The organism is Sinosporangium album (assembly GCF_900100605.1).
GTDB lineage: Bacteria > Actinomycetota > Actinomycetes > Streptosporangiales > Streptosporangiaceae > Sinosporangium > Sinosporangium album.
Genome location: NZ_FNCN01000005.1, coordinates 154171 through 269260 on the forward strand (window position 1 = coordinate 154171; position 115090 = coordinate 269260).

107 protein-coding genes, 1 tRNA gene, 2 pseudogenes and 1 riboswitch (1 of these 111 cut by a window edge) are annotated in these 115090 nt (G+C 69.1%); of the genes and pseudogenes, 73 read left to right on the plus strand and 37 right to left on the minus strand.

Annotated features, from left to right (window positions below; all coding sequences use genetic code 11):
- Window positions 1–70 precede the first annotated feature (70 nt).
- Window positions 71–655, minus strand: coding sequence for an isochorismatase family protein (locus BLQ73_RS07125; protein WP_093169531.1), 585 nt, complete (start codon window positions 653–655; stop codon window positions 71–73).
- Window positions 656–674: 19 nt separating this feature from the next.
- Window positions 675–1958 carry a nicotinate phosphoribosyltransferase gene (locus BLQ73_RS07130; protein WP_093169681.1) on the minus strand — a complete coding sequence of 428 codons (1284 nt, stop codon included), beginning with the start codon at window positions 1956–1958 and terminating at the stop codon, window positions 675–677.
- A gap of 45 nt (window positions 1959–2003) precedes the next feature.
- Between BLQ73_RS07130 and clpS the strand changes: the two genes are divergently transcribed.
- From clpS to BLQ73_RS07155, 5 genes are all read left to right on the plus strand, one after another.
- Window positions 2004–2294, plus strand: coding sequence for an ATP-dependent Clp protease adapter ClpS (gene clpS / locus BLQ73_RS07135; protein ID WP_093169533.1), 291 nt, complete (start codon window positions 2004–2006; stop codon window positions 2292–2294).
- Window positions 2291–2815 carry a DUF2017 domain-containing protein gene (locus BLQ73_RS07140; protein WP_093169534.1) on the plus strand — a complete coding sequence of 175 codons (525 nt, stop codon included), beginning with the start codon at window positions 2291–2293 and terminating at the stop codon, window positions 2813–2815. Before clpS ends, BLQ73_RS07140 begins: the two co-directional genes overlap by 4 nt.
- A gap of 9 nt (window positions 2816–2824) precedes the next feature.
- The gene (locus BLQ73_RS07145) at window positions 2825–3232 is read left to right on the plus strand and encodes a M67 family metallopeptidase (RefSeq protein ID WP_093169536.1); all 408 of its coding nucleotides are present in this window, start codon (window positions 2825–2827) and stop codon (window positions 3230–3232) included.
- Between the two features lie 311 nt (window positions 3233–3543).
- On the plus strand, window positions 3544–3822 hold the full coding sequence (locus BLQ73_RS07150; protein ID WP_093169538.1) for a MoaD/ThiS family protein: 279 nt from the start codon (window positions 3544–3546) through the stop codon (window positions 3820–3822).
- Window positions 3823–3824: 2 nt separating this feature from the next.
- A complete protein-coding gene (locus tag BLQ73_RS07155; protein ID WP_093169540.1) occupies window positions 3825–4772 on the plus strand; it encodes a PLP-dependent cysteine synthase family protein in 948 nt (315 codons plus the stop codon).
- Between the two features lie 99 nt (window positions 4773–4871).
- Here BLQ73_RS07155 and BLQ73_RS07160 read toward each other — a convergent pair whose 3' ends face one another.
- Window positions 4872–6713, minus strand: coding sequence for a DUF3352 domain-containing protein (locus BLQ73_RS07160; RefSeq protein ID WP_093169542.1), 1842 nt, complete (start codon window positions 6711–6713; stop codon window positions 4872–4874).
- Window positions 6714–6816: 103 nt separating this feature from the next.
- On the minus strand, window positions 6817–7152 hold the full coding sequence (locus tag BLQ73_RS07165) for a hypothetical protein (protein WP_093169544.1): 336 nt from the start codon (window positions 7150–7152) through the stop codon (window positions 6817–6819).
- Window positions 7153–7515: 363 nt separating this feature from the next.
- Here BLQ73_RS07165 and murI point away from each other — a divergent pair, with 363 nt between their 5' ends.
- From murI to BLQ73_RS07195, 6 genes are all read left to right on the plus strand, one after another.
- Window positions 7516–8391, plus strand: coding sequence for a glutamate racemase (murI, locus tag BLQ73_RS07170; protein WP_093169546.1), 876 nt, complete (start codon window positions 7516–7518; stop codon window positions 8389–8391).
- Complete coding sequence (locus BLQ73_RS07175) at window positions 8345–9109, plus strand: MBL fold metallo-hydrolase (protein ID WP_093169548.1); 765 nt, start codon at window positions 8345–8347, stop codon at window positions 9107–9109. Before murI ends, BLQ73_RS07175 begins: the two co-directional genes overlap by 47 nt.
- 48 nt (window positions 9110–9157) lie before the next feature.
- Window positions 9158–9874, plus strand: a complete 717-nt coding sequence (gene rph, locus BLQ73_RS07180) for a ribonuclease PH (protein ID WP_093169550.1) — start codon at window positions 9158–9160, stop codon at window positions 9872–9874.
- Window positions 9871–10491 (plus strand): RdgB/HAM1 family non-canonical purine NTP pyrophosphatase, encoded by a 621-nt coding sequence (gene rdgB / locus BLQ73_RS07185; RefSeq protein ID WP_093169552.1) that lies wholly within the window; start codon window positions 9871–9873, stop codon window positions 10489–10491. Before rph ends, rdgB begins: the two co-directional genes overlap by 4 nt.
- A 106-nt stretch (window positions 10492–10597) precedes the next feature.
- A complete protein-coding gene (locus BLQ73_RS07190; protein ID WP_093169554.1) occupies window positions 10598–11383 on the plus strand; it encodes a toxin glutamine deamidase domain-containing protein in 786 nt (261 codons plus the stop codon).
- Window positions 11380–11649, plus strand: a complete 270-nt coding sequence (locus BLQ73_RS07195; RefSeq protein ID WP_093169555.1) for a hypothetical protein — start codon at window positions 11380–11382, stop codon at window positions 11647–11649. Before BLQ73_RS07190 ends, BLQ73_RS07195 begins: the two co-directional genes overlap by 4 nt.
- 76 nt (window positions 11650–11725) lie before the next feature.
- On the opposite strand, the gene BLQ73_RS07200 is transcribed toward BLQ73_RS07195, so the two are convergent.
- The 6 genes from BLQ73_RS07200 to bcp all read right to left on the minus strand — a co-directional run bounded on the left by BLQ73_RS07200 (window position 11726) and on the right by bcp (window position 18126).
- Entirely contained in the window at window positions 11726–14251 is a 2526-nt protein-coding gene (locus BLQ73_RS07200; RefSeq protein ID WP_093169557.1) for an ABC transporter permease, read from the minus strand.
- 1 nt (window position 14252) lies between these two features.
- The gene (locus tag BLQ73_RS07205; RefSeq protein ID WP_176955316.1) at window positions 14253–15005 is read right to left on the minus strand and encodes an ABC transporter ATP-binding protein; all 753 of its coding nucleotides are present in this window, start codon (window positions 15003–15005) and stop codon (window positions 14253–14255) included.
- A 284-nt stretch (window positions 15006–15289) separates the two neighbouring features.
- Window positions 15290–15964 carry a response regulator transcription factor gene (locus BLQ73_RS07210; RefSeq protein ID WP_218125652.1) on the minus strand — a complete coding sequence of 225 codons (675 nt, stop codon included), beginning with the start codon at window positions 15962–15964 and terminating at the stop codon, window positions 15290–15292.
- Window positions 15961–17157 (minus strand): sensor histidine kinase, encoded by a 1197-nt coding sequence (locus BLQ73_RS07215; protein WP_245690859.1) that lies wholly within the window; start codon window positions 17155–17157, stop codon window positions 15961–15963. Before BLQ73_RS07215 ends, BLQ73_RS07210 begins: the two co-directional genes overlap by 4 nt.
- Window positions 17158–17463: 306 nt before the next feature.
- Window positions 17464–17539, minus strand: a tRNA-Leu gene (locus BLQ73_RS07220).
- A 113-nt stretch (window positions 17540–17652) separates the two neighbouring features.
- On the minus strand, window positions 17653–18126 hold the full coding sequence (gene bcp, locus BLQ73_RS07225) for a thioredoxin-dependent thiol peroxidase (RefSeq protein WP_245690860.1): 474 nt from the start codon (window positions 18124–18126) through the stop codon (window positions 17653–17655).
- A gap of 184 nt (window positions 18127–18310) precedes the next feature.
- Here bcp and BLQ73_RS07230 point away from each other — a divergent pair, with 184 nt between their 5' ends.
- Window positions 18311–18649, plus strand: coding sequence for a DUF3618 domain-containing protein (locus BLQ73_RS07230; protein ID WP_093169561.1), 339 nt, complete (start codon window positions 18311–18313; stop codon window positions 18647–18649).
- 249 nt (window positions 18650–18898) lie between these two features.
- The gene (locus tag BLQ73_RS07235) at window positions 18899–19522 is read left to right on the plus strand and encodes a DUF6286 domain-containing protein (RefSeq protein WP_143020163.1); all 624 of its coding nucleotides are present in this window, start codon (window positions 18899–18901) and stop codon (window positions 19520–19522) included.
- Between the two features lie 213 nt (window positions 19523–19735).
- Here BLQ73_RS07235 and BLQ73_RS07240 read toward each other — a convergent pair whose 3' ends face one another.
- On the minus strand, window positions 19736–21424 hold the full coding sequence (locus BLQ73_RS07240) for a hypothetical protein (protein WP_176955317.1): 1689 nt from the start codon (window positions 21422–21424) through the stop codon (window positions 19736–19738).
- Window positions 21425–21546: 122 nt separating this feature from the next.
- Window positions 21547–21644, plus strand: a riboswitch (glycine riboswitch).
- 131 nt (window positions 21645–21775) lie between these two features.
- Between BLQ73_RS07240 and gcvT the strand changes: the two genes are divergently transcribed.
- The 3 genes from gcvT (at window position 21776) to BLQ73_RS07255 (ending at window position 24741) form a co-directional block, all read left to right on the plus strand.
- On the plus strand, window positions 21776–22867 hold the full coding sequence (gene gcvT, locus BLQ73_RS07245; RefSeq protein WP_093169685.1) for a glycine cleavage system aminomethyltransferase GcvT: 1092 nt from the start codon (window positions 21776–21778) through the stop codon (window positions 22865–22867).
- Window positions 22864–23253, plus strand: a complete 390-nt coding sequence (gene gcvH / locus BLQ73_RS07250) for a glycine cleavage system protein GcvH (protein ID WP_093169565.1) — start codon at window positions 22864–22866, stop codon at window positions 23251–23253. Before gcvT ends, gcvH begins: the two co-directional genes overlap by 4 nt.
- Before the next feature lie 111 nt (window positions 23254–23364).
- Window positions 23365–24741 (plus strand): L-serine ammonia-lyase, encoded by a 1377-nt coding sequence (locus tag BLQ73_RS07255; RefSeq protein ID WP_093169568.1) that lies wholly within the window; start codon window positions 23365–23367, stop codon window positions 24739–24741.
- 21 nt (window positions 24742–24762) lie between these two features.
- Here the strand turns inward: BLQ73_RS07255 and BLQ73_RS07260 are convergent, their stop codons facing one another.
- The 3 genes and pseudogenes from BLQ73_RS07260 to BLQ73_RS07270 form a co-directional block, all read right to left on the minus strand.
- Window positions 24763–25464, minus strand: a complete 702-nt coding sequence (locus BLQ73_RS07260) for a gamma-glutamyl-gamma-aminobutyrate hydrolase family protein (RefSeq protein ID WP_093169570.1) — start codon at window positions 25462–25464, stop codon at window positions 24763–24765.
- Window positions 25464–25814, minus strand: coding sequence for an SDR family NAD(P)-dependent oxidoreductase (locus BLQ73_RS07265; RefSeq protein ID WP_093169572.1), 351 nt, complete (start codon window positions 25812–25814; stop codon window positions 25464–25466). Before BLQ73_RS07265 ends, BLQ73_RS07260 begins: the two co-directional genes overlap by 1 nt.
- Window positions 25815–25853: 39 nt before the next feature.
- Window positions 25854–26114, minus strand: a pseudogene (locus BLQ73_RS07270) (aldehyde dehydrogenase family protein); the annotation flags it as partial.
- 525 nt (window positions 26115–26639) lie between these two features.
- Here BLQ73_RS07270 and BLQ73_RS07275 point away from each other — a divergent pair.
- Window positions 26640–27524: a hypothetical protein gene (locus BLQ73_RS07275; protein WP_245690861.1), complete on the plus strand. Its 885-nt coding sequence runs from the start codon at window positions 26640–26642 to the stop codon at window positions 27522–27524.
- A 111-nt stretch (window positions 27525–27635) separates the two neighbouring features.
- Here the strand turns inward: BLQ73_RS07275 and gad are convergent, their stop codons facing one another.
- Window positions 27636–29003, minus strand: coding sequence for a glutamate decarboxylase (gad, locus tag BLQ73_RS07280; protein WP_245690862.1), 1368 nt, complete (start codon window positions 29001–29003; stop codon window positions 27636–27638).
- A gap of 315 nt (window positions 29004–29318) precedes the next feature.
- Here gad and BLQ73_RS07285 point away from each other — a divergent pair, with 315 nt between their 5' ends.
- A complete protein-coding gene (locus tag BLQ73_RS07285) occupies window positions 29319–29789 on the plus strand; it encodes a hemerythrin domain-containing protein (RefSeq protein WP_093169576.1) in 471 nt (156 codons plus the stop codon).
- A gap of 69 nt (window positions 29790–29858) precedes the next feature.
- Window positions 29859–30095: a hypothetical protein gene (locus tag BLQ73_RS07290; protein WP_093169578.1), complete on the plus strand. Its 237-nt coding sequence runs from the start codon at window positions 29859–29861 to the stop codon at window positions 30093–30095.
- A gap of 148 nt (window positions 30096–30243) precedes the next feature.
- Here the strand turns inward: BLQ73_RS07290 and BLQ73_RS07295 are convergent, their stop codons facing one another.
- Window positions 30244–32022, minus strand: coding sequence for an ABC transporter ATP-binding protein (locus tag BLQ73_RS07295; protein ID WP_245690863.1), 1779 nt, complete (start codon window positions 32020–32022; stop codon window positions 30244–30246).
- Window positions 32023–32189: 167 nt separating this feature from the next.
- On the opposite strand from BLQ73_RS07295, the gene hutU reads away from it, so the two are divergent.
- The 17 genes from hutU (at window position 32190) to BLQ73_RS07375 (ending at window position 52575) form a co-directional block, all read left to right on the plus strand.
- Window positions 32190–33845 carry a urocanate hydratase gene (hutU, locus tag BLQ73_RS07300; RefSeq protein ID WP_093169580.1) on the plus strand — a complete coding sequence of 552 codons (1656 nt, stop codon included), beginning with the start codon at window positions 32190–32192 and terminating at the stop codon, window positions 33843–33845.
- Window positions 33846–33886: 41 nt separating this feature from the next.
- Window positions 33887–34747, plus strand: a complete 861-nt coding sequence (locus BLQ73_RS07305) for a MurR/RpiR family transcriptional regulator (protein WP_245690864.1) — start codon at window positions 33887–33889, stop codon at window positions 34745–34747.
- 136 nt (window positions 34748–34883) lie between these two features.
- Window positions 34884–36044 carry an allantoate amidohydrolase gene (locus tag BLQ73_RS07310; RefSeq protein ID WP_245690865.1) on the plus strand — a complete coding sequence of 387 codons (1161 nt, stop codon included), beginning with the start codon at window positions 34884–34886 and terminating at the stop codon, window positions 36042–36044.
- Complete coding sequence (locus BLQ73_RS07315) at window positions 36041–37438, plus strand: formimidoylglutamate deiminase (protein WP_093169687.1); 1398 nt, start codon at window positions 36041–36043, stop codon at window positions 37436–37438. Before BLQ73_RS07310 ends, BLQ73_RS07315 begins: the two co-directional genes overlap by 4 nt.
- Complete coding sequence (hutI, locus tag BLQ73_RS07320; protein ID WP_093169587.1) at window positions 37435–38637, plus strand: imidazolonepropionase; 1203 nt, start codon at window positions 37435–37437, stop codon at window positions 38635–38637. Before BLQ73_RS07315 ends, hutI begins: the two co-directional genes overlap by 4 nt.
- A gap of 187 nt (window positions 38638–38824) precedes the next feature.
- Window positions 38825–39763, plus strand: coding sequence for a sigma-70 family RNA polymerase sigma factor (locus tag BLQ73_RS07325; RefSeq protein WP_093169589.1), 939 nt, complete (start codon window positions 38825–38827; stop codon window positions 39761–39763).
- A 215-nt stretch (window positions 39764–39978) separates the two neighbouring features.
- Complete coding sequence (locus BLQ73_RS07330; protein ID WP_093169591.1) at window positions 39979–41397, plus strand: ammonium transporter; 1419 nt, start codon at window positions 39979–39981, stop codon at window positions 41395–41397.
- Window positions 41394–41732 (plus strand): P-II family nitrogen regulator, encoded by a 339-nt coding sequence (locus tag BLQ73_RS07335; protein WP_093169592.1) that lies wholly within the window; start codon window positions 41394–41396, stop codon window positions 41730–41732. The genes BLQ73_RS07330 and BLQ73_RS07335 overlap by 4 nt, the downstream gene beginning before the upstream one ends.
- Before the next feature lie 60 nt (window positions 41733–41792).
- Window positions 41793–44201: a [protein-PII] uridylyltransferase gene (locus tag BLQ73_RS07340; protein WP_245690866.1), complete on the plus strand. Its 2409-nt coding sequence runs from the start codon at window positions 41793–41795 to the stop codon at window positions 44199–44201.
- Window positions 44202–44416: 215 nt separating this feature from the next.
- A complete protein-coding gene (locus BLQ73_RS07345; protein WP_176955318.1) occupies window positions 44417–47887 on the plus strand; it encodes a sensor histidine kinase in 3471 nt (1156 codons plus the stop codon).
- Window positions 47884–48309 carry a roadblock/LC7 domain-containing protein gene (locus BLQ73_RS07350; RefSeq protein WP_093169594.1) on the plus strand — a complete coding sequence of 142 codons (426 nt, stop codon included), beginning with the start codon at window positions 47884–47886 and terminating at the stop codon, window positions 48307–48309. Before BLQ73_RS07345 ends, BLQ73_RS07350 begins: the two co-directional genes overlap by 4 nt.
- A 21-nt stretch (window positions 48310–48330) precedes the next feature.
- Complete coding sequence (locus BLQ73_RS07355; protein ID WP_093169595.1) at window positions 48331–48693, plus strand: DUF742 domain-containing protein; 363 nt, start codon at window positions 48331–48333, stop codon at window positions 48691–48693.
- 10 nt (window positions 48694–48703) lie between these two features.
- Entirely contained in the window at window positions 48704–49258 is a 555-nt protein-coding gene (locus tag BLQ73_RS07360; protein WP_093169689.1) for a GTP-binding protein, read from the plus strand.
- 209 nt (window positions 49259–49467) lie between these two features.
- Complete coding sequence (locus BLQ73_RS07365; protein WP_093169596.1) at window positions 49468–50298, plus strand: phosphoribosylaminoimidazolesuccinocarboxamide synthase; 831 nt, start codon at window positions 49468–49470, stop codon at window positions 50296–50298.
- A gap of 302 nt (window positions 50299–50600) precedes the next feature.
- A complete protein-coding gene (locus BLQ73_RS07370) occupies window positions 50601–51941 on the plus strand; it encodes an AAA family ATPase (RefSeq protein ID WP_176955319.1) in 1341 nt (446 codons plus the stop codon).
- A complete protein-coding gene (locus tag BLQ73_RS31030; protein WP_143020164.1) occupies window positions 51938–52099 on the plus strand; it encodes an RloB domain-containing protein in 162 nt (53 codons plus the stop codon). Before BLQ73_RS07370 ends, BLQ73_RS31030 begins: the two co-directional genes overlap by 4 nt.
- Entirely contained in the window at window positions 52096–52575 is a 480-nt protein-coding gene (locus tag BLQ73_RS07375) for an RloB family protein (RefSeq protein WP_176955320.1), read from the plus strand. Before BLQ73_RS31030 ends, BLQ73_RS07375 begins: the two co-directional genes overlap by 4 nt.
- Window positions 52576–52802: 227 nt before the next feature.
- Here BLQ73_RS07375 and BLQ73_RS07380 read toward each other — a convergent pair whose 3' ends face one another.
- The 8 genes from BLQ73_RS07380 to BLQ73_RS07420 form a co-directional block, all read right to left on the minus strand.
- Window positions 52803–53978: a methyltransferase domain-containing protein gene (locus BLQ73_RS07380; protein ID WP_218125653.1), complete on the minus strand. Its 1176-nt coding sequence runs from the start codon at window positions 53976–53978 to the stop codon at window positions 52803–52805.
- Window positions 53975–54703: an MvdC/MvdD family ATP grasp protein gene (locus BLQ73_RS07385; RefSeq protein ID WP_218125654.1), complete on the minus strand. Its 729-nt coding sequence runs from the start codon at window positions 54701–54703 to the stop codon at window positions 53975–53977. Before BLQ73_RS07385 ends, BLQ73_RS07380 begins: the two co-directional genes overlap by 4 nt.
- 756 nt (window positions 54704–55459) lie before the next feature.
- Entirely contained in the window at window positions 55460–56809 is a 1350-nt protein-coding gene (locus BLQ73_RS07395; RefSeq protein WP_176955321.1) for a helix-turn-helix domain-containing protein, read from the minus strand.
- 187 nt (window positions 56810–56996) lie between these two features.
- The gene (locus BLQ73_RS07400; protein WP_093169600.1) at window positions 56997–57797 is read right to left on the minus strand and encodes a hypothetical protein; all 801 of its coding nucleotides are present in this window, start codon (window positions 57795–57797) and stop codon (window positions 56997–56999) included.
- 165 nt (window positions 57798–57962) lie between these two features.
- On the minus strand, window positions 57963–58913 hold the full coding sequence (locus BLQ73_RS07405; protein WP_093169601.1) for an ABC transporter substrate-binding protein: 951 nt from the start codon (window positions 58911–58913) through the stop codon (window positions 57963–57965).
- Window positions 58914–59016: 103 nt separating this feature from the next.
- On the minus strand, window positions 59017–60003 hold the full coding sequence (locus BLQ73_RS07410) for an ABC transporter substrate-binding protein (RefSeq protein WP_093169602.1): 987 nt from the start codon (window positions 60001–60003) through the stop codon (window positions 59017–59019).
- Entirely contained in the window at window positions 60000–62009 is a 2010-nt protein-coding gene (locus BLQ73_RS07415) for an ABC transporter permease (RefSeq protein ID WP_093169603.1), read from the minus strand. Before BLQ73_RS07415 ends, BLQ73_RS07410 begins: the two co-directional genes overlap by 4 nt.
- Window positions 62006–63088 (minus strand): quaternary amine ABC transporter ATP-binding protein, encoded by a 1083-nt coding sequence (locus BLQ73_RS07420; RefSeq protein ID WP_093169691.1) that lies wholly within the window; start codon window positions 63086–63088, stop codon window positions 62006–62008. The genes BLQ73_RS07415 and BLQ73_RS07420 overlap by 4 nt, the downstream gene beginning before the upstream one ends.
- A gap of 497 nt (window positions 63089–63585) precedes the next feature.
- On the opposite strand from BLQ73_RS07420, the gene BLQ73_RS07425 reads away from it, so the two are divergent.
- The 4 genes from BLQ73_RS07425 to BLQ73_RS07440 all read left to right on the plus strand — a co-directional run bounded on the left by BLQ73_RS07425 (window position 63586) and on the right by BLQ73_RS07440 (window position 68036).
- Window positions 63586–66546: a sensor histidine kinase gene (locus BLQ73_RS07425; protein WP_093169604.1), complete on the plus strand. Its 2961-nt coding sequence runs from the start codon at window positions 63586–63588 to the stop codon at window positions 66544–66546.
- A 5-nt stretch (window positions 66547–66551) separates the two neighbouring features.
- Window positions 66552–66965, plus strand: a complete 414-nt coding sequence (locus BLQ73_RS07430) for a roadblock/LC7 domain-containing protein (RefSeq protein ID WP_218125662.1) — start codon at window positions 66552–66554, stop codon at window positions 66963–66965.
- A gap of 83 nt (window positions 66966–67048) precedes the next feature.
- A complete protein-coding gene (locus BLQ73_RS07435; protein WP_093169693.1) occupies window positions 67049–67480 on the plus strand; it encodes a DUF742 domain-containing protein in 432 nt (143 codons plus the stop codon).
- 13 nt (window positions 67481–67493) lie between these two features.
- The gene (locus BLQ73_RS07440; RefSeq protein ID WP_093169692.1) at window positions 67494–68036 is read left to right on the plus strand and encodes a GTP-binding protein; all 543 of its coding nucleotides are present in this window, start codon (window positions 67494–67496) and stop codon (window positions 68034–68036) included.
- A gap of 6 nt (window positions 68037–68042) precedes the next feature.
- On the opposite strand, the gene BLQ73_RS07445 is transcribed toward BLQ73_RS07440, so the two are convergent.
- Window positions 68043–68996: an SIS domain-containing protein gene (locus BLQ73_RS07445; protein ID WP_093169606.1), complete on the minus strand. Its 954-nt coding sequence runs from the start codon at window positions 68994–68996 to the stop codon at window positions 68043–68045.
- Window positions 68993–70111 carry a hypothetical protein gene (locus tag BLQ73_RS07450; RefSeq protein ID WP_093169607.1) on the minus strand — a complete coding sequence of 373 codons (1119 nt, stop codon included), beginning with the start codon at window positions 70109–70111 and terminating at the stop codon, window positions 68993–68995. Before BLQ73_RS07450 ends, BLQ73_RS07445 begins: the two co-directional genes overlap by 4 nt.
- A gap of 187 nt (window positions 70112–70298) precedes the next feature.
- On the opposite strand from BLQ73_RS07450, the gene BLQ73_RS07455 reads away from it, so the two are divergent.
- Genes BLQ73_RS07455 through BLQ73_RS07470 form a run of 4 tightly spaced genes read left to right on the plus strand, consistent with a single transcriptional unit; the run spans window position 70299 to window position 74192 of the window.
- Window positions 70299–71417, plus strand: a complete 1119-nt coding sequence (locus BLQ73_RS07455; RefSeq protein ID WP_093169608.1) for a polyamine ABC transporter substrate-binding protein — start codon at window positions 70299–70301, stop codon at window positions 71415–71417.
- Between the two features lie 9 nt (window positions 71418–71426).
- Window positions 71427–72362 (plus strand): ABC transporter permease, encoded by a 936-nt coding sequence (locus tag BLQ73_RS07460; protein ID WP_245690867.1) that lies wholly within the window; start codon window positions 71427–71429, stop codon window positions 72360–72362.
- Window positions 72355–73128, plus strand: a complete 774-nt coding sequence (locus BLQ73_RS07465; protein ID WP_093169609.1) for an ABC transporter permease — start codon at window positions 72355–72357, stop codon at window positions 73126–73128. Before BLQ73_RS07460 ends, BLQ73_RS07465 begins: the two co-directional genes overlap by 8 nt.
- Window positions 73125–74192: an ABC transporter ATP-binding protein gene (locus BLQ73_RS07470; RefSeq protein ID WP_093169610.1), complete on the plus strand. Its 1068-nt coding sequence runs from the start codon at window positions 73125–73127 to the stop codon at window positions 74190–74192. The genes BLQ73_RS07465 and BLQ73_RS07470 overlap by 4 nt, the downstream gene beginning before the upstream one ends.
- Before the next feature lie 54 nt (window positions 74193–74246).
- On the opposite strand, the gene BLQ73_RS07475 is transcribed toward BLQ73_RS07470, so the two are convergent.
- A complete protein-coding gene (locus BLQ73_RS07475; RefSeq protein WP_093169611.1) occupies window positions 74247–74885 on the minus strand; it encodes a TetR/AcrR family transcriptional regulator in 639 nt (212 codons plus the stop codon).
- Between the two features lie 160 nt (window positions 74886–75045).
- On the opposite strand from BLQ73_RS07475, the gene BLQ73_RS07480 reads away from it, so the two are divergent.
- From BLQ73_RS07480 to BLQ73_RS07505, 7 genes and pseudogenes are all read left to right on the plus strand, one after another.
- A complete protein-coding gene (locus tag BLQ73_RS07480) occupies window positions 75046–76335 on the plus strand; it encodes a glycosyltransferase (protein WP_093169612.1) in 1290 nt (429 codons plus the stop codon).
- A gap of 26 nt (window positions 76336–76361) precedes the next feature.
- Window positions 76362–76532 (plus strand): annotated as a pseudogene (locus BLQ73_RS34490) (aldehyde dehydrogenase family protein); the annotation flags it as partial.
- Window positions 76509–76976 carry an aldehyde dehydrogenase family protein gene (locus BLQ73_RS07485; RefSeq protein ID WP_275936268.1) on the plus strand — a complete coding sequence of 156 codons (468 nt, stop codon included), beginning with the start codon at window positions 76509–76511 and terminating at the stop codon, window positions 76974–76976. The pseudogene BLQ73_RS34490 and the gene BLQ73_RS07485, both read left to right, overlap by 24 nt.
- A 311-nt stretch (window positions 76977–77287) precedes the next feature.
- Window positions 77288–80464, plus strand: coding sequence for a sensor histidine kinase (locus BLQ73_RS07490; RefSeq protein ID WP_093169613.1), 3177 nt, complete (start codon window positions 77288–77290; stop codon window positions 80462–80464).
- Window positions 80461–80883: a roadblock/LC7 domain-containing protein gene (locus BLQ73_RS07495; RefSeq protein WP_093169614.1), complete on the plus strand. Its 423-nt coding sequence runs from the start codon at window positions 80461–80463 to the stop codon at window positions 80881–80883. Before BLQ73_RS07490 ends, BLQ73_RS07495 begins: the two co-directional genes overlap by 4 nt.
- A gap of 23 nt (window positions 80884–80906) precedes the next feature.
- On the plus strand, window positions 80907–81362 hold the full coding sequence (locus tag BLQ73_RS07500) for a DUF742 domain-containing protein (protein WP_093169615.1): 456 nt from the start codon (window positions 80907–80909) through the stop codon (window positions 81360–81362).
- Entirely contained in the window at window positions 81343–81939 is a 597-nt protein-coding gene (locus BLQ73_RS07505; RefSeq protein ID WP_245690868.1) for a GTP-binding protein, read from the plus strand. Before BLQ73_RS07500 ends, BLQ73_RS07505 begins: the two co-directional genes overlap by 20 nt.
- Before the next feature lie 25 nt (window positions 81940–81964).
- On the opposite strand, the gene BLQ73_RS07510 is transcribed toward BLQ73_RS07505, so the two are convergent.
- The 5 genes from BLQ73_RS07510 to BLQ73_RS07530 all read right to left on the minus strand — a co-directional run bounded on the left by BLQ73_RS07510 (window position 81965) and on the right by BLQ73_RS07530 (window position 86445).
- Window positions 81965–82969, minus strand: a complete 1005-nt coding sequence (locus BLQ73_RS07510) for a methyltransferase (protein ID WP_093169617.1) — start codon at window positions 82967–82969, stop codon at window positions 81965–81967.
- Entirely contained in the window at window positions 82966–83733 is a 768-nt protein-coding gene (locus BLQ73_RS07515; protein ID WP_093169618.1) for an ABC transporter ATP-binding protein, read from the minus strand. The genes BLQ73_RS07510 and BLQ73_RS07515 overlap by 4 nt, the downstream gene beginning before the upstream one ends.
- 75 nt (window positions 83734–83808) lie before the next feature.
- On the minus strand, window positions 83809–84654 hold the full coding sequence (locus BLQ73_RS07520; RefSeq protein WP_245690869.1) for an ABC transporter permease: 846 nt from the start codon (window positions 84652–84654) through the stop codon (window positions 83809–83811).
- Between the two features lie 5 nt (window positions 84655–84659).
- Window positions 84660–85433: an ABC transporter permease gene (locus BLQ73_RS07525; RefSeq protein ID WP_093169696.1), complete on the minus strand. Its 774-nt coding sequence runs from the start codon at window positions 85431–85433 to the stop codon at window positions 84660–84662.
- 25 nt (window positions 85434–85458) lie between these two features.
- Entirely contained in the window at window positions 85459–86445 is a 987-nt protein-coding gene (locus tag BLQ73_RS07530; RefSeq protein ID WP_245690870.1) for an ABC transporter substrate-binding protein, read from the minus strand.
- A 510-nt stretch (window positions 86446–86955) separates the two neighbouring features.
- Here BLQ73_RS07530 and BLQ73_RS34495 point away from each other — a divergent pair.
- From BLQ73_RS34495 to ffh, 3 genes are all read left to right on the plus strand, one after another.
- On the plus strand, window positions 86956–90270 hold the full coding sequence (locus BLQ73_RS34495) for a sensor histidine kinase (RefSeq protein ID WP_093169619.1): 3315 nt from the start codon (window positions 86956–86958) through the stop codon (window positions 90268–90270).
- Window positions 90271–90339: 69 nt separating this feature from the next.
- Window positions 90340–90744: a DUF742 domain-containing protein gene (locus BLQ73_RS07540; protein WP_093169620.1), complete on the plus strand. Its 405-nt coding sequence runs from the start codon at window positions 90340–90342 to the stop codon at window positions 90742–90744.
- A 326-nt stretch (window positions 90745–91070) separates the two neighbouring features.
- Complete coding sequence (ffh, locus tag BLQ73_RS07545) at window positions 91071–92654, plus strand: signal recognition particle protein (RefSeq protein ID WP_093169621.1); 1584 nt, start codon at window positions 91071–91073, stop codon at window positions 92652–92654.
- 553 nt (window positions 92655–93207) lie between these two features.
- Here the strand turns inward: ffh and BLQ73_RS32140 are convergent.
- Window positions 93208–94368 carry a hypothetical protein gene (locus BLQ73_RS32140; protein WP_093169622.1) on the minus strand — a complete coding sequence of 387 codons (1161 nt, stop codon included), beginning with the start codon at window positions 94366–94368 and terminating at the stop codon, window positions 93208–93210.
- Window positions 94369–95035: 667 nt separating this feature from the next.
- On the opposite strand from BLQ73_RS32140, the gene rpsP reads away from it, so the two are divergent.
- The 9 genes from rpsP to BLQ73_RS07595 all read left to right on the plus strand — a co-directional run bounded on the left by rpsP (window position 95036) and on the right by BLQ73_RS07595 (window position 100677).
- Complete coding sequence (gene rpsP, locus BLQ73_RS07555) at window positions 95036–95503, plus strand: 30S ribosomal protein S16 (protein ID WP_093169623.1); 468 nt, start codon at window positions 95036–95038, stop codon at window positions 95501–95503.
- Between the two features lies 1 nt (window position 95504).
- Window positions 95505–95747 carry an RNA-binding protein gene (locus BLQ73_RS07560; RefSeq protein WP_093169624.1) on the plus strand — a complete coding sequence of 81 codons (243 nt, stop codon included), beginning with the start codon at window positions 95505–95507 and terminating at the stop codon, window positions 95745–95747.
- A gap of 84 nt (window positions 95748–95831) precedes the next feature.
- Window positions 95832–96350 carry a ribosome maturation factor RimM gene (gene rimM / locus BLQ73_RS07565; protein ID WP_093169625.1) on the plus strand — a complete coding sequence of 173 codons (519 nt, stop codon included), beginning with the start codon at window positions 95832–95834 and terminating at the stop codon, window positions 96348–96350.
- A gap of 3 nt (window positions 96351–96353) precedes the next feature.
- Complete coding sequence (gene trmD / locus BLQ73_RS07570; RefSeq protein WP_093169626.1) at window positions 96354–97118, plus strand: tRNA (guanosine(37)-N1)-methyltransferase TrmD; 765 nt, start codon at window positions 96354–96356, stop codon at window positions 97116–97118.
- Between the two features lie 188 nt (window positions 97119–97306).
- The gene (rplS, locus tag BLQ73_RS07575) at window positions 97307–97669 is read left to right on the plus strand and encodes a 50S ribosomal protein L19 (RefSeq protein ID WP_093169627.1); all 363 of its coding nucleotides are present in this window, start codon (window positions 97307–97309) and stop codon (window positions 97667–97669) included.
- 192 nt (window positions 97670–97861) lie between these two features.
- Window positions 97862–98719 carry a signal peptidase I gene (gene lepB, locus BLQ73_RS07580; protein ID WP_093169628.1) on the plus strand — a complete coding sequence of 286 codons (858 nt, stop codon included), beginning with the start codon at window positions 97862–97864 and terminating at the stop codon, window positions 98717–98719.
- A 60-nt stretch (window positions 98720–98779) separates the two neighbouring features.
- A complete protein-coding gene (lepB, locus tag BLQ73_RS07585; RefSeq protein WP_093169698.1) occupies window positions 98780–99457 on the plus strand; it encodes a signal peptidase I in 678 nt (225 codons plus the stop codon).
- A 164-nt stretch (window positions 99458–99621) separates the two neighbouring features.
- Entirely contained in the window at window positions 99622–100314 is a 693-nt protein-coding gene (locus BLQ73_RS07590; RefSeq protein WP_093169629.1) for a ribonuclease HII, read from the plus strand.
- Window positions 100315–100353: 39 nt separating this feature from the next.
- Complete coding sequence (locus BLQ73_RS07595) at window positions 100354–100677, plus strand: DUF2469 domain-containing protein (RefSeq protein WP_093169630.1); 324 nt, start codon at window positions 100354–100356, stop codon at window positions 100675–100677.
- 196 nt (window positions 100678–100873) lie between these two features.
- Here the strand turns inward: BLQ73_RS07595 and BLQ73_RS07600 are convergent, their stop codons facing one another.
- Window positions 100874–101146: a hypothetical protein gene (locus tag BLQ73_RS07600; protein ID WP_093169631.1), complete on the minus strand. Its 273-nt coding sequence runs from the start codon at window positions 101144–101146 to the stop codon at window positions 100874–100876.
- Window positions 101147–101399: 253 nt separating this feature from the next.
- Between BLQ73_RS07600 and BLQ73_RS07605 the strand changes: the two genes are divergently transcribed.
- The 4 genes from BLQ73_RS07605 (at window position 101400) to dprA (ending at window position 105908) form a co-directional block, all read left to right on the plus strand.
- The gene (locus BLQ73_RS07605; protein WP_093169632.1) at window positions 101400–101873 is read left to right on the plus strand and encodes a GNAT family N-acetyltransferase; all 474 of its coding nucleotides are present in this window, start codon (window positions 101400–101402) and stop codon (window positions 101871–101873) included.
- 383 nt (window positions 101874–102256) lie between these two features.
- Entirely contained in the window at window positions 102257–102634 is a 378-nt protein-coding gene (locus tag BLQ73_RS07610; RefSeq protein ID WP_093169633.1) for a YraN family protein, read from the plus strand.
- Complete coding sequence (locus BLQ73_RS07615) at window positions 102635–104170, plus strand: YifB family Mg chelatase-like AAA ATPase (RefSeq protein WP_093169634.1); 1536 nt, start codon at window positions 102635–102637, stop codon at window positions 104168–104170.
- A gap of 283 nt (window positions 104171–104453) precedes the next feature.
- Window positions 104454–105908, plus strand: a complete 1455-nt coding sequence (dprA, locus tag BLQ73_RS07620; RefSeq protein WP_093169635.1) for a DNA-processing protein DprA — start codon at window positions 104454–104456, stop codon at window positions 105906–105908.
- 452 nt (window positions 105909–106360) lie between these two features.
- On the opposite strand, the gene BLQ73_RS07625 is transcribed toward dprA, so the two are convergent.
- Window positions 106361–106966, minus strand: coding sequence for a plasmid pRiA4b ORF-3 family protein (locus tag BLQ73_RS07625; RefSeq protein ID WP_218125655.1), 606 nt, complete (start codon window positions 106964–106966; stop codon window positions 106361–106363).
- 92 nt (window positions 106967–107058) lie between these two features.
- Between BLQ73_RS07625 and BLQ73_RS07630 the strand changes: the two genes are divergently transcribed.
- Window positions 107059–107286, plus strand: a complete 228-nt coding sequence (locus BLQ73_RS07630) for a hypothetical protein (protein WP_143020166.1) — start codon at window positions 107059–107061, stop codon at window positions 107284–107286.
- 343 nt (window positions 107287–107629) lie between these two features.
- Here the strand turns inward: BLQ73_RS07630 and BLQ73_RS07635 are convergent, their stop codons facing one another.
- Window positions 107630–108118, minus strand: coding sequence for a murein hydrolase activator EnvC family protein (locus BLQ73_RS07635; RefSeq protein WP_218125656.1), 489 nt, complete (start codon window positions 108116–108118; stop codon window positions 107630–107632).
- A gap of 1215 nt (window positions 108119–109333) precedes the next feature.
- On the opposite strand from BLQ73_RS07635, the gene rpsB reads away from it, so the two are divergent.
- The 5 genes from rpsB (at window position 109334) to BLQ73_RS07660 (ending at window position 114449) form a co-directional block, all read left to right on the plus strand.
- A complete protein-coding gene (gene rpsB, locus BLQ73_RS07640; protein ID WP_093169638.1) occupies window positions 109334–110296 on the plus strand; it encodes a 30S ribosomal protein S2 in 963 nt (320 codons plus the stop codon).
- Window positions 110297–110444: 148 nt separating this feature from the next.
- Entirely contained in the window at window positions 110445–111278 is an 834-nt protein-coding gene (gene tsf, locus BLQ73_RS07645) for a translation elongation factor Ts (protein ID WP_093169639.1), read from the plus strand.
- An 829-nt stretch (window positions 111279–112107) separates the two neighbouring features.
- A complete protein-coding gene (gene pyrH, locus BLQ73_RS07650; protein WP_093169640.1) occupies window positions 112108–112875 on the plus strand; it encodes a UMP kinase in 768 nt (255 codons plus the stop codon).
- 58 nt (window positions 112876–112933) lie between these two features.
- Window positions 112934–113491, plus strand: a complete 558-nt coding sequence (gene frr, locus BLQ73_RS07655; RefSeq protein WP_093169641.1) for a ribosome recycling factor — start codon at window positions 112934–112936, stop codon at window positions 113489–113491.
- A gap of 97 nt (window positions 113492–113588) precedes the next feature.
- Window positions 113589–114449 (plus strand): phosphatidate cytidylyltransferase, encoded by an 861-nt coding sequence (locus tag BLQ73_RS07660; protein WP_245690871.1) that lies wholly within the window; start codon window positions 113589–113591, stop codon window positions 114447–114449.
- A gap of 108 nt (window positions 114450–114557) precedes the next feature.
- On the opposite strand, the gene BLQ73_RS07665 is transcribed toward BLQ73_RS07660, so the two are convergent.
- Window positions 114558–115090: the end of a suppressor of fused domain protein gene (locus tag BLQ73_RS07665; RefSeq protein WP_093169642.1), read on the minus strand. 655 nt of this gene lie beyond the right edge of the window; 533 of the gene's 1188 nt are visible here — the last part of the coding sequence; its start codon lies beyond the right edge, outside the window; its stop codon occupies window positions 114558–114560.

Here is a 115090-nt window from a genome sequence, read left to right on the forward strand (position 1 = left end):
GATCGTCTGCGTACTCTCCCTAGCCGTAGGGCGCGTGACCCTCGAAGGGAACACCGGTGGCTGCGTGAGGTCAGGCGGGGCGGACGATCGGGGTGCCTGAGAGGGTGACCCCGGCGGCGTCCAGGGAGACCAGGGCGGCGGCGACGGAGGTGGCGGCGACGCCGGCGGTGAGGTCGAGCAGGACGGTGACGGTGAAGCCGTGGCCGGCGGCGTCGAGGGCCGTGGCGCGCACGCAGTGGTCGGTGGCGATGCCGACGACGTCGATGTCGCCGACGCCTCGGGCGCGGAGCCAGTCGACGAGGGTGACGCCGTCGTCGGTGACTCCTTCGAAGCCGCTGTAGGAGGCCGAGTAGGCGCCCTTGTCGAATACCGCCTCGACGGGCCCGGTGTCGAAGGCGGGGTGGAGTTCCGCTCCGGGGGTGCCGGCGACGCAGTGGACGGGCCAGGAGTCCACGTAGTCGGGTTCGTCGGAGAAGTGGCTGCCGGGGTTGATGTGGTGGTCGCGGGTCGCCACGACGTGGTCGTAGCGGGCCCGGCTCAGGTGGCGGGTGACGGCGGCGGCGACGTCGTCGCCGCCGCCGACCGCGAGGCTGCCGCCTTCGCAGAAGTCATTCTGTACGTCCACGACGACCAAGGCTTTTGCCGTACCGTCCATATCTCGACATTAATGGACATTAATCGAAAACGGTGGGTATGGCTGCGTAGCCCCGGCTCAGTTGGTGGGCTTCCTGGGGAAGTTCGGCCATGGAGGCGCGGTGCCGTTCGCGGGCGGCCTGGATGGAGTCGGCGGCGGCGGGTGTGCCGTTCGTCACCAGGGGGTGCAGGAGCGGGCGGCCTTCGGGGGCGGGCCGGTCGGCGGTGATCACGGTCTCCGCGGTGGCGATGCCCTCGGCGTTGAGCTGGCGGTATGCCAGTTTCCGCCCTCCTTTGCTGGGCTTGCCGACCGACCGCTTCGCCACGGGTCTGATCTCGCCGGAGGCGTCCTCCCGGGCCACGAGCTTGTAGACCAGGGCCGCGGTGGGGGCGCCGGAGCCGGTCACCAGGGCCGTGCCCACGCCGTAGCCGTCGACGGGCGCGGCGGCCAGGGCCGCGATCGCGTATTCGTCCAGGTCGCTGGTCACCACGATCCGCGTGTCGAACGCGCCGAGGGAGTCCAGCAGCCCACGCACCTCGTGGGCGACGGCCGCGAGGTCGCCCGAGTCGAGGCGGACCGCGCCGAGCTCGGCGCCGGCAAGCTCGACTCCGACGCGTACGGCGTGAGCCACGTCGTAGGTGTCGACCAGCAGTGTGGTGTCCCGGCCGAGCGCGTCGATCTGGGCCTGGAAGGCGCCGCGCTCGTCGTCGTGGACCAGGGTGAAGGCGTGCGCGCTGGTGCCGCTGGTCGGCACGCCGTAGAGGTGCCCGGCCATCAGATTGGAGGTCGAGGCGAACCCCGCGATGTAGGCGGCGCGCGCGGCGGCCACGGCGGCGATTTCATGGGTGCGCCGTGACCCCATCTCGATGATGGGCCGGTTCCCGGCGGCGTGGACCATGCGGGAGGCCGCCGAGGCGATGGCGCAGTCGTGGTTCAGGATTGACAGAGTCAGGGTCTCCAAAAGGACGGCCTCGGCGAAGGTGCCTTCGATGACCATGATGGGTGACCCCGGGAAGTAGAGGTCGCCTTCCCGGTAGCCATACACGTTTCCGGAGAATCGGTAGTCTGCGAGGAAGGCCAGAGTTGGGGGATCCACCACCCGCGTTGACTTGAGGAACTCCAGTTCCGCGTCTCCGAACCGGAAACCCGTCAAGGCGTCCACCACGCGTTCGGCGCCTGCCACCACGCCGTAGCGGCGGCCCCCCGGCAGGTGGCGTGCGAAGACCTCGAAGACGGCGCGTCGATGGGCCGCTCCGCTGCGCAGAGCGGCCTGAAGCATCGTCAGCTCATAGTGATCAGTGAGCAACGCACTGCTCATGGTCATCATCACGACTCGAAGACTAGACCTGAGGTAAGGCAGGATGGTGATGTGGGTAGCACTGCTCCAGTCGAGGTTGAGCGTCCGAGTACGGATGTCCGGCCCGATTTGCCGTGGCTGACGATCGTGTGGAATGACCCCGTGAACCTGATGTCTTATGTCACATATGTCTTCCAGACGGTGTTCGGCTATCCGCGTGCCAAGGCGGAGAAGCTGATGATGGACGTCCACCACAAGGGGCGTGCCGTGGTGGCCAGCGGCACGCGTGAGGAGATGGAACGCGACGTGCAGATCCTGCACTCGTACGGCCTGTGGGCCACGGTTCAGCGGGATTCGGCATGAGCACGGGTTTCATCACCGGGGTGCGGGGCGGCGTGGTGGCCACGTTCGACGCCGCCGAGGTGTCGATCCTGCGCTCCCTGGTGACCCAGGTGCTGGGGTTGGTGGAGCCCGGGGCGACCGGCGACGACCCCCTGGAGCGCGCTCTTGGCATCGGCTCGGCGGAGGCGCCCTCGGATCCGGTGCTGGCCAGGCTCTTCCCCGCGGCCTACGAGGATCAGGGCGAGGCCGCGGAGTTCCGCAGATACACCGAGGCCACGCTGCGGGACGCCAAGCGCGCGGACGCCCAGACCATGCTGGAGACCGCGCAGCCCGGCCGGCTCGAACTCAGCGACGACCAGGCGCAGGCGTGGCTGCGCTCGCTCAACGACATACGGCTGGCGCTCGGCGTGCGGCTGGAGGTCACCGAGGAGATCCACGAGGAGATCGCCGGCATGTCGCAGGACGATCCTCGTTATCCCGCCTACGTCACCTATGACTGGCTGACGTACCTGCAGGACACCTTGGTGCGAGCCCTTTGGTAGCTTCCAGGCATGCTGCGCATTTCCCAGGAGCTGGTTGACAAGATCGTTGCCCATGCCCGGGCCGACCACCCGGACGAGGCGTGCGGGGTGGTCGCCGGCCCGGTCGGGTCCGACCGGCCGGAGCGTTTCATCCCGATGGTCAACGCCGAGCGTTCCCCGACCTTCTACAGGTTCGACTCGCTGGAGCAGCTGCGCCTCTGGCGGGAGATGGACGACAGGGACGAAGAGCCCGTGATCATCTATCACTCCCACACGTCCACCGAGGCGTATCCCTCGCGCACCGACATCAGCTACGCCTCCGAGCCCAACGCGCATTACGTCCTGGTCTCCACGCGGGATGAGGACAGAGTTGAATTCCGCTCATTCCGCATTCTCGATGGAGTGGTGACCGAGGAAGAGGTCACGGTCGCGGAATAAGCGGGAGCGATGTCGCCTAGGCCCCGGCCGCCTATGGCCCGGGGCCTAGGTCGCTGCCATCGTTTGTATGGCCTTGAGTAAGCTGGTCCCCATGCCGACTGTTGACCCGTGCCCAGCCTCGCGGGTCCCCGCGCCTGTGCAGAGCTATCTGTTCGCACACACTCCGTTGGTCGTCGTCTACGACTGTCCGGGGCGATAGATCCGGTCGCCGCTCTCAATGGGCGGGCTCCCGGAACAGCTCGCCGCCCGGCCGTGTTGAGATGCGTTGGGCGTTCTCACGACGGATTAACGATCAAGGAGATTCAACCGCGATGGCCATCGAGGTTCGCATTCCGACCATTCTTCGCAACTACACCGACGGTGCCAAGGCCGTGAGCGCCGAGGGCGCCACGCTGAGCGAGGTCTTCGGTGACCTCGACGTCCGCCACCCCGGCATCCGGGAGCGCCTCGTCGACGAGGCCGGCCTGCGCCGCTTCGTCAACGTCTACCTCAACGACGAAGACGTGCGCTTCCTCGGCGGGCTCGGCACCCCGGTCTCCGACGGCGACACCGTGACCGTGCTTCCGGCGGTCGCGGGAGGCATGCGCTGACCATGAGATTCGACTCACTGATCGACTCGGTGGGCCGTACGCCCCTGGTCGGATTGCCTCGCCTTTCGCCCTCGGCCGACGTGAGGATCTGGGCCAAGCTGGAGGACCGCAATCCGACCGGGTCGGTGAAGGACCGTCCGGCGCTCTGGATGATCGAGCAGGCGGAGAAGGACGGCCTGCTGACGCCCGGCGCCACGATCCTGGAGCCGACCTCCGGCAACACCGGCATCGCGCTCGCCATGTCGGCGCGCCTCAAGGGCTACAAGCTGATCTGCGTCATGCCGGAGAACACCTCCGAGGAACGCCGCCAACTGCTGCGCATGTGGGGTGCGGAGATCATCTCCTCGCCCGCGGCCGGAGGGTCCAACGAGGCCGTGCGCGTGGCCAAGGGACTCGCCGAGGCCAACCCGTCCTGGGTGATGCTCTACCAGTACGGCAACCCCGCCAATTGGCGGGCGCACTATGACACGACGGGCCCCGAGATCCTTGAGGACCTGCCCACGATTACCCACTTCGTGGCCGGGCTCGGCACCACCGGCACGCTGATGGGCGTCGGGCGCTTCCTGCGCGAGCAGGTGCCCGGCGTGCGCATCGTGGCCGCCGAGCCGCGCTACGGCGAGTTGGTGTACGGCTTGCGCAACGTGGACGAGGGCTTCGTGCCCGAGCTCTACGACCCCGAGGTGCTCACCACCCGCTACTCGGTGACCTCGGCGGACGCGCTGCGCCGTACGCGTGAACTGCTGGCCACCGAGGGGATCTTCGCCGGTATCTCCACGGGCTGCGCCCTGCACGCGGCCCTCGGCATGGCCGACAAGGCGGTGAAGGCCGGTGAGCGCGCCGACATCGCCTTCATCGTGGCCGACGGCGGGTGGAAATACCTGTCGACCGGGGCCTACGAGGGCACCCTGGACGAGGCCGAAGAGCGGCTCGAAGGCCAGCTCTGGGCCTGAGCGCCCGCGCCGCGGCCAAGCCACCGGACGCGACAAGCACGACGTGAAACGCGAGAAGCGGCCGACCCCCGCGCGGGGGTCGGCCGCTTCGCCATGGGGTCAGTTGAACAGCAGGCGCAGGGAGAACGAGGCGTCGTTCCCGGCCTGCTTGCCGCTGAGTCCTACGGCGCGCAGCACCTGGAGGTTGGCGCGCTCGTCGCCGGACATGCCCTCCAGGTAGAACTTCTCGATCTTGTCCAGGTCGACGAAGGCGGCGTAGTTCGCCGCGTCGCCGTCGGCCACGGCGAGCTGGTAGGTCTCGTTCTCGCCGAGGGTGCCGCCGCCCTGGGCGAGCTGCTGGGCGTACTGCTGCGAGGTCGCGACGGCCACGCTGCCGTCGCCGTCGGCCTTGGCGAGCTGCGGCACGGGCTGGCCGCTGCCGGAAAGGGCCCGCTCGATCTTGCCCACCACGTCCTTGACCTTGGCCGGGTCGCCGGTGCCGATGCGCAGACCCGCGGTGAACTGCTGGGTGCTCAGGCCGGTGCCGTCCAGCGAGACGGTGAGGTTGTCGCCGAGCAGGGTGACGAGGTCGCCCGGGATGGCAAGGCCGTATTGCTGCTGGGCGGAGGTGATGAACTGCTGGAGCGCCTGGCCGTCGGAGGCGGAGCCCAGCGACTTGATCACCTGGTCCCACTGCTTTTCGAGGGACTTGCCGGCGCCGCTGATGGAGACGGCCGCGGCGGTCGAGACGGGCAGCTTCCCGAGCGGCACGGGGCTGAGCTCCCCGACGTCGATCCCTTCGGCTCCACGCACGAGGCCGGCGAGCTCCGCGTACTGGCCGTCGAACCGCAGCGCGGCGACGACGCGGGCGTTCTTGAGCTGCTCGGCGTTGAACGCCTGGTCGGCGGCGGTGCCGGCGACGCCGATCAGCTTGCCGGGGGCGAACCAGGCCGAGAGCACACCGGGCTCGCCGAGGGCGGCCAGGTCGCCGGTGAATTCGGCGTTCTCGGCGAGCGTGGGGGCCGCGGCGTGGTGGTTCCCCGCCGCCGGGCTCTCCGTGATGATGATGTAGTCCTCACGGAAGGCGATGCCGTATTCGTCATCGCCCATGAGCTTCTTCACGCCCTCGCGGGCCTGCGCCTCGTCGGTCACCTGGATGGCGAAAGCGAGGTCGGGGCTGGCCTCCCCCCGTGCGCCGGGCAGCAGGGCGACGCCGACCCGGCTGCCGAGCCACGGTTCGATGTCGCGGGCGTAGGTCAGGTCGCTGCCGGCGCCCAGGTCCTTGAGCACGCCGTCGAAGAGGGACTTGCGCAGATCGTCGCCGGCGAAGGCGTCCTTGGTCGCGGAGAACTTCCTGGCGATCTCGAACAGCGCGAGTTTCTGGTTGGCCGCGGGGTCGAGGTCCAGGCGCACATAGGCCATCGCGTTGCCCGGCAGCACCTCGTGCGGCTGCGTGCCGCCGCCGCTGAGCATGGTGAAGGCGAAGAACCCGCCGCCGCCCACCAGGGCGACGACCAGCGCGGCGACCACGGCGATGAGCCAGCCGCCCTTCTTCTTTCGGGGCTCCTCATGGTGCGCGGGAGCCGTACCCAGCATCTCGCCGCCCTGCCAGGTGGAGGCCTGCTGGGTCTGCTGGGGCTGCTGGTAGGGGTACGGCTGGGCCTGGGTCTGCTGGTAGGGGGAGTTCGGCGGCGGGGGCTGGCTGCCGTACGGCTGGCCCGGGGCGGGCTGGGCCCCGTAGTGCCGGCCCTGGGGAGGCTGCGAGCCGTACGGCGCGCCCTGCTGGGGCTGGGTGCCGTACGGCGGGCCTGGGGGATGGGCACCCTGATGTGGATTCTGGTTACCGTGCGGATACGGCTGGGCATATGGGTCCGCTGGCTGCTGCCCTTGAGGCGTGCGATAGCGCGTTGTCTGATCCGGGTCGTGGCCGGAGGGAGTGCCGGGGGGAAAGTTGGCAGACATCTCTACTCACATTGGGAACTATTAACCAGAGCAAAATAGCCCACATTCCATGCGAATCGCTTGCAAATTACTTTCTGTCCGATCAACTTTCTTGATCATGCGCTCAAACTCTTTGGAGCGTTCCACGCCGTGTGCTGAGCATGACCTCCCCTCCGCCGGTCGAGGCCACGGCCTCCCACGGCACATAAGTGCTCCCCGCGTACAGCAGCCGCTGCAGAAGGTGAACGAACCAGCTCATCCGGCCTCCGGGGTCTCGGGCCACCCCCAGCAGAATCGGCGCGCGATTGGCCGAAACGATCAATCCGCGCACCTCGAACTCCTCATGGACGCCGAATCCGGTCCCGCGGCTCTTCACCACCCGCACGTCCACGACCTGTCCAACCCACACACCAGTGGAATCCCACACCGACTGGCCTATGAGATCACCGACTCCCGCCATCCTCGCCTCCCCCGCGAAAACGGTTCTCAGCTTTTCAGTCAGAGGCGTGTTTTCCCTGGTCAGGACGATCTGTGTTTGATCACGCAGTGCATGCGTACGGCAAAGGCCTAGAATGGCGTTCGGTTACCGGTTGCTCCCGACCGGTGGGCACTTGGCACGCACGTGGCACGCACTCCGTACGCCGGAGGCGTATGCGCGACGGACACGAAGAGTGACGACGGAGCGAGCAGCATGGAGCCAGGGATGCGGGTCGGCGGCGGAGGGGGCGCCGGCTCCGGCGACGCTCCCGGCAGGCCCTGCGCGCAGCCGATGTGAGCATTCTTACCGTGAGCAATCGTCCCAGGTCGCTTACCCTTCTTAATCGTGCCGGAAGCGAGCATCGGAATCTTCGACAGCGGAGTTGGCGGACTCACGGTCGCGCGAGCGATCATCGACCAGCTCCCCCATGAGTCCATCCTCTATGTGGCCGACTCGGCGCGGCAGCCGTACGGCCCGAAGCGGATCGCGGAGGTTCGCGCGCACGCGCTGGAGGTGATGGACCACCTTGTGGAGCACGACGTGAAGATGCTGGTGATCGCGTGCAACAGCGCGAGTGCGGCCGTGCTGCGCGACGCGCGGGAGCGCTACGACGTGCCCGTGGTGGAGGTGATCCAGCCCGCCGCCCGCCGTGCCGTCCGCGCGACCCGCAACGGGCGGGTCGGCGTGATCGCGACCAGGGCGACGATCGAGTCGATGGCCTACCACGACGCCTTCGCCGCGGCGCCCGACGTCACGCTGGTGGGCGTGGCCGCACCCCGGCTCGTGGAGTTCGTCGAGCGAGGCGAAACAATGAGTGAGGAACTGATGGAGGTGATCCGCGACTACCTGCGTCCCGTGATCGACGAGGGCTGCGACACGTTGATCCTGGGGTGCACGCACTATCCGCTGCTCACCGGACCCATCTCGTACGTCGTCGGCGACGGGGTGACGCTGGTGTCGAGCGCCGAAGAAACGGCCAAGGACGTATACCGCGTCCTGCACGACAGGGGTCTGGCAAGCGGCGGAGACTCCCCACACCACCGCTTCCGCACCACCGGCGACGCCTCGCTGTTCGCGCGGCTCGGCCGGCGGTTCCTCGGCCCGGAGATCGAGGCGGTCGAGTGTGCCGCCGTGGGGGATGTGTCATTGAACGGGCACCGAGAAGGAGAGCGCGATGAAGTTAACGATCATCGGGTGTTCGGGGAGTTTTCCGGGTCCTGACAGCCCCGCGTCCTGCTATGTGGTGGAGGCCGACGGGTTCCGCCTGCTGCTGGACTTCGGCAACGGCTCGCTCGGAACGCTCCAGCGCTTTTTCGGCCTCTACGATGTCGACGCCATCTGCCTTTCGCACCTGCACGCCGACCACTGCCTGGACATCTGCGCCTACCACGTCGTCCGTACCTATTCGCCGCACGGCCCTTTCGCCCGCATTCCGGTTCACGCCCCCGCCGACGCGCCGCGGCGCCTGGCGGCGGCCTACGGGATGCCGGAGGAACCGGGGCTGGAGACCGCGTTCGATTTCGTGCCCCTCTCTCCGGGTGTCACGCAGATCGGCCCGTTCGAGGTGACCAGCGCGCTGATGAACCACCCCGTGGAGGCGTACGGCTTCCGCGTGTCCGCCGGCGGGCGGAGCCTGGCGTATTCCGGGGACACCGGAGAGACGCCGGAGCTGGTACGGCTCGCGAAGGACGTCGACCTCCTCCTGTGTGAGGCGTCGTTCCTTGATATGCCGGACCTGCCGCCCGACCTTCACCTGAGCGGACGGCAGGCGGCCGAGACCGCGGCCAAGGCGGGCGCGGGCTCGCTCGTGCTGACGCACCTCGTGCCGTGGTTCGATTCCGGACAGATCTACGAAAGCGCGCTGCGCGCCGGATACACCGGGCCGATCGAACTCGCCCGCACCGGCGCCGCCTACGACCTGCGGACCTTCACCGCCTGAGCGGCCCTCGGGCGGCGCATTCTCAGGAAACCCCTTAGGGTGTGCGCTATGGCACGCATCGACGGACGCACTCACGACGGACTCCGCCCCGTCACCATCACCCGCGGCTGGCTCGCCCACGCGGAGGGCTCGGTCCTCGTCGAGTTCGGCGGCACGAAGGTGCTGTGCGCCGCGACGGTCCAGGACAACGTGCCCCGGTGGCGCAAGGGCAGCGGGCTGGGATGGGTCACCGCCGAATACGCCATGTTGCCCCGGGCCACCAACACCCGGGGCGACCGCGAGTCGGTGCGCGGCCGGATCGGCGGCCGCACGCACGAGATCTCCCGGCTGATCGGTCGGTCGCTGCGCGCCTGCGTCGACTTCAAGGCCCTCGGCGAGAATTCGGTCGTCCTCGACTGCGATGTGCTCCAGGCCGACGGCGGCACCCGCACCGCCGCGATCACCGGCGCCTACGTCGCCCTCGCCGACGCGGTGCGCTGGATGCGCTCGCGCAAGATGTGCCCGGGCGACCCGCTGGTCGACTCGGTGGCGGCCGTCTCGGTCGGCATCGTGAACGGCAGCCCGATGCTGGACCTCTGCTACACCGAGGACGTCGCCGCCGACACCGACATGAACGTCGTCATGACCGGCGGCGGCGCCTTCGTCGAGGTGCAGGGCACGGCCGAGGGCACGCCGTTCGACCGGGCGCTGCTGGACAGGCTCCTCGACCTGGCGGGCGGCGGCTGCGCCGAGCTGACCCGCATCCAGAAGGACGCCCTCGCATGACCGGTTCCGGCCTCCGCCTCGTCCTCGCCACCAGGAATCCCGGCAAGCTCCGCGAGCTTCGGCGCATCCTCGCCGAGGTGGGCCTCGACGTCGAACTGCTCAGCCTCGACGAGTTCCCCGCGATCGGCGACATCCCGGAGACCGGGCTCACGTTCGCGGAGAACTCCCTGATCAAGGCGCATGCCGTGGCCACCGCCACCGGCCTGCCCGCCGTGGCCGACGACTCCGGCCTCTGCGTCGACGCCCTCAGCGGCATGCCGGGCGTCTTCTCGGCCCGCTGGTCCGGCGGCCACGGTGACGACAAGGCCAACCTCAACCTGCTGCTCGCCCAGATCGCCGACGTCCCGGACGGCAGGCGGGGCGGCCACTTCGCCTGCGCCGCCGCCCTGGCCCTCCCCTCGGGCACCGAGCATGTCGTCGAGGGCGCCCTGGCGGGGAGCATCATCCGTGAGCCCCGGGGCACGGGCGGCTTCGGCTACGACCCGATCTTCGTCCCGGAGGGCGGTGCCCGCACTCTGGCGGAGATCCCGCCCGCGGAGAAAGACGCCATGAGCCACCGCGGCCGGGCCTTCCGCCCGCTCGCCCTCGTCGTGGCCGACCTGCTCCGCGCCGTCTGACTCAGCCCGCACCGTGGCGGGGGCCGAGAGATCGGTGAGAGTCTCCTTCGGAGGAGCGCCGCTCGCCCTACTATCGGCCATCAGGTGATGGCTCAGGGGGTGTGGTGTGTTCCACGATCGGGAGCGCTTCGCGGGAAAGGTCCACTTTCGCCGTCCCACAGGTTTCTACAACCCCGTGGTCACCTCCGACGGTCGCCGGTGGCGTGATTTCGAGCTGTCGGCCGAGGTCGGCCCGGTGCCTGTGGACAGTGGGCCCGTCGACTGGTTCGACCGGGGCGACCGCCCGCCGCGCCTTCCCGCGTTCCGGCCGTACGGCGTGCCGGGCGGTCTGGCCCGGCCGGATCCGCAGGCCGAGCGCGACCTGGCGAGAGCCGTACCGGTGGACGGGTCGGGCCGGGTGCGGAGGTTTCCCGATCCGCGCGGGATGTGGATCCGGTTGATCAACGCGGAGGGGGCGACGGAAGACCCCTTCCGCGCGACGAACGCGGTCGACTGCGCGCTCGCGGTGGTGTCCACGTGGCACGGCGAGCCCGAGGTGGCGGCGCCGAGGTGGCCGGAGTACGACAGGGTCGGCCGGCCGCTGCTCACCGGCGAGGCCGGGGGAGTGGCGAGGGCGGAGCGCTGGCTGGGGCACCGGTTCGAATACGTGGGCCATGGCCGTACGGCCTATGCGGCGGTCGCGCGGCGCCTGCTGGCGGCCGGGCACGGCGCGGCGGGTCTCCTCGTCACGCGGTGGCCGAGTGGGGGCAGCCACGCGTGGAACGCCGTCAACACGCGCGACGAGGTGGTGTGGATCGACGCCCAGCGGGGGCACATGGCGGTGGAGCCGCCCTACGGGTCGGTCACCGGGGTGTTCTGCGTCGTGGTGAACCGTGAGGGGGAGCGGCGGTGAACCTCGACCAGGCGAGGGCGGTGGCCGAGGAGTACTTCAACGGGGTACGGCCGCCCCACGACCCCCTGGAAGTCAGCATTTACAACTTCAGAGAGGGCTATGTCGTGTGGGCTCGCACGTCCGAGCCGGAGGAGCCCGCCGCCCTGCCCGACACTGCGGGCGGCGGGTGCCTGGTGATCGACAAGGCCACCGGAGAGATCGCGATCCGGCCACTGCTCGACCCGGTCGTCGTCGCCGAGCAGTGGCCGGGGCGGCACCCCCGCTGAGCGGCGCGGGCACGCGTCCGGGTCGACCGGGTCGACCGGGTTGGCCAGGTCGGTCGGGGCGGCCGGGGCGGCCAGGTCAGCCGCTCGCCAGCGAGTTCACGATGGACGCGCGGGCCGCCCTGCGGGCCGGCAGCAGCGAGGCCACCACGCCGGCCAGGCCCGACAGCACGATGAACGCGGCGATGTGGAGTGGCGCGACATCGAACAGCGGGTCCTCCTGCATGGTCTGCACCGCGGCCCAGCCGAACACCAGGCCGAGCGCCACGCCGACCACGGCACCGATCAGCCCGAGGACGAACGCCTCGATCGAGAGCATCCGCCGCAGCTGCGGCTTGGTCAGGCCGAGTGCCCGCAGCAGCGCCGACTCGCGGGTGCGCTCGTGGACCGACAGCGACAGCGTGTTGGCGATGCCGAGCAGGGAGATGAGGACCGCCAGCCCCAGCAGGCCGGTCAGGATCATCAGAAAAGTGTCGATCGATGCTTTGAACTCGCCTCGGATCTCCGTCGTGCTCGTGACCGCTACCCGGGGAAGGTCCGCCGCAGCGGCCTCGACGGACTTCCGCGCGGCCTCCAGAGCCACGCCCTCGGCTGCCTTGACGAAGACGCGGGAGTCCTCGACGGATCCGAAGTAGTCGCGGAAGGACCTGTCGCCGACCACGAGTCCGGAGAACGGCAGCTGCTCCGGGTCGTAGGTGCCGAGCACCGTGAGCGTCACCGTGCCGCGCAGCCGCGTCTTGATCTTCAGGGTGCCGCCGGCCGCGAGCTTCATCTCCTCGGCCGTGTCGAGCGGAACCACCACCTGGCCCGGGCCGGGGTCCTCACCCCAGAGGTCCTTGACGATGGCCTTGATCGGGCCCGTATACGTCATCGCGTACAGGGCGGCGTCGCCGTCGCCGTCGGCGGAGACCGGACGGGGGTAGTCCCGCACCGCCACGACGGCCCCCAGCTCCGGCTTCGTCCGAAGCCTCTCCGCCACCGAGCGCGGGATGGTCGCCTCCGAGCCGCCCCCTGCCGCCAGCATGTAGTCCACCGGGTACTGGCGATCCAGCCGCGCGTCCGTGGACACCTGGGCCGAGGTGCCGACCACGGAGATCAGCGTCATCAGGGTGACGCCGACGGTCAGGGCGATCGTCGTGGTGGCGGCACGTTTCGGGTTGCGCGCCGAGTTGTCCACGGCCAGCCTGCCCGGCACGCCGAACAGGCGCGCGGGAAGCCAGCCCGCCGCGGCGCTGAGCGGTTTCACCAGCACCGGCCCGGAGATCAGCACCGCGAAGAAGACCAGCACGCCTCCTCCGGCCACGGTGAACAGCGCCGCGTGCCCCGACAGCAGGTTGACACCGACGGCCGTCACGGCCGCCCCGGCGGCGGCGAACAGGCCGGTGAAGACCAGCCGGATCACCCCGGTCCGGAACGTGCTCTCCTCCACCTGGCTGCGCAGCGCGGCGATCGGCGCGACCCGGGTGGCGGCGCGGGCGGGCAGCACGGCGGCGAGTACGGTGACCACCACGCCGATGGCCAGGCCCGCGAGGATCGTGCGCGGGGTGAGGGAGACCGTACCGGCGGGCATGGGGGTGCCGAAGGAGTCGATCAGGGTCACCGCGACCGCGCCCAGGCCCTGGCCCACCAGCAGGCCGAGCGCGGAGGACAGCAGGCCGACGGCGAACGACTCCAGTAGGACCGAGCCGAACACCTGCTTCCGGGTCGAGCCGATGCAGCGCAGCAGCGCCATCTCCCGGGTGCGCTGGGCGACCAGGATGTTGAACGTGTTGTAGATGACCAAGGCCGCGACCAGCATCGCCACCGCGCCGAAGAGCAGCAGGCCGAGCGTGATGAATTCGATGTCGGCCCCGTTGCCCTCGGCATTGCGCTCGACGAGCTGCTCTCCGGTGAGGACCTCGGCGCCCTTCCCGAGGGCCGCGGCGACCGACGCGCGCAGCGTCTCGGGGCTCACCCCCTCGGCGGCGCGCACGTTGATCTCGCGGAACTCCTTCGAGCCGGTCATCGCCTGGAAGGTGGCGGCGTCGTAACCGACGGCGCCGTCGTACGCCAACTCTTGGTCGACGCCCAGCTTGAACAGACCCACCAGGGCGAACCGGTGCTTCTGGTCGCGGAGGTCGAGCACCTCGACCGTGTCGCCGACCTTGAAGCCCCGGGTCTTCGCCGTACTCTCGTCGAGCACGGCTTCACCGCGGGCTGCGGGTGCGCGGCCCTGGGCGATCTCCGTGCGGTTGAGATCGCCCTCGATGATGGGGATGCCCCATGTGGTCACGTGGGATCCGACGACCTTGCCGTCCTTGCCGATCAGCGCCGTCCTGGCCCGGTCGAGGCCGACCGCCTCGGCGACGCCGTCGACGGCGCGGACCTTCGCGAGGGTGTCTGCGGGCATCGCGGGCGGACCGTCCCCGGTGCCCTCGCCCGAGGGCAGTACGGCGACGTCCACCTTGTCGGCGGCGGCGGCGAACGACTGGGTGAAGCCCGCTTTGATGGTGTCGGTGAGCACGAACGTGCCCGCGATGAAACCCACGCCGAGCGTGATCGCGAGCGAGGTGAGCATCAGCCGGAGCTTGTGCGCCCGAAGCCCGGCCAGTGTGGTCTTCAGCACCTCAGCTCTCCAGCTTCATCAGCGTCTCGTGGATGATCTGCGGCGTCGGCTGGTGGATGTCGCTGACCAGCAGGCCGTCGCGGAGGAACACCACCCGCTCGGCGTAGGACGCCGCGACCGGGTCGTGCGTCACCATGACGATCGTCTGCTGGAGCTCGCGGACCGAGCTGCGCAGAAATGACAGGACCTCGGCCCCGCTGCGCGAGTCGAGATTGCCGGTCGGCTCGTCCGCGAAGATCACCTGCGGCCTGCTGATGAGCGCCCGCGCGACGGCCACGCGCTGCTGCTGGCCGCCCGACAGTTCCGAGGGCTTGTGGCCGAGCCGGTCCTTCAGGCCCACGGTGGCGACCACCCGGTCGAACAGGGCGGGGTCGGCCAGGCGGGCGGCGATGTCCAGGGGAAGCCGGATGTTCTGCTCGGCGGTCAGTGTCGGAAGCAGGTTGAACGCCTGGAAGATGAACCCGATCCGGTCGCGGCGGAGCATCGTGAGGTCCTTGTCCGACAGCCCGGTGATCTCGACGTCACCGATCTGGACCGACCCGCCGGTCACCGTGTCGAGCCCGGCCAGGCAGTGCATGAGCGTGGACTTGCCCGACCCCGACGGGCCCATGATGGCGGTGAACGCGCCGGTCGCGAACGCGACGTCGACACCCCGCAGGGCGTGTACGGCGGCCTCCCCCTGGCCGTACACCTTGGTGACCCCTCGGGCCACCACAGCCGGCGGGGCCTCGCGGCGGATATCAGTCAGAGTCACGTTCGCTCCTCGGCAGATCACAGCGTCGTACAGACGAATTGCTGGTGTTGAGCTGCGAGCCGCGGTGGATGCACTGGACTCAAGCAGCGAGAACAACGCTATGGCCGGGGAGAAGGTGAATCATGGGGCGAAAGAACGGACTTGGGACTGTGACCTCGGTTAGAGGCACGCGGGGGCGTATGACTGGAGTGACAGTGCCGGATCGGTCTTTCGGCCGACCCGCCCAGGATCCGACCGTCGATCCGACCGTCGATCCGGGCCGTCGATCCGGGCCGTCGATCCACCTATCGGTCCGGCGGACGGTCCGACGGGGTGACGAGCCCGGACTCATAGGCATACACCACCACCTGAGCGCGGTCGCGTAGCGCGAGCTTCGCGAGCACCCGCCCCAAATGAGTCTTGACAGTCCCCTCGGCGAGATCCAGCCGGGTGGCGATCTCCACATTGGACAGCCCGCGGGCCACGAGCAGCAGCACCTCCCGCTCCCGGCCGGTGAGTCGGCTCGACGCCGCCGACACGGTGGGCGGCCCCGAGGGGAGTTGTGCGGCGAACCGGTCGATCAGGCGCCGGGTCGTGCTCGGCGCGACGACCGCGTCGCCGCTGTGCACCGCGCGGATCGCGGTGACCAGGTCGGCGGGCGGCACATCCTTGAGCAGGAACCCCGACGCACCCGCCTTCAACGCCGCGAACGCGTACTCGTCGAGGTCGAATGTCGTCAGGATCAGCACCCGGGGGCCGTCGGGATCGGAGCAGATCGCCCGGGTCGCCTCCACGCCGCCCATCCGGGGCATGCGCACATCCATGAGCACCACGTCGACCGGCGTGACTCTCAGCCGCTCCAACGCCGCGAGGCCGTCGCCGGCCTCCGCGACCACCTCGATGTCCTGCTGCGCGCCCAGCACCATGCGGAAGCCCGCCCGCAGCAGTTCCTGATCGTCGACCAGCATCACCCTGATCACGCCGCTCGCGTCCCGCCCATGTCGGCGACGGGCATCTTCGCGACGACCTCATAGCCCCCGCCATCGCGTGGTCCGGCCGTCACACGCCCGCCGTACATCGCCACTCTCTCCCTCATGCCCACAAGCCCGTGGCCGTCGGCGCCGCGGGGCGCCTGCGCCCCCCGGCCGTCGTCGGTGACCGCGATCAGGATCTCGCGCGGCCCGTAGTCGAGCAGCACCGTGGCCCCGACCCCAGGCCCACCATGCTTGATGGTATTGGTGAGAGCTTCCTGCAAGATCCGGTATATCGCGAGTTGCTCCCCTTCGGGGATGTCCTGGCGTGTCCCTGTGATCCGCAGCTCCACCGGCAGCCCCGACGAGCGCACCTGCGCCACCAGCTCGTCGACCTGGTCCAGCCCCGGCTGCGGCGCGTACTCCTCCGGCCCACCGCCCTCGCGCAACACCCCCACGAGCCGCCGCATCTCCGCCAGCGCCTGCCGTCCCGTCGCCGAGATGGTCTGTACGGCACGGCGCGCCTGATCCGGATCGCGGTCGATCGCATAGCCCGCTCCGTCCGCCTGGACGATGATCACACTGACGTTGTGCGCCACCACGTCGTGCAACTCCCGGGCGATCCGCGCCCGCTCGGCCGAGGCCGCGAGCTTCGACTGCTGGTCGCGTTCCCGCTCGGCCCGTTCGGCCCGCTCCATCAGGCTCTCCAGATAGCGCCGCCGCGTGTTGGCGTAGACGCCGGCCAGCCAGACCGCCGCGATGACCGCCGACGCGCTGAGGACCGTGGACCGGTTCAGCCCGCCCCACCTCAGCAGTGCGAGCACCATGCCGAGCTCCACGACCAACCCGGCCGCCACCGCCCAGCGGATGTTGCACCGCGAGGCCATGCCGTACATGGCGATGAGCACCGACAGGTTGGCGGGGATGGCGCCGACGTCCGCCACCCACTGGACGAAGCACAGGAGCGCGATGATGGCGAAGACCGCCCTCGGGTGGCTGCGCCGCCAGAACAGCGGTACCAGCATCGCCGCCACGAGGGCGAGGTATCCCCACGTCGGCAGAAGCGGCGCGTCCCGGTGCGCCGTGGACGCGGTGGCGTAGATCAGAGCGGTAACCACGTAGAACGCCCCGAGGGGGACCGCCCACACGGCGTCCCACCATCCGCTCGATCGCCCCGACCAGGCGTGGAACCTGTCCAACACACGACCACAATACGAAGCCTGGGATCGGCGGCGGTCCCCCTGAAGGCTGAACTCGGTCTACGACCCAGGTCGCACATTTTCGCCGCTTACACGGCCCTTACGCCCCATCGGGCATTGTTGTCGATAGGAGCCCCTAGGGGGGTCGGTAAAGGGACTGTGATGGCGGATCACAATCACGCGGGTCGCGCGGCTGACAGGCCGCGCGACCCCGCGGATTTTTCAGCCCCTCCCGAGAACGGACCCTGAGCGGGCCCTGCTGAGAGCGGACCCTCACCACTCTGACATCTGCGACATCATCTGCGATCTTGGTGAGGTCGGTGGGATTCGAACCCACACTGTCAGGTTCCTAAGACCTGTGTCTCTGCCGTTGGACTACGACCCCGTGCACGAGGGAGCCCGGTGAGAGGTGGTCGGCCCCGTTCAAGCCCCCGTTGAGCATGGTCATCTTAGGTCGCACTCCGCCCGGGGGCCAAACGGTTTCCTCAGGGAAAGGCGTCAGAGGCCGAGTTTCTTTCTGAGGCCGGCGACGTGGCCTGTGGCTTTGACGTTGTAGAGGGCCTTGTCGATCACTCCGTCGGCGTCGATGACGAAGGTGGAGCGGATGACCCCGACCACGGTTTTGCCGTAGAGGCTCTTCTCCCCGTAGGCGCCGTAGGCCTTGTGGATCTCAAGATCGGGGTCGGACAGCAGGGGGAAGGTCAGGGAATCGCGTTCGACGAACTGGAGGAGCTTGGCGGGGGAGTCCTTGGAGACACCGAAGACGACGTAGCCGGCCTCGGTGAGGTCGCCGAGGTTGTCGCGGAAGTCGCACGCCTGCTTGGTGCATCCGGGGGTCATGGCCGCGGGGTAGAAGTAAAGGATGACCTTCCGGCCGCGGAGCTCCTTCAACGACACCGAGGCGCCGTCCGCCGCGGGCAGCGTGAAATCCGGTGCGTGGTCGCCGGGGGCGAGCCTGGTCTCAGCGGGCACGTTCCATCCTCCTGGGCGATGTCGAACGAGTGACCGATCCCGCGCCGGCCGGTTTGGCATGTCGTGGGCGCGGGAGATGGATTGTCACAGGGTTCAACCTACCGTTATCCGCGCCGGTCGCCGTGCCGTATGACGGGTGAACCTGACAGACTGATCCTTGTCAAGGGGCGATGAGAGGATGGCCATGGCCGAGACCGATCCCGAGGAGCTGGAGCGTCGCATCGAGCGCACGCGCACCGAGCTGGCCCGCACGGTGGACGAGATCGCCGAAAGGGTGCACCCGCGGCGTGTCGCGGAGCGGGGCGTCGCCAAGGCCAAGGCCAACGCCGAGCATTTCGTGTCCACGGCCGCCGATCTGATCGGGCTCGGGGCGCGCGACGCCACGCCGGACAGGCAGGCCGACGACGGCGAGGCGCTCTGGGAGGACGACCGGCCCGCGCTGGCGCCGGCGCTGGTGGCCGTGGGGGCGGTGCTCGTGGTGGGGGCGGTCGTGATGCTGTGGCGCCGCCGTCGCCGCCGCTGATGTTCTGACATGCTCCGAGAGGAAGGTTCGGTTTTCGCCCCGAAAAGTCGGCCCCTCCTCTGACGACCTCAACGACACGGTCTCAGCGGCGCGGCTTCCCCGGACCACGTGGAGGCCGGCGCCATCGCGCCGTCCTATGCGACCTATGCGGCGGCGCCAGTAAATTCTTTTCGCAGTCATCACCCGCTGTTGGGCAAAGACGCGGAGGCGGCGCTCCATCGCGCAGCGTGTCCGTGTACCTCTGTCGGGGTGACCACTGCCCAAGACGTCGCGCGCAGCGAGGGCGTCGCCGCTCCCCGAGGAGACCAGCAGCGCCAGGCGGCCCACCGCAGGGCCCATCGTGTGCTGCGCCCCTGCCGTACGCCGCTGGGGGTGGCCGTGGCGCTGGCCCTTACCGCGGTCTTCTCCCTCACCGCGATCGAGGCCGTCGGGCTGCTCATCGGGAAGCCGCCGGGGCTACTGCCGCTGGAGCGCATCGGGGCGGCACTGTGGGCGACGAGGTGGTCGGACGCGTCCGCGGCGGGCGCGGGAGTGATCGCGGCCCTGGCGGGAACGGTCATGATCATGGCTGCGCTGCTGCCGGGGCGCACCAGGCTGGTGCCCCTGCGAGGCACCGATCCGCACACGGTCACGGGGGTGACGCGGCGCGGGCTGCGCCGCAGCCTGCGCGCGGTCGCGCAGTCCGTGGACGGGGTGGAGCGCGCCCGCGTCCGCCTCGGACACCGGCACATCGAGGTCATGGTGGTCGTCGCCGCGGACTGCGGCGGGCACATGCTGCGCAAGGTCGGCACGGCGGTGGGAGACAGGCTCGCCGGGGTCGGCGCCCTCTCCGGCGGCGAGGTCGTGGTCCGGCTGCGGGGGAAGAGGCGCTGAGGGATGCGAGTTTTCACGGCCAACCGTCTGGGCCTGGCGCTGGTCGGCACCACGCTGCTGGGGGGCGGGGTCTACGCGGTGCTGCGCGGCCGGGGCGTGCTGCCGGGGCACGACCCGCGCGGGCGGGTGCTCAACTCCGCCGTGCCGACCTTTCTGGCCGATCACGTGTGGGCGGCGTGGATCGCGATCGCGCTGGCGGTGCTCGTCGCCCTGCTAGCCCTGAGGTGGCTGCTGCTGGCCCTCGGATGGGGGAGGTACGGCAGGCGGGACGGCACGGGCACGGCGATTGTGTGCGTGGGGCTTAAAGAAGTCGAAGGGCTCCGTGTCGGTGTTCGTATCGTCGATGATGACAAGCTCAGGATCGGGGTGAGCTGCCCGCCGGACGCCGACCTGGGATCCATGGTCGCCAAGCTCGACCGGGACGTCGTCGCGCGGGTGCGCCGCCAGGCTGGCACCGGCGATCTGCCCGCCGTCGTGCGCCTGCACGTGCGTGCCCGATGACCTGCGCCTGCGTCCCTTGGCGCGCGACCTTTCGCCGATCGCGAGCCCCGCGGCCAGGCAGGCGAGAGGGATGCCGACCACGGCGTAGCGGTGGTCGAAGGCCGCCACGAACGGCGGGGCGACGACGAGCGCCAGCGCCGCCGCGTACGGCAGGAGCGTGGCCCCGCCGAGCCGCCGCACCCTGACCAGCACCCCGGTCAGCCCGATGAGCAGCAGGCCGGCGAGCAGCGGCCCGCGCACGAAGACGTGGTCCTGGTAGGTGCGCAGCCATCCGGCGTAGGGCTCGACGACGGCGGGCCGGCCGCTGGCGCCGCGCTGGTATTCGCGCGTCAGCTCCTCGGCCGTGCGCCCCTGGGAGGCGGGGGAGTCGGAGAACGGGCGGGCGGTGTCGGGGAAGACGTAGGACGACTGCGGCCCCGGAGTGGGGTAGACCCTGCGCTCCCAGGTGAAGACGTGCGCCACGTCGGTGAGGCCGGTGGTGAGGAAGTCCAGGGGCTGGGCCATGATGGCCTCGCGCGCGAACTGGCCGGCGAGTTTGTCACGTTCCGTCCAGGTGCCTTTGATCTTGCTCAACGGGGAGTCCGCGTCCCAGATGTAGACCGGCGGCGGCTGCCGCTCGCTCGGGGGCGTGGTGGGGCAGAGCGCCGCCACCGGACCGGTCGGCCGGATCACCCCGCAATCGGCGAACGACATCGTGCGCGCCCACAGGAAGGCGTTGCCCCGGGTGAGGGCGAGTTCGCCGTGCTCGCTCTGGAACCACACCGCGTATCCGCCCACCGCGAGCGCGCTCGCGACGGCGGTGGAGGCCAGGGCCCGCCACCCGAAGCGCGTGATCCCGAGCAGCATGCAGACCAGCACCACGCCGATGAGGGGCAGGCCGATGGTGCGGGTGATCGTGGCCGCTCCGAGCAGCAGCCCGGCGAGCAGGGCCAGGGGCACGGTGGGCCGCTCCCGCCACAGCAGCAGCGTGACGGCGAGAGTGATGAGGAACACGAACAGCAGGTCGGCCATGACCAGATGTTCGAGCTGGACCAGGTAGGCGTCGAGGAGCACCGGCAGCGTGAGGAGGGTGGCCGCCCACCCGGGCAGCCGGGTGCGCCGCCGCAGCACGGCGTAGACGCACACGGCGACGGCGAGCCCGAGCAGGTGCTGCGCGACGGTGACGGCGGTGACGCTGCCGAGCGGTCGAAGGGCCCACAGGAACAGGGCGTAGCCGGAGGGCCTGGACTCCAGCGGCTGGGGGGAGAGCGCGGCCCCGAGGTAGGCGAAGGAGTCGGCCCAGAACCAGATCGCCGGCCGGTAGCCGAGGACGGCGAGCGCCCGCAGCGCCGTGCCGAGCAGAAGAGCGATCAGGAAGACCCAGTGCCGTCGCAGGCCGCCTGCGACACCGGTCACCGACACGCAAAACCTCCCTGCCGGGGTTGCAAGGTCGGCTGCCCATCCTAGGCGTGATTCGCCGTCGGCCGGGGGGATGGGGATTTCGCTCGGGCTACCTGGCCTATTAAGGTGGCCTCAAACACCGATAAGCCCGTGCGGGAGAGTGTCCTGGCAGCCGGCCAGGTCCCCTGAAGGAGCAAGCCCTCCCCGCGAACCTCTCAAGGCAAAGGACCGTACGGGTGAAGGTGGCCTCTGGAAAGCAGGCCCGACGGGTCTCGCCGAAGGTGAAAGTCCAGCAAAAACTGGATGAAACTCTCAGGCACACACGACAGAGGGGGAGGATTCCGACATCTGTCCCTGCCTGAGGTGTTGATCATGTCCAGACCCACGCCGTTGCGTGCCGTCCACGAGAGCCACGGCGCGACGCTGACCGACTTCGCCGGGTGGCTGATGCCCCTGCGCTACGGCAGCGAATCCGTCGAGCACAACGCGGTCCGCACGGCGGCCGGGCTCTTCGACCTGTCCCACATGGGCGAGATCTTCGTGACGGGCCCCGGAGCCGCCGCCGCGCTCGACCACGCCCTCGTCGGCCGGCTGTCGGCCCTCGACCCCGGCCGCGCCAGATACACGATGATCTGCGACGACCGCGGGGGAATCCTCGACGACCTGATCGTCTACCGCCTGGCGGACGAGGAGTTCATGGTCGTGGCCAACGCCTCCAACGCCCCCCTGGTCGCCGACGAGCTGACCGCCAGGGCGCAGGGCTTCGACACCGAGGTCCGCGACCGCTCCGAGGACTACGCGCTCGTCGCGGTGCAGGGACCGCAGGCGGAGACCATTCTCGCCTCGCTGACCGACGCCGACCTGCCGACCCTGAAGTACTACGCCGGCCTGCCCGGCACCGTGGCCGGAATCGAGGCACTCATCGCGCGCACCGGATACACCGGTGAGGATGGCTTCGAGCTGTTCGTCGCCGCGGGCGACGCCGAGCACATCTGGCACACGCTGATGCGCGCCGGCGAGCCGTACGGCTTGCGCCCCGCAGGACTGTCCGCACGCGACACGCTGCGCCTTGAGGCGGGAATGCCGCTCTACGGCAACGAACTGTCGAGGGGGCTCACTCCGTTCGACGCGGGCTTCGGACGTGTGGTGAGGTTTGACAAGCCAGGTGACTTCGTCGGCAGGACCGCCCTTGAACCCCTCAAGGACATCCCGCCCCGCCGCCGCCTGGTCGGACTGATCGCGACCGGCCGCAGAGTGCCCCGGCACGGTTATCCGGTGGTGCTCGCCGCAGGCGGCGACGTCGTCGGCGAGATCACCAGCGGCGCCCCGTCGCAGACCCTCGGCAAACCCATTGCCATGGCTTATGTCGACTCCGGCGCGACCGGCGGGCTCGCGGTGGACATCCGGGGCACGCGCGAGCCGGTCGACCTGGTCGAACTGCCTTTCTACAGGAGGAACAAGTGAGCAGCATTCCCGACGAGCTCAGCTACACCAAGGAGCACGAGTGGGTCGCGGGTCTTGACGACGGCCGCATCGTGACCATCGGCATCACCGCGTTCGCCGCCGAGGCCCTCGGCGATGTGGTCTACGTGCAGCTTCCCGAGGCGGGGGCGGCCGTCGCGGCCGGAGACTCGTGTGGCGAGGTCGAGTCCACCAAGTCGGTGAGCGACATCTTCGCCCCCGTGAACGGTGAGATCGTCGAGGTCAACACCGCCCTTGTGGACGACCCGTCGCTGGTCAACAGCGACCCGTACGGCGAAGGCTGGATGTTCCGCGTGCGCCTTGAGACCGATCCGGACGACCTGCTCAGCGCCGAAGAGTACACCGCGCTGACCCAGAGCCAGACCTGAGCGTCTGAGCACCCCAGCCCAACGCTTCGCCGCCCGCCGGCCCCGCAAGGCCGGCGGGCATGGCCACCCCGAGTGCGCGGGCAGGCTTCGCGCAGGAAAGGCGCAACGACTGTGGCGATCAGCGTCTTCGACCTCTTCAAGATCGGCATCGGCCCTTCGAGCTCGCATACCGGCGGCCCGATGGCCGCCGCCCACAAGTTCGCCCGAGGGTTGCGCGACGACGGTCTGCTGGCGAAGACCGCCGAGGTCACCGTCATCCTGTACGGCTCGCTCGGGCTCACGGGCAAGGGCCACGGAAGCGACAAGGCCGTTCTGCTCGGCCTCTCCGGCGAGAAACCGGAACTCGTCGACGTCGACACCGTGGACGAACGCCTGGCCGCCATGCGGGCCGTCGGCGCCGTCACCCTGTTCGGCGACCACGAGATCCCCTTCGTGGTCGGCGAACACCTGGTGTTCGAACGCAAGCTCAGCCTGCCGCACCACCCCAACGGCATGCTGTTCACCGCCAAGAACGACAGCGGCGGTGTGCTCCGGGAGAAGACCTACTACTCGGTCGGCGGCGGGTTCATCGTCGACGAGTCCGCCACGGGCGCCGACCGGATCAAGGCCGACGACACCGCCCTGCCGTACCCCTTCACCACCGCGGCCGAACTGCTCGCCCACTGCGACGAGACCGGCCTGTCCATCTCCGGCCTCATGCTGGAGAACGAGAAGGCGTTCGGACGCTCCGAGAGCGAGATCCGCGACGGGCTGCTGAACCTGTGGCGGGTCATGTCCGAGTGCGTACGGCGCGGCTGCTCCCGCGAGGGGGTGCTCCCCGGCGGGCTGAAGGTCAGGCGGCGCGCCCACCAGATGCACCGCAGGCTCCAGAGCGAACCCGCCGAGAAAGACCCGCTGCAGACCATGGACTGGGTCACCCTCTTCGCCCTCGCCGTCAACGAGGAGAACGCCGCGGGCGGCAGGATCGTCACCGCCCCCACCAACGGCGCCGCCGGCATCATCCCCGCCGTGCTCACCTACTACGACAGGTTCGTGCCGAAGGCCGACGCCGACGGCGTCATCCGCTTCCTGCTCACCGCCGGCGCCATCGGCGTCCTGTTCAAGGAGAACGCCTCGATCTCCGGCGCGGAGGTCGGCTGCCAGGGCGAGGTCGGATCGGCGTGCTCCATGGCCGCCGCCGGGCTCACCGAGGTCCTCGGCGGCACACCCGCACAGGTCGAGAACGCCGCGGAGATCGGCATCGAGCACAACCTCGGGCTGACCTGCGACCCCATCGGCGGGCTCGTGCAGATCCCGTGCATCGAACGCAACGCGGTGGCCTCCATCAAGGCCATCACCGCGTCCCGCATCGCCCTGCGCGGCGACGGCCGCCACTTCGTCTCCCTGGACAAGGCCATCCGCACCATGAAGGCGACCGGCGCCGACATGCTCAGCAAGTACAAGGAGACCTCGCGCGGCGGCCTCGCCGTCAACGTCATCGAGTGCTGACCCCGGCCGCCGCGGCGGAGGTCAGGCCGACCCGTTGGCCTGGGCGACGAAGGCGTTGAACAGCGACGGGTCGTCGCCGGCTTCCGGGTGCCACTGTACGGCGAGCGCAAAAGGGTGGCCGTCCAGTTCCAGGGCCTCGACCGTGCCGTCCTCGGCCGTGGCGGTGACGGTGAGGCCGTGGCCGAGGCGGTCGGCGGCCTGGTGGTGGTAGTGCGAGCAGTCCAGGAAGTCGCTGCCGGTGATGGCCGCGAGGCGGCTGTCGGGCGCGAGCAGTACGGGAAGTTTGCCGAAGGTGGCGGGGGCCGGTGCGTGGCCTGTGTGGCCGACCAGGTCGGGGAGGTGCTGGTGGAGCGTGCCTCCCATGGCGACGTTGAGCACGTGCAGGCCGCGGCAGATGCCGAGGAAGGGCAGGTCCGACTCCACGGCCCGGCACACGAGCGCGACCTCGGCCTCGTCGCGGAACCTGCGCACGTAGTTGGTCTCCGGGTGAGGCGCCTGGCCGTACCACCTCGGGTCGACGTCGCCGCCTCCGGCGACGATCAGGCCGTCGAGCCGTTCGACCAGCTTGGCGGGGTCGCCCGCCAGCGGGAGCAGGACCGGCTGGCCGCCCGCGTCCACCACCTTGTCGATGTAGGTGAGGGGGAGGAGCGCGGAGGGCACGTGCCAGGTGGCGAAGCTCGCGGTCTCGATGTAGCAGGTGATGCCGATGAGGGGGCGGTTCATCACGCGCCCAGCGGAGTTACGTAGGCCCCTGAGATGCCCCCGTCGACGAGGAACTGGGAGGCGGTCGAGTCGTCGTCGGGAGGGGAGATGCCCGCGTTGTCGAACGCGATGTCAACGCTCCCAAAGGTCGTGTGCGCCGTCTCGAACATGCCGGCGACCTCCGCCTCGACGGTCACGTCGGCCCGGACGAACAGCCCGTCCACCTCGCGCGCGGCCTTCTCCCCGGCGGAGGCGTCGATGTCCACGCGGACCACACGCGCCCCTTCCGAGGCGAACCGCCTCGCCGAGGCCAGGCCGATCCCGCTCCCCGCTCCGGTGATGACCGCGACCCGGTCCTGAAGACGGTGCATGTCTCTTGTCGCTCCCGAGGATGAAGATCGTCATTCTTCTCATTGGTCGGAAATGAAGACGTTCTTGGTCTCGCTGAAGACGGCGAGTGCGTCGGGTCCGAGTGTTCGGCCGAGTACCGACTCCTTGCATCCGCCGAAAGGGGTCCAATAGCGCACCGACGAGTGGGAGTCGACCGACAGAGCACCCGCCTCGACGGCACGGGCCACGCGTAGCGCGCGGCCCATGTTCCGGGTCCAGATCGACCCGGACAGACCGTACCGCGTGTCCTTGGCCACGCGCACGGCCTCGTCCTCGGCCTCGGTCTTGTCCTTGTCCTCGGCGCCGTGCCGTGCCACCTCGTCGAGGAAGTGACGCGCGGACAGGCGTTCGCCCTGGAGTCTGCCCTGCATGTCGGCGATCGCCGGCACCACGGTGTCGATGCGACCGGCCGCCACCTCAACGCTCAGTTCCTCGACCGTGAGCGTCCCCGCCACGTCGTTCTCCTCGCGAAGACCATGGGCCAATTGTCAGACCTCTGAGGTTTACCCGTACTTCTTCACCCGCAGCAACCTCAGCCCCAAAATCGCCTATCTTGACGATCTACACAAGTCAGCTGTGGCACCCTGACCAGCATCCTGGTCTGGCCATGTCGGTTTTTCGGGGATTTCTGGCCTGATCATTGCGTTATCCCTTCCAAATGAGCTTCTTTGATGCTGAGGCCCGAGACATCCATCGACAGCGGTATGCGACTTCTAGTCATGGTCGAGGTGGGCAAAGGGGGCATCGTCTCCCGGCATGATGAGATGCTCAGCGGGCCGTAACATCAGTAACGGGGCGAATGGCTTATGGGGGATTGGTTCCAAGAGCGTGTCATCGAGACCGAACGGCTGCCGCTGTTCTGCTTCTTTGTGGCGCTCATCGTGGCGTTCGTATTCACCCGCATCAACGTGCGGCTGATCAGGGCCAACGTGCGATGGTGGTTCAAGAACGTCAACGTGGGCGACGTGCACGTCCACCATGTCGTGTTCGGCGTGGTGCTCATGCTCGTAGGCGGCGTGGCGGGCCTCATCACCTCCGGGGTGTCGTCCGGCTGGTTCGCCGTCACAGCGGCCGTCTTCGGCGTCGGCGCGGCCCTGGTGCTGGATGAATTCGCCCTGATCCTGCACCTGCGGGACGTCTACTGGTCCGAAGAAGGGCGCACTTCCGTCGACGCGGTGTTCGTCGCCGTCGCCATGACCGGCCTGCTGCTGCTCGGCCTGCGCCCCCTCGGCTGGGAGACGCCCGACGGCACCGCCGAAGGGGCGTGGATCGCCGTCGGCCTCATCGCGGCCAACCTCGTCCTCGCGATCGTCACGCTGCTCAAAGGCAAAATCTGGACCGGCCTCGTCGGGCTGTTCGTGCCATTCCTGCTGATCATCGGAGCGATCCGCCTGGCCCGCCCCGGATCCCCCTGGGCGCACTGGTTCTTCGCGCTCAACTCCAATCGCCCTCGCCCGGGCAAGTGGGCCAAAGCCGTACACCGCGAGGAACGGCTGCGCCGCCCCGTCATCCGCGCCAAGATCTCCTTCCAGGAGTTCCTGTCCGGCCGCCACGACCTCCCCTCGCCCATCCGCCGCCTGTCCGCCCACATCCAGGACACGGTCGGCGAACTGCACCGCGGCGCCTCGCGCTCCGAGCACGGGCACGGGCACGGGCACGAGAGCTCCACCCGTTCGCGCAGGCCCCGGTGACATGATCGGCATCTTCGCCTGGCGTGGACCGAGGACATCGAACTGCACCGCGTCGAGGACGGCGACCTTGACGCGGCCGACTTCGACGCGGAGGGCATGATCCGGTGTTCCTCAGTGGTGGAAGCCTGTGCGTCGGGCAGGGGAGGCGGGGCCGGTGGTGAGACGCGACAGGGCCCACCGCAGGTCGGCGACGAGCAGGGAGACGCGGTCGCGGCTCACGCCGTGCCGGATGAGCGCCCGCTGGACGACGGTCCGGTCCCGAGCGGCGGGCAGCGGATAGGTGGGCACCTGCCAGCCGCGCATGCGCAGGGTGTCCGACAGGTCATACAGCGAGAACGGCTCCGCCGGGTCGGCCAGGGTGTAGCTGACGCCAGGTACGGCCCCCCGGCCGTCGTGGACGAGGGTGAAACGGCCGGTCGCGGCGAGTTCGTCGGCGAGGTAGGCCGCCGTGTCGAGACACACCTGCTGGACGGCGCGGTAGCCGTCGCGGCCGAGTCGCAGCATCGTGTAGTACTGCGCGATCACCTCGGAGCCGGGACGGCTGAAGTTCAGCGCGAACGTGGGCATGCTCCCGCCCAGATAGTCCACCTGGAAGACCAGCTCGTCCGGCAGGCAGGACGGCTCGCGCCACACGATCCACCCGACGCCCAGCGGCGCCAAGCCGTACTTATGGCCTGAGGCGTTGATCGAGGCGACCCTGGACAGGCGGAAATCCCAGACCAGGTCGGGCTGGACGAACGGCGCCACGAACCCGCCGCTCGCGGCGTCCACATGGATCGGGACGTCGAGCCCGGTGTCCCGCTCGACGGCGTCCAACTCGGCGGCGATCTCGGCTACCGGCTCGTAGGCGCAGGTGAACGTGACGCCGAGGATCGCCACCACGCCGATGGTGTTCTCGTCGACGTGCTCCCTGAGCTGGTGGGGCCGCAACCCGGTCGCGCCCTCCTCCAATGGCACCTGGCGCAGCTCCACGTCGAAGTAACGGGCGAACTTCTCCCAGCACACCTGCACCGGGCCGCACACCAGGTTCGGCCGGTCCGCCGGAAGGCCCGCCTTGATCCGGCGTTCGCGCCAGCGCCGCTTGAGCGCCAGCCCGCCCAGCATCGCGGCCTCGCTCGACCCTGTCGTGGAACACCCGACCGCGCTGTGGTCGTGCGGCGCGTGCCACAGGTGGGCCAGGATGTGCACGCATCGCGACTCGATCTCCGCCGTCCGCGGATACTCATCCTTGTCGATCATGTTCTTGTCGATGTTCTCGTTCATCAGCCTGTGCACCTCGGGCTCGCTCCACGTGGTGCAGAACGTTGCGAGGTTCTGCGCCGCGTCGCCGTCGAGGGCGAGCTCCGAACTGACCAGCTCATACACCTCGCGCGGGTCGGACGACCACTGCGGCATCCGAAAGCGGGGGAGCGGCTGCCGGCTCAGCGGCGCCGCATAGACGTCCGCGAACCTGTCCCTCTCCGTCTTGTGCAGTGCCACTGTGACCCCCCATCGCTCGGTCGCCTGTCGGCGACGTCGTGATCGTGGCGTCGCACGGGGGCGCGAGCGCGTAGCCCGCTCTGCGGCGGCGGTCATTTTTGCCCATTCCCAAAACCGCCATGACCAAGGGGGCCTCCGGGAGCGCGCGCCTGCGTGGCTCCGTACTCGCGCGCCTGCGTGGCTCCGTACTGAGGTGGGTGAGGATGTGGGCTACCCTGCAACGAGCGTCGCGTGCCGGTGGCAGATCGTGTCAGGCATGGAGGCGTGGGACATGAAGGAGCACGACGATGACCCCGTCGTTCCCTTCGCCCTCTCGTGACTGAGGGCGAGAAGACCAGGCTGATCGCCTGGAGCCGCGAAATGCGTGCCGTTCACGAGCGCCTTCGCGAAGCCTTGCGTGTGACGCGCGCCGCGGTGGACGACGGCGAAGCGGCCGAACCGGCGACTCGGGATCTCCTGCTGTTCTGTCACGGCTTCTGCGCCGCGCTGACCGGGCACCATGAGGGCGAGGACCGCGAACTGTTCCCCGCGATCGCCGCAGCGCATCCCGGACTGCGCGAGACATTGAGGCGCCTGGAGCAGGATCACTCCATGATCGCGCACCTGCTGACCGGTGTGCAGGCCGCAGTGGACCGGGCCGCGTCCCCGGCCGAACTCGGTCGGCACCTTGAGGGGATCGCGGCGATCATGGAGAGCCACTTCCGCTATGAGGAGCGTCGGCTGCTTACGGTGCTCGAAACCCTCACATTGGACGCAGCCCCGCATGATGTCCTGGGGCCGCTGTGAGCCGCACCGTGAGCACGGTGGGCGGCCACCGGTTGACCTGGCGAAAGTGGTCAAAATACGTTGACGTCTATGAACGATGTACAGGTGACGCGTCTCGCCGCTCTCGCTCACGGTGACGATCCGCTGGAGGCCCTGCGTGCCGCGGCCGAGCTTCAGCGCGAGGCCGCCCGGTTGGAGGCGGTCCAGGTGCGTCGTGCCCGTGTCCAGGGGCGGACCTGGGCCGAGATCGCCGAGGCGCTGGGCGTCAGCAAGCAGGCCGTGCACAAGAAGTACGGCGGGAGCGGGCTGTTCCGGGCCAAGGACTAGTTCTCCGGCGTCGCGGCGGGGGGCGTCGCGGGGGTGGGCGCCGTCGCGCACGGCCCGCCGGGGCGGGCGGCGGGGCCGTGCGGGCCGTGCCGTACGGGGTGCCGTACGGCGGGCCGTGGTGAGGGCCGGGCGTCGGGCGGGCGGGGTGTCAGGCCGGGTCGGTGTGGGCGGCCATGGGCCGCATGGCCTCGGTGCCGGTGAGGAACTGGGTGGTGGCCAGTTCGCGGTAGAGGTCGTCCCGGTCGAGTAGTTCGCTGTGGCTGCCGATGGCGCGGACTTCGCCGGCTTCGAGCACGACGATGCGGTCGGCTGTGGTGACGGTGGAGAGCCGGTGGGCGATGACGAGGACGGTGGTGGTGCCGGCGACTTCCTCGATGACGTCGCGGAGCCGCAGTTCGTTGACGGCGTCGAGCTGGGAGGTCGCCTCGTCGAGGAGTAGCAGCCGGGGCTTGCGGAGGAGTGCGCGGGCGATGGCGACGCGCTGGCGTTCGCCTCCGGACAGCATTTGGCCGCGGTGTCCGACGGCGGTGTCGAGTCCTTCGGGGAGGCGCTGGACGAGCTCGGTGAGTTGGGTGCGGCGCAGGACGTCGGCGATGTCGTCGTCGGTGGCGTCGGGGTTTCCGAAGACGAGGTTGTCGCGGAGGCTCCCGGCGAGGACGGGCGCGTCCTGTTCGACGTAGCCGAGTGAGCGGCGCAGGTCCGGCAGGGGGAGGTCCGGCAGGGGGCGCCCGTCGAGGGTGATGGTGCCTGAGCTGGGCTCGTAGAACCTTTCCAGCAGGGCGAACATGGTGGATTTGCCGGCGCCGGAGGGGCCGACGAGGGCGGTCATGCCTCCGGCGGGCACGGTGAAGGTGATGCCGTTGAGCGCCGGTGAGCGTTCGGTGTCGTACTGGAAGTGGACGTTGTCGAGGGTGACGGTCGCCGGGGCGGTGGGTCTTGGGGCGGTGTCCTCGACGGGGGCGACGGGCTCGGCCGGCAGGTCTTCGATTTCGCGGAGGCGGGTGACGGCGGCGAGTCCGGTCTGGAGTTGGGTGACACCGTTGACGAGTTGGCTGATGGGGCCGGTCAGGTAGAAGAGGTAGAGCAGGAACGCGATGAGCGACGAGACGGGGAGTGTGCCGGAGGCGACACGCATGCCGCCGACGCCGAGGACGGCGAGGAAGGAGAGCTGTACGGCGAGCATGGTGGAGGCGCCGGTGAGCGACCTCCACCCGGCGGCCGACACGCCTTTGCGCCACGCTGTGTGCGCGGCGCCGCGCACGGCCTCGGTCTCGCGCTGTTCGGCTCCGGCGGCTTTGACGGTGCGGAACGCCTGGAGCGCTCGGTCGAGGGTGGCTGCCATGTCGCCGAGCGCCGTCTGGGCTTGGGCGGTGGTGCGGTTGATGCGCGGCATCACGACCATGGTGAGCACGCCGATGACGACCAGCACGCCGAGGGTGACGCCGAGGAGGACGGCGTCCATGTAGGCCATGAAGGCGATGCAGCCGATCAGCATGAGCGACGCGGTGATGGCGTCGGTGACGCCGCTGGTGCAGACGGCGCGCAGCAGGGTGCTGTCGGCGGTGACCCGGGACAGCAGGTCGCCGGGTTTGAGGCGGTCGACGTCGGGGACGCGCAGGCGCAGCATGCGGCTGACGAGCCGCAGCCGGGCGTTCAGCACGATGGTTTCGGCGGTGCGCTCCAGGACGTAGGCGCCGAGGGCGCCGAGGGCCGCGCCGACGATGACGAGGATGGTGAGGGTGACGATGGGGCCGACCATCGACCCGCCGACCTGGAAGGTGTCGATGACGCTCTTGGCGAGGAGCGGTTCGGCCAGGCCCGCCATGCCGCCGATGAATCCGAGCAGGCCGCCGAGGACGAGCTTCCATTTCTGGGGTCGGATGTGGACCAGCAGCAGCCGCCACGATCCTTTCGCAGGAGCGTTCACGTCTTTCGAACGGAAGGCGCGTACCATCGCGTTCCCGTCGAACGCCACTCAAATACCAAAGATACACACGCTCCCCACCAAAGTCGCAGCCTAGGTATCCGTTGCATTTCAGAGCGAGGCAGCGTTGAATACTTCCATTCAGTTTCGATGCTGTGGGAGGTCATGCCATGGGCGGCAGCCGGATCGTGCGCGCGCCAAGGGGAACCACGTTGAGCGCGAAGGGCTGGCCGCAGGAGGCCGCCCTGCGCATGATTCAGAACAACCTCGACCCGGAGGTGGCCGAGCATCCCGAGCAGCTCGTGGTGTACGGGGGTTCTGGCAAGGCGGCTCGCGACTGGGCGTCCTTCGACGCGATCACCCGCACCCTGCGCGATCTGGAGGGCGACGAGACGCTGCTGGTGCAGTCGGGCCGCCCCGTCGGGGTCTTCCGCACGCACGAGTGGGCGCCGCGGGTGCTCATCGCCAACTCCAACCTCGTGCCCGACTGGGCGGACTGGGAGGAGTTCCGGCGGTTGGAGAGCGCCGGGCTGACGATGTACGGGCAGATGACCGCGGGTTCGTGGATCTACATCGGCACGCAGGGCATCCTGCAAGGCACCTACGAGACGTTCGCCGCCGTCGCCGCCAAGCGCTTCGGCGGCTCCCTGGCCGGCACGATCACGCTCACCGCCGGGCTGGGCGGCATGGGCGGGGCGCAGCCGCTGGCGGTGACCATGAACGGCGGCGTGGCGATCTGCATCGACTGCGATCCGCGCTCGATCGAGCGGCGCATCGAGCACCGCTACCTGGACGTGAAGGCGTCCGACCTGGACGAGGCCCTGGCCCTGGCCTACGAGGCCCGCGACGCGCGGCGCCCGCTGTCGATCGGGGTGGAGGCCAACGCGGCCTTGGCCGTACCGGAGCTGCTGGCGCGGGGCGCGGAGATCGACATTGTGACGGACCAGACGTCGGCGCACGACCCGCTGATGTACCTGCCGCTCGGCATGCCGTTCGAGGACATGGCGGCGGAGCGGGAGAAGGACCCGGCGGGCTTCACCCGCCGTGCGCGCGAGTCGATGGCGCGGCACGTGGAGGCAATGGTGGGGTTCGCCGACGCGGGCGCGGAGGTGTTCGACTACGGCAACTCGATCCGGGGCGAGGCGTCGATCGCGGGATACACGCGGGCGTTCGACTTCCCGGGGTTCGTCCCCGCCTACATCCGCCCGCTGTTCTGTGAGGGCAAGGGCCCGTTCCGGTGGGCCGCGCTGTCGGGCGAGCCCGAGGACATCGCCAAGACCGACCGTGCCGTCCTAGAGCTCTTCCCCGACAACGAGCCGCTGGCCCGCTGGATCCGCATGGCCGAGCAGCGGGTCCACTTCCAGGGGCTGCCCGCCCGCATCTGCTGGCTCGGGTACGGCGAGCGCGACGTGGCCGGGGAGCGCTTCAACGACATGGTGGCGTCGGGCGAGCTGCGGGCGCCGCTGGTGATCGGGCGTGATCACCTGGACTGCGGTTCGGTGGCGTCGCCGTACCGCGAGACCGAGGGCATGGCCGACGGGTCGGACGCGATCGCCGACTGGCCGCTGCTGAACGCGATGCTCAACGTGGCGTCGGGCGCGGCGTGGGTGTCGATCCACCACGGCGGAGGGGTGGGCATCGGGCGTTCCATCCACGCGGGCCAGGTGACGGTGGCCGACGGCACGCCGCTCGCCGGGGAGAAGCTCCGCCGGGTGCTGACGAACGACCCCGGCATGGGGGTGATCCGGCACGTGGACGCGGGTTACGAGCGGGCGTCGGACGTGGCCGGTGAGCGAGGAGTCCGCGTGCCGATGCGTGAGTCATGAGCGGTCTACGGGATACGGACCTACCTATATGGTCGGAAAGCGTGGGGGATGGACTTCAGCGGCTCCTCGCCGGTAAGCGGCTGTCGCCGACACAGCGGCGCATCGCGCACTATCTGTCGGGTCACCTGCATGAGGCGGTATTCCTGTCCAGCGTCGAACTGGCCGAGCGGGCGGGGGTCAGCCAGCCGTCGGTGACGCGGTTCGCGACGGCGCTCGGCTTCGCCGGATACCCGGAGCTGCGCAACGCGCTGCGCCCCCTGGTCGTCGCCGGTCCGTGGGGGCTGCCCGCCTCCGCGGCGGCGGGCAAGGACGAAGAGGTGGAGCTGGCGCGCGAGGCGCTCGGCGGGGAGATCGCGAACCTGACGCGGGTGCGCGACCGGCTCGCCGGGGAGCTGGGCGAACGGGTGCGTTCCCTGGGGGCCTCGCTGGCGGCGGCGGAACCGCTGCCGGTGCTGGGGCTGCGTGTGTCGTCGGGACTCGCGACCGGGTTCGCGTACTACGCGCGGCGCATCCACCCGGATGTGCGGCTGCTCGTCCACGGCGGCTCGGAGCTGCACGACCGCCTGCACACCGCCCGCCGGGCGGGCGCGGAGTGGCTGCTCGCCGTGGTGCTGCCGCGCTACCCGGTCGAAACGGTGCAGGCGTTGCAGTTCGCGCGCTCGATCGGTCTGCGCATCGCGGTGATCACCGACTCGGCCGAGGTGCCGTTCCCCGCCGATGTCGTGCTCGACGCCCCGGTGGGCGACCGGCTGGTCTTCGACTCGCACGCGGCGCCCCTGGTGCTGGCGATGCTGCTGGTGGAGGCCATGGCCGACGCGCTGCCGCTGCGCACCCAGGCCAGACTGGAGGAGCACGAGCGCATGACCGACGCCACGGGCGTCTTCCTCCAGCCCGGCGGCTGAAGGCGGTGCGTCTCGGCGTCTCGGCGTCTCGGCGAGAGCCCGGGGCGCTGGAGGCACTCCCGCATCAACTGCACCTGTGGTCTCCCTGTGTTTCTGGGCTTCCTTGTGAATGAGGTCATTCACTAGAGTGAGAGACGTGTTGGAGGCGTTGGCGGACATCGGTCAAGATCGTGGAACCGGCGGATACACCAGGGATGCCTGGTCACCCGCCGACCTGGAGTTGCGTGCCTGGTTCGGGCAGGAGGCGGAGCGGCGGGGCCTCGACCTCACGGCCGACCGCAACGGCAACATGTGGGCGTGGTGGGGCGACCCCGACGCCGAGCCGGGCGTCGTCACCGGCAGCCACCTCGACTCCGTGCGCCAGGGCGGCGCCTTCGACGGCCCGCTCGGCGTCGCGTCGGCCTTCGCGGCGATCGACGGGCTGCGCGCCCGCGGGGTGACCCCGGCCAGGCCGCTCGGGGTGGTGTGCTTCACCGACGAGGAGGGCGCGAGGTTCGGCGTCCCCTGCATAGGGTCGCGGCTGCTCACCGGCGTGCTCGCCCCCGACAGGGCGCGCGGGCTGCGCGACGACGAGGGCGACACCATGGCCGACGTGCTGCGCCGCGCCGGCAGGGACCCGGAGGTGCTCGGCCGCGACGAGAAGACCCTCGCCCGCGTCAAGGTCTTCGTGGAGCTCCACGTGGAACAGGGGCGCGCGCTCGTGGACCGCGATGCCGCGGTGGGTGTGGGAAGCGCCATCTGGCCGCACGGCCGGTGGCGCTTCGATTTCCGCGGCAGGGCCGACCACGCCGGCACCACGCGTCTCGCCGACAGGGACGATCCGATGCTGCCGTTCGCGCACGCGGTCCTCACGGCGCGCGTGGCGGCCGAGCGGCACGGTGTGCTCGCGACCTTCGGCAAGGTGCGGGTGTCCCCGGGCAACGCCAACGCCATCCCCGGCCAGGTGTCGGCGTGGCTGGACGCCCGCGGAGCCGGCGAGCGGGCGGTGAGGGAGCTCGTGTCCGAGCTGGCCCTCGGGTCGGGGGCCGCGGTGAGCGAGGAGTCCTGGACCCCGGTCGTCGACTTCGACGTGCCGCTGCGCGACCGCATCGCCGCGCTCCTCGGCGGCGTCCCGATCCTCCCGACGGGGGCCGGGCACGACGCGGGCATCCTGTCCGCCGCCGGGGTGCCGAGCGCCATGCTCTTCGTCCGCAATCCCACAGGCGTCTCGCATTCTCCCGCCGAGCACGCCGAACCGGTCGACTGCCGGGCAGGAGTCGACGCCCTCACATCGGTCATGGAGGCGCTGTGCAGATGACGGCATCGAAGACGGAGGACACCGGCCCCGGCGGCGCGGTCACCGCGTACTGGTGCGAGCTCGCGTGGCTTCCTCCCGGTGAGATCGCCGAGGGGGTGCTCGTCACCGTGGCGGAGGGCAGGTTCAGCGACATCGTGCGCGATGTGCCCGCGCCGCCGCCGGGGGCCGAGCGGCTCGCCGGCCTCACCCTGCCCGGCCTCGCCAACGCGCACTCCCACGCCTTCCACCGCGCCCTGCGCGGCCACACCCACGACTGCGCCGCCGAGCCGGGGGAGGCGACGTTCTGGACGTGGCGCGAGCAGATGTACGGCGTGGCCGGCAGGCTCGACCCCGACTCCTACCTGGCGCTGGCCCGCGCGACCTACGCGGAGATGGCCCTGGCGGGGATCACGAGCGTGGCGGAGTTCCACTACCTGCACCATGGCCCGGACGGCATGTCGTACGCCGACCCCAACGCCATGGGGCACGCGCTCGTGCAGGCCGCGATGGAGGCGGGGCTGCGCATCTCGCTCCTCGACACCTGCTATCTCAGCGGCGGGGTGGGCGTCCCGCTGACCGGCGTGCAGCGGCGCTTCGGCGACGGAGACGCCGAGCGCTGGGCGATCCGCGCGGAGGCCCTGGCCGCCGCCTACAAGGGGGAGCCGGCCGTCGAGGTCGGCGCCGCCATCCACTCGGTCCGGGCGGTGGCCCCCGAGCAGATGCGCCTCGTCGTCGCCTTCTCGGACCATCACGCCGTGCCGCTGCACGCCCACGTGTCCGAGCAGCGCGCGGAGAACGCCGCCTGCGTGGAGATGTACTCCGCGAGTCCGGTCCAGGTGCTCCACGAGCACGGCGCGCTCGGGCCGCGTTCCACCGCGGTCCACGCCACCCACCTGTCCGATGTGGACATCGCGCTGCTCGGCCAGTCGAGCACCCACATCTGCATGTGCCCGACCACCGAACGCGATCTGGCCGACGGCATCGGCCAGGCCCGCGCCCTGTTCGAGGCGGGCGCCCCAATCACCCTCGGCACCGACAGCAACGCGGTCATCGACCTGTTCGAGGAGGCCCGGGCGGTCGAGTTCGGTGAGCGCCTGGCCACCGAGCGCCGCTGCCACTGGACGGCGGCGGAGCTCCTCACCGCGGCCACCTCCACCGGCCATGCCTCCCTGGGTTTCCCCGACGGCGGCACCCTGTGTCCGGGTGCCTGGGCGGATCTGGTCTCGGTCCGCCTGGACTCCGTCCGTACGGCGGGAGCCGACCCGGCCCGGGCCGTCGAGACCGTCGTGTTCGCCGCGACGGCGGCCGACGTGCACAGCGTCGTGTCGGGCGGGCGCCGTGTGGTGAGCGAGGGACGGCATGTCCTCGGTGACGTGGGCGCCATGCTGAGTGAGGCGATCGGACAGGTGCGATGACGGGGGAGTGGCCGGTGGCCGGGGAGACTTCAGTGGATGTGAGGACGTCGGTGACGTCGGTGCTGTTCGACCGCATCGGGCTGCTCTATACCGGCGACCCGGTCCGTGAGGAGATGACGGACGCGGCCGTGGTCGTCGAGGGAGGCCACGTGGCGTGGGTCGGGGAGTCCGCGGGCGCGCCCGCGGCCGACGAGCGCGTGGACGTCGGGGGTGGCTGCGTCCTGCCGGGGTTCGTGGACTCCCACGCCCATCTGGTGTTCGCCGGCGAGCGCAGCGCGGAGTTCGCGGCCCGGATGTCCGGCCGGCCGTACACCGCGGGCGGCATCCAGTCGACGGTGGCGGCGACGCGGGCGGCGGGGGACGAGGTGCTGGCGGCGCGGACGGCGGCCCTGGTGGGCGAGATGCTCGCGCAGGGCACGACGACCGTGGAGATCAAGAGCGGCTACGGCCTGACGGTGGAGGACGAGCGGCGCTCCCTGGAGATCGCGTCGCGGTTCACCGGCGAGACGACGTTCCTGGGCGCGCATGTCGTGCCGAGGGGGATGGCGGCCGACGACTACGTGGGTCTGGTCACCGGGCCGATGCTTTCAGCGTGCGCGCCCCACGCGCGATGGGTGGACGTGTTCTGCGAGCGGGGGGCGTTCGACGGCGAGCAGGCCAGGGAGATCCTCACGGCGGGGGTGAAGGCCGGCCTGGCGCCGAGGGTCCACGCGAACCAGCTCGGCCACGGGCCGGGGGTCCGCATCGCCTGCGAGGTCGGCGCCGCGTCGGCGGACCACTGCACGCATCTGACCGACGACGACGTCGAGGCGCTCGCCATGTCCGAGACGGTGGCGACGCTCCTGCCGGGCGCGGAGTTCTCGACGCGCTCCCCGTATCCCGAGGCGCGGCGCCTGCTCGACGCGGGCGCGACGGTGGCGATCGCGACGGACTGCAACCCGGGCTCGTCGTATACGTCCTCGATGCCTTTCTGTATCGCGCTCGCCGTCCGGGAGATGCGGATGACCCCGCTGGAGGCCGTGCGGGCGGCGACGCGGGGCGGGGCGCGTGCGCTTCGCCGTACGGATGTGGGGGCGCTGACGCCGGGTTCGCGGGCCGATCTTGTTGTGTTGGACGCACCTTCTTATGTGCACATCGCTTATCGTCCGGGGGTGCCATTGGTGCGACAGGTGTGGCGTTCGGGGGCGCGCGTGGCATAACGCTCTGACCTGCTGATTCGTCGAAAGTCTCGATGGTCATCCTCCTCTGGTAGGAATCACAGACCGTTCTCCAGGCGTACTTTCTTCGGGAATCTTTGCCATGGTTCGTTCGTTGGCCCGGATTGAAAGCACAAGTTCGGGATATTGCGAAAAACGACCACAGCGGGCGGGAACGAGGTGCCAGGGGATGGCAAGGCCGACGGGGAATCGCACGCAGGAGCAGCAGGTCTCCGACCGGGATCTGCTTGGGACATACCTGGCCGAGATCGGGCGTGTTCCCTTGCTCACCGCCGAGGAGGAGGTCGAGCTCGCCAAGCGGATCGAGGCGGGTCTTTTCGCGAGCCAACTGCTGGACAGCGGGGGAAGTGAACCGCGTTTCGCCAATGCGGCGGACGAGGAGCTGGAACGCCTGGCGATCTCGGGGATGAGGGCCAAGGAGGAGTTCATCCAGGCCAACCTGCGCCTGGTGGTGGCCGTGGCCCGCAAGTATTCAGGGCGGGGGATGCCGCTGATCGACCTGGTGCAGGAGGGGAACCTGGGTCTGGTCAGGGCGGTGGAGAAGTTCGATTACCGGCGCGGCTACAAGTTCTCCACCTATGCGACATGGTGGATCCGGCAGTCCGTGGGGCGGGCCATCCACGAGCAGGCGCGCCCGGTGCGGCTGCCCACCCACGCGGGGGAGCAGATGACCCGGCTTATGCGTGTGCGCAGGGACATGCTGGCCGAGTTCGACGCCGAGCCGACCGACGCCGACCTCGCCGCGGTGCTGGACCTGCCCATCGAGCGGGTGCGCGAGCTGCGCCGCTGGGCGTCCGACCCGGTGTCGCTCCAACTCGGGGTGGGCGACGAGGACGAGACCGAGCTGGGCGACATGATCGCCGACGACACCTGGGGGGACCCCGAGCAGCAGGCCATCGACGTGCTGGAGCGCGAGCGCCTCGAAGAGTGGCTCACCGGTTTGGAGTACCAGACGCGCGACATGCTGCGCTGGCGTTACGGCCTGATCGACGGCCGGGAGCACACCCTCACCGAAGTCGGTGAGAAGTACGGCATAGGCCGCGACCGCGCCCGCCGTATCGAGCGTGACGCGCTGGCCCGGCTGCGCAAACTCGCGACGGCCGCCTGAGCCAATCGAGAAAGCGGCCCCAAGCCCTTGAAGAGGGTTTGAGGCTGCTTTTTCTTTTGTGAGTACTTCGAAACGTCAGGGAAACACCCGGTAGCCGAGTTTCACGCATGTGAAACACGTGGTGTCGAGCCCTGAAACTCCCGAAGCGGACGCTGTGGAAACCCGGTCGCGATGTTCCCGGGCTCACAACCGATGTGGAAGGAGGGCCGCCGCATATGAAGATCGATAGCGGGTCGACGGCCTGGATGCTCGTGAGCACTGCGCTCGTCCTGCTCATGACCCCCGGCCTCGCGTTCTTCTACGGGGGCATGACCCGGGCCAAGAGCGTGCTCAACATGATGATGATGTCGTTCGCCGCCATCATCACCGTCACCGCGGCCTGGGTCCTGTACGGCCACTCCCTGGCCTTCACCGACAACGGCAGCGCCGCCGCCAACATGTTCATTGGCGGCTTCGACGCCCTCGGCCTCCAGAGCCTGATCGACACCGCCACCAAGGCCGACGGCACCGGGATGCCGAGCCTGGTCTTCTCCGCGTTCCAGATGTCCTTCGCCATCATCACGGTCGCGCTGATCAGCGGCGCCGTCGCCGACAGGGCCAAATTCGGGGCATGGGTGCTGTTCACCGCGGTCTGGGTGACGGTGGTCTACATACCGGTGGCGCACTGGGTGTGGGGCAACGGGTGGCTCTTCGACCTCGGCATCATGGACTTCGCGGGCGGCACGGTGGTTCACATCAACGCCGGAGCCGCAGGTCTGGCGCTCGCGCTGGTCCTGGGAAGACGCACGGGCTGGCGCAAGGAGCCGATGCGGCCGCACAGCCTTCCGCTGGTGCTCCTCGGCGCCGCCCTGCTGTGGTTCGGATGGTTCGGCTTCAACGCCGGCTCGGAGCTGGCGGTCGACGGCACCACGGGCCTCGCGTTCATGAACACGCAGGTCGCCGCAGCGGTCGCGGCAGGCGCCTGGATCCTCGTCGAGAAGCTCAGAGACGGGCACTCCACGACCTTCGGCGTCGCCTCCGGCGTGGTCGCCGGCCTGGTCGCGATCACCCCGGCCGCGGGCTTCGTGCAGCCGTGGGCGGCCATCGTCATCGGCCTGGTCGCCGGGGCCGTGTGCTCCTACGCCGTCGGCCTGAAATACCGGCTCAACTACGACGACTCGCTCGACGTGGTCGGCGTCCACATGGTCGGCGGCCTGATCGGCGCGCTGTCGCTCGGGTTCCTGGCGGCCTACCCGGTGCTGGAGCAGCAGGGCACGGGCCTGTTCTACGGCGGGGGCATCGGCCAGCTCGGCCTGCAGGCGCTGGGCCCGGTAGCCGTCGGCGCGTACTCCTTCATCGTGACCTACCTCATCGCGAAGATCATCGACGCGGTGGCGGGCTTCCGGATCTCGACCGAGGACGAGGTCGCCGGCGTCGACGTCACCACCCACGCCGAGACGGCCTACGACCTCGGCACCATCCACACCTCGGCGGTCGGTCCGGCCTCCCGCCCGGTGGCGGCCGGGACCGGGCACACCGCTCCCGGGCAGGGGTCTCCCGGGCAGGGGTCTCCCGGGCAGGGGTCTCCCGGGCAGGGCAGCGGTCCGAACAGCAGCACGTCCGCCACGGCGGCGAACACGAAGGTGGAAGCATGAGGTTGATCACGGCCGTCATCAAGCCCTTCAAGCTCGACGAGGTCAAGGCCGCTCTGGAGCAGTTCGGGGTCAAGGGCATGACCGTCAGCGAGGCGAGCGGCTACGGCAGGCAGCGCGGCCACACCGAGGTCTACCGCGGCGCCGAGTACCAGGTCGACATGGTCCCCAAGGTGCGCGTCGAAGTGCTGGCCGAGGAGGACGACGCCGACGACGTCATCGACGTGATCGTCAAGGCCGCGCAGACGGGGAAGATCGGCGACGGCAAGGTCTGGTCGGTGCCCGTCGACACGGTCGTCCGCGTTCGCACGGGCGAGCGCGGGCCCGGAGCCCTCTGACCACAGCCCGGCCCCCGCCCGTCCACCGGCCGGGCGGGCCGCTCGAAGGGAGGCGATCGGATGATGAGAGGCGGCACCCGCTCGTTCGCGGCCGACCGCAAGGAGCGGACGGCCGAGCTCGACCGCTGGCTGACCGGGCTGTTCCGCGCCGCGTGCGCCGTGCCGTACGCCGCGACCGAGGCGATGCCGTACGCCGAGGCCGTGCCGAACGTGGCCGTACGGAACATGGCCGAAGCCGTGCCGACCGCGGCGACCGCGGAGGCCGAGGCCGTGCCGTACGCGGTGGCGGGGGGCGGGCGGCGCGCGGCCGTCCCGGGGCACGGGCGCGGCGGCGTCGCCCTCATGGCGGTGGGGAGCCTCGGGCGGGGCGAGCCCGCCCCCGGCAGCGACCTCGACCTGGTGCTGCTCCACGACGGACAGGACGGCATCGCGCGCCTCGCCGACGCCCTCTGGTATCCCGTCTGGGACTCCGGCGTCGGCCTCGACCACTCCGTGCGCACCGTCCACGAAGCCGTGAACGTGGCACAGGAGGACCTGAAGGCCGTGCTCGGCCTCATCCAGGCCCGGCACATCGCCGGCGACCCGAATCTCACCAAGGCGGTCCGCGAGGCCGTCCTGGCCGACTGGCGGGCCGACTCCCGCCGCCGCCTCGCCGAACTGCGGGAAGCCGCCGACCACCGTGCCGCCGCCGCGGGCGGGGAGCTCGCCTTCCTCCTCGAACCCGACCTCAAGGACGCCCGCGGCGGACTGCGCGACGTCCAGGCGATGCAGGCCGTCGCCGCCGCCTGGGTCGCCTCGGCCCCCGGGCCGCGCGTGCGGGAGGCGCACGAACTGCTCCTGGACGTACGGCACTGCCTGCACGTCGTCACCTCGCGCGTCACCTCGCGCGGCGCGGACCGGCTCGTCCTACAGGAGCAGGACGCTGTGGCCGAGGCGCTGGGTCTGCTCGACGCCGAGGCGCTGATGCGCCGCCTGGCGGAGGCCGGGCGGACCGTCGGCCACGCCCTGGAGGCCACCTGGCGCACCGTCGACCGCGTGCTGCACGGCCCGGTGCCGCGGGGACGCCGCCCGCTCGCCGACGGCGTCGTGGAGCACGGCGGCGAGGTCGTGCTCGCCCGCGGCGTCGACCCGCGCAAGGATCCCACGCTCGTGCTGCGGGCCGCCGCGGCGGCGGCGGAGGCCGGGCTGCCGCTGGCGCACGCGACGACCGTGCTGCTCGCGGGGGAGGCGCCGCCCCTGCCCGTGCCATGGCCCGAGCGGGCCCGCGACGCGCTGGTGGCGCTGCTGGGCGCAGGCCGCGCCGCCGTGCCGGTGTGGGAGGAGCTCGACCAGGCCGGGCTGCTGGTGAGGATCATCCCCGACTGGGAACGCGTCCGCCACCGCCCGCAGCGCAATCCCATCCACAGGTTCACGGTAGACCGGCACCTCGTCGAGACGGCGGTGGGTGCGGCGTCCTTCACGCGCGAGGTCGGCCGCCCCGACCTGCTGCTCATCGCGGCCCTCCTGCACGACATCGGCAAGGGGTGGCCCGGCGACCACTCGGCAGTCGGCGAGGTCGTCGTCCGCGACATCGGCACGCGGATGGGGCTGCCGCCCGCTGACGTGGAGACCTTGGCCGCCGTCGTGCGCCTGCATCTGCTGCTGCCCGAGACCGCGACGCGGCGCGACCTCGACGACCCGGTGACCGTGTCGCGGGTGGCCGAGGCGGTCGGCACGCGCGAGGTGCTCGACCTGCTGGCGGCGCTGGCCGTCGCCGACGGGAACGCCACGGGCCCGGCCGCCTGGAACTCGTGGAAGGCGTCGCTCGTCGCCGATCTGGTACGGCGGGTGCGTGCGGTGCTGGCGGGGGCGCCGCCCAAGCCCGCCCCGTCGCTGCCGCCGGAGGCGGCGGCGCTCGCCCGCCACGGGGGCTGTGCCGTACGTGTGAGGGGCGGAGCGGTCACCGTGGTGGCGCAGGACCGGCAGGGCCTGCTGTGGCGGGCGGCCGGGGTTCTGGCCGCGCACCGATTGCTCGTGCGGGCGGCGACGGCGGCGTCGGCGGGGGACACGGCCGTCATCGAATTCGCGGTCGCGCCCGAATATGGTTCGCCGCCCGATCCGGCGACGCTGGAGGCCGATTTGCGCCTCGCCCTCGCGGGCCGTCTCGACATCGAACGGCGCCTTGCCGCCAAGGCCCGTTACGCGCGTCCTTCACGGGTGCCTGTCGCCCCGCCGAAGGTGACTTTAGTGGATGACGCCTCGGCTACGGCAACGGTTGTGGAGGTGCGTGCTCACGACCGTCCGGGCCTATTGTGGCGAATTGGCCGGGCTTTTGGTGAAAGCGCCCTTGACGTACGGGCCGCGCGCGTGGAGACTCTGGGCGCAGAGGCGGTTGACGTCTTCTATGTGGTGGACCGAACTGGCCGTCCGATCACCAACGAGGCGCAGCGAAGCCAGATTCGTGATCAGGTTCTTACGGCACTGAGATAAAATCCCCTACGTTGTCACCTTTGTAACGATTAAGTCCGTTTCACCTGGTAGTGGCTTATGCGTCGTGACCATGTGGTCGAATGAGCCCACTTGTGAACGAGGCTTGAGGGGTAGCGAGAGCGGTGACGACGGATACATCCGAAAGTGGCCGTGCCCGACGGGATCGCTCGAGGCGATCCTCGTCGCTGCAGCGTCTGGGACCACGCTTTTGGCGCGTGAGAACGCGTCTCGCGGTGCTTATTCTCGTGCCGACCGCGGTCGGCGTGTTCCTATCGGGAGCGAGGGTCGTCAGCTCCATCGACGGGGTCAACGACCACCGGCTCGCCGGACGCGCGGCCGAACAGGCAGGCCACCTGCGCGACCTCGCCCAGGCCCTCGGGCTTGAGCGCGACGCCGCACTGTGGTGGGACAGCGCCGGGCGCACGTCGGCCCACCTCAAAGTGAGTGACAGGGCCAGGGCGGACGTCGACCGCAAACTCGAGATCGTGCACGCCGACCTCGAACTCGTCGACCACACCTACGGCGACGACGTCACCACCATGGTGAAACAGGTCTTCGGCGACCTCGACGCCCTGGAGAACCTCCGCGAGACCAGGGACCCCGCCCGATACAGCTACCTCATCAGCGACCTCCTCAAGCTTCACGAGGAGCTGGAGCGGGTCACCGACGAACCCACCCTCCTGACCGGCATGCGCGGCCTGGTCGCCCTGGCCAAGGTGAAGGAGGAGGTGTCGGTGCAGCGGGTCAACATCCTGCTCGCCGACGACCGGCCCGAGTTCATCGACGAGGGCGACGTCGAACGCTTCGTCGCCGACCGCGCGCGCCAGGCCGACCGCATCGCCGACTTCGGGCACTGGGCGGGCGTCGAGGCCGCCGACAAGCTCATGAAGGCACTGGGCGACGAAGTCGTCTACCGGGTCGACGACGTCAAGAAGCAGGTCATCCAGACCGCAAGCGTGGCGGTGGCCACCAAGGAGCCCGCGAGGAGACTGCTCGGCGGCCGAGGCGAAGTCAAAGAGTGGTTCGAGGACAACACCAAGGTGATCGGCCTGGTCTCCGGCGTGGAGAAGGAGATCGCCGCCGATCTCCAGGCGAACGCCGACGCGCTCGCCGACGACGAGCAGCGCAACGCGCTGGTCGCCGGAGCCTCCATCCTCGCCCTGCTGGTGCTGGTGCTGCTCACGACCGTCCTCATCGCGCGTTCCCTGGTCTCGCCCCTGCGCCACCTGCGCAGCGAGGCGCTGGAGATCGCCGGCTTCCGCCTGCCCGACGTGGTCCGCAACCTCCGCCTGTCGAACGACGCCAAACCTCCGGTCGTCTCCCCCATCGAGCTGTCGACCGAGGACGAGATCGCCGAGGTCGCCCAGGCGTTCGACGAGGTACACCGGCAGGCCGTACGGCTCGCGGCCGAAGAGGCCGGACTCCGCAGCAACATCAACTCGATGTTCGTCAACCTGTCGCGCCGCACCCAGACGCTGGTCGAGCGGCAGATCGCCCTCATCGACCGCCTGGAGAAGGGCGAGCAGGACGGCGGACGCCTGTCCGACCTGTTTAAGCTCGACCACCTCGCCACCCGCATGCGCCGCAACAGTGAGAACCTCCTGGTCCTCGCCGGCCACGAGCACACCCGGCGGCGCAGCCAGCCGGCCAAGCTCGTCGACGTCGTGCGCGCCTCGCTGTCGGAGGTCGAGGACTACGAGCGGGTCCAGGTCAAGGTGCACCGCGCCACCGCCGTCATCGGGTCGACCGCCAACGACATCGTCCACCTGGTCGCAGAGCTCGTCGAGAACGCCATCCAGTTCTCGCCCCGGCACACCCAGGTCCTGGTGGGAAGCAGCCTCATCGAAGGCGGCGCCGCCCTGCTGACCGTCGCCGACAGCGGCATCGGGATGACCCAGGAGGAACTCGCCGAGGCCAACCGGCGCCTGTCCGAGCCGCCGGTCGTCGACGTCTCGGTGTCGCGCCGCATGGGCCTGTTCGTGGTCGGCCGGCTGGCACTGCGCCACGGCATCCGCGTCCAGCTCCGCCCCGGCGAGGGCAGCGGCGTGGTCGCCATGGTCCTGCTGCCGGCGAGCATCGTGGTCCAGCAGGGCAAGAACGCGCCGCAGGCGCCGCTCGGCGGCCGGGCCACGGCCATGGCGTCGTCCGCCTCGCGCGAGGGGACGCGGCCCTTCGGCGGCAGCACCACGGGCCCCTTCGCCGGTGAGACGTCCGGCGCGTTCAGCCGCGACGCGGCGCAGGCGCAGCCGTACGGCGGCTCCGGGGGCTCCGGCGCCCTCGGATTCCCTTCAGGCCCCCTGGAGTACCACTCCGGACCGCAGGACATGAGCGGGCTGTCACCGGGCTCCACCTCGGGCCCGCACCGGGTCCCCGGCACCACCACCGGCCCGCAGCCGATCCTTGGCGAGGCCGCGGGCTCCACCACCACCGGCGGGCTTCCCCGGCGCTCACCGCGGCAGAAGAACGGCGACACGGGTTCCTCCGCGGTGCCGTCCACGGCCTCCGGGTCGGACTCCGGCCTCTTCTCCCGGCCCGGAACCTCCGACTCAGGCGCGTACCCCAATCCGGCGGTGTCCGACTCGGGCGGCTTCTCCCGGCACGGCGTGTCGGACTCCGGCGTGTACCCCAACCCCGCACTGTCCGACTCGGGTGCCTTCCCGATGCCCGGAACCTCCGACTCAGGTGCGTTCCCCAATCCGGCGGTGTCCGACTCGGGCGGCTTCCCGATGCCCGGGAGCTCCGACTCGGGCGCGTTCCGGCGGCCCGGCGCCTCCGACTCGGGCGGCTTCTCGCAGCCCGGCGTGTCGGACTCCGGCGTGTACCCCAACCCCGCACTGTCCGACTCGGGAACCTTTCCCACGTCGAGCGGCACCGGCGCCCACGCCCTGCCGACACACAGCGACAGCGGGCCGTTCCGCCTGGGCGGCGTGGCCGACACCGGAGGCCACCGGATTCCCGGCCCGGCCGACTCCGGGCCGTTCCGCCGTACGGCCGAGACCGGTGACACCGGCCAATCGGGCTTCTCGGCCTGGACGGCGGCGCCCGGCGGCGCCTACGACAGCCGCGCCGACAGCGTGCGCCCCGGCGCCTACTACGACAGCGACCCCGACACGGCCTCGATGCCGGCCGTCGACCTGTCGCCGATGGAGAGCGAAGGGGAGTTCCTCCCCATCTTCGCTTCCGTGGAGTCCGCGTGGTTCCGCCGCGCCGACTCGGCCGACGGCGAGGAGGCTTCCGTCGGTGTCCCGGTCTCCGCGGGGGAGGCCGGGGCCACCCGGGCCGGCGCGGTCGGCCCTGTCGGTTCCGTCGGCGGGATCGGAGGGGTCGGAGCCGCTGCGAGAAGCCCGGAAGGCCGGCCCGCGACCGCGGAGCCCGCCGACGGCCGCGGCAGCGGCGAAACGTGGGAGACCGCGGCCGACGCCGGGTGGCAGGCCGCAGCCGCGGCGAGCCGGCCCACCATGGGCGGCGTCACCGCGGCAGGGCTCCCCAAACGCACACCCAAGGCCAATCTCGTTCCCGGTACGGCGGCGCTTGGAGCGCCGACCCCCGTGCCGCAGGCGGCTCCTGTTTCGGCCGACCGCATGCGTGAGCGCATGTCAGGCTTTCAACAGGGGGTACGGCGAGGCCGCGCCGAAATACGTGAGGAGTCCGCCCACCCCCGGGCGGAGGAGGAGGAGAACTCGTGACCGTCCTGAGCCATGAGGCGCGAAGGTTCGACTGGCTGATCACGGAGTTCGTGCGTGGTACCCCCGGTGTCGCGCACGCGGTCGTCGTGTCCGCCGATGGGCTGTGCCTCGCCACCTCAGAAGGCTTCCCGCCTGACAGGGCCGACCAGTTGGCCGCCGTCTCCGCCGGACTGCTCAGCCTCACCGTGGGGGCCGCGCGGGTCTTCGAAGGCGGGCAGGTCAACCAGACGGTCGTGGAGATGCAGCGCGGCCTGATGCTGGTCATGGCGATCGGCGACGGATCCGTGCTCGCCCTCCTGGCAGCCCCCGACTGCGACATGGGGCTGGTGGCCTACCAGATGACGCTGCTGGTCGACCGGGCCGGCCAGGTCCTCACGCCCGCGCTGCGCGCGGAGCTCCAAGCGACGCGGGGCGGCCGATGAACGACATGACGGGAGTCGGCTGTGCTCGGTGACGACGGATCGGGGGACGACGAGCCTCTCTTCCGTCCTTACGCTGTAACCGGTGGCCGCTCGGAGCCGCGCTACCATCTGGCGGTGGAGACTCTGGTTTCCTCGATGTCCATCCCAGATGACGAGATGGCGCTGCTGACTCCGGAGCAGGAGGCCATAGTCATGCTATGCCGATCTTTCAGGTCGGTGGCCGAGATCTCCGCGTTGCTGAAGGTCCCGCTGGGGGTGGCCAGGGTGCTGGTGGCCGACATGGCGGACGAACACCTCGTCCGCCTCCACCAGCCTCGCCTCAGCCAGGGACATCCAGACCTCAACATGCTCGAAAGGGTGCTCAGTGGACTTCGCAGGCTCTAACCATGGCGGCCTGACGTCGACCAAGATCGTGGTCGCGGGCGGGTTCGGCGTCGGCAAGACCACGTTCGTAGGCGCGGTGTCCGAGATCCTCCCACTCACCACAGAAGCCCTGATGACCGACGCGAGCGCCGGCATCGACGACCTCGCCCACACGCCGAACAAGTCGACCACCACCGTCGCCATGGACTTCGGCCGCGTCTCCCTGGACAGAGACCTCATCCTCTACCTCTTCGGAACTCCGGGCCAGCACCGGTTCTGGTTCATGTGGGACGACATCGTCAAAGGCGCCATCGGCGCCGTCGTCCTCATCGACACCCGCCGACTGTCCGACAGCTTCCCCGCCATCGACTACTTCGAGGAGGCGCAGCTTCCCTTCGTCGTCGGCGTCAACGGGTGGGAAGGCCACTTCGTCCACCAGGAGGCCGAGGTCAGGGAGGCGCTGGCGCTCGCGCCGCACATCCCCATCGTCCGCTGCGACGCGCGCAGCCGCGAGTCGGTCAAATCAACCTTGATCACACTCGTGGAGCACGTCGTGCGCGTCCGGGCGGCACACGTCCTGCTCTGATCGGTCCGGCGGCCCCCAGGGGCCGCCGGACCACGGCCGGGCCGGGCCCTCGCCGTACGGCGTCGCCAGGCCGCACACCCGCGCATCGCCGGGCCGCGTTCGGCACGCGGGCACCCGTGGGTTAGTCTGGCCGCCGTCGCCGTCTGGAAGCGGCCGACAGGTCGGCCGGAGCCCCGGCCGGGCGATGCTCAGAGGGGACAGGGAAAACGGTGAAGCTGCTTCACTCAGGAAAGGTCCGCGACGTCTACGAGGACCGGGGCGACATCATCCTCGTCGCCTCCGACCGCGTGTCCGTCTACGACGTGATCCTGCCCACCCCCATCCCCGACAAGGGCAAGGTGCTGACCCAGCTCTCGCTCTGGTGGTTCGAGCAGCTCGCCGACATCGTGCCCAACCACGTCATCTCCGCCACCGACGTGCCCGCCGAATACGCAGGCCGCGCCATCCGCTGCCGCAAGCTGTCCATGGTGCAGGTCGAATGCATCGCCCGGGGATACCTCGCCGGGCTCGGGCTCCAGGAATACCAGGCCAAGGGGTCGGTGTCGGGCGTGGCCCTGCCGTCCGGGCTCGTCGAGGGCTCCAAGCTTCCCGAACCGGTCTTCACCCCGACCACCAAGGCCCCCCTCGGCGAACACGACGAGTTCATCACCTACGCCGACGTCGCCGCCCAGGAAGGCGACGACCTCGCCGGCGAGCTGCGCCGCCTCACCCTTGAGGTCTACACCCGCGGCGCCGAACTCGCCGCCGCGCGAGGCGTCATCATCGCCGACACCAAACTGGAGTTCGGCCGCGACGCCGACGGCCGGCTCGTCCTCGGCGACGAAGTCCTCACCTCCGACTCGTCCCGCTTCTGGCCCGCCGACCAGTGGCAGCCCGGCCGCCCCCAGTTCTCCTTCGACAAGCAGTTCGTCCGCGACTGGGCCGCCGGCACCGGCTGGGACAAGAAGGCCCCCGCCCCCGACGTGCCCGAGCACGTCGTCGAAGCCACCCGCGCGCGCTACATCGAAGCCTACGAACGCATCACCGGCCGCACCTTCTAAAACACCCCCACCGCCCCCGCCTCACCCGTTGACGTCGTCCACGGGGCTGTACGGCTCCCGTCTGCGGCATGAAAGGGCTGTACGGCTCCGCCGGCCGGGCCCCCACCGCCTCACACCCCGCCGCCCGTCACCGGCCGCCCCTCGGGCCCGCCGCCCTCCCACCGCTACGCCGAGAGCTCGGTCCCGGCTCCGGCGCGGAGCTCGTGCGCGGGCACGGCGGAGCCCTATCGGCTTCAAGATTGAATAAAGCCCTTCGCATGCCTTGAGCTGAAAATTGAAGGCTTCCTGCAATAATGGGCCTCATGGAGATGGTCGGCTCGGACTCAGTACTTCTGGCGTTCCGCGCTGAGAACACGCGCTCATTTCGGGAACAGCTGGAGTTCTCGCTCGAGGCCACGGCCTTGGCCGAGTCTGACGTGCTCCGCGAGGTCCCATGGCGGGCGGGCGGGCATCCGCTGAGGGTGCTCCCAGCGGCCGGGCTGTTCGGAGCCAACGCCTCAGGCAAGACCAACCTCCTCAAAGCCATGAACGACCTGCGCAGTCATGTGCTGCATTCGTTTCGAGCCGGTGGGCCTTCCCGGCGTATCCCACGCAGCCCCTACAGGCTCGACGGTGCCGCGGATCGCCCGACACGCCTTGAGGTCGATCTGATCCTCAACGGCATTCGCCATGAATACGGCGTCGTCCTTGACGACCACAGGGTGATCGAGGAATGGGCCTACCGCTATCCGCGCGGCCGCGCGGCGCTTCTCTTCAGGCGGCACGACGACGATATCGAGTTGGGAAGCGCTAACCGTGTCAAGGCGCGTGCGTCTGCCGAGGTAATGCGCTCGAACTCCCTCTACCTGTCGGCGGCCGCGGCGGCCGGCCACCCCGACCTCCTTCCGATCCACGAGTGGTTCGAGGCGAACCTCCTCTTCGCTGAAGCATCCAGCCGGGCCCACAGATGGGCCTTCACCGCGCAACTACTCCACCACCCCGACACCCGCGGGCTGGTGCTTCCCCTCATCCGCGCCGCAGACCTCGGAATCACCGATGTCAAAGCCCGGCCGCTCGACCCCCAGACAGTCGAACGTCTACGCAGGGTCGTCGAAATCCTCAGCGGCCAGGACGAAGATCCAGATGGTGCGGTGCCCGAGATAAAGATCACCGAATTGGGCATCGCGCTGAGTCACCGCGGGGAAGGTGACGACGTCGACTTCGACGTCGAAGACGAGTCCCTCGGCACATTGGTCTGGCTGGGACTCATCGGGCCCGTGGTGGACGTCCTGAGGCGGGGAGCGGTCCTGCTGGCCGACGAACTCGAAGCGAGCCTCCATCCTGCTCTGGTCACACAGATGATCCGACTATTTCAAGATCCCGATACCAACCCCGGCAACGCCCAACTGATCTTCAGCTCCCACGACGTCCCCCTGCTCGGCGGAGCCGACGGCGACCGTGTGCTCGGGCGTGACCAGATATGGTTCACCGAGAAACTCCCCGACGGGAGCACCCGTCTCTATCCGCTCTCCGACCTCTCCCCGCGAAAGGAAGAGGCCATCGGCCGGAGATACCTGACCGGCCGCTACGGAGCCGCCCCGATCGTGAGCCGTGAGGAGTTCAGCGAAGCCGCCAAAGCCATCGCCGAAGGAAGGCGCGGATGACGCGCAGATTGCGCGGCCCGCGGTCGCACACGCCCTCCGCTGTGGTCCGGCGCAGATCCCTGCTCGTCTTCACCGAGGGTGAGAAAACCGAGACCATCTACATCCAGCACTGGCACCGGCGTCACCGCGACCGTGTCATCGTGACCGTGTCATCGTGACCGTTGACGACTTTCACGGAGCTCCGCTCAGCCTCGTCCAGCAGGCACGCGACCGCAAGAAAGCCGATGTGCGCGACCAGAGACGGGGCCGCGGCGCCGCCTACGACGAGTATTGGTGCGTCTTCGACATAGACGAACACCCGAACCTCGGACAGGCGATGGAACTCGCCGTTGCCCACGACATCAACCTCGCCGTCTCGAACCCGTGCCTGGAACTGTGGTTCCTGCTCCATCGCCAGGAGCAGTGGGCCTCCCTTGACCGCCGTGAGGCACAGCGCCAGGTGCGCGAGCTCCTAGGCTTCGCGAAAGTCCCCTCGCAGGCGGCGCTCGAAAGCCTCACGGAAAGACATGACCAGGCCATGAAACGAGCGCAAGCGTTGGACGGCAAGCACGCGGGTGACGGTTCCCCTTCGAGAGCCAACCCGAGCACGGACGTCTGGCGTCTTATCGAGCGAATTCGAGCCACCCCGCCATGACGTGCTCCCGGCGTCGAGCACGACCGGTACACGCGAGACACGCCACCACGCGGCCATCGCGTTGAGAAGCCCTGTACGGCTCCCGCTCACCGGCCCCCACCGCCTTACACCCCCACCGCCCGTCACCGGCCGCCTCTCGGGCCCGCCGCCCTCCCGCCGCTACGCCGAGAGCTCGGCGCGGGCTCGCGCGAGCACGGCGGTGTCGTACGGCTCAAGCCGTGGGTGCTCTAGGGGGCAGCCAAGTCCCAGCGACGGCCGTCTGGGAGATACCACGCACGGTGGCCGCCTTCAGCGTCTCGCGCGTAACCGAACTGGTCCTGCGCGGGCCGACCCTCCCTGTTCCACCACTGCCACGCAGCTTCCACTTCTTCCCACAGTTCGACCGATCCGCCGTAGGTCATGGTCGGAGTACTGTCGTCGAACAGTGGCACGCGGGCCCATGAGCCGTCTCTCTGCTGAAGCTGGAGAGACATGGAGCCGCTGCCCTCATCGGAGTGGTACACGAGTTCTGTTGTGGGAAGTTGGAATGCGAGCAGGAGACGGAACGGATAGTACGAACGAATGTCGGCTGCGGTGACCGTGGTCGGTCGGCTGCCGGCTTCCGGGGCATAGGGGGACCGCTGCTGCCGCGGGTAGGCACGGGCGTCGCGGCGAGCCGCCATGAAGCGTCCACCCGTGCTTGTGAATCCCCCGCGGCAGCGTTGCTCGGCGTCCACGCTGAGACGGACGAGGCCTCCCTCGATCCCGAACGCGACATCCGCAAGGATGATCCCGTTTGGTTGCGTCTGCTCGACCCAGGCTGCTGGAATGCCGGGAACCGAACACGTGGCGATGATTCGGTCGAACGTCTCTTCGCTCGGATAGCGGGCCTGACCGTCGCCCACGGCCAGTTGGGGTGCGTATCCGATCTGGGCCAGCCGCTCTCGCGCGGTTTGGAGCAAGACGGGATCGATGTCGATCGAATACACGAGCCGGTCCCCCAAGCGGGCCGACAGCAACGCTGAGTTGTACCCGGTCCCCGTGCCGATCTCAAGGATGCGACAACCCTCGTCGACATCAAGGTCTTCGAGCATTCCTGCCATCAGGCTCGGCTGGGTGCTGGACGATGTCGGCATCCCTGTCCACCCGGTGGCGTCGACTTGCTCAGCGGTGCTCGGGTCGATGGCGGTGACAAGAGTTTGATCACGATAGACGGCGGCCATGCGGCTGTCATCGCCATCGGTATTCCGGAGACGCCAGACCGCGATCCCTTGAGGATTAAGCTCCTGCTCATACCACTCGGGGACAAATATATGCCTCGGAACACCTGCGAATATGTCTGCCCACTCGCGTGAGCGGATCGCGCCAGAGCGGCACAGCTCATCGGACAGCGTGGCCATGAAGAGGCGCGCGGATTCGGTCACGTGATTCCTTGTAGTTCGTCGGCGATGGATTCCGCGATAGGTAGTCCCGTGTGGTGCTGGATCCAATCCCATTGACCGCAGGGGTTTTCCTCAAGGAAAGTCCAGTGCCTATCAGAAGATACTATGAAGTCAAGGGCGGCGAAGCGCAGTCCAAGAACATTCATTAAGCGTTTTACGGCGTTGGTGACGTCGGCGGGTGTCTCGGTGGCCTCGTAGCTCAAGGATCGATAGTCGCTACGCCAGTCGATATGGGCGTTGTCGCTTCCCGTATGGACCTTGGCTGCAAGGAGCCGCTCGCCCACCACGGTGAGCCGTACCTCGTACAATTTATCCACCCATGCCTGAAACATATGCGCGGTTGTTTCGATGCCACGGAGATCGGCAAGGTCGTCCTCAGTGACGCGATGGGTGTAGACGACTTTGAGCGTGCCGTCTTCGACTAGGACGGGCGAGGCTATCGGCTTGCAGACGATCGGCCCTGCAACCTCGTCGGCGAAGGCGAGCACAGCGCCAGGGTTGTTGGTGATGAGGGTCGCGGGGATGGTCAGGCCGCACTCACGGGCGGCTCTGAGCTGGACCGGCTTGTACTCCGCCCGGGACATGGCCGCAGGATGGTTGACCCAGCGGCAGTCCAATGCGGATAGGACACCTCCGAGTCCCGAACGGGCCTGTGCCGAGGCGAAGCTGCGCTCCGCCTCGGACATGCCGTCGGCCAGGAGGAACACTCTGGGAGCACGGTAATAGACGGCGCCGACCTGAGAGAGATCTATGGAGCGATGAGAGGAAGTGAGCCCGCCACGCCAGCCTTATCGTGTATCGATGCGACTGGCAAGAGCAAGCCGCTGGGGAAAATCAGCGGTGTCCATGCGGAACACCTCAGCCCCTCGGTCCGCGAGGATTTGGACAACGCGGTCGGTCGGCCAGTCGTCGCGTGCGGCGACGACGAGTATGGGGTGCATCTGCCGATCAGTCCTTGGGCCCTTCGTCCAATGGCGGCGGGTTCGTGGTGCTGCCATCTGGGACCGTCGGCGAATTCGTGGCCATATACGGCAGCGGGCCGTCGTATAACCCTATGGAGATCTGCCGGGATTCATCATAAATTGCGGGAGGTCTCGTAGTGGCCTGAGTCGCGTCTGGGGTACGGGAGAAGCGTAGAATCCACGGGCGATCTGTATCGTCGATTGAGTTTTGGGCGGCGTGGGCTTGTCGACGAGTAGTCGGTGCCGATGGGAGTTCCTCCAGTGTGCTGATCGCTGTCACAGACTCGCCCTTCCTGTTTTGTGTCATCGTGTATCGATGGCTGCCTGCCGGGTCTGTCTCATTTGAATTATGGGTCTACCTTCGCGGTGCGGCTACTTTCGCTTGGAGATAGGTTTATGTTTGATCTCCTGGCCTCATGTCCGTGAAACAATATTGAAGTAATATTTCTCGTATTTGAGGTAATTTTCCTGAGCGCCGCATCAACGTCATGGGGCTTGCTTTCACGCCGAGAGCTCGGCTTTGAGGAGGTCGCGGAACTCGCGCACGTGGGGGCTGGTGCCGTACGGCTCAAGCCGGTCGGCGAAGCGGTGGGCGAGGTGGGCGGCGCGGGTGGAGGTGAGTGACTTGACGGCGGGGACGGCCAGGCGTGCGCAGGCCAGGGATTGCTCTAGGTCGCCCATGGCCAGGTGGGCTTTGGCGGCTTCAAGTCGGTTGAGCTGGATCGAGCGTCTGCGTGTGCCTCCGGTGTAGGAGGATATGGCGTCGTCGGCGTGGCCAAGTGCTCGTTGGTGGTTGCCTAGGAGTGACCAAACGCGGCCTTCCTCAGATATGTGCCACGCTTCCTCGTAGAACTGGGCCCAGTCGGGGTCGCGGTCGGTTCGTCCGCGGTCGAAGGCATGTGTGGCTTCGTCGAGGAGTTTGCCCACCTGGAGGTCGTTCCTGACGGGGCCGCTACCGGGGTCGGGTTGGGTGGACAGCGCGAGCGCCCTGGCGCGCCGTATGGAGACCATGGCCATGACAACGGGTGGTGCGTCGGCTTTGCGGGCGGTGTCCTGGGCGGCGCTGGTGAGGCGCTGCGCCCAGCGGGGTTCGTCCAGGTGGAACGCTTGGAGGGACATGGCGCTGAGGAGCCAGACGGCGGTGAGTGTGTCGCCGCCGGCCTTGGCGAGGCTGAGGGCTTGGGTGTAGTGCTGCTGCGCTTGGCCGTGCTGTTCCAGGTCGAAGGCGGTCCAGGCGGCGAGGCCGGTCATGTAGGCGGCGGCGCCGAGGAGTTCGGCGCCGACGTCGCTGGTGTAGGTGCCTTTGAGTAGCGGGGTGACGTTGGTGTGGAGGTAGTCGACCACGGCCGAGCGGACCATTCCGCCGCCGAACTGGGAGTCGAGTTTCTTGAACGCGTCGCGTGCTTCGCGGATGCGGGTGGCGTCGCTGAGGCCGACGCGGGGGCCGGGGCCTTGGCGGGCGGTGGCGGCGGGGGGTGTGTCGTGGGTGTAGGAGAGTAGCCATTCGCCCAGGGCCGAGGGTATGAACGGCAGGGCGGCCAGCAGGGCCCGGCGGTCGGTCTCCATTTCGCTCCTCCACAGTCGCGTCGCCTCGTCGACGACGGCGGTGATGCCGAGGGGCCGTGTGGGGGTGTCCTCGGCGGTCAGGCCGAGGAGGCGGGCCAGGTCGCTTTCCTGGACGCCGAGGATCTCGGCGATCCTGGGCCAGTAGTAGGCCCGGATGCCCTGCTGTCCGCGCTCCCAGCGGGCCCAGGTCGTGGGGGTGACGCCGACGGCTTCGGCGGCCGTTTCCTGGGTGAGTCCTTTGAAGCGGCGCCGTCCGGCCAGGTGGGTGCGTGGAACAGGGCTCATCGGGCCCGTCCTCCTCGTCATGCGATCAGGGGAGCACACAGTGTGGTGAACACGCGAGAGGCGCGAGGGCGCCAGTGGTGAAACGACCGGCAAACGACCACGGGACGCCTCGCCCGGACGCCCCGCCCGGACGCCCCGTCCGGACGCCTCGCCCAGATGCCCTGCCCTGAGGACCCGGAGGAAGGGGTCACATGTCGGTGCCGGGGGAGTCGGCGGCCGGCGGGAGCGGGCGGAGAAGGGGGCGCGTGGGCGGGGCTGGGGTGCTGAACCCGGACGGTTCCTCCGCGGAGTCCATGCCCAGCAGGGTGAACCCCCAGTCGAGTTCTCTCACGACGCGGGTGCGGAGTTCGAGCGGCTTCAGCAGCGTGAGGTATTCCCCCAGGCTCCACTGCTCGGCGGAGTCCGGGTGTCGCCGGTGGCCGGGTTTGGGGCAGAAGCACGGTAGGGGGCAGCCGCACGTCAGGTGGCGGTCGCATGTGGCCGTCTCGTCCGGAACGGGGTCGGGCCGCATCGTGTCGAGGACCATCAGCCACGATCCTCGCGGTATGACGCCTGAGATCGTGTCGAAGAGGTTGATGATGTCGCCTCCAGCCCAGTGGTATGCCTGGGAGGCGTCGGCCAGGACGTACAGGTCGGCCGCCGGAGGCGCGGCGTACACTTTCGCCGCCTGGATCTGGCACCGGTCGGCGACCCCGCACGCCTCCAGTGTGGCCCACGTCGCGGCCACCTCCTCGTCGTGCTCCAGTTGCACGCCGCGCCGTTCCCCGCCCGTTGTCAGGAGTGCCGCCAGCAGCATTCCTCGTCCGCCGCCGGCGCACACCACGGTCGCCCGCTCCGGCAAGTCGCAGATCTCGGCGATGGTCCGGGCCTGTTCCCAGCTCAACGCGTCGATTTTTCGCGCTGACTCGGCCTTGGCCTTCGCGGCGCGCGGTGTCGGCTTCGCGGCGCGCGGCGTCGGCTTCGCCGCGAGGGATTTGGTTCGTGTCATGGGTCGGCTCCTGTCGGGTGGGGATCTCCTTTCCCGCTGAGACAACCGGTGACCAGGCGTGTGTGGAAGGTCGCGCCGCCGGTCACTGGGTTTGTCCGGACCTCCGCCGCGCGGGCGGGTGACGCCGGACGCCGATCCTGGTGGTTAGCTGGTCGATTCCCGGGGTCACCTGGGAAGCCAGGGCTTCCATACGATCTTGTTGGCTTCGACCCACTTCTTTGCGGCGTCCTCGGGGAGGAGGTTCTCGTTGGTGATGTCGTCGGCCACGCTGTTCTGGTGCTCGTTGGTCCAGGTGAAGTTGCGGACGAGCTCGTAGGCCTTGCCGCCGGTGTCGGCGAAGCGCTTGGACACGATCTTGTCGAGGAGGTACGGCGGGTAGTCGCAGGCGATCTTCTTGGGGTCGGTGTCGCAGCCGATGGAGTAGGGCGGGAGGTTGACCTTGACGAGTTCGACTTGGGTGAAGAGCCACTGGGGTTCGTAGAAGTACATCAGCAGCGGGGTCTTCTCCTCGGAGGCGCGTTTAGCGGCTTTGATGAGAGCGGCCTCACTGCCGGAGTGGACGACCTTGTAATTGAGGTCGAGGTTTTTGATGAGAGAGTTGTCATTGGTCACGAACGACGGGTCGCCGCTCAGGAACTGGCCTTGTTCGCCGGACTTGGCGGTCTTGAAGAGATGCGCGTACTTGTTGAGGTTGCGCCAGTCGGTGATATCCGGATATCGGTCGGCCATCCACTGGGGAATGTACCAACCGATAACCCCCTTGTTCCCATTCGTCCCGGCGGAAACAGCGACTTTCTTATCCTCGATGTACTCCTTCTTCTCCGCCTCCCGGCCCCAGTTCTCGATGATGACGTCGACCTCGCCGTCTTCGATGCCCTCCCAGGATTTCGCTTCGTTCAGGCGTTTCTTCTCCACCTGGTAGCCGAGTTCCTTCTCCAGGAGATAGGTGAGTACGGCGGCGCTCGCCTCGTAGCCGATCCACGGATTGAGGGCGAGCCTGACGACGCGCTTGCTCACCGCCCCGGTCGTCTCCTGCGCCCCGTCGCCGCTGCATCCGGTCAGCAGGAGCACGAGGACGGCGGCCGACGCCGGCGCTCTCTTTCCACGTGTTGCCATCGCATGTCCTTCATGAGGGACGGCCACGGCCGCACGGCCGTGGCCGACGAGATGTACGGCTACCGCGAAGCGGGGAGGCCCGGGGAAGCCGGGCCAGGCCCGGTCACTTGGGGAGCCACGCCTGCCACGTGCCGGGGTTGGCGTCGACCCACTTCTTGGCGGCCTCCTCGGCCGACATCCCGTTGTTGGTGATGTCGTTGGCGACGGAGTTCTGGTCCTCGTTGGTCCAGGTGAAGTTCTTGATCAACTCGTAGGCCTTGCCGCCGCCGTCGGCGAAGCGCTTGGACACGATCTTGTCGAGGTCCAGCTCGGCGTAGTCGCAGGCGACCTTCTTGGGGTCGGCGTCGCAGCCGTCGGTGTGGGGCGGCAGGTCGACCCGGGCGAGCTTGACCCGGTTGAACAGCCAGTGCGGGTCCCAGAAGTAGAACAGCAGCGGCTTCTGCTGCTCCTGCGCCTGTGTGGCCGATTGGATCAGCGCGGCCTCGCTGCCCCCGGTGACGACCTTGTAGTTCAGCTTGAGGTTCTTGATGATGGCGTTCTCGTTGCTGACATAGGACGGGTCGCCGAACAGCAGTTGGCCCTTGCCACCGGACTCGGAGGTCTTGAACAGGTCGGCGTACTTGTTGAGGTTCTTCCAGTCGGTGATGCCAGGGTGCTTGTCCGCCATCCACTGCGGGACATACCACCCGATGACCCCCTTGTTGCCGGTGGACCCGGCTTCGACGGCCACCTTCTTCTCCTCAATGAACTTCTTCTTGAGGTCGTCGTGGCCCCAGTTCTCCAGGATGACGTCCACCTCGCCGGTCTCGAACCCCTCCCACGAGACCTGCTCGGAGAGCTCCTTCAGCTCGACCGTGTATCCAAGGTTCTCCTTCAGCAGGTGGGACACCACGGCGGCGCTGGCCTCGTATCCGACCCACGGGTTCACGGCGAGCTTGACGGTCCCCGCAGCCGCCGGCGCGCCGCTGCCGCTCCCGGAGGGAGCGGGGGAGTTCGCGCCGTCGGCCACTCGGGCGCCGCCGCAGGCCGAGACGGCGAGGCCGAGCGTCAGCACGCCGGCGAGCAGGCGAACTCTACTTCCGATCCTCATGCGATCCTCATCTTCTGTTGTGGAGGGGACGGGCGTCTCTCGACGCCCTGCGTGATCCGGTCGAGCATGATTCCGAGCAGTACGGTGGCGAGCCCCGCGGCGAATCCCAGGCCGAAGTCGGCGCTCTGCGAGAAGCCGGAGACGACGTCGAATCCGAGTCCCCCGGCCCCGACCAGCCCGCCCACCACCACCATGGCCAGCGTCATGACGATGCCCTGGTTGGCGGCCAGCAGGACGGCCCGGCGGGCCATCGGAAGCTGCACCTTCCACAGCAGTTGGCGGCGGGTGGAGCCGCCCGCCAGGGCGGCTTCGACGACGGTCGGCGGGACGCCTCTGATGCCGTCCTCGACGAGGCGTACGACAGGCGGGACGGCGTAGACGACGGAGGCGAAGACGGCGGTGAACCGCGTCGCCCCGAACAGGGCCAGAGCGGGCAGCAGGTAGATGAACGCCGGCAGGGTCTGCGCCGCGTCGAGCAGTGGCCGCTGGAGGGCGGCGAAGCGCGGGGAGCGGGCGGCGGCGACGCCGAGGGCGACACCGGCGGCGAGGGTGAGCGCCACCGCGACCACCACGGTGGTCAGGGTCTCCATCGAGTGCTCCCACAGCCCGAGCAGGGCGATGGCCAGGAGGCAGCCGAGGGCGGTGAGCGCCCGGCGCACGCCGCTGACGCGCCAGGCCAGCGCCGCCACGGTGGCCGCCGTCAGCCACCAGGGGGCCGTGGTGAGAACGGTCTGGAGGGGGTTGAGCAGGCCCTCCGTCGCCACGTTCTTGATCGCCTCGGTAGTGTCGTACCAGGACGACTGCATCCACCGGACCGCCTCGTTCACCGGGCCGGCGATGCGGATCTCGAACGCCGCCGGGAACCCGCCGAGCGCCGTCAGGCCCAGTACGGCACCGCCGGCGAAGACGAGCCCGGCCACGGCGGCGGTGCCGTACCGGGAGCGGGAGCGGTGGGGCCGCCGGGCGCCGGGGCCGCCGGGGTGGCCGGTCCGCCGGGCGCCGGCCATGATGAGCCGGTCCAGCACGATGCCCATGAGCACGATGGCGAGGCCGGCGGGGAGCATGACGCCGACGTCGGCCCTGGACAGGCCGCGGATGACGGCGGAGCCGAGGCCGGGCGCGGCGATGAGCGCGGCGAAGACCACCATCGACAGCGCCATCATGACGGTCTGGCCGACCGCCAGCACGATGGTGTTCCTGGCCATCGGCAGGTGCACCGTGAGCAGCGTCTGCCACCGGGTGGCCCCGAGCGACGTCGACGCCTCGACGGCGGCGGGGGAGACCTGCTGGACGGCCAGGGCGGTGATGCGGATGGACGGGGGGATCGCGTAGATGATCGTGGCCACGGCCGCCGACGCCGGGCCGATCTGGAAGAACAGCACCATGGGCCCGAGGTAGGCGAACGTCGGCATGATCTGCATGACGTCCAGCGCGGGGGTGAGCGCGCGGCGCACCCTCGGCACGCGGCCCGCCCACACGCCGAGCGGCAGCCCGACCAGCAGCGACAGCAGTACCGCGGTGAGCACGAGGGCGAGGGTGTCGACGCTCGCCTCCCACACGCCGAGTACGCCGAAGGCGCCGAAGCCCAGTCCCGCCACCAGGGCCGTGCGCCACCCGCCGGCGAACCAGCCGAGGGCGGTGGCCGCGGCCACCAGCAGCGGCGGGTCCACCGGCCGCAGAGCACCGGCGAACAGGTCGAACACGCCGCCGATGAAAAGCCGCACGTAGTTGACGAGGTACAGGAAGAGCGGGCTCTCGTTCCTGTTGTCGTCGACCCAGTCCCGCACGTCGTTGAGGAACAGGAACGGCGCCGCCTCGTCGTCGTGGGGCAGGGTCGCGGTGCCGCGGAACGCCAGGTAGAGGCCGACGGTGGCGACGGTGGCGATGGTGACGGCGGCTGGCAGCGCGACGCGGGGCAGCCGGCTGCCGGGGCGGCCCACCACCACGGGGGCAGGCGCGGCGGACAGGGCGGGCGACACGGTCGCCGGGGCCGCCGGAGCCGTCATCCGACGCCGCCCGCAGAGGCGGACCGTGTGCCTGCCGAGGTCCCTGACCTGCCCGAACGCGGCGCCATGGCGGACAGGACGTCCAGCCTGTCGACCACGCCGACGAACCGGTCGCCGTCCACGACGCGGATGGGCCGGGCCGAGGCCAGAACTGCCGGTACGGCGTCGCGGATGACGGTCGCCGCCGCCATGACGGGCCCATCCAGGTGCTCGTCGTCGCCGGGGACGCGGCAGATCCACCGCAACGACAGCACCTCGCTGGGGGCGACGTCCCTGACGAAGTCGGCGACGTACTCGTCGGTGGGGGCGGCGACCAGCTCCTCCGGCGTGCCGATCTGCACGATGGAGCCCGCCCGCATGATGGCGATGCGCTCGCCCAGTTTGAGGGCTTCCGACAGGTCGTGGGTGATGAAGAGCATGGTCTTCCCCACCTCACGGTGCAGCCGTACCACCTCGGCCTGCATGTCCCTGCGGATCAGCGGGTCCAGGGCGCTGAACGGTTCGTCGAACAGCATGACCTGCGGATCCACCGCGAGAGCGCGGGCGAGGCCGACGCGCTGCTGCATGCCGCCGGAGAGCTGGTCGGGGTAGGAGGCCGCGTGCCCGGCCAGGCCCACCAGGGAGAGGATCTCCTCGGCGCGGCGGTGCCGTACGGCTTTGGCGGCCCCTTGGATCTCAAGGCCGTAGGCGACGTTGTCGATGACGCGGCGGTGGGGGAGCAGGCCGAAGTGCTGGAACACCATGCTGACGCGGTGGCGGCGGAGCGCGCGCAGCCCGGCGGGGGAGGCCGCGCGGACGTCCTCGCCGGCGATGCGGACATCGCCGGAGGTGGGTTCGACGAGTCTGGTCAGGCAGCGTACGAGGGTGGATTTGCCGCTGCCGGAAAGCCCCATGACGACGAACATCTCGCCGTCCCGGACGTCGAAGGTCACATCGCGGACGGCGGCGGTGCAGCCGGTTCTCGCGAGGAGAGTGGTGGGGTCGAGGTGGATGTGCGGTCCGTTGAGGACCTGTTCGGGGCGGGGGCCGAAAACCTTCCACAGTCCGCGTACATCGATGGCGGCACTGCCCGATGTCATGCCGGTCGGGTCGGGGGGAACCTTCCGCGCGGCTGCCACTGTCTCCTCTAACACGCTTGGCCTCGTGATTCTTCTGGGAGGTCTCGCCGGTTCCGAGTTTTCGAGGGTAAGGGGGCGCTGCGCCAAAAGATATGACCGCAATGCTATGGACTACAACGTTGTGATCTTCCGGAGATCTATGCGGTTCTTTCGCGTTATTCGATCAAGCAGACCATGGAACGATACAAACCGTCATATATGGACACTGCGCCATTTTTGTGTACAGGGGTTGTCGGCGGCTCTGTGATGGGGTAGGGAAAGACGGGGTTCCAGGTTCTGCGGCCCCGTACATTACAAATGAATGTTTGTATGGCTATGGTCGGTTGGCCGCACTGGTCAAGTTGTGTTCCAATTACCCGCACTTGCTGGATTTCCCCCTGAGGTCTTGGGGACCGACAGGCCGCGAGGCTTCCATATACGCCGACTTCGGCGAGAGGTAGCGTTCGGTGAGTACAGAGATGCCACACGACGTTCGAGGTGGTGGCGACGGCGAGGTGCGGGTGCCGTCCCACGGCCCTCGGGCCGAAGAGGAAGCGGGCAGCGCATGGCGCCTGCACAACTGGCGGGTCCGGTCCAGGCTCGTCGCCCTGATCCTCGTGCCGACGGCGGCAGCCGTACTGCTGGGCGGGGTCCAGGTGGTGTCGTCCATATCGGCCGCCGCGGACTACCAGCGGGTCAACGACCTGGCGCGGCTCTCGGAGAGGATCTCGGCGCTCACCCACGAGCTCGCGGAGGAACGGGCACAGGTCGCGTGGTACATCGCGCTCGGCCAGCCCGAGCGCATGACGGCGCCGCTGCGCGACCAGATGGACAAGGCCAACAACGCCGTCAAATCCGTACGTGAAAGCGCTGCTGACGTCCGGGAGGGCGCCTCGGGCCGCGCGAAGGACGAGGTCGAGGCCGCGCTCAACCGGTTGGAGGACCTCGCCGCGCTGCGCGGGCAGGTCCTTGAGTCCAAGCTGCTGCCCGACGCCGCCATCGGCGCCTACTCGCAGGTGATCGGAGACCTGCTCTCCCTGCACGACGAAATCGGCAAGGGAAGCGCCGACGACGTGCTGTTCGCCCAATCGATGACGCTCACCTCCCTCGCCGGAGCCAAGGAGAGCGCCGCCCTCCAACAGGCGCTCGTCACCGCGGTGCTGGTGAACGGGCACTTCGAGCAGCAACAGCAGGAGGACTTCCTCGGCGCGATGTCACGCGAGGAGAACGAACTCCAGCGCTACGCCGCCGAGGCCACCCGCGACGAACGCAGGTTCTTCGACGAGACCGTGAAGGGACGGGTCTCCGAACGCGCCCAGTTCCTCCGCGAACTCATCCTGATCCGTACGAACATCGGCGTCTCCCTCAAGGGGCTCGACCAGACCAAGCGCGACGACGCCCGCGAATGGTCCCAGGCCATGGGCGCCGTCGTCGAACGGATGCGCACCGTCGAGCTGCGGCACACCCGGGCCATCGTCAGCCGCAGCGAGAGCCTGACCGGCGCCGAGCGAGGGCAGGCGCTGGTCGCCGCCGGAGCCGTCGGCGCGCTGCTGCTCGCCGTCCTGCTCATCACCTCCGGCGTGGCGCGCTCCCTGATCCGGCCGCTGCGGCGGCTCCGCAGCGAAGCGCTGCAGATCGCCGACGAGCGGCTGCCGGGCTTCGTGCAGCGCGTGCGTGAGACACGAGAGACGGAGATCGCGATCGAGGTCCCGCCGATCGGGGTCTTCTCCCGCGACGAGGTCGGCGAGGTCGCGCGGGCCTTCGACGAGGTGCACCGCGAAGCCGTACGGCTGGCGGGCGACGAGGCGCGGCTTCGCGGCAACATCAACGCGATGTTCGTCAACCTCTCCCGCCGCAGCCAGACCCTGGTGGAACGGCAGCTCACCCTGATCGAACGGTTGGAGAAGGGCGAACGCGACGACAAGCGGCTCGCCGACCTGTTCAAACTGGACCACCTGGCCACCCGTATGCGCAGGAACAGCGAGAACCTCCTGGTCCTCGCAGGTCAGGAAGCCGCCCGCCGATGGAGCCAGCCCGTCGAGCTGATGGACGTGATCCGGGCCTCCCTGTCGGAGGTCGAAAGCTACGACCGGGTCCACGCCCATATGCAGGCCGAAGTGGCCATCGCCGGGCAGGCCGTGAGCGACGTCGTGCACCTGCTCGCCGAACTCGTGGAGAACGCCGTCTCCTTCTCGCCCCGCGAAACCAGGGTGACCGTCTCCAGCAACCGCATCGAAGGCGGCGGCGTGATGCTGTCGGTGGCGGACCAGGGCATCGGCATGACCTCCGAGGAGCAGGCCCACGCCAACTGGCGCCTGGCCAACCCGCCGGTCGTGGACGTATCGGTGTCGCGGCGGATGGGCCTGTTCGTGGTCGGGCGGCTCGCACTGCGCCACGGCGTGCGGGTGCAGCTCAGGCCGCAGGAGAACGGCGGTCTGACCGCGATGGTGCTGATCCCGGAGAAACTCGTCGCCCCCATCCCCGGATCGGCGACGTACGCCCAGCCTCAGGCGGCGATGTTCCCCACGGTCAACCCGCCCGCCGGCGGATCGGCCTACCCCGGCCCCGGCCATCCCTCCGGCGGCTACCAGATGCCGGCGCTCGCCGACCCGCCGCCGAGGACACCGCTGCCGCCCGGCGTATCGCCCATCGTCCCCCCGCAGGCGCGGCCCGCCGGAGCGGTCGGCCCCTACGGCCCGGCCGGCGACACGCCCCCACCCGGCCCGGCCCTCCCGAGGCGCAAACCGCCCCTCGGCGCGCCACCGATGGCCCCGCCGGCCCCCGGCTCCACCGGCCCCACCGCCCTCGGGGACCTCGGCGGGAAATCATGGTTCGCCTCGTCGGGACCGCCCCCCGAGAGGCCGCTGTCGGCGCCCGTCAGCATGGCGCACGAGCCCTACCCGCCGCCGGACGCGAGCCCGCTGTTCCCGCCCGTCGACGTCGGGCCCAACCCCTACGCGGGCGTCAAGCCGTACGGCATCGGCGAACTCGACCCGACCGGCCCGATGCCCCGCGTGGACGCCTCCGGGTTCGACCCGACCGGCGACGACTACCTGCCGATCTTCGCGGCCGTCGAATCCGACTGGTTCAAGAAGTCCGCTGCCCGCTCCGCCCCCGGCGGCGAAACCGAATCCGCCGGCGACACCGCGCAGGACGCCTGGCAGTCCCCCGCGGACGAGGGGTGGCGGGCAGCCGAAGCCGCCAGCGCCCCCTCCCTTGGCGGGCTCACCGCCTCCGGACTGCCCAAACGCACACCGCGGGCCAACCTCGTGCCCGGATCCGTCGCGCCGGGGGCCGGCCCGCCGGCGCCGGTGGCCGTGCCCAAGCCGTCCCCAGACCATGTACGCGACCGACTGTCGAGTTTCCAACAGGGCGTCAGGAGGGCCCGCGCGGAAGCCGCCGAGAGCGGTCCCGCCGAGGCCGTCGAGGAGGAGCCGTGAGGGATATGAGCCAGGCCGCCAGAGATGTGAACTGGCTGATCAGTGGCTTCGTGGAAGAGGTGCCCGGCGTCGCTCACGCGGTGGTCGTGTCCTCCGACGGCCTACCGCTGGCCTTCTCCCGCGCCTTTCCGAAGGACCGCGCCGACCAGCTGGCCGCCGTCGCCGCCGGACTCATCAGCCTCACCCAAGGCGCCTCGCGGGTCTTCGAAGGCGGCGCGGTCACCCAGACCGTGGTCGAGATGCAGCGGGGACTCCTGCTGGTCATGTCGGTCGGCGATGGCTCATGCCTCGCCGTACTCGCCGCCCCCGACTGCGACATGGGCCTCGTGGCCTATCAGATGACGATCCTGGTCGAGAGAGCCGGCCAGGTGCTCACCCCGGCGGTGCGAGCCGAACTCCAAGCCTCGCACCCGTGGTGACGGCGTGACGGGAGGACAGACAGGAGGACATCGTGGCACGCTACCGTGACGAGGACCCGGTGTACGGCGGGCCCGGGCACCACATGCCCGCCCACGGCGCATACCCCGACTACGGCGAGAGCACCGCACCCTACGGCTCTCCCTACGGCGACCCGCACCCGGGCGAGCCCGACCGGGAGGAGCAGAGCTCCCTCGTGCGGATGTACGCCCTCACCGGAGGCCGCACCGCGCCCCGAGGCGACCTCGCCATCGAGGCGCTCGTCTCCTCGGCGACCTCGGCCCAGCTCGGGCTGAAGTTCCCCAAGGAGCATCGGGCGATCAGCGAACTCTGCCGCCAGGTCAGATCCGTCGCGGAGGTCTCCGCACTGCTCGGCATGCCGCTCGGCGTGGCGAGAGTGCTGATCGCCGACATGGAGGCCGAAGGACTGGTCAGGGTCTACCAGCCGCACCTGGACGCTGGGAAGCCAGATGTGAACTTGCTGGAAAGGGTGCTCAGTGGACTTCGCAGGCTCTAGCCGCAACGGTGGCCTGACCTCAACCAAGATCGTTGTCGCGGGCGGGTTTGGCGTCGGCAAGACGACCTTCGTCGGCGCGGTGTCGGAAATCCTCCCCCTCACCACCGAAGCCGTCATGACCAACGCCAGCGCCGGCATCGACGACCTCGCCTTCACCCCCGAGAAGGCCACCACCACCGTCGCCATGGACTTCGGCCGCGTCTCCCTGGACAGAGACCTCATCCTTTACCTCTTCGGCACGCCGGGTCAGCACCGGTTCTGGTTCATGTGGGATGACATCGTCAAAGGCGCCATCGGCGCCGTCGTCCTCGCCGACACCCGCCGACTGTCCGACAGCTTCCCGGCCATCGACTACTTCGAAGAGGCGCAGCTCCCGTTCATCGTCGGGGTCAACGGCTGGGACGGACAGTTCCTCCACCGGGAAGAGGAAGTGCGGGACGCGCTCACCCTCGCCCCCCGCATCCCGATCGTCCGCACCGACGCCCGCGCCCGCGAATCGGTCAAGCAGACCCTCATCACCCTCGTCGAACACGCCCTGACCACCAGGTTGCATTAAAGGAGGTCAGGCGAGCCACCAGTGGGCGGCGACGAGTTCGGCGACGAGGGGTTCGGTGAGGAGGGCGACGTCGGGGTCGGTGTCGCCGGGGTAGCGGATGGTGTGGGCGGCGCCGTCGAGATGGGGGCCTACGGTGAGGACGGTCGAGCCGCGTTCGCGGACCCATTCCATGGCCTGGGCGTCGTAGCGGGAACCGGGGTAGAGGATGGCGCGGTAGTCGAGGGTCTTGGTGAGGTAGACGTCGACGTGGGACCAGTCGCCGGTTTCGCAGGCGTCGGCGGGGCGGCGCGGGCCTTCGCGGAACATGAGGGCGGACTGCTCGGCGGAGGAGAGGCGTTCGGCAGGGGCGACGGTGTAGACCCCGTGGGGGCCGTCGAGGAGTTCCGAGGCGTGGTCGAGCCAGGAGCCGCGCCGGTCGAGGAGGTCGGCGGTGGAGTCGGCGGCTCTGAGGAGCAGCGCGGGCAGGTCGAGGGGCCGGCCGGTGAGCCGGGCGGTGAGACCGAGGAGCAGGGCGAGCGTGTGCTGGTAGGTGCGGCACGCGACGCCGCTGGCCTCGGGGCCCGCGGACATGGGCACGATGACGTCCGCGTACTCCGTGATCGCGGAGCCCGGCGTGTTGGTGAGGGCCGCCACGAAGGCGTGGCCGTGATATCTGGCGAGCGCGTCGAGGGTTTCGACGCTTCCGCCGGTGGCGGAGATCGGCACGACGAGGGTGCCGGGGGCGGGGGGATAGGACAGCTCGGCGGAGCCGTACTCGGCGGCGGCGTCAATGCCGGCGGCGCGGAGCCTGAGCGCGGCGACGCCCGCCGCATAGCGGGAGCTGCCCATGCCGAGGAAGACGACGCGGCGCACGTCGCGGGGGAGCGCGGCGAAGGGGTCGGCGGCGCGCAGGGAGTCGGCGAGGCCGGTGAGGGCGGCGGGCTTGGCCTCCAAGTCGGCGAGGTAGAGGGCGGGGTTCACGCGTGGGACTCCTTCGGATACCAGGTGCGCAGCACGCCCATCGGGGCGTAACGCCAGCGGGGCAGGCGGCGTGCCGCGTAGATCAGTTCACGGCACTCCTGTTCGATTTCGAACGGCCGGAGCAGCGAGGGGTCGAGCAGGTCGGACCGGCCGTGCCGGGCCAGTCGGGAGGTGTAGGCGTTCAGCAGCGCATCGCGGGCCGACTCGGCCCACTGGGCGGCGTGCCGGGGGGCGACGCCACGCCGTTTGATCGCGACCTGGGCGGCGTGTTCGAGGCTGGTGCCGAGCTGGGCCAGGTCGCGCGCGGCGGGTTGGAAGGGGTCGGCCGCCTCGACGACGGGGTTCCCGTCGAAGTCGATGACGGCGTAGCCGTCCCGCCACCGCAGCACCTGCCCCACGTGCAGGTCGCCGTGGACGCGGATGAGCGGCGTGTCGGCCACGTCCGCGAGCGGGGTGAGCGCCGTGCGGAGCGCGTCGGCGTGCGCGGCGAGCCACGCGCCGTCGTGTCCGCCGGTCAGTTCCAGCGCCTCGACCAGCGCCGCCTCGGCGCGGGCGAGATACGGGGCCCGGTACGGCATGAGCCCGGAAGGGGGCTCTCGCCGTACGGGCTGGGGCAGGACGGCCGACGGGGTGGCGAGCGCGGCGTGCAGGTCGGCGGCGAGGTGGCCGAGCTCCTCGGCGAACGCGGCGCGCCCGGCCTCGGCCTCGTCCACACACCACTCCCACCCGTCGCGCGCGTCCGGCAGGTAGCCCGTCACCAGCGCGACCAGCACGTCCGGCCCGCCGTCCGCCCGCCGGGTCAGCGCGGCGTACGGCGGAGCCGTGGCGGTGAAGCCGGCGGCGACGAGGTGGGCCAGCAGTTCGGGGCCGGGCTGGGGGAGCGGTAGGGGCGGGGTGAACCATTTGACCACGGCGCTTTCGCCCACCACGACGGAGTGGTTGGACTGGTCGACGGAGAAGCCGCGCTCGCCGTGCGGGACCGTTCCCGCGGGGAGCGGCCGGAAGCGACGCACCTCGAAGCGGGCGTTTCCGGAACCTTCAGCCGAGAGGGCGGCGAGCAGCGCGGCGGACAGTCCGTCCCCGGCTTCAGGCGCTTGATCACGCTGTGAGATCAAGCGCTCCCAAATTGAATTCAGGTTCAACTCTCCAGCCATACTCCCAGCTAACAATGTTGTGAAAAGTCTTGCCGATATTGATATCGACTGCAACACTCCTGCTTTGGTCTGCCATGCCCCTGTTGCACTCGCAGCGGCCCGTGTGGCCGTTTCGTACGATTCCTGAACCTAGAACGGAGTTGCGGTCGTGTCCCGAATCCGGTACACCCGTCGTCTTCCCGCTGTCGTCGCGACAGCCGGAGCCCTGCTCGCCGTGGCCGCCTGCGGCGGAGGGGAGGACACCACCGCAGCCGCGCCGTCCGCCTCGGCCGCTCAGCTCGACCCGAACGCCGACCTGAAGAAGCAGAAGCTCACGATCTCCATCTGGGACGGCTACAGCCCCAAGGACCTGCCCGACCGGGTCATGGAGAAGTTCGGCACCAAGATGGACGTCGCGCTCCACGCCACCAACGAAGAGATCATGGGCAAGCTGACGGCGGGAGCCGACAGCGGCATCGACGTGGCGTTCGTTTCCGGGCAGTACGCGCAGGCCCTGAACGAGGCCGGTCTGGTGGAGCCGATCCACCCCGAGCTGATCCCGAACCTCGCGAACCTCTACCCCGAGGCCACCCAGCTCAGCTACGACAAGGGCAACAAGTTCTCCGTGCCCTACACCTGGGGCACCACGGGCATCTGCTACCGCGAAGACCTGCTGAAGAGCGAGCCCACGAGTTGGAACGATCTGCTGGACCCGCCGGCCGAGGCGCGCAAGAAGGTCACGCTCATGACGACCGAGCGCTGGCTGGCGCTCCCCGCCCTCAAGGCCAAGAACTACTCGGTGAACACCACCGACGACAAGCAGATCCAGGAGGCCAAGGACCTGCTCGTCAAGGCCAAGGAGAACCTGCTCACCTTCGACGACACCACCTTCGGCGACCGCCTGAAGAAGGGCGAGGCCGTCATGGTGGAGGCGTGGGACGGCTGGTGCCCCACCTCCGAGAAGAACATCAAGTTCAAGGTGCCCAAGGAGGGCAGCGACCTCTGGGTCGACACGATGGTGGTGCTGAAGTCCTCCAAGAACAAGGAGGCCGCGCACGCCCTCATCAACTACATCCTCGACCCGGAGATCCACAGTTGGGCCGCTGAGAACATCCTCTACAAGGTGCCCAACAAGGCCGCCATGGAGAAGGTGGACCCGGGCCTGCGCCCGGACGGGTCGCCGCTGGCCATGAGCCCCGCCGAGCTGCTCCAGGGTGAGTCGATCATCGACCTCGGCAACGACTCCCAGAAGTACACCCGCCTCTCCACCGAGCTCAAGGCGAACTAAGGCCGGTCCTTGTCCACGACGTCCACGCCCCCGGACCGAGACCGGGCCGCAGAGCCGTCGGCGCCCCCCTCGGGCGGGCGCCGCGGGCGGCGCGGGCGCGGTGCGGGGAGGTTCCTCGCCGGGCTGCTCTTCCTGGGGCCCGGCCTCACGTATCTGATCGTGCTGCTGATGATCCCGCTCGCGCTGGTCTTCAGCTACACGGTCTTCCAGCGGGGCCGCTTCGGAGGCGTGGTCTACGAGGCGACCGGTGAGAACTTCACGCGCCTGCTCGACCCGCTCTACCTGGACGTCCTACTGAGCTCGCTCAAGCTCGCCGCCATCGCCACCGCGGTGGCGCTGCTGGTCGGCTACCCCACGGCGTACATGATCGCCATGCTGCCGCGCAGGTGGAAGACGATCGCGCTGGTGGCTGTGGTGCTGCCGTTCTGGACGAACTTCCTGGTGCGCATCTACGCCTGGATCGTGCTGCTCAGCGGGCCCGGCCTGGTCAACACCGCGCTGATCGACCTCGGACTCATCGACGAACCCCTGGAGCTCCTCTACAACGAGGGCACGATCGTGGTCGGGCTCGTCTACTCCTACCTGCCGCTCATGGTGCTGCCGCTGTACGCGGCCATCGAGAAGCTGGACCCGACCTTGCGCGAGGCCTCGGCGAACCTCGGCGCCCGCCCCGCCCGCACCTTCCTATCGGTGACGCTGCCGCTCACCGTGCCGGCCGTGCTCACCGGCTGCCTGTTCGTCTTCGTGCCGAGCTTCGGCAACTTCATCGTCCCCGAACTGCTCGGCGGCGGACACTCCGCCATGGTCGGCAACCTCATCAGGGACCAGTTCCTCACCGCCAGGGACTGGCCGTTCGGGGCGACGCTGGCCCTGGCCCTGGTCGCGATGCTCGTCGTGCTGCTGCTCGCGCAGGCGTGGACGGCCAGGAGGTACAGCCGTGCGTAGACCGCCCCTGCTGCACGTGCCGTTCTGGCTCACCTACCTCTTCCTCTACGCCCCGATCGCGGTGCTCGCGTTCATGTCGCTCAACGCGGGCGAATCGCCGTACACCTTTGAGGGGTTCAGCCTCAAGTGGTACGGCGAGCTCGCCGGCAACGACAAGATCCAGGAGGGCCTGGTCAACACGCTCGTGGTCGCGCTCGGCACCACCGTGCTGGCCACGGTGCTCGGCACGCTGCTCGCCGTGGGCATGGCGAGATACACCCGCTCGCGGGTGCTCGACGCCATCGGCCTGCTGCCGGCCATCCTGCCCGACCTGGTGCTGGCCATCGGCCTGCTCGTGCTCTACTCGGCGGTCAACATGACGCTCGGACTGCACTCGGTGCTGCTCGCCCACGTGGTGTTCGCGATGGCGTTCGTGGCCGCCGTGGTGCGCACCCGCCTCACCCACGCCGACACCTCCCTGGAGGAGGCCTCCCGCGACCTCGGGGCGAACGCGCTGACCACGTTCGTCCGCATCACGCTGCCGCAGCTCGCGCCCGGCATCGCCGCGGGCGCGCTGCTGGCCTTCACGCTGTCGGTCGACGAGTTCGTCATCGCGTTCTTCACCGCGGCGCCCACCGAGCCCACCCTGCCCGTCGTCATCTATTCCATGGTCCGCTTCGGAGTCACCCCCGAGATCAACGCGCTGGCGACGCTCCTGCTCGCGGTGAGTTTCACCGTCGTGATCGCGGCCCAGCGGATGACCCGCCTCACGGAGTCGCTGTCATGACCGCACCACCCGTCGAGACCCCGCCGCTCCTCGCTGTGGAAGGAGTCGGCCGCGCCTTCGGGGACGTGACGGCTCTCGACGACGTCACACTCGACATCCGGCAGGGCGAGTTCTTCGCTCTGCTCGGGCCGAGCGGATGCGGCAAGACGACGCTGCTGCGCATCCTCGCCGGATTCGAGCACCCCGACCGGGGCAGCGTCACCCTCGACGGCGCCGACCTGCTCGCCACGCCCCCGCACAAGCGGCCCGTCAACCTCATGTTCCAGTCGTACGCGCTCTTCCCGCACATGAGCGTGGCCAAGAACATCGCCTACGGCCTGGAACGCGAAAAGATCCCCCGGGCCGAGGTGAAGTCGCGAGTGGCCGAGGTGCTGGAAACCGTAGGACTGGCCGAGCACGCCGACCGTCGGCCCCACCAGCTCTCCGGAGGGCAGCGGCAGCGCGTCGCCCTCGCCCGCGCCATCGTCAAACGGCCGCGGCTGCTCCTGCTCGACGAGCCGCTGTCCGCGCTCGACAAGAAGGTGCGCGCCGGGATGCAGCTCGAACTCAAACGGCTGCAGAACGAGGTCGGCATCACCTTCATCGTGGTCACCCACGACCAGGAGGAGGCGATGTCGCTGGCCGACCGCATCGCCGTCTTCGACCGCGGACGCGTGCTCCAGGTGGACCCGCCCGTCGCGCTGTACGAACGGCCCCGCACGCGGTTTGTCGCCGACTTCGTCGGCGACAACAACCTCTTCTCCGGTACGGCACGGCCCGACGGCCTCGAAGCCCCGATGCTCGGCCTGCTGCCCGCCCGTCCGGGGCCCGACGACGGCTCACCGGCGGCACTCGCCGTACGGCCCGAGCGCGTCAAGCTGGGAGCGCCCGGCACGGGCCTCCTCAACGGGACGGTGGTGGACGTCGGCTTCTACGGCGGCGTCTCCCACTTGGTCGTCCAGGTGCCCGGGCACGAGACGCCGGTGCTGGTGGCGACGCAGGGGCCGAGCCAGGTGCAGGTCGGCGCTCCGGTGGGGATGGCGTGGAGTGCCGGCGACGCCGTACTGGTGCCGCAGGACGAGTGAGTGGAGCGGCGAGTGGGCGCGAAGTCGACCTGGAGTGCCGGGCCGGCGGCGGGCTTATGCCGGCGGCTCGGACCGCCCGTCGGCCCCGCCGGAGGTGAGCGGGCATCCCGTCATGGCCCGCGCGTAGCCCAGGATCAGTTCGGCGGCCTCCTCCGGGCCGATGATCGGGTGGCGCGCGGTGATGCGGTAGCCGTACGCGTCCTCCAGCGCCACCAGGTTGCGCGCGATCACCAGCGTCTCGTCGGCGAGGGTGAAGACCCCGAGCGCCGCGCCGGTGTCGAGGATGCTCTGGTACATGGTGACCTGCCGGTCGTACAGCGTGGTGAGCAGCAGACCGTAGATCCGGTTGCGGCCCGCGGATCCGCCCAGTTCGTTCAGCAGCCGCACGTCCGGGTCGAGCGGCCCGGTCGGCAGCCCCGACCGGATGGTCACGACCAGCTTCTCCCGAGGGTCGGTGATCTTGGCGATCTGCCGGAGGCGCTGCTCGTAGAAGCGCTCCGTGCTCACGTGGTGGGCCTCGACCAGCAGCTCGCCGAAGTCGGGGTAGTGGTAGAGCACCGCCCCGGAGGTGAGCCCGGCCTCCTCCGCCACGTGGTTGAGGTGAACGCCCTCGATGCCGTGGCGGATGACGGCACGCCGCGCTGCCTCGATGAGGTCCAGTCGCCGGTCGGTCCGGCTCTTGCGCGGGGTCATACGCCCCCCCGTTCTTGCATCGACGTTGAAAAGAAGTCCCCGTACCGCGCGGTGCCCGAAGCCGCGCGATCGCCGTACCACTCCATGGTGGCCGCGGAGTTGACCTTCACGCTAGTGCCAAAATTGAATCGACATTCAACAGATTTGGGTTGGAGTCACGATGTCTGAGCGACCCCTCACGATCCTGTTCATGCCCGAGAGCGCCTACGGCCCCACGAACAACTGCATCGGCATCGGAGACGTCCTCCGCGGCCGGGGCCACCGGGTCGTTTTCGCCGCCGAGGCGTCGTGGAAGGGCAAACTGACCGCGCTCGGGTTCGAGGAGGACCTGGTCGACCTGGCGCCGCCCGCCGAGGAGGAGCAGGACCCGGGGCAGTTCTGGAAGGACTTCATCCGCGACACCGCGCCGGAATACCGCAAGAGCACCAAGGAGCAGCTCGAAACGGTGACGAAGCCGATCTGGGAGGCCCTGATCGACGGAGTGAAATACTGCGAGCCGCAGCTCAAGGCCATTATCGGGCGCGTCCAGCCGGATGTCGTCGTCGAGGACAACGTCATCCTCTTCCCCGCGCTGGTGACCGCGGGCAAGCCGTTCGTGCGCATCGTCTCGTGCAACCCGCTGGAGGCCGGAGGCGACGGCGTCGCCCCCGTCTTCTCCGGGCTTCCCGCCGACGACCGCTCCGAGTGGGATGACTTCCGCGCGGAATACGACCGCACCCACCGCGAGATGTGGACCGCCTTCAACGAGTGGGCGGTCGAGCAGGGCGCGCCCCCGCTCCCCGACCTCGGCTTCCTCCCCGAGGGCGACCTGAACCTCTACGTCTACCCGGAGATCCTCGACTACACCGAGGCCCGCCCGCTGGGCGACACCTGGCACCGCCTGGACTCCTCGGTGCGCGAGACCGACGAGGACTTCCAGATCCCCGCCGAACTGGCGGCGACGGAGGGTTCGCTCGTTTACTTCTCCCTGGGGTCGCTCGGGTCGGCCGACGTCGAGCTGATGCAGCGCGTCATCGACGTGCTCGCGGCGACGCCGCACCGCTACATCGTGTCGAAGGGACCGCTCCACGCGGAGATCAAGCTCGCCGACAACATGTGGGGCGCCGAGTTCGTGCCCCAGGCCAAGATCATCCCACAGGTCGACCTGGTCATCACCCACGGTGGCAACAACACCACCACCGAGGCGCTGCACTTCGGCAAGCCGATGATCGTGCTCCCGCTGTTCTGGGACCAGTACGACAACGCCCAGCGTGTCCACGAGCTGGGATACGGCGTACGGCTGTCGACCTACTCCTTCACCGACGAGGAGCTGACGGGGGCGCTGTCGCGCCTCCTCGCCGACACCGACCTGCGCGCCCGCCTGGCCGCCGCGGGCGAGGAGATCCGCCGCCGCGACGGTCTGCGCCTGGCCGCGGACCTGATCGAGCGCGCGGGCCGCGCGGCCTCGTAGCACCCGGCCGCTCCGAGGCCGCCGTCCGCGAGGCCCGCACCGCCGCACGCGAGTGGGCCGAGCTGACACCCTCGGAACGATCCAAGGTCCTGCTGCGCCTCGCCGATCTGGTCGAGACGCACGCCGAGGAGCTGACCGCGCTGGACGTGAAGGAGACCGGCAAACCGGTGGCGGTGTTCCGCGACGGGGAGCTGCCGTTCGCCGCCGACAACCAGATCGCGGCGGGCGGAGCCCCGCTGCCGGGCCCAGGTTTCCCCTATCCGCCGACCCTGATCACCGGGGCAGGGCAGGATAGTGAGATCGTGCAAGGCGAACTTTTCGGTCCTGTGCTGGTGGCACTCCCGTTCGACGGAGAGGAGGAGGCGGTGCGGCTGGCCAACGACACCCCGTACGGCCTCACATCGTCGGTGTGGTCCGGCGACGTCTCCCGTGCGCTGCGGGTGTCCCACCACTTGGACGTGGGGGTGACCTGGGTGAACGACCACCTTCCGCTGGCGCCTGCGGCGGCGCACGGCGGCGTGAAGGGCAGCGGTTTCGGTAAGGACATGAGCCAGGAGGCGGCCATGGAGTACTCCGTGACCAGGCATTTGATGATCAAGCATGCCGCTCCCGCGGAGCGCGACTCCTTCCAGCCCGCTTAGTTGATCATGCAACCAGTGGAGATTTGTGGCCGAAAATCCCTATTTAGTCATCTCTAATGTTCTGTGTGCGGTTGGCCGATCTGGTCGGGGTGTGTTCCAATTACCCTCGCCTATGGACGTCTCCCACGTCCCGTGCGCCCCACGCGTGACTTGATCTCCGTGCACGCAAGGTTCGGCGAGAGGTTCGAAATTCAGTGAGGACGGAAACCCCCCGGAACTCCGCAGGTTCCGGGGCTGATGCAGGAGGCCCGGCGCCCAAGGCGGCGGCTCCGCCCGCCCCGGGAAGCCGCTTCCGGCTGGCGAACTGGCGCGTGCGGTCACGCCTTGTGGCCCTCATCCTCATCCCCACGGCCATCGGCGTGCTCATGACGGGTGTGCAGCTCGCCGACTCCGTCGAAACATCGGGGAAGTACCGCAGGATCACGCAGATCGCGGAACTGGCCGAGAAGCTCGGCGCGCTCACCCACGAGCTGGGCAAGGAACGCACCTACACCGCGTGGTACAAGGCCGACGACCACCGGGACAGCCGCCTGAAGAACGTCCAGGCCCAGCACGGCAAGGTCGACACGGTCGTCGCGGACGTGGTGAAGGTGGTCGACGAACTCGACGTCGACCACACCGCACGTGTCCACGCCGAGGTCGCCGAGGTGCACCGCTGGGCCAGGGGACTGCCGGGCCTGCGCCGACTGATCCTTGAAAAGACGGTGCCCGCCCGGGCGTCCGTCGTCATGTACACGCGGCTCATCGGCGACCTGCAGACGATCCAGCGCGAACTCGGCACCGACGGTGAGAACGAGCGGCTCTTCGCCAACGCCGAGGCCATGGGCGCGCTCAACCGGGTCAAGGAGGAAGTGGCCCGCCAGCAGGCCATCCTGCTGGTCGGCCTCGTCGCCGACCGCGGCGACCTCGACTACGACGACCTGGCGGACTTCCTCGGTTCCTGGAACACGCAGCAGGCCGAATCCGAGCTGTTCGAATCCAACGCCGCGCCCGAGGACCTGGCCTTCTACCGCGCCACCGTGAAGGGCCAGATGGTCAACGAGGCCGACGCGCTGAGACAGCGCGCCCTCGCCCAGCTCCGCGAATACCAGAAGGTGCACGACCTGGTCCGGTGGCGCCCGCCCGCGTACGACGTCCGGCTCTGGTACAACACCACCTCCAGCACCGTGGACCGTCTCCGCGAGGTCGAGCAGCGCGTCGCCGGTCAGATCGTCGCCCAGACCCGCGCGCTCCAGGACGGAGCCCAGGACACCGCGGTGTTCTCCGGTGTGCTGATCCTCATCCTCCTGATCATCGTCCTCGTGATCACCGTGGCCGTCGCCGGCTCGCTGGTGCGCCCCCTCCGCCGTCTGCGGGTGGAGGCGCTGGAGATCGCCGGCACCAGGCTGCCCGAGACCGTCCGTACGCTGCGGGAATCCGGCGATGCCACCGAACCCGACGTCGGATCGATCGGCGTCGCCTCCCGCGACGAGATCGGCGAGGTGGCGCGGGCCTTCGACGAGGTCCACCGGGAAGCGGTCCGGCTCGCGACCGAGGAGGCCCGCCTCCGCACCAACATCAACGCGATGTTCGTCAACCTCTCCCGCCGCAGCCAGACCCTCGTCGAGCGCCAGCTCACCCTGATCGAAGGTCTGGAGCAGGGCGAACCCGACGAGAACCGGCTCGCTGACCTGTTCAAGCTCGACCACCTCGCGACGCGCATGCGGCGCAACAGTGAGAACCTCCTGGTCCTCGCCGGCCAGGAGGCCGCCCGCAGGTGGAGCCAGCCCATCCAGATCGTGGACGTGGCCCGCGCCTCCCTGTCCGAGGTCGAGAACTACGAGCGGGTCACCCTCCAGGTCCAGTCAGGCGTCGCGGTCGCCGGCCAGGCCGTCAGCGACGTCGTCCACCTCCTCGCCGAGCTCGTCGAGAACGCGATCTCGTTCTCGCCGCGCGAGACCAAGGTCACCGTGGCCAGCAACCGCATCGAGGGCGGCGGCGTGATGATCTCGGTCAGCGACCTCGGCATCGGCATGACCCAGGAGGAGCTCGACCAGGCGAACTGGCGCCTGGCCCACCCGCCGACCGTAGACGTCTCGGTGTCGCGGCGCATGGGCCTGTTCGTGGTCGGCCGCCTGGCCCTGCGCCACGGCATCCGCGTCCAGCTCCGCCAGCAGGAGGCCGGCGGCCTCGCCGCCATGGTGCTGCTGCCCGACACCCTCATCGCGCTCCCGCCCGGCGCCCAGCCCTCGTCGGGGACCGGCCAAAGCGACTGGTCGCAACTCGGGGGGCAGCCCAACCCGTTCGAGATGCCGAACCCGTTCGACTCGCCGTTCGACACGATGTCCACGTCGGGCTCCTTCAACCTGGCCTCGTCCTCGGGCACGTACAACATGCCCGCCACCACCTCGGGCGCCTTCGACGTGTCGTCCACGTCCAGCTCGCTGTCCGTTCCGGCGCAGAGCAACCCCCTGGACGCCCCGGTGCTGGCCAGCCCCACCACCTTCGACCTCCCGGAGGCCACGAGCGACCCGTTCCCGGTGCGCGACCCCTTCGACGGCGACCCGTTCGACCGCCTCGCCGGCGGCGACCGCGACCCGTTCGAGCGCGCCCCCGGCGCCGACCGTGACCGTGATCCGTTCGAGCGTCCCCCGGGTGCCGAGCGCGACCCGTTCGAGCGTTCCGCGGGCGGCGAGCGCGACCTGTTCGAGCGTGCCCCGGGCACCGAGCGCGACCCGTTCACCTCGCAGCCCTTCGAGCCTCCGGCGTACGGCGGGAACCCGGTGGACACCGCCTGGCCGGGCACCCTGCCCGCCCCGGGAAGCACCTCCTGGCCCAACCTCGGCGACGACCGCGACAAGCCGACCGGCTACGCGGGCCTCGGCGGCCTGGCCGCGGACGACCCCCACCCCAGCGGTGGCTGGTCGGTGCCGTCGTCCCTGGACTCATCCCGCTTCGATGCTTTCTCACGCGCCGAGCCCGACGACCACACGGGCCCGCTGCCGAAGGTCGACTCGCCCATGGACGCGGGGGAGGAGGAATACCTCCCCATCTTCGCGGCGGTGGAAAGCGACTGGTTCCGCAAGGTCCAGCCGGGCGACCCCGATGCCGACGGGACGCCGGCCGACCTGGCCGGTCCGGAGACCACGGAGATCCCCGCGATCACCGACAGTCTGCCGCTCGGCGGCCCGCGGAAGCCGACGTGGTCGTCGTCCGCCGACGCCGGATGGCAGGCCGCGCAGGCGGCCTCCGCGCCGAGCATGGGAGGGACGACCTCCTCGGGGCTGCCCAAGCGCGTGCCGAAAGCCAACCTGGTGCCGGGAAGCGCGCCCGGCGCGGCCGAGCAGTCCGTCTCCGCCGCGCCTCCGCCGACGCCACTCTCGCCCGAGCGGGTGCGTAGCCGCCTGTCGAGCTTTCAGCAGGGTGTGCGCCAGGCCCGGGGTGAGATCAGCGGGGAGCTGCCGATTCCTCAGCACCCCGATCGTGAAGACAACAAGGAGGGCTTGTGAGGGAGCTGAGCCAGGGAGCTCGCGGGGTCAACTGGCTGATCACCGACTTCGTGAATAATGTGCCGGGAGTCGCCCATGCGGTCGTCGTTTCGGCCGACGGGTTGCCCTTGGCCTTCTCTGAGGGGTTTCCCAAGGATCGGGCCGACCAGCTTGCCGCCGTCGCGGCCGGGCTGATCAGCTTGACCCAGGGAGCCTCCCGGGTGTTCGAGGGCGGGCCGGTGACACAGACCGTGGTCGAGATGCAGCGGGGTCTGCTGCTGATCATGTCGATCAGCGATGGCTCCTGCCTCGGTGTGCTGGCCGCCCCGGATTGTGACATGGGTCTTGTGGCCTATCAGATGACGCTGCTGGTGGAGCGGGCCGGCCAGGTGCTCACCCCGGCCGTGCGCGCTGAGCTCCAGGCGTCACATCCCCGCTGATCCGGGGTGACAGGAGAACAAACATGGTGGGACAGAGTTGGGCTGGTGATAACGCGCCGCTGGGCAGTGGATCTCCGTATTCCCCGGCGGATGGTACGCACAGATACGAAGGTGCACAGCCCGCGGCGCCCCTGCCTCAAGAGCCGAGTTCCCTGGTCCGGCCCTATGCCGTGACCGGGGGGCGTACGGCTCCGCGGACCAAGCTGGCCATGGAAGCGTTGGTGTCGTCTGCGACGTCACCGCATCAGGATCTTTCTTCGTACACTCCGGAATATCAGGCGATCAGTTCGCTGTGCCGACAGGTGCGGTCGGTGGCGGAGATCTCCGCGATGCTGCGCATGCCGCTCGGCGTGGCGCGGATTCTGATCGCGGATATGGAGGCCGAGGGCCTGCTCCGCCTGCACCAGCCGAAGCTCGATGCGGGCAAGCCGGATCTCAACCTCCTGGAAAGGGTGCTCAGTGGACTTCGCAGGCTCTAGCCGGAGCGGAGGGCTCACTTCGACGAAAATCGTCGTTGCGGGCGGCTTCGGTGTCGGCAAGACGACCTTCGTCGGCGCGGTGTCGGAAATCCTCCCCCTCACCACCGAGGCCGTCATGACCGATGCCAGTGCGGGCATCGACGACCTCGGTCTCACGCCGAACAAGACCACCACGACGGTGGCGATGGACTTCGGCCGCGTGTCGCTCGACCGCGACCTCATCCTCTACCTCTTCGGCACGCCGGGTCAGCACCGGTTCTGGTTCATGTGGGATGACATCGTCAAAGGCGCCATCGGCGCCGTCGTCCTCGCCGACACCCGCAGACTGTCCGACAGCTTCCCGGCCATCGACTACTTCGAAGAGGCGCAGCTCCCGTTCATCGTCGGGGTCAACGGCTGGGACGGCCACTACCCCCACGCGGACGACGAGGTCAGGGAGGCGCTCACGCTCGCGCCGAACATCCCCATCGTCCGCGTGGACGCGCGGGTGCGGGACTCCGTGAAGATCACGCTGATCACGCTGGTCGAGCACGCGCTCGCCATGCGCATGGCCGTCCCCGGCTGGGGAGGAAGGTAGGCGCGCCCCCGCCGAGCCGTACGGCTCAGGCGGGGACCGCCTCGATCAACGCGGCTTCGCCGGGCAGATCGATCACCCGGCACAGCGACAGGCCCGCCTTGTCGAGCAGAGCGCCGTATTCCGACCGCGTGCGCTCGGTACCGTCCCCGAACAGCGCGAGCATGCGCATGTCGACGTCCTTGCCCCGGTGGGGCGAGTCGTCGTCGGGCAGGACGAACTCCAGGATGAGCAGCCGGGACGCGTCTCGCATCGCCCGCCGTACATTGCTCAGGATGCGCGTCGCGTCGCCGTCGTCCCAGTTGTGGATCACGGCCGCCAGCAGGTAGGCGTCCGCGCCCGGCGGCACCCCGTCGAAGTAGTCGCCCGCCGTGAACTCCACCCGCCCGGCGAGCCCTTCGGCCGCCAGCGCCTCCCGCGCGCCGGGAATCACCGACGGCAGCTCGAACAGCACCCCGCGCATGCCCGGGTTGGCGCGCAGCACCGCGGCGAGCAGGTGGCCCTGCCCTCCGGCCACGTCGACCATCGAGCCGACACCGGAGAAGTCGTAGCACCGCGGCAGCCCTTCGGTGAACGGCACCGCCCGCGCCCGCATGTAGTCGTCGAACAGGCGGCCGGACAGCGGGTTCTCCGCCAGGTAGCGGTAGAGCGGCCCGTACCGCTGGACGAACGCCGACCGGCCGTGTTTCACCGTGTTGGGAAGCATACCCAGCGAATACCAGAACGCCGGCTCGGCCAGCATGCGTACGGCGGCGCGCCGCGAGCCGGGCACCCCGGACCGCAGCGCGGTCCCGTGCTCGGTCAGTGCATAGACGTCGGTCGAGGTCCGCTTCACGACGCCGAACGAGGCGAGATGCCGCATCACGCGGCGGAGCGACGGCGCGTGCGCGCCGCACCGGTCGGCCAGCTCCGTCACGGGCAGCGGCCCCTCCGCGAGATGGTCGGCGCAGCCGAGCTCGGCCGCGACGGACAGGGACGCGAACCTCGACAGGTTCGACACGGCGTCCCACACGGGGTCTACATCGGAGTTCACTGTTCTCCTACGAGGTCAGGTCGTCCCCGGACCAGTCGTCCGATCTCCGAGCGCAGCCGTACGAACGCCTCAAGCTCTCGGGTCGCGATCTGGTCGCGGGGGGACGGCAGATCGACGGTCAGACTCTCGGTGACCGTCGCGGGCGACCGGGTGAGCACGACCACCCGGTCGCCGACGTAAACGCTTTCGTCGATGTCGTGTGTGATGAGCAGGATGCTCATGTTGTGGTTCGCGCGTACGGCGAGCACCAGATCCTCGAGGTCCTCCCTGGTCTGGGCGTCCACCGAGGCGAACGGCTCGTCCATCAGCAGCAGCGCCGGACGGTACGCGAGCGCCCGCGCGATGGCCACCCGCTGCTGCATCCCGCCCGACATCTCGAACGGGTACTTGTCCGCCGAACCGGCCAGCCCGACCTGGTCGAGCGCCGCGAGCGCGGCCTCTCTGCGCGCCCGCCGCGACATGCCCTTGCGGCGCAGCGGCAGCGCCACGTTGCCCGCCGCCGACAGCCACGGGAACAGAGACCGGCTGTAGTCCTGGAACACCACCGCCAGGTCGTCGGGCGTCTGCTCGACCGGCACCCCGTTGATGAGCACCTGGCCGTGGGACGGCTTGATCAGCCCGGCGATCGAGCGCAGGAGGGTCGACTTGCCGCACCCCGAGGGCCCGACCACCGACACCAGCTCCCCGTCGCCGACCGAAAGGTCGATGCCCGCCAGGACCTGCTGGTCACCGTAGGCGTGGGCCAGGTTCACTACCTTGAGCACGACCCTCCGTCCCTCCGTCCCTTCGTTCCACGTTCGCGTCCATGGTCATGTCTTCCGCGGTCATGTCGTCCGCGGTCATGTCGTCCGTGTGCCGCGGACGTGCCAGCTCAGAACCCGCCGCTCGACGAGCACGAACACGGCGTTCAGCACGTAGCCGAGCAGCCCGAGCAGCAGGATCGTCGCCCACACCCCCGGCGAGTCGAACCCGCGCTGGGCCTGGAGCAGCTCGTAGCCGATGCCGTCCGTGCTGCCCACCAGCTCGGAGATCACCATGAGGATCAGAGCGAGGGACAGGCTGAGCCGCAGCCCCGCGAAGATCTTCGGAGCGGCGGCCGGGAGCACGATCCGCAGGAGGCGCTCGCGCCGCCCGAGCCCGAACACCGCCGCCGTGTCCAGGTAGCCCCGCTCCACCGATCTCGCCCCGTCCATCGAGTTCAGCAGCACCGGCCAGATCACCCCGAAGACGATCACCGCGAGCTGGGTCTGCGTGCTCGACCGGAACAGCAGCACGAACAGCGTGATCAGCATCGGAGGCGGCACCGCCCGGGCGAAGTGGATCAACGGTTCCACATAGTGCGCCGCCGTGGCGGCCCGCCCGAGCGCGATCCCCGCCACCACCCCCACCAGCGACGCCAGCAGCCACCCGGCGAACATGCGGCCGAGACCGGGCAGCAGGTCGGCGATCGCGTCGTCGCTGAGGAACAGCCGTGTCGGAGGGCCCGACAGCCAAAGCTCCCGCATCCGGAGCACGATCGCCGAAGGCGGCGGGAAGTCGATGCTCGCCGCGGCCCTGGCCGCCGCCTCCCACGCCGCCACGACCACCGGCACCAGCCAGAACCGGGACACAACGGCCCACACGATCCGCAGCGGGCCGCCCCTGCGGGGCTCCGGCCGTACGGCGCCGGCCCGAGACTCGGCCACGGCCTTCACGTCACCGCTCCCGACCGCACGTGGTGCCAGCGGAACAGCCTGCGCTCCGCCGCCACCAGCGCCGTGTTGGACAGCACGCCCGCCGTCCCCGCCCACAGCGCCGCGGCGATCACCAGGTCCGTACGGTTGCCGCTGCCGGCCCGGATGACGAACACCCCCAGCCCTTCGGCGCCCCCCGCCAGCAGCTCCGCGCTGATCGCGAGGATGAGGGCGATGCCGGCCGACAGCCGTACGCCCGTCACGATGAACGGCGCCGTGCTCGGCAGGCTCACCCGGCACAGCACCGCCAGTCGGCCGAACCCGAAGCTGCGCAGCGAGTCCTTGGCCAGGGGGTCGACCTCGCGCAAGCCGTACATGGTGTTGATCAGGATGGGCCAGAGCGAGGCATAGACGATGACCGAGATCTTCATGAGGAAGTCATCCGGAATCAGCAGGATGGCGAGGGGGATGAGCGCCACGGACGGGATCGGGCGCAGGAACTCCAGCAGTGGCCGGGTGGCGCGCTCCGCCCAGGCGACCGTGCCGAGCAGCACGCCCGCCGGCACCGCGATCGCGATGGCGAGCGCCAGACCGGTGAGCCAGCGCGAGACCGTGCCGACCAGCCCCGAGGTGAACTCGGGGTCGGCGACCAGCAGCACCGCCTCCCGCACGACGACGGTGGGGGGCGGTAGGAGCCTCTCGTCCAGGTAACCGGACCTGACCGCCAGTTCGGCGACCGCGAGGAACCCCGCGACGCCCACCGCGCCGCGGACCAGCCGTGCGCCGGTCATCCGCGTGGATCCGCCGGCCATGAGGTCAGGGGGTGGAGGCGCCGGCGAGCAGCGTCTTCACGTCGAGTTTGCCGGTGAGGTAGCCGTATTCGAGCATCAGGTCCGCGACCCGCTGCAGACGCGTCTCGTTGAGCGTGGTGGGGAAGGTCCCGAGCGTGATCACGGCCGCGGTCTCCTGCTTGATCGAGGTATAGGTCGGGACGATCGCCTCGACCTCCTTGCGGTCGTTGGCCGCGAGCTGCTGCCCCTTGGCCAGAGCCCGCTGGAAGGCGGCCAGGGTTTTGGGGTTGTTCTTCGCGAACTCGTCGGTCGCCATCCACCCCGCGATCGGCAGGTCGGCGGTCTGCCCTGTCATGGTGTCGGCGAGCTTGCGGAAGCCGAACTGGGACTGCGTGGCCGTGATGAAGGGCTCCGTCACCCAGGCGGCGTCGACCTGGCCCTGGGTGAGCGCCGCGCCCATCTCGGGGAACGGGTATTCCTTGAAGGTCACGTCATCGGCCTTCAGCCCGGCGACCTTGAGCGTCGCGGTCACGGCGAGTGTACCGATGTTGGTGAGGGTGTTGACCGCGACGGTCTTGCCCTTGAGGTCGGCCGCCGTCCGGATGGGGGAGTCCTTCGGAACCATCAGGTTGAAGGTGTTCGGGGCCGCCTGGTAGGCGTCCGCGATGAGTTTGATCTTCTCGCCTTTGCTCACGGCGAGGAATGTGGATACGTAGTTCGTCTGGGAAATGTCAAGCGAGCCGTTTTTGATCTTGGGGAGCGCCGCCGCTCCGCCCGCGATGATCGAGGTTTCGACCTCCAGACCCTCTTCTTTGAAGAAGCCCTTCGCCTTGGCGATGAAGAGCGCCGCCGGATCGGGAATAGGAAGTGCGCCAACCTTTAATGTGGTTTTCTCCAGCCCGTTTCCCGACGCCTGTCCTGCCGAAACTTCACCACTTCCGCTGCACGCCGTCAATGCGAGAGTGAGTCCGAGGCCGGCGATGTAGGCGATCGCTTGTGATGTTCGTCTCATGCTTACTCCTTGGATGAGAGTGAGTCGTCTTTTCCGTGACATGCCTGGTGGCATGCGGTGACGGCAGGCATGGCCGTGGCGAACAAAGATCGAACTGTATCGCGATATAGCTGGATATGTGCAGTGGGTGGAGCATAGTCAGTTTGGCGGCTGCATAGAAATGTGTGGGACTTATGGCCGCTTGGCGCGTTCTAACGGGTGGAATGTCCGAAAATATTTTCGTTTAATGTGGAAGCGCAGTCGGGGGACCCGCCTCACCGCACACTGCTCGCACTGATTAATTGGAACGCTTCAAGACTTGCGGCGTGTCTAGAGAAGGTAGGAGGCTTGTGCTCAAATTGCTCCCCCGGCTCGTCTGCAATCACCCGCGCCCGGATAACGGGTCTCTGGAGTGCGCTTCCCAACCGCACCGTCGGAACACGCCTCCACGACGCGCCTTCCGGACGTGGGCTTTCGGAACGCAGGTCGAGTTCCTTCCTCCGGCGGACAGCCCGTGAGAGGTTGTGACCATTGAGGACCGCAGCGAACTCGAACGCGGCGAACGTGAACGCGGCGAACGTGAACACGGCGAACCCGAACTCGCCGACACCCCAAGGCGCCGCGGCGACCACGCCGCCCGCCGGCCCCCCGCCGACCGGAAGGAGACCCCGCAGGCCCCTCGATCCGGGCAGCCGGCTCACCCCGCACAACTGGCGGGTGCGCACCCGGCTGATCGCGCTCATCCTGGTTCCGACGGCCGTCGCCGTACTCCTCGGCAGCCTGCGGGTGTTCACGTCTATCAGCAGCGCCGCAGAGTACGGCAGAGCCGGCGCCGTCGCCGAATTCGTCGGCGTGCTCGGCGACCTGTCCCACGAACTCGAATACGAGCGCGACCTTTCAGCCAGATACGTCGCCGCGGGCCGCAGGGACGGCGAGAAACGCCTCGTCGCCGAGCAGCGCGACGTCGTGGACGGCTCGATCGAACGCGTCAAATACCAGTCGGGCCTCGTGGGCGACGCTCTCTCCCAGGGCGGCAGGGACAGACTGCGCCACGTCATCGTGCGCCTGGACGACCTCGCCTCCATGCGCGCCACCGTGACCGGCAGCCAGATGCCCGCCCTGCCCGTCGTCGAAAAATACTCGCTGGTCGTCGATGAGATCATCGGCCTCTACGACGAGATCGTGCAGGGCACCGGAGACGAGTCGCTGAGCTCCACGGGCGCCGCCCTCGCCACCCTCGCCAGAGCCAAGGACCAGGCGTCCAGACAGCGGGCCGTGCTGGCGATGGGAATCGCCACCGGCCGCTTCGAACCCGCCGAACACGCCGCCTTCGTGCTCGCCCGGTCACGCCAGGGCAGCGAACTCGAATCCTACGCCGTCGTCGCAGGCCCCATCCGGCGCCAGCTGTACAGCGACACCGTCTCCGGCCAGGCCATCGACCGCGCCGCCTACCTCAGCGAACGCGCGATGGTCCTCCACGACGAGGGACGGTCGCTGCGCTCCCTCGACGCGACCACCACCGACGACCTCGACCTCTGGTTCGAGGCGATGAACGAGACGCTCGCCCGCATGTTCACGGTGGAGAAGAGACTCGCCGACGCGCTGGTCGAACACAGCCGCTCCGTCCAGGGCAGTGACACCGCCCTCGCCCTGATCAACGCCGTCGTCATCGCCGCCCTGATCGTGCTCGTCCTCATTACCACCCTGTTCATGGCGCGCTCCCTGGTCACCCCGCTGCGGCGGCTGCGCAGCGAAGCCCTCGAAATCGCCGGCGTGCGCCTCCCCACCCTCATGCGCGAGCTCCGAGAGCCGACCACACGCGTCGACTCCACCAGGATCGAACCCATCGGCGTCATGTCCGCCGACGAGATCGGCGAGGTCGCCCGGGCCTTCGACGAGGTCCACCGCGAAGCCGTACGGCTCGCCGGAGAGGAATCCCGCCTCCGCGGCAACATCAACGCGATGTTCGTCAACCTCTCCCGCCGCACCCAGACCCTGGTCGAACGGCAGATCACCCTGATCGACGGCCTCGAACAAGGCGAACGCGATGAAAAGCGGCTTGACGACCTGTTCAAGCTCGACCACCTCGCCACCCGTATGCGGCGCAACAGCGAGAACCTGCTCGTCCTCGCGGGCCAAGACCCTCCACGGCGATGGACCAGGCCCGTCGAACTGGTCGACGTGGTGCGGGCCTCCCTCTCCGAGGTCGAGAACTACGAGCGCGTCAACATCCGCGTCCCCTCGGTCGTCGCGGTCAATGGCCTCGCCGTCAACGACGTCATCCACCTGGTCGCCGAACTGGTCGAGAACGCGATCAGCTTCTCCCCGCGCGACACCCACGTCGTCGTCACCGCGAACCGGATCGACGGCGGCGGAATCATGCTGCTCATCATCGACTCCGGCATCGGCATGACCGACGAGGAGCTCGCCAACGCCAACTGGCGCCTCACCAACCCGCCTAACGTGGACGTCTCGATCTCCCGGCGCATGGGCCTGTACGTCGTCGCCAAGCTTGCCCGCAGACACCAGATCCGCGTGCAACTCAGGCCGCACGATGGCGGGGGCCTCACGGCCATGGCCCTGCTCCCCGACTCGATCATGGGCGTCGGCACGGCCCCCATGTTCGGCGGGGGACTCGGCGGGGGACAGGGGGGCGACCGCGGCCTCGCCGCCATCGACACCGCGGGCGGCCCCGGCAGCATGCGCGGCACGCGCGACACAGGCGGGGCGGCCGGCGCAGCGGGCTCAGGTGGCCCAGGCGGCGGGGATAGGCGGGGTGGTGGCGGTGGCGTCCGGCCGGAGTACACCCCGGCCGGCGGCCTCGCGTGGCCCCCTCGGGCCGACGACTCCGGGTCGTGGAACTTCTCGCCCGAACAGGTGCTCTCCGCCCCGCCCGCCACGGCCATCCCCCCCGCCCCCCCGCCCTCCGGCACCGACTCCCCGTCCCCCACCACCTCCCCGTCCGGCGGCCCGTCCGGTGGTGCTTTCCCGCCGGACAGGCCCGACCTGTGGGCCAACGCACCCGACCGCTGGGCGACCACCGGCCCGCACGACCGCGGCCTGTACGGCACCGGCCCCCTCAGCACCGCCGGCCTCCCGGACCTTTCCAGCCCTCTTCGCGGACTCGGCGACCAGGACGACGCCACCGGACCCCTGCCCCCGCTCCCGCCAGACCCCAACGCGCCCGCATCCGCCACGGCCACCGCCTTCACCAGACGCCTGCCCCCGCCCGGCCTCCCCACATCCAGACCCTCACCTTTGGACGACGAGGAGGAATTCCTCCCGATCTTCGCCTCCATCGAGTCCGCCTGGTTCCGCCGGCCGCAACACGGCGGCGACCCCGGAACCGGAACCGACCCCGGAACCGGAACCGGAACCGACCCCGGAACCGGAACCGGCACCGGGCCTTCTGGTGAAACCCCTGGCCGCAACCCCGAGGAGGACATCGGGGCAGGTCCCCGGGGAGACATCCGTACAGGCGTCGACGGCTGGCAGAACACCACCGCCGACCTCGGCTGGCACGCGGCGGAGGTCGTCAAAGCCCCGCTCAACGAGGGCTCCACCACCGGAGGGCTCCCCAAGCGCGTTCCGCGGGCCAACCTGGTGCCGGGCTCCGCCGGCGCCCCACCGGTCCGCACCGCATCCCCCGACGTGTCGCCCGAACGCATCCGGAACCGGCTCAGCGACTACCAGCAGGGCATCCGCGCCGCCCGCGCCGACATCAGCGGCGGCGCCCTGCCGGCCACCGGCGACGGGCCGACACGACACCAGCAACGCCGATCCGACGGGTCGAGCGGCCACCGCGCCGGCCCGCCGCCGGAGACACGGAACGAGGAGGACAGGTGAGGCACCAGTCGATCGCCACCGCTTCACACGGCAGCCCCGCCACCCGAACACCGCGAACCGGGTGACCCCATGACGGGGCAGGGATGGAGTGACGAAAGAGACAACGACCAGGTCACCGGCGACCCGTCGTACACGGAGCCCATGTCGCCGGTCCGCCCCTACACGGTGACGAGAGGCCGTACGGCACCGCGCACCGACCTCGCCCTGGAGGCGCTGGTGTCCTCGGCGACGTCCGCTCCTCCGGAAGCAGCCATGAGCACCCCCGAGTACCAGGCGATCAGCCTGCTGTGCCGGCAGGTGCGGTCGGTCGCGGAGATCTCCGCGCTCCTGCGCATCCCCGTCGGGGTCGCCCGCGTCGTCGTCTCGGACATGGCCGCAGAAGGGCTGGTCCACGTGCACCAGCCGCAGCTCGACGCCGGGCGGGCCGAGCTGAGCCTGCTGGAACGCGTGCTCAGCGGGCTCCGCAGGCTGTAGTCGCGGGACGGTGTCCGTAAGGCGTCCCGGGTCGCCTCGCCGGGTCGCCTCGCCCGGTCGCCTCGCCTGGGCGTCCCCTCGCTGGGAGGGCTCCCGTCGCTGTGTGCCGCGAACCGACACCGTGCGCGGCGATCGGAGGGGACTCACCGGCGGTGCCGTACGCGCAGGTCGGAGGCTTCGCGGCGGCGCTTCGGGGGTGATCCGCACCGCCTGCTCGGACCGGCCCTTTCGATCAGGGGAGTCCTGCGGATGCCACGAGCGGATAGGCTGGGAAGCCAAGTCGCTCACCAACCAGGATCTTTTCGCTTCGAGGGCTGGCCAATCACGTGTTCGAGACGCTTTCCGACCGGCTGACATCGGTCTTCTCCTCTCTTCGCGCCAAAGGACGGCTGTCCGACGCCGACATCGACGCCACATGCCGCGAGATCCGCATCGCGCTGCTTGAGGCTGATGTCGCCCTTCCCGTGGTCAAGGCGTTCGTCGCCCAGGTCAAGGAGCGGGCCCGCGGCGCGGAGGTCTCCCAGGCGCTCAACCCCGCACAGCAGGTCGTCAAAATCGTCAACGACGAGCTGATCCAGATCCTGGGCGGTGAGACCAGGCGGCTCCGCCACGCGAAGACCCCGCCCTCGGTGATCATGCTCGCCGGCCTCCAGGGCGCGGGCAAGACCACCCTGGCCGGCAAGCTGGCCCGGTGGCTCCGCGAGCAGGGCCACGTCCCGCTGCTCGTCGCCTGCGACCTTCAGCGTCCCAACGCCGTCCAGCAGCTCCAGGTCATGGGCGAGCGCGCCGAGGTCGCGGTCTACGCCCCCGAGCCCGGCAACGGCGTCGGCGACCCCGTCGAGGTCGCCCGCCGGTCGATCGACCACGCGGTCCGCCAGCAGCACGACGTCGTCGTCATCGACACCGCCGGCCGTCTCGGCATCGACCACGAGATGATGCGGCAGGCGGCCGACATCCGCGCCGCCGTCGACCCCGACGAAGTCCTGTTCGTCGTCGACGCCATGATCGGTCAGGACGCCGTCACGACCGCCCAGGCGTTCATGGACGGCGTCGGCTTCGACGGCGTCGTGCTCACCAAGCTCGACGGCGACGCCCGAGGCGGTGCCGCCCTCTCCGTTCGGCACATCACCGGCAAGCCCATCATGTTCGCCTCCACCGGCGAAAAGCTCGACGATTTCGATGTCTTCCACCCCGACCGGATGGCGTCTCGCATCCTGGACATGGGTGACATCCTCACCCTCATCGAGCAGGCGCAGCGCACCTTCGACGAGCAGGAGGCCGCCAAGGTCGCGGGCAAGCTCGCCTCCGGTGACAACTTCACGCTTGAGGACTTCCTTGAGCAGATGATGATGGTGCGCCGCATGGGCCCCATCAAGAACCTGCTCGGCATGATGCCGGGCATGGGGCAGATGCGCGATCAGCTCAACGAGATCGACGACCGCCACCTCGACCGCATCGCCGCCATCATCCGCTCCATGACGCCCGCCGAGCGCACCGACCCCAAGATCATCAACGGCTCTCGGCGCGCCCGCATCGCCAGCGGCTCCGGCGTCACCGTGACCGAGGTCGGCAACCTCGTCATCCGCTTCTTCGAAGCCCAGAAGATGATGAAGCGCGTCGCCGGCGGCATGGGCATCCCCGGCATGCCCGGTGGACGCAAGGCCAAGGCCGCCCAGCAGAAGAAGGCCAAGAAGGGCCGCCGCGTCAGCGGTGACCCGCGCAAGGCCGCCCTCGGCAAAGCCGGCGCCGCCGCCGGCGCCGCCGCCGGCGGCTCCGACGGCCCCGACGGCCAAGCCCCCACCCCGCCGGGGCTCGGCGCCCTCGGCAACCTCGGTGGCAAACTGCCCCCCGGCCTCCAGCTGCCCCCCGGCTTCGACCCCTCCAAGCTCAACTTCCCCAAGCAGAAGTAGTAGCCTGGCGCGCAGGCCCCCGTGGCACCCACGGGCCCTGCGCGCCCATACCCGTGCGGCCCACCGGCCATTGGCCCCTGCCCGTCCGCCGGGCCCTGACCCCGACGTGCGGATTCCCCGTTCCCCGGTTCGCCGGAGTGTCCTCCGGCGTGCCGGTCAGCGCGCGGGGTCACTCGGGCGTGGGCCTGGCCTGTACGGCGGCCTGGGCCCGTGATGCCATGCCCCCGGCCCACTGGGCTGCTTTACCCCGTTTGACCCACCGGTCCCGCCGGTTGTCACGCTCGCCCAGGTCATGGGCCTACGGTGATGTGACGTGGCCTGCCCGGCCGGGTGACGGGGGGCCGGAACGGCGTCCGGCGAAGCCGTCGGCGTCTGTATGCGCTTTGTGCGCTCATGTGCTTATGTGCTTATGTGCGGCGGCCCGGGCCCGACGTGTCGGGCCCGGGCCTGGTCGTCGAGGACTGCTTCACCGCCGTCATCCATCGGGCTCTGGCCGTACGGCTTGGGAAGGCGGCTCCCACGCTGGATGTCCGGTACGGCGGCAGCCGTACCGTCAGGCGGATCCTGGACGATCGTCGCGGCGTCGGCGGCGTGCGCCGATCAGGAGGGCGGTGCCGACAGCGAGGGAGGCGAGGCCGAGGGCCCCGACGACCACGATGGGGGCGCCGGTGAAGGGCAGTTCCTCGCCGTGCAGCAGGAACGCCCGGTTGTCGTATTCGCGTGTGATCTCCTCACGCGTCTCCTCCACGTGGCCGCTGACGCACTTGCCGTGGCGGTCACGGCGGCCCGCGCAGTGGCTGTGCTCCGGCCTGGGCAGGGGGGTGGGGGTAGCGGTCGGCGTGGGTTTCGGTGTCGGTTCCGTCGTCGGGGTGGGGCTGGGAACGGGCGTGGGGGTGACCACCAGCGTCGGTGTCGGTGTAGGTGTGGGTGTAGGCGTGGGCGGCGTTGGCGTTGGCGTGGGCGGCGTTGGCGTCGGTGTGGAGGGAGAGCCGCAGGTCGCCCGAACGGCGCCGAGCGTGACATCGGCGAGGGGCCCCTCGTAAAGCGGTTCGCCCGTGGTGTCCAGCAGCCGTGCCCTGACGGCGATCTCCACCTCCGCTTCGGCGGTGGTCTCCGGCGTTGTGTTCCGGGTCTGGTCGAGAGTGACCGTCAGTGTGCCGCTGCCCACGCTGGGATAACCCAGTTGCGAGCCGGTGACGGGAATTTCGGTAACGCCTTCCGAAACCACTGTGCCAGCGACAACGGGGACATTGACCGCAGTCGTCGCCTGAGACGCCGAAGGCGGGGCGCAACGGGCGAAGGTGTGCAGTGTGGCCACGCTGATGAGAGTTGGTCCGCCGACTTTGAGGCGTACGCTTATCGCGTTGAGAGCGCTGTCGCCCTGCCACGTGTTAACCGACTGATTTCCACTCGTCGAGCCGGTTTTCGTGGCTATTGTGACAAGGTTCTGCACATTGTCCGGGTCGATCGTGAAGTCCGTCGTGTGTGTTCCTCCAGTGGCCCCGGTCGTGGCGATTCCCCACGTGCCGTCGAATCCGGGTTGGGGTAGAGCCGGGATGCTCTCCACGTGCAGGCGGACGGCGGTGCTCGAGGACGACTCGCCGGCCGCGTGAACGGGGGCTGGTCCGAGGAACAGGGCGAACGCCGCGGTTCCGGCGGTGCCGACGGCGGCGGTGAGCGGCCAGATGAGCGGACGTGTGGCAGTACGTTTCATGGTTGATCCCCCTTGCCCTGCATTAAAGAGAGTTTGCGACTGAGGCCGTGTGGGTTGACACGCGTGGCGTCGCGGAATTACCGGGCGTAGGGAGAAGTTATACCGAGGGTGCCGGATTCTTGGGTGGTGGCTGTGTTTCGTGTCGGCTTTCCGGGCCGGTGCGGCATTCTGCGGCGACCGGGCTGGTTAAAGGGAGAGGGTGGGGATATGTCACCCATTTCTCCGTTCTGGTCTCCTGGGGTGTTTTGCTGAGAAGCGACGTCGACGGGTGAGATCGGTGGCATCGCGAGGCCTGGGAAATGGACGACTGGCGGGGCGGAGGGTGCCCGGGCCTGTGCCGTAAAATGTAAATGTCTTTCCCCCGGGTGCTTTCAGGATGGTTGGTGTGGCGCTGAGGTGCGCGCGGGGGAAGGACGTGCTTTCGGGGCCCTTGTGAGGCCGGCCGTGCCGAACGGCGGGACGATCCTTGATCGAGGCCCGCGGTGATCAGGGGAACGGTTCGGTGGCACCCCCGTGCATCTGGCAGAATGGTGCGCTGGAACATCGTGGCCATGCGGGTGCCCTCTCACCCCCGCTGGATCGCGCCTGTCCCCGGGCGGTCTCGCGTCGTGCCCCACTCGATGAGATGCCGTTCACCCAAGCTCGAAGTCCAGGAGAGACCACACCCGTGGCAGTCAAGATCAAGCTCAAGCGGCTCGGCATGATCCGCAACCCGCAGTACCGCATCGTCATCGCCGACAGCCGCACCAAGCGTGACGGCCGTGCGATCGAGGAGATCGGCCTGTACCACCCGAAGGAGAACCCCTCGCGCATCGAGGTCGACTCCGAGCGGGCGCAGTATTGGCTGGGTGTCGGCGCACAGCCGACCGAGCCCGTGCTCAAGATTTTCAAGCTCACCGGCGACTGGCAGAAGTTCAAGGGTCTGCCCGCTCCCGAGCCGCTGAAGGTCGCCGAGCCCAAGGCGGACCGCCACGCGGTCTACGAGGCGGCGGCCAAGGAGGCCCTGACGGGCGACGCCGCCACCGCGGCCACCACGCCGAAGAAGAGCAAGAAGACCGTCAAGGCCGAGGAGCCCGCGGTCGAGACCCCGGCCGCTGAGCCGGCGGCAGAGACCAAGCCGGAAGGCGAGGCCTGAGGTGATCGAGGAGGCCCTCGAGCACCTGGTTAAGGGCATCGTCGAACATCCCGACGATGTCCGGGTCCGCGCCCGCCGCATCCGCAGCGGGCGCGTGCTTGAGGTCCGGGTCCACCCTGAGGACCTCGGCAAGGTCATCGGCCGTGGAGGTCGCACGGCCAAGGCCCTGCGCACTGTGGTGAACGCGCTGGCGGAGGGCAAATACGTGCGGGTCGACCTGCTCGACCTGCACGAGGTCCGCTAGTTCCACCCAAGGGCATTTCACCGAGCGGCCCATGACGCCTCGTCGTGGGCCGCTTCGCCGTTGATTACATAAGGACTGTTTCACGTGCAGCTTGTCGTGGGCCGCATCGGCCGACCACACGGACTCCGCGGTGAGGTCACCGTCGAGGTGCGCACCGATGACCCCGACCTGCGTTTCGCCTCGGGTGTCGCCATCGCGACGGATCCCCCGTCGACCGGTCCACTCGTGGTGGAGAGCACGCGCTGGCACCAAGACATACTGCTGGTGCGTTTCGCCGGGATATACGATCGCGACCTGGCCGAGGGGCTGCGCGGCACGATGCTGGTCATCGACTCGGCGGAGGTCGAGCGCAGCGACGACCCGGACGAGTTCCACGATCACGAGCTGATCGGCCTCGCGGTCGAGACCGCGGGCGGGGAGCCGGTCGGCGAGGTGACGGAGGTGCTGCACCACGGCCAAGACCTGCTCGTCGTGCGCAAGAAGCAGGGCGGTGAGGCTTACGTGCCGTTCGTGAAGGCGCTCGTGCCGGTCGTCGACCTCGATGCCGGCAGGCTGGTCGTCGATGCCCCTCCCGGGCTGCTCGATCTCGACGAGACCAGCTGAACCGTGCGCATCGACATCGTCTCCATCTTTCCCGAATACTTCGCCCCGCTCGACGTCTCCCTGATCGGCAAGGCGCGCGAACGAGGCACCCTCGACGTCCGTCTCCACCAGCTCCGCGACTGGACCCACGACATCCACCGCACCGTCGACGACACGCCGTACGGCGGTGGCCCCGGCATGGTCATGAAGCCCGACCCCTGGGGCGAGGCCCTCGACTCGGTCCTCGCCTCGGACGAGGGGACGCCCCGCTTGATCGTGCCGACCCCGAGCGGTCGGCCGTTCACCCAGGAGGTCGCGCTCCGGCTGTCCGAGGAGCCTTGGCTGGTGTTCGCCTGCGGTCGTTACGAGGGCATCGACTCGCGGGTCATGGCCGAATACGGCGAGCGCCTCCCGGTCGACGAGGTGAGCATCGGCGACTACGTGCTCGCGGGTGGCGAGGTGGCCGTCCTCGTGATGGTGGAGGCCGTCGGCCGACTGCTGCCGGGCGTGCTGGGCAACGTCCGCTCGGTGGCGGACGACTCCTTCGCCCCCGGCGCGATGGCCAATCTGCTCGAAGGTCCCGTCTACACGAAGCCGCCCGTGTGGCGAGGCCGCGAGGTGCCCGAGATCCTCCTGTCGGGCCACCACGGCAGGATCGCGCGGTGGCGAAGGGACGAGGCGCTCCGCCGTACATCCGCGAACCGCCCGGAGCTCCTCGCCGACCTGGACCCCGACACGCTTGACAAGCGCGACCGCGAGGTCCTGTCCGAGCTTGACTTTCCCGCCTGATTTCAGGTCCGGGCGAAGAATATGGCAGACTAAAGCGCTGGTGTCGACCTGGTGGTCGACACGGCATGGCCGGACGGTCCAGCTCCGGCCCGATGACTTAATCGCCCAGCGCGTGTGTCCCCCTCGCTGCTGTGCTTCGGCACGGCCGGGTGGACCTCCGCGCGCCCACGTAATGAGGGACCGCTGTCATGCACACGCAGATCCAGGAGATCGAGAAGGCCTCGATGCGCAGCGACATTCCGGCCTTTCGCCCGGGTGACACGCTGGAGGTCCACGTCCGCGTCGTTGAAGGCAACCGGTCCCGCATCCAGGTCTTCAAGGGCTTTGTCCTGCGCCGCCAGGGCGGGGGCATCCGTGAGACGTTCACGGTCCGCAAGGTCAGCTACAGCGTCGGCGTCGAGCGCACCTTCCCCGTGCACAGCCCCGTGATCGAGAAGATCGAGGTCGTGACCCGCGGTGACGTCCGCCGCGCCAAGCTCTACTACATGCGCGACCTGCGCGGCAAGGCCGCTCGCATCCGCGAGAAGCGCGACGCCGTCCCTGCCAAGTAGGGCTCCTCGCGTTCGGTCGACCCGGCCCGTTCCCTGTGGGGGCGGGCCGTTTCGCTTGCCTGGACTTTCTCCGGGACGCTGCGATCACAAGCAGGTGACTTTTCCGACATTCGTCATGGATGCCGTACGGCGCGCCCGTAGAGACCGTACTCAGCGTCATATCGCCCTGGTCATCATCTAGGCTCGGCAGAGATGGCTAGCGAAGATCAGGGAGAGCCGCCGCGCCGCGGAGACCCTGGCAAAGACGAGGTGGACGTGGTCGCCGAAGACACCCAGAAGCCGGCCAAGCGTGGTAAGGACAAGAAGGGGTCGTTCTGGAAAGAACTACCCGTGCTTGTCGTTGTCGCGCTTGTGCTCGCCCTGATCATCAAGACGTTCGTGGTTCAGGCGTTCTACATCCCCTCGGAGTCGATGGAGAACACCCTGCTGACCAACGACAGGGTGTTGGTCAACAAGCTCGTCTATCACACGCGTGACATCGAGCGCGGCGACGTGGTCGTCTTCTCGGGCGTCGACTCCTGGGACAGCGAGTTCAAGCTGGAGGAGCCGTCCAACCCGGCCGCGGCCTTCTTCCGCTGGGTCGGCACGGCCTTCGGGGTGGTCCCCGGTGAGAAGGACTACATCAAACGAGTCATCGGTGTGGGGGGTGACACCGTCACATGCTGCGACGAGAAGGGCCGCGTGCTCGTCAACGGGGTCCCGCTCGACGAGGAAAGCTACCTCTACCCCGGTGATGTGCCCTCCACCTCCACGTTCGAGGTGAAGGTTCCGAAGGACCGCCTGTGGGTCATGGGCGACCACCGTTCGGTGTCGCTGGACTCCCGCACGCACCTGGGCGACCCGGGAGGCGGCACCATCTCTGTTGACAAGGTCGTCGGCCGGGCCTTTGTGATCGTCTGGCCGTTCTCGCGGGCGACCGTCCTGTCCATTCCCGAGACCTTCAGCCAGCCGGCCCTCAACGCCGCCGCCGGTGCCGCGCCACTGCTCCTGGGGTTCGCCGGCGCCGTGCCCCTGGTGCTCCTGCGCCGCCGACTGCTACGCAGGCGTTGAAGACTCGCGGCCGTGCCGGGCGAGTGGTCGCCGCTCGCCCGGTAGCCTCGTATCGTGACCATGACTGACAACACCGGCTCGGATGACCCCACGTCTTCCCAAGGGGCGTCCGCCGCGGGTGAGACCCCCGCGGCGGACGGCAAGGACGACTCGTCCGGAGCCGAGACTCCCGCTCCCCGGAAGGGCTCCAAGCTCGGAGCCGTGAAGGAACTGGCGTTCCTGGTCGCTATCGGTGTCGCCACCGCCTTCCTTCTCCAGAGCTTTGTGATCAAGCCCTTCTGGATCCCGTCGGAGTCGATGGAGAACACGCTCCTCGTCGGCGACCGCGTGATCGTCAACCGTCTTGACGGGGACGTCGAGCGGGGTGACGTCGTGGTCTTCAAGGGGTGGGACGGCGCCGACACCATCAAGCGTGTGATCGGCAAGGGCGGCGACGCCGTCAAGTGCTGCGACGACAAGCGGCGCATCACCGTCAACGGCCATCCTCTCGACGAAGAGGCATACCTGTATCCCGGTGACTACCCGAGTGACCCCTTTGAGGTGAAGGTCCCGCAGGGGCGCCTGTGGCTCATGGGAGACCACCGTTCGCAGTCGGTCGACTCGCGGGACCACCACGAATACACCGGCGACGGCTCCATCTCCGAGGACGACGTCACCGGCCGAGCCTTCGCGATCTTCTGGCCGCTCTCTCGGGCGACGTTCCTCTCCACCCCGGAGACTTTTACCAAGCTGCCATAAGTACGGATTCAGGCGTACTCTGTCTCCATGGTCGTGGTGCTCATGGTTGTGCTCGCCTGGCTCCACACTGGCCGGGCCTCGCGCGCTCCCGGTGCCCCGCGTGCGAACGTCTTTCGCGCCGGGCCGTCTCAAGACCTGCCCTCCCTCGCCCCCCGCGTGGTGCCATGAGCGTGACCTTCCGTCCCCGCCCGCGCCCGAGCGTCGTACGGCGCGACGCGGGCCTCTACGGCTATGAACGCGCCTTGGCCCGTCGCGGCTTGGGCCCCATCGCCGGGGTCGACGAAGCCGGCCGCGGAGCCTGCGCGGGCCCGCTCGTGGTCGCAGCCGTGGTGCTCGGCAAGGAGATCGACGGCCTCGGCGACTCCAAGCTGTTCACCCCCGCCGCCCGCGAGCGCCTCTACGACCGCATCACGGCCGCGGCCGCGGCCGTCGGCGTCGTGTCCATCCCCCCGGGCGAGATCGATGCCCGCGGACTCCACAAGTGCAATGTCGAGGGCATGCGACGGGCCGTGGCCAAGCTATCCTGTGACCTTGGCTATGTGCTCATCGACGGGTTCCCGGTGCCCGGCATGCCGGCGCCGTCCCTCGCCGTGTGGAAGGGCGACCAGGTCGCCGCGTGCGTGGCCGCGGCCTCGATCGTCGCCAAGGTCACCCGGGACCGGATGATGGCGACGCTGGACGAGCGTTATCCCCAATACGGCTTCGCCGTACACAAGGGTTATGTCACCCCGGGCCATCGCAGAGCCCTGAGCGCCCACGGCCCCTGCCGAGACCACCGCTTCTCGTTCGTGACGGTGGCGCGGGCAGGGCGCGGTGGTGAGATGGGAGAGAATGAAGTGGGGGCCGGTGTTGCCTGATTCTGGTGGCACAGGGAGAGGTGCGACAGGAGGATCCGCATGAGCGCAGAGGATCTCGAAAAGTACGAGACCGAGATGGAGCTGCAGCTCTACCGCGAATATCGCGATGTCGTCAGCCTGTTCACTTATGTCGTCGAGACCGAACGGCGCTTCTACCTGACCAATTCCGTCGATCTCGACGTCCGCACAGCAGAGAACGGTGACGTGTTCTTCGATGTGAAGATGCACGATGCCTGGGTTTGGGATATGTATCGCCCTGCCAGATTTGTGAAGAACGTTCGCGTCGTCACGTTCAAGGACGTCAACGTCGAGGAACTCGCAAAGCACGACTTGGAAATGCCGAAGGAAGGATTCTCGGGCTGACGTCCGGCTGACATCTGCCCGGTCGGCCCCGGCGGCACGCCTCTGGCGTACGGCGACAGCCCGCAAGCCGGGGCCCCGGCGCGTGGCCGTGCGGGCCTTGGCGACAGGTGCCCTGTCGGTCAAGGGGCGCGGTCACGCGTGGGTGGCTCGGTGCCGATCGGGGCCGGATCGCCTCACCCCCGCCTCCTGGCCGATCTCAATCGGTGTTGTGCAAGTGGCGCACGCGCACGGTGGTGCGACGGGCGCCGCCGTCGTGTTCACTGGTGTATTCCGCGACTTCGGCGTTGCCGTAACCGTCGTCGACGCGTCCCAGCTCGGGGCTCCCCGCCCAGTGATCCAGTGCCAGGGCAGGGGCCCTGTGCGCTCGGGCTGGCCGCTCGGCCTCGGCCGGCAGGACCGAGGCGACGCCGCGGTCGGCGGGGCCGCGGCAGGTCATCACGGTGTGGACGAACAGCGATCCGTCGGGCACGGTGCCGGCGGGGATCCGCGGCGGAGTCGCAGGTGCCGCGGCCAGCAGTCCGACGCACCGGCCGTCGCCGTCTCTGACGACACGTCATGTCCAAGGGACGCGCCCGCGTGGTCACGCCGCCGCGTTGGCAGGGCTCGCGTTGCCCGCCGTGCTCGGCGACCTCTGGACCTGGCCGTTGATCACGGCGCCGGCCACCGCAGGCGCCGACACCGCGTCCAGACGTGCGTTGTCTCCCCGGGGGGATAATTGCCCAATGATCACGCACCCCGTCATCCGTCCGGCCCGACCCGGCGATGCGCGCGTCCTGGCGGAACTGCGCTGGGCGTTCAAACTCGAGGACCACGAGGGGGAGCCGCCGAGGCCGCACCAGCCCGTGGAGCAGGCCGAAGATTGGCTTCGCGACCGGCTCGGCGACGGCCGCTGGCTGGCCTGGGTCGCCGAATCCGGCGGGCAGGTCTGCGGCCACGTGTTCCTCCACCTGGTCGAACGCATGCCCGATCCCTACTCCGACAGCACTCCACTCGGCTACGTCACGAACTTCTACGTCACCCCACCGCACCGCAACCGGGGGATCGGCACGGGGCTCCTAGACGCGGTGAAACGCCACGCTCGCAGCACGCGACTCGACACTCTGATCGTCTGGCCGTCCGAGCGCAGCAACCTGCTCTACCGGCGTTCCGGATTTCTCCCGCCCGAGGAACTGCTGGAGTTGCCGCTCGAAACCTGATCACCTCCGGGCCGGCCCTATCGGCCCGTTCCCCTGCCCGATCGTGATCTCGCAGGCCGGTGGCGTACGGCTGCGGCCAGGCCCTCCGCGGATCAGGAACCCGGCCTTGCGCGGTCCGAGGGCTCGGCCTTGCGCGGTCCGAGGGCTCGGCATGAAGGCGGGGCGTTGGCGCTTACGGCCTCGGGGTCGAGGCCGTACAGGCGAGCGGTGACGATCAGGGGATAGGGCTGGGTTCGCCGGGCTTGCACTGTGGATAAGCGGGCCAGGTTATCCACAGGTTCAGCTTGTTGTGGGCGCCGGGGAAAGTTCTCCACAGAATCGTGTTCGGCCGCTTGGGGATCACTCGGTCTGCGTCAAGCTCTGGGGCCTGAGGGGGTGGTCCCATGGCCGCAAAGGATGTGCTGGGGCGTGACGGCGAGCAGGTCGCCGTGGATTACCTGGTGTCTAACGGCATGCAGATTCTCGACCGCAACTGGCGGTGCCGTTACGGCGAGATCGATGTGGTCGCTCTTGATCGCGGCTCGCTGGTGGTCGTCGAAGTGAAGACGCGGTCGGGTCGCACGCACGGCACCGCGTTCGAGTCGGTGACGCCCGCCAAGGTCGCCCGGCTCCGGGCACTGGCCGCGAAATGGGCATATGCGCGACGGCTGAAGGGGGGCGTCGGTGGTCGCACCGCTTTCGACGCGATCCGTGTGGATGTCGTCGCACTTGAGCGTGTCGCCAACACCTACAGCCTGCGTCATGAGCGGGGGGTGGCCTGAATGGCCGTGGCGCGCACCCGTTGCGTCGCGCTCGTGGGCGTCGGGGGGCGGGTCGTCGAGGTAGAGGCGGACATCAGCAGCGGCCTGGCCGTCATGCACCTGATCGGCCTCCCCGACACCGCGCTCAGCGAGGCCCGAGACCGCGTCAGATCCGCGATGGTCAACAGCCTCTTCCCATGGCCCGACACCCGGGTCACGGTGAGCCTGTTTCCCGCGACGCTGCCCAAGCGCGGGAGCCAGTTCGATCTCGCCGTCGCCGTGGCCATCATGGGAGCGGCAGGCGTCGTCCCGGCCGATCGCGTGGCCGAGCACTTCTTCCTGGGGGAGCTTGGCCTCGACGGTCGGCTGAGGCCGGTGCGCGGGCTGCTCCCCGCGGTGATCGCCGCCGCGGAGACGGGCGCCGCCACCGTGGTGGTCCCGGCCGCCAACGCGGCGGAGGCGGCGCTGGTGCCCGACGTCACCGTCATCCCGATGACCGATCTGCAGTCGTTGGCGAAGTGGCTGAGAGACGGCGATGCGATCGCCTACACCTCGGATGTGGCCGTGGGGGAGAGCGCGTCTGGTGGTGCGGGGCCGGTCTCCGATTTGAGCGAAGTCGTCGGCCAGCCCATGGGGCGCCGCGCGCTGGAGGTCTGCGCCGCGGGCGGCCACAACCTCTGGATGCTCGGCCCACCGGGCACGGGCAAGACGATGCTCGCCGAGCGTCTGCCCACGCTGCTTCCAGCCCTCGACCACGACCACGCCCTGGAGGTGACAGCGATCCATTCGGTGGCGGGCATGCTGCCGCCGGACTGTCCACTGATAACCCGTCCGCCGTTCATCAACCCGCATCACACGGCCACCGCCGCCTCCGTGGTGGGAGGCGGCAGCGGCGTCGTACGGCCGGGGGCCGTCTCACTCGCCCATAGGGGGGCCTTGTTCCTCGATGAAGCACCTGAGTTTCCGAGGAGCATCCTCGACTCGCTGCGCCAGCCGCTGGAGTCGGGAGTCGTGACGGTCGCCCGTGCCGCGGGCACGGTGACGTTTCCCGCGCGCTTCATCCTGCTTCTCGCCGCCAACCCGTGTCCGTGCGCCCAGCCCGCCACCACCGATGAGATGTGCCGATGCACACCGATGGTTCGGCGCCGCTATCTCGGGCGTCTCTCCGGGCCTCTCCTCGACCGTGTCGATCTCAAGATCGGCGTGGTCCGATCCTCGCGCCGTGAGTTACTGGCCGACCGTCGGTTCGTCGAGTCGAGCAAGACCGTGGCGGCACGTGTCCTCGCGGCCCGCGGCAGGTGTGCCAAACGTCTGGCCGCGACCCCGTGGCGCACAAACGCCGAGATCCCTTCGAGTGCCTTGCACGCCGAGTTCCGGCTGCCCGACGTGGCGATGAAGCCATTGACCGCCTGCCTCGACAACGGGTCTCTGAGCGCACGTGGACTCGACCGTGTCATCCGGGTCGCGTGGACCATGGCCGACCTCTCAGGGGAGGCCCGACCGGGTCCCGAAGAAACCTCGGGTGCCCTGGCCCTGTGGCTGGGGATCGATCATTGATCGGCCGGTGAGGCATCTCTGACACGGAGGCATCTCTGACGAGCAGGTGCAGTAGGGACGGGTTTTTCGGGGCACGGCGATGAGCTGAGCCGGTCAAAGGGGGTTGGTAATGGCGACGGGGGCGGCGTCCTTTACGGGAACGCGGGCGGAGAAGGAGGCTGAGCGGATCATAGGCGCGGCGACGGCCGCTGTGGAGAACGTCAGCGTGGTTCCTGCGATGAGGATGGAGGTGCGGCGTTTCGCAAGAGCTCCGGTAAAGGTTGGAGAGATCCATCGAGCGACGATGGGTGCCGCAGGAGTCCCAGCCGGTGAGGCAGAGAGAGGAACGGAAGAGGAAGCGGCGCTCCACGATGCGGCGCCCCGCATCGCGCGCCATTCGGAGAACAGCCGCGACGGCCGTGACGGCGACGGCGGTGACCGCGACGGCCCTACCGGGCGGGAGTCGGCGGACATCGGCGACGCCGGCCGGGGCACGACCGAGAAATCCCGGCCTGGGCAGGGGAGACGGCATAGCGAGGAGGCGGTCGCGCGGGCAGCGCTCATGCGGGTGAGCGAATCCGGCGATCAGGTCATGGGGCGGCTGGTCGAGACATGCGGCGCCATCGAAACCGTCAAACAGATCCGACGCCGATGTCTTTTCCGCGGCTTCATCGAGGCCGAGACCGCTCGTGCTCAGGGGCGTGGGAGGTGTTTCGACGCTGAGAAGACGCTCGATGTGTGGGCCGCGCGGATCTCGGCCGCGAATCCGATTAGAGACCTGGACACTGGAGAAGGGGGAGGGGGCCGCTTCATCGTTCCCGGCGATCCCGAGTGGCCGACCCAGCTGGACGACCTGGCGGAGGGAAGACCGCTAGGTCTGTGGCTCCACGGGTCGGCGGACCTCCGCTTCTCCTGCCTGCGCTCTGTCGGGATGGTCGGCTCTCGCGCCGCGACCGCCTACGGGACGCACATCGCTGCCGACATATCCGCTGGTCTGAGTGACTCCGGGTGGGGCGTCATCTCGGGAGGCGCTTACGGCATCGATGCCGCCGCTCATCGCGGTGCACTCTCGGGAGAGGCCCCCACGGTGGCCGTCCTCGCCTGTGGTGCCGACTTCTGCTACCCGAGCGGCCATCACGAGCTTTTCGCGGCTGTTCGCCATCACGGTCTCGTCATCAGCGAATGCCCACCCGGAGTTCGACCGACCCGCGCACGGTTTCTCGTGCGCAACCGTCTCATCGCGGCACTGTCCCGAGGCACGCTCGTCGTCGAAGCGGCGCTGCGCAGCGGGGCACTCAACACCGCCGCCCACGCCTCGACCCTTCAACGCCACCTCGGCGCCGTGCCCGGCCCTATCACCTCGGCGAACTCCGCAGGCTGCCACAAACTCATCCGAGAAGGAAAGGCCATATGCATCACCTCCGCTCCCGAAATGATCGAACTCGTGGGGACGTTCGGCGAAGACCTCGCCCCTGAACAGCGTGGTCCCCTGCTGCCACGTGACGCCCTGAGCCCCACGACCCAGTCCGTCCTCGACGCCGTCCCAGCCCGCTCCGGCGCCGGCCCGGCGACCATCGCGATCCAGGCCGGCGTCGACATCCCCACGGCCCTGAGCTGCCTGGGCCACCTGGCAGCGGGCGGATACATCCAACGCGTTCCCCAAGGCTGGCGCCTCAGACCCATCAAAGACCCCCGCTGCCCCTCCTCGGTTCCGCCGCAACAGGACGAACCCGGTACGGCCGACCGCGACGAACGTTGAACCACCCGGCCTGTCATTGCCCCCTCCCTGGTTCGCGACACCGCGACCACTTCCCACGTCCCGCACACAGAGGATGGTTCGACATCTGGGGCGTGACCGTGACCGAGTGGCGAAGCCCCGCCAGTGCAGGCGCGGCGGCGGTTCGCCCCCCGCGTACGGACGGTGTTCGACCTTGCGGAGGGGGTTGATGGTGGCCGGTGCAGGTTGTGGCGATTGAGCGTTGCGTCGCACGTGTATCTGAGGTGGTCGTTTGCTTCGCCGGTTAGGGCAGCATCGGGTCGATCCGCCACGCGGCGTGACCTGGTGGAGGCGTGGTCACAGCCGGGGCTGCGGGCCACCGGGAGCATTGGGCGATCTGCCGTCTGAGGGAGGTATGGCGCTTGCCATGCATCCGATAGGTACGGGTTGCAACGCGTTGATCCTGCGAGGGGGCGTTGATCGGCAGGGCTCCGTCAGTCCTTGACGAGGACAGCCGTCAGGCCGGATAGCGCGGTGTTCGTCCTTGTCAGGTCGAAGGTGGCGGGATCGAACTGGTCAGCGGAGCCGAGGCCGAGCCACGCCAGGCGATCCCCGTGCTCTTCGTGCTTGGGGTCGGCGAGGATCTCCAGAAGATAGTTGTAACCCCAGATGCCGCCGCAGTCTTCAGGCGGGCAGGCTCGCCGACCGGTGAGGCAGCGCGGATAGGCGATGCCGGGTTCGGCAGGAGTGACAGCCTCGACGACGATGGTGTGCTCCCAGTTGTCGCCGAAGTCGTAGGTGTAGCCGAGACGGTCATGCTGCGCGAGGGCTACCTGGTCGAGTCGTTTTGCGGCGGCGTCGGCGATCTCCAATTCGGGGTCGGCAATGCCGTAGCGGGCCAGAGGGCTCTCGAAGGCCCACAGGTGGTAGTCCTCCCAGCCGAAAGCCGCTTGGAGAACATCGTGCAGTCCGCGCAGCGTGATCGCGGAAGGGACTTCGACACGCCGCCAGATCGGCGGGCGTGACCCGGCCAGCGTGACTTTGATCCGGTGAACGGTGGGCGCTGTGCGGGCGCCGGAGGTGATACGTCGGGCAGTCACCACGGCATCATGCCCTACTCGTGGCCGGGGAGTGAAAGGCGCAGCGATGCGCAGCCCGATTCATGACGGACATGCCCAGGCACGCCTCGTGGTTGGACCAGGTTGAGATCTTCTTCTCGATCCCGGCGCATCGCTCGCTGCGGCTCGGCGAGTTCACCTCTCGGCGGGGCGTCATCGACCGGAGCCGCGAGTTCAATTCGGCCTTCAATCACCATGCCCGCCCACTGTGTTGGATTGACGACCTCTGTTGGATTGACGACCTCTGCTGGATCGACGATCTTTGCTGGAGCTATGACGGCACTCCGCTTAAGGCCGCATGACCCTCGCAGTATCAGCGTGGTGCACCGGTTATACATAGAAGAGTGCGTCGGTCGGCTTTTCGAACTGGTCTGGGGCGAGGCCTCGGACTTATCCAGTGGTGACCGAGAGGGCGGCTTGGAATTTGCCACCCCACGTGGGCCCGATGTAGCTCTACCAACACTGGTCGACCTGCTAAGGCCGCTCTATCTCACAGTTCAGAGCTGTGGTAGTGGCTTGCGTATTGGGCGGCGACTAAGGCGGAGGCCGTGCACCTTTATAGTTTGGCGGCGGATTCAAAGGGGTTCCCCTGTCGCACTTAGAGCCGTTGCAGAATTTTCAAGCAGGCGTGACGTTTGCGTCCGGCTACGGGGGTGCGGTCCAGTGCGGAAGAAGTCGAACTCTGCCAAGACCGAGTAGAACGAGCGGGTTGAGATAGGTCTGGCCCCGCAGGAGCCCCCAGTGGAGACAGGTGACGGGGCAGTGGCCAGGGTGATCCGTGACCCTGCCTATGGGCGTGCCGGAGGAGACGGGTTGGCCCGGACGCACGGATGCTTCGAGGGGGAGATATGTCGTGCGCAAGCCGTTCGGGTGTCGGATCGAGACGACTGCGCGTCCGCCGACGGGGCCGGCGTAAAGCACTGTGCCCTGACCCGTGGCGACCACGGACTGGCCGGGGACGGCGGCGAGGTCGACGCCCCGGTGGCCGGCCAGCCAGGGGGCGCTGGGAGGGGCGAACTCCCGGAGAACGCGCGGTGTGCCTTCGAGCGGCCACCTCCATTGAGGGGTGGCTGCGTTGCCCTCAGGCTGTGCCCAGGGGGTCTGCCCGGTCGGCCGGGCAGTCGGAGTGGTCACGGTGGGGGAAGGCCGGGGGAGAGGAGGCGGCGTCTGCTTCTGAGGACTCGTGCCCAACTTGATCTGTGGCAGGACAGAGGGCCTGGTGACATGCGTTTCTACGGGTGGATTGACCTGGGGGCGGGGGCTTTTCATCGCGGATGCCTTGGAGGTGCGGGTCAGGTGGTGATTCAACGGCATTGGCGGATTGTGATGAGCGGATGATGGGGTCAGGCAGATCAGGACGGCGAGCATGGGGAGGAGGATCCTTATCCGGGGTGGCCGATGGATTGGTCGGGCAAGGCTGGGGCTCTTACGTCTCGGTGAAGAGATGCTGAGGTCTGGGGAATGGGGATTCTCTGCTTGGGGTCTAGGGCCCTCGTGAGAGGCGGAGGCGGAGCCCGGGATTGCGTGTTCGGTCGGATTGATGTGCATGGCCTTATAGGTGAACGGTCGAGGGAAGTGGCCGTGAGATCTGTGAGGGAACGGGCATGAATGTGAAGACGCGGGCAATCTCGGTTTGGCGTAAGGGGGTCTGCGGGAGGTCGCTCTCGGATATGAGGCGGGCTGGTGGGATGAATTGTCGGCCCATGCTGGTGAGATGGATCGAGCGGCGGCTTTAGTGGTCTCGTCGGGGATGCGTATGAGGCGTCTCGAACCTGGCGTTTGACGGAGACAGGATTTAGTCGGCGGTGGCCGAAACGGCTCAGGAGCGTCGCCTTGGGGATCTGGTGCTGTTCGGTCGAGTGGCGTTGTCACCCGAGCAGAATGACTGAGCTGAGGCTTGCCATGTGTGGCCGAACGGCATTCTGTGGATAGTCGAGGTCGCCGCCTGAAAAGTGGGCAATATTGCTGAGTTTCCTGTGGATAAACAGTGGGGGCGGGGATGTAGGGGGCTCCTATATCACCGTTTCGGGCCAGACGGGCCGATGCGGTTCCCTCTATGGGAATGTCGGGCCGTCCGCGTCCGGGTGGGAAATGCGGACAGCCGGGTCCGGACAGGGCGAGGGGGGGCGGGTCGAGTCGGACGAGCGGACGGTGCGCGAGAGGTAGACTCTTCGATGGCCTGTCTGGCACAGGCCGACTTCGCACGCCCGAAGGCGGGTCTGTTCCCTCGGTCCGGACGGTAGTCCGGCTGGAACGGCTCAGGGCGTCAGGAGCGGTGGTTCGCAAGGCCGCCGCTGAGAACCGAGAACTGCGCCCAGGGCTCTGGGCGCCCCGACCAGGAGGTCCTCTATGACCCCCGTCGTCACCATGCGACAGCTCCTTGAGAGCGGCGTGCACTTCGGTCACCAGACTCGTCGCTGGAACCCGAAGATGAAGCGCTTCATTTTCACGGAGCGCAACGGCATCTACATCATCGACCTGCAGAAGTCGCTGTCGTTCATCGACCGTGCCTATGACTTCGTCAAGGAGACCGTCGCCCACGGCGGCTCGATCCTGTTCATCGGCACCAAGAAGCAGGCCCAGGAGGCCATCGCCGAGCAGGCGACCCGGGTCGGGATGCCTTACGTCAACCAGCGCTGGCTGGGCGGCATGCTCACCAACTTCTCCACGGTGCACAAGAGGCTTCAGCGTCTGAAGGAGCTGGAGGAGCTCGACTTCGACAACGTGGCCGGTTCGGGGCTCACGAAGAAGGAGCTCCTGATGCGCCGCCGCGAGAAGGAGAAGCTTGAGCGCACGCTCGGCGGCATCCGTGACATGGCCCGTGTGCCGAGCGCCGTGTGGGTCGTGGACACGAAGAAGGAGCACATCGGCGTCAACGAGGCGCGCAAGCTCAACATCCCGGTCGTCGCGATCCTCGACACGAACTGCGACCCGGATGAGGTCGACTACCCGATCCCGGGCAACGACGACGCGATCCGTTCGGTCAGCCTGCTCACCCGCGTGATCGCGGACGCGGTGGCCGACGGCCTCATGGCGCGGGCCGGTGTGTCCCGTGGGGACGACAAGCCGGCGGGTGCCGCGGACGTCGAGCCGCTGGCCGAGTGGGAGCGCGAGCTGCTTGAGCGTTCCGAGGCCGAGGCTCCGGCGACCGAGCAGGCTCCGGCCGCCGCCGAGAGCAGCACCGAGGCGGCTGAGGCCGCTGAGGTCACCGAGAGCGTTGAGGTCACCGAGAGCGTTGAGGTCACCGAGAGCGCTCCGGTCGCCGCTGAGAGCACCGAGGCCGCTGAGAACAAGGACGCCGAGCAGGCGTGACGTTCGTGCGGCTCCGCCGTACGACTGGCTCTTCCCGGGCGGTCGCCCGATCAGGGCCCGCCCTTCGGGTTCGCCGCACCTAGCGGCGCCTGGGGGGCGGGTCGGCGGTGTCCGCCCGGTCCACGACGAATCCCATGAGGAAACGACAATGGCTTCTGTCAACATGGCCGATGTCAAGCGGCTGCGCGAGCTGACCGCCGCAGGCATGATGGACTGTAAGAAGGCGCTGGAGGAGGCCGAGGGCGACTTCGAGCGCGCCGTCGAGATCCTGCGCATCAAGGGCGCCAAGGATGTCGGCAAGCGCGAGGCCCGCACCGCCTCCAACGGCCTGGTGGCCGTCAAGCACGAGGGCGACTCGCTGGCCGCCCTGCTGGAGCTGGCGTGCGAGACCGACTTCGTCGCCAAGGGTGAGCGTTTCCAGGAGCTCGCCGCTCGCATCGTCGAGCACGTGGCGGCGACGAAGCCGGGCGACGTGCCGACGCTGCTCGAGTCGCTGCTCGACGGGCGCGCGGTGAAGGAGCTGCTGGACGAGGCCAACGCCGCGCTCGGTGAGAAGATCGAGGTTCGCCGGTTCGAGGTGCTGGAGGGCGGCTACGTCACCTCCTACATGCACAAGTCGGACCCGCAGCTTCCCCCGACCGTGGGCGTGCTGATCAAGCTCGATGCTCCGAACGCCGAGGTGGGGCGCTTCCTCGCGCAGCACACGGCGGCCATGGCTCCGAAGTTCCTCAGCCCGGAGACCGTTCCGGCCGAGGTCCTGGAGAAGGAGCGCGCCGTCTTCGAGCAGATGACCCGCGAGGAGGGCAAGCCGGAGGCCGCGCTGCCCAAGATCGTCGAGGGTCGCATCTCCGCGTGGTACAAGGACTTCACGCTGGTTCAGCAGACCTCGGTCCGCGACAACAAGACCCCCATCGCCAAGGTCGCGGAGGAGGCCGGGGTCAAGGTCCTGGGCTTCGTCCGCTTCAAGGTCGGCCAGGCCTGATCAATCGGCCGTGGCGCGCCGCGTTCTCGGACTGCTCGGCTCGTTCGGATCGCTCGGTCGGCGAGTGTCTCCGACGCCTAGGGTTCTTCCATCCCGGGCGCTCGCACGGTTTCCCCGCAAGGCGGAAAACGTCGAGGCCCGGGTTTGCGGTGGATGCGGTGTTTTGTCCAGGAGGGGCAGGGTCCATGCCGCGGGCATGTGAGACCGGCCTCGTCCCGGATCCGGGGCGTCCCAATCTCAAGCGCACCCAAGGCGGGCGGTGTACGGCGAAGCCGGCGTGTCCGCCTCGATCCATGTGGCCTCACCCTGGCCGCGCGTCCTGAGGCGGCGTCCCACCTGGCCGGGCCGCGCCGGGCCGTCTCGTGCCGCGATCCACGTGGCCTTGCGCGGGCCGGTCGTCCCAGGGCCGGGTCGTCGCGGTCATCCCGCCTGGCCGGGCCGCCAAGGCCATGGATCCGCCGCGGATGAGCCTGATCCGTTGGACATCGTGTCCGGCTCCATGCCAGGTTTGTAGTGGCCGTTCCGGCGCGTGGTCCGCATCGGACGGTGCAAGCCGTACGGGCCCCCAAGACCGTCGGGTCCGCCCGGGCCGCCTGACGTGGGCGGCCGTCGCAGGCCGGATTCGGTCGGCGGCGTGATCGGCGGGTTGGCGGGTCCGGTGGGGCGACCCCGTGGTGGGACTCGCCAACGGGGATGGAATGCTCAAGGATCAAAGAGACTCGACGGACAAGGCCCGCAAAGCCCTGTCCCGGGCCAGGCCCTGGGTCGACACAACCTAAGCTTGGACCAAGCTCTTCTCTCATGACGACCACACGAGGAGGCCGCCGTCGTGCAGGAGAATCATGAACCCGCCACGTCGGTGGATTCGCCCAATTCTGGCCTGCTCCGCTGGAAGCGGGTCATGCTCAAATTGTCCGGCGAGGCGTTCGCCGGGGGTGAGCCGCTGGGCATCGACCCCGGCGTCGTAGGGCACTTGGCCGATTCGATCGCCGAGGCCGTCCGGGTGGGCGTCCAGGTCTCGGTGGTGGTCGGCGGCGGGAACATGTTCCGGGGAGCTGTGCTGTCCGAACGGGGCATCGACCGGGCCCGCGCCGACTACATGGGCATGCTGGGCACAGTGATCAACTGCCTGGCGCTCCAGGACTTCCTGGAGAAGCGGGGCATCGACACCCGTGTTCAGACGGCCATCACCATGCAGCAGGTGGCCGAGCCGTTCCTTCCCCGGCGTGCCATCCGCCACCTGGAAAAGGGGCGAGTGGTGATCTTCGGGGCCGGTCTGGGCTCGCCGTTCTTCTCCACCGACACCTGCGCCGCCCAGCGCGCGTTGGAGATCGGTGCCCAGGCGCTGCTCAAAGGCACCCAGGTGGATGGGGTTTATGACTCCGACCCGCGTAAGAACCCAGATGCCGTACGGTTCGACCATCTCGACTATGGCGAAGTGCTCACTCGCGGACTCGGCGTCATGGACGCCACCGCGATCAGTCTGTGCATGGACAACGGCCTACCGATCGTCGTCTTCGACCTGATGGGTGAGGGCAACATCCTGCGGGCCGTCCGTGGTGAGAAGATCGGCACGCTTGTGAGCCCGGCCAAGTAGGCCATGGGGTGTGCGGGGGCGTGGCCTCCGTGCGGGTAGGGAGAAAGGGAGCCAGACTGTGATCGACGAGATCCTCTTCGAGGCCGAAGAGAAGATGGACAAGGCCGTCACGGTTGCCAAGGAGGACTTCGCCGGCATCCGTACCGGTCGTGTCGCGCCTTCCATGTTCAACAAGATCAGCGCTGAATACTACGGGTCTCAGACTCCGATTCAGCAGCTTGCCTCGTTCCACGTGCCCGAGGCCCGCATGGTGATCGTGCAGCCCTTCGACCGGGGGTCGGTGAGCGCCATCGAGCGGGCGATCCGCGACAGTGACCTCGGTGTGAACCCCACGAACGACGGTCAGGTGATCCGTGTGGTCTTCCCTGAGCTGTCGGAGGAGCGCCGCAAGGAATACATCAAGGTCGCGCGCTCCAAGGCCGAGGACGGCCGTGTCTCCGTGCGCAACATCCGCCGCCGGTCGAAGGAAGCCCTTGACAAGCTGATGAAGGACGGCGACGCCGGGGAGGACGAGGTGCGGCGGGCCGAGAAGGAGCTTGACGAGCTCACTCAGAAGCACGTCGCCAAGATCGACGAGTTGCTCAAGCACAAGGAAGCCGAGCTGCTTGAGGTCTGAGGTCTGTCCTGCAGGCCGTGTCAATCGTGATCCTTGTGTTTCGCACCTCGTCAGGCGTGCGGAGCGCAAGGATCACGCGCGTGAGAGTGAGACCGTTGTGGAAGGTTCGGCTGCCGAGGGAAATCCCGACGAGGGTAGAGGCACCCCGGGCGGCGGGCGCGCCGGGCGCGACCTTCCCGCGGCGATCGCGGTGGGGCTGCTCCTCGGTGTGCTCATCGTCGGTTCGCTCTTCCTCGTCGAGGAGCTCTTCCTCGCGGTCGTCGTCGTCGCGGTCGGGGCCGGGGTTCGTGAGCTGGTCAAGGCGTTCGCGACGTACGACATCAAGGTTCCGCTGATCCCGGTCGTGGGCGGCATGGCCGCCATGGTGGCCGCCGCCTACTGGGGTGGCGCCGGTTGGCTGGTGGGCACCTTCGCGATGCTCGCCTTCGGCGTGATGGCCTGGCGGATGTTCCTAGGCACCGAGGGCTACGTGCGGGACACCGCGGCCACGGTGCTCGTTCTCGTCTACCCGTCGCTCCTGGCGGCTTTCGTGGCGTTAATGCTTGATCAGCCGTTGGGTCCGGAGCGGGTGATCGTGTTCATCGCCACCACGGTGGCGAGCGATGTCGGTGGATACGCCGCCGGGGTGCTGTTCGGCAAGCATCCGATGTCCCCGGTGATCAGCCCGAAGAAGACGTGGGAGGGCTTCGCCGGGTCCGCCCTCGCCTGCATGCTGGTGGGCGCGTGGCTGATCGTGTGGCTGCTCGACGCCGCGATCTGGCAGGGCGTCGTCCTGGGCGCGGTCGTGGTCGTCTTCGCCACGGTCGGCGATCTCGTCGAGTCCGTCATCAAACGCGACATCGGCATGAAGGACATGGGAAAGGCGCTTCCCGGTCACGGTGGCCTGATGGACAGGCTCGACTCCGTCGTCGCGGCGCTTGTGCCGGCCTGGCTGCTGCTCACGCTCTTCGTGCCGTGACCGTGCGGGCCGCTGCCGTGACCGTGCGGGCCGCTGCCGTGACCGTGCGGGCCGCTGCCGTGACCGTGCGGGCCGCTGCCGCGACACCGGGGTGAGCGGGAGACCGGGTCAAGCGACATAGCGATGGTGCGGCAGCCCGTGGAGCACGGCCTGAGCCCCGTCTCCGGCGCAGGCGCCCAGTTCGCTCTCCGTCAACGGCACCAGCCACAGCCACCGTACGGCGTCGCCCCCGAACGTGAACCCCGACATGGACGGCAGCCCCGGCGGGTCGGCGACCAGGATCACCCCGTGATACCCGGCGCCCAGGGGGAACGTCGCCGGATCGTGATACCACTTGGCCGTATGGCAGTGGCCGAGCCAGGTGACCGAATGCCAGGGATACTGCCCGAGCCACAGGAACAGCCGGGCGGCCTCGCGCGGGTCGCCCCGGGTCGCGACGGCGAGTTCCACGCGGGCGAACGCGTCGGGCCGGTCGATGTAGCGTTCGACGGTCGGCATCCGCTGGCAGCTCATCCCCACGGTCGACAGGATCGTGAAACTGCGATGCCCCTCCGGTGGCCGTTCGGTGATGCCCACGGTCGGCATCCGGTCGCCGCCGGCGTCCCAGAAGCGGCCGGCCGTACCCACCGTGCCGTCCAGAT

What these genes read in the sequence shown, in the direction of transcription:
- BLQ73_RS07525 (WP_093169696.1), bottom strand. Translation starts at nt 85,433, where the DNA reads ATGACCGGCGCACGGCTGGTCCGCGGCGCGGTGGGCGTCGCGGGGTTC.
- BLQ73_RS07260 (WP_093169570.1), bottom strand. Translation starts at nt 25,464, where the DNA reads ATGAACCGCCCCCTCATCGGCATCACCTGCTACATCGAGACCGCGAGC.
- BLQ73_RS07500 (WP_093169615.1), top strand. Translation starts at nt 80,907, where the DNA reads ATGGTGGGACAGAGTTGGGCTGGTGATAACGCGCCGCTGGGCAGTGGA.
- BLQ73_RS07410 (WP_093169602.1), bottom strand. Translation starts at nt 60,003, where the DNA reads ATGAGGATCGGAAGTAGAGTTCGCCTGCTCGCCGGCGTGCTGACGCTC.
- BLQ73_RS07230 (WP_093169561.1), top strand. Translation starts at nt 18,311, where the DNA reads ATGGCCGAGACCGATCCCGAGGAGCTGGAGCGTCGCATCGAGCGCACG.
- BLQ73_RS07165 (WP_093169544.1), bottom strand. Translation starts at nt 7,152, where the DNA reads ATGGCGGGAGTCGGTGATCTCATAGGCCAGTCGGTGTGGGATTCCACT.
- BLQ73_RS07275 (WP_245690861.1), top strand. Translation starts at nt 26,640, where the DNA reads ATGGGGGATTGGTTCCAAGAGCGTGTCATCGAGACCGAACGGCTGCCG.
- BLQ73_RS07615 (WP_093169634.1), top strand. Translation starts at nt 102,635, where the DNA reads ATGGCCGTGGCGCGCACCCGTTGCGTCGCGCTCGTGGGCGTCGGGGGG.
- BLQ73_RS07140 (WP_093169534.1), top strand. Translation starts at nt 2,291, where the DNA reads ATGAGCACGGGTTTCATCACCGGGGTGCGGGGCGGCGTGGTGGCCACG.
- BLQ73_RS07160 (WP_093169542.1), bottom strand. Translation starts at nt 6,713, where the DNA reads ATGTCTGCCAACTTTCCCCCCGGCACTCCCTCCGGCCACGACCCGGAT.
- BLQ73_RS07145 (WP_093169536.1), top strand. Translation starts at nt 2,825, where the DNA reads ATGCTGCGCATTTCCCAGGAGCTGGTTGACAAGATCGTTGCCCATGCC.
- BLQ73_RS07400 (WP_093169600.1), bottom strand. Translation starts at nt 57,797, where the DNA reads ATGACACGAACCAAATCCCTCGCGGCGAAGCCGACGCCGCGCGCCGCG.
- BLQ73_RS07125 (WP_093169531.1), bottom strand. Translation starts at nt 655, where the DNA reads ATGGACGGTACGGCAAAAGCCTTGGTCGTCGTGGACGTACAGAATGAC.
- BLQ73_RS07290 (WP_093169578.1), top strand. Translation starts at nt 29,859, where the DNA reads ATGAACGATGTACAGGTGACGCGTCTCGCCGCTCTCGCTCACGGTGAC.
- BLQ73_RS07595 (WP_093169630.1), top strand. Translation starts at nt 100,354, where the DNA reads ATGAGCGCAGAGGATCTCGAAAAGTACGAGACCGAGATGGAGCTGCAG.
- rdgB (WP_093169552.1), top strand. Translation starts at nt 9,871, where the DNA reads ATGACCGGTTCCGGCCTCCGCCTCGTCCTCGCCACCAGGAATCCCGGC.
- BLQ73_RS07325 (WP_093169589.1), top strand. Translation starts at nt 38,825, where the DNA reads ATGGCAAGGCCGACGGGGAATCGCACGCAGGAGCAGCAGGTCTCCGAC.
- dprA (WP_093169635.1), top strand. Translation starts at nt 104,454, where the DNA reads ATGGGTGCCGCAGGAGTCCCAGCCGGTGAGGCAGAGAGAGGAACGGAA.
- BLQ73_RS07605 (WP_093169632.1), top strand. Translation starts at nt 101,400, where the DNA reads ATGATCACGCACCCCGTCATCCGTCCGGCCCGACCCGGCGATGCGCGC.
- hutU (WP_093169580.1), top strand. Translation starts at nt 32,190, where the DNA reads ATGGGCGGCAGCCGGATCGTGCGCGCGCCAAGGGGAACCACGTTGAGC.
- hutI (WP_093169587.1), top strand. Translation starts at nt 37,435, where the DNA reads ATGACGGGGGAGTGGCCGGTGGCCGGGGAGACTTCAGTGGATGTGAGG.
- BLQ73_RS07130 (WP_093169681.1), bottom strand. Translation starts at nt 1,958, where the DNA reads ATGACCATGAGCAGTGCGTTGCTCACTGATCACTATGAGCTGACGATG.
- BLQ73_RS07610 (WP_093169633.1), top strand. Translation starts at nt 102,257, where the DNA reads ATGGCCGCAAAGGATGTGCTGGGGCGTGACGGCGAGCAGGTCGCCGTG.
- BLQ73_RS07530 (WP_245690870.1), bottom strand. Translation starts at nt 86,445, where the DNA reads ATGAGACGAACATCACAAGCGATCGCCTACATCGCCGGCCTCGGACTC.
- BLQ73_RS07395 (WP_176955321.1), bottom strand. Translation starts at nt 56,809, where the DNA reads ATGAGCCCTGTTCCACGCACCCACCTGGCCGGACGGCGCCGCTTCAAA.
- BLQ73_RS07335 (WP_093169592.1), top strand. Translation starts at nt 41,394, where the DNA reads ATGAGGTTGATCACGGCCGTCATCAAGCCCTTCAAGCTCGACGAGGTC.
- BLQ73_RS07590 (WP_093169629.1), top strand. Translation starts at nt 99,622, where the DNA reads ATGAGCGTGACCTTCCGTCCCCGCCCGCGCCCGAGCGTCGTACGGCGC.
- lepB (WP_093169698.1), top strand. Translation starts at nt 98,780, where the DNA reads ATGACTGACAACACCGGCTCGGATGACCCCACGTCTTCCCAAGGGGCG.
- BLQ73_RS07155 (WP_093169540.1), top strand. Translation starts at nt 3,825, where the DNA reads ATGAGATTCGACTCACTGATCGACTCGGTGGGCCGTACGCCCCTGGTC.
- BLQ73_RS07420 (WP_093169691.1), bottom strand. Translation starts at nt 63,088, where the DNA reads ATGACATCGGGCAGTGCCGCCATCGATGTACGCGGACTGTGGAAGGTT.
- BLQ73_RS07415 (WP_093169603.1), bottom strand. Translation starts at nt 62,009, where the DNA reads ATGACGGCTCCGGCGGCCCCGGCGACCGTGTCGCCCGCCCTGTCCGCC.
- BLQ73_RS07405 (WP_093169601.1), bottom strand. Translation starts at nt 58,913, where the DNA reads ATGGCAACACGTGGAAAGAGAGCGCCGGCGTCGGCCGCCGTCCTCGTG.
- BLQ73_RS07330 (WP_093169591.1), top strand. Translation starts at nt 39,979, where the DNA reads ATGAAGATCGATAGCGGGTCGACGGCCTGGATGCTCGTGAGCACTGCG.
- BLQ73_RS07315 (WP_093169687.1), top strand. Translation starts at nt 36,041, where the DNA reads ATGACGGCATCGAAGACGGAGGACACCGGCCCCGGCGGCGCGGTCACC.
- BLQ73_RS07425 (WP_093169604.1), top strand. Translation starts at nt 63,586, where the DNA reads ATGCCACACGACGTTCGAGGTGGTGGCGACGGCGAGGTGCGGGTGCCG.
- BLQ73_RS07480 (WP_093169612.1), top strand. Translation starts at nt 75,046, where the DNA reads ATGTCTGAGCGACCCCTCACGATCCTGTTCATGCCCGAGAGCGCCTAC.
- BLQ73_RS07470 (WP_093169610.1), top strand. Translation starts at nt 73,125, where the DNA reads ATGACCGCACCACCCGTCGAGACCCCGCCGCTCCTCGCTGTGGAAGGA.
- BLQ73_RS07150 (WP_093169538.1), top strand. Translation starts at nt 3,544, where the DNA reads ATGGCCATCGAGGTTCGCATTCCGACCATTCTTCGCAACTACACCGAC.
- BLQ73_RS31030 (WP_143020164.1), top strand. Translation starts at nt 51,938, where the DNA reads ATGACGCGCAGATTGCGCGGCCCGCGGTCGCACACGCCCTCCGCTGTG.
- BLQ73_RS32140 (WP_093169622.1), bottom strand. Translation starts at nt 94,368, where the DNA reads ATGAAACGTACTGCCACACGTCCGCTCATCTGGCCGCTCACCGCCGCC.
- BLQ73_RS07175 (WP_093169548.1), top strand. Translation starts at nt 8,345, where the DNA reads ATGAAGTTAACGATCATCGGGTGTTCGGGGAGTTTTCCGGGTCCTGAC.
- BLQ73_RS07475 (WP_093169611.1), bottom strand. Translation starts at nt 74,885, where the DNA reads ATGACCCCGCGCAAGAGCCGGACCGACCGGCGACTGGACCTCATCGAG.
- gcvT (WP_093169685.1), top strand. Translation starts at nt 21,776, where the DNA reads ATGTCCAGACCCACGCCGTTGCGTGCCGTCCACGAGAGCCACGGCGCG.
- BLQ73_RS07540 (WP_093169620.1), top strand. Translation starts at nt 90,340, where the DNA reads ATGACGGGGCAGGGATGGAGTGACGAAAGAGACAACGACCAGGTCACC.
- rph (WP_093169550.1), top strand. Translation starts at nt 9,158, where the DNA reads ATGGCACGCATCGACGGACGCACTCACGACGGACTCCGCCCCGTCACC.
- BLQ73_RS07265 (WP_093169572.1), bottom strand. Translation starts at nt 25,814, where the DNA reads ATGCACCGTCTTCAGGACCGGGTCGCGGTCATCACCGGAGCGGGGAGC.
- tsf (WP_093169639.1), top strand. Translation starts at nt 110,445, where the DNA reads ATGGCTTCTGTCAACATGGCCGATGTCAAGCGGCTGCGCGAGCTGACC.
- rplS (WP_093169627.1), top strand. Translation starts at nt 97,307, where the DNA reads ATGCACACGCAGATCCAGGAGATCGAGAAGGCCTCGATGCGCAGCGAC.
- BLQ73_RS07430 (WP_218125662.1), top strand. Translation starts at nt 66,552, where the DNA reads ATGAGCCAGGCCGCCAGAGATGTGAACTGGCTGATCAGTGGCTTCGTG.
- rpsB (WP_093169638.1), top strand. Translation starts at nt 109,334, where the DNA reads ATGACCCCCGTCGTCACCATGCGACAGCTCCTTGAGAGCGGCGTGCAC.
- BLQ73_RS07370 (WP_176955319.1), top strand. Translation starts at nt 50,601, where the DNA reads ATGGAGATGGTCGGCTCGGACTCAGTACTTCTGGCGTTCCGCGCTGAG.
- lepB (WP_093169628.1), top strand. Translation starts at nt 97,862, where the DNA reads ATGGCTAGCGAAGATCAGGGAGAGCCGCCGCGCCGCGGAGACCCTGGC.
- BLQ73_RS07435 (WP_093169693.1), top strand. Translation starts at nt 67,049, where the DNA reads ATGCCCGCCCACGGCGCATACCCCGACTACGGCGAGAGCACCGCACCC.
- BLQ73_RS07340 (WP_245690866.1), top strand. Translation starts at nt 41,793, where the DNA reads ATGATGAGAGGCGGCACCCGCTCGTTCGCGGCCGACCGCAAGGAGCGG.